Origin of the sequence: Allobosea sp. LjRoot90 (assembly GCF_964254315.1) — a bacterium.
Lineage (GTDB): Bacteria > Pseudomonadota > Alphaproteobacteria > Rhizobiales > Beijerinckiaceae > Allobosea.
This window is the reverse complement of the sequence record NZ_CAXUTF020000006.1, coordinates 222,256-328,207: the sequence shown is the minus strand read 5'-3', so window position 1 is coordinate 328,207 and position 105,952 is coordinate 222,256. Positions and strand designations below refer to the sequence as shown.

At 66.7% G+C, this 105,952-nt stretch carries 108 protein-coding genes (1 of these 108 cut by a window edge); 44 read left to right on the top strand and 64 right to left on the bottom strand.

What is annotated here, in order from left to right:
* Nucleotides 1-252: 252 nt before the first annotated feature.
* From ACSQ3M_RS22255 to rpsO, 3 genes are all read right to left on the bottom strand, one after another.
* Nucleotides 253-885, bottom strand: coding sequence for a pyridoxamine 5'-phosphate oxidase family protein (locus ACSQ3M_RS22255; RefSeq protein WP_436152248.1), 633 nt, complete (start codon nt 883-885; stop codon nt 253-255).
* A 138-nt stretch (nt 886-1,023) separates the two neighbouring features.
* Nucleotides 1,024-3,195, bottom strand: a complete 2,172-nt coding sequence (pnp, locus tag ACSQ3M_RS22250) for a polyribonucleotide nucleotidyltransferase (protein WP_436152247.1) — start codon at nt 3,193-3,195, stop codon at nt 1,024-1,026.
* 284 nt (nt 3,196-3,479) lie between these two features.
* Nucleotides 3,480-3,749 carry a 30S ribosomal protein S15 gene (gene rpsO, locus ACSQ3M_RS22245; protein WP_057192055.1) on the bottom strand — a complete coding sequence of 90 codons (270 nt, stop codon included), beginning with the start codon at nt 3,747-3,749 and terminating at the stop codon, nt 3,480-3,482.
* A gap of 184 nt (nt 3,750-3,933) precedes the next feature.
* Here rpsO and ACSQ3M_RS22240 point away from each other — a divergent pair, with 184 nt between their 5' ends.
* The 4 genes from ACSQ3M_RS22240 (at nt 3,934) to ligD (ending at nt 8,214) form a co-directional block, all read left to right on the top strand.
* Nucleotides 3,934-4,431 carry an NUDIX domain-containing protein gene (locus ACSQ3M_RS22240; RefSeq protein WP_436152246.1) on the top strand — a complete coding sequence of 166 codons (498 nt, stop codon included), beginning with the start codon at nt 3,934-3,936 and terminating at the stop codon, nt 4,429-4,431.
* A gap of 88 nt (nt 4,432-4,519) precedes the next feature.
* Entirely contained in the window at nt 4,520-4,753 is a 234-nt protein-coding gene (locus ACSQ3M_RS22235; RefSeq protein WP_436152245.1) for a hypothetical protein, read from the top strand.
* Nucleotides 4,753-5,631, top strand: coding sequence for a Ku protein (locus ACSQ3M_RS22230; RefSeq protein WP_436152244.1), 879 nt, complete (start codon nt 4,753-4,755; stop codon nt 5,629-5,631). Before ACSQ3M_RS22235 ends, ACSQ3M_RS22230 begins: the two co-directional genes overlap by 1 nt.
* An 18-nt stretch (nt 5,632-5,649) precedes the next feature.
* Nucleotides 5,650-8,214 carry a DNA ligase D gene (ligD, locus tag ACSQ3M_RS22225; protein WP_436152243.1) on the top strand — a complete coding sequence of 855 codons (2,565 nt, stop codon included), beginning with the start codon at nt 5,650-5,652 and terminating at the stop codon, nt 8,212-8,214.
* Here the strand turns inward: ligD and ACSQ3M_RS22220 are convergent, their stop codons facing one another.
* Nucleotides 8,215-8,586 (bottom strand): winged helix-turn-helix transcriptional regulator, encoded by a 372-nt coding sequence (locus ACSQ3M_RS22220; protein ID WP_436152242.1) that lies wholly within the window; start codon nt 8,584-8,586, stop codon nt 8,215-8,217.
* Between the two features lie 120 nt (nt 8,587-8,706).
* Between ACSQ3M_RS22220 and ACSQ3M_RS22215 the strand changes: the two genes are divergently transcribed.
* The gene (locus tag ACSQ3M_RS22215; protein ID WP_436152241.1) at nt 8,707-9,318 is read left to right on the top strand and encodes an NAD(P)-dependent oxidoreductase; all 612 of its coding nucleotides are present in this window, start codon (nt 8,707-8,709) and stop codon (nt 9,316-9,318) included.
* Between the two features lie 36 nt (nt 9,319-9,354).
* Here ACSQ3M_RS22215 and ACSQ3M_RS22210 read toward each other — a convergent pair whose 3' ends face one another.
* A complete protein-coding gene (locus ACSQ3M_RS22210) occupies nt 9,355-9,741 on the bottom strand; it encodes an Atu4866 domain-containing protein (RefSeq protein ID WP_436152240.1) in 387 nt (128 codons plus the stop codon).
* Between the two features lie 300 nt (nt 9,742-10,041).
* Between ACSQ3M_RS22210 and ACSQ3M_RS22205 the strand changes: the two genes are divergently transcribed.
* A complete protein-coding gene (locus ACSQ3M_RS22205) occupies nt 10,042-10,941 on the top strand; it encodes an AraC family transcriptional regulator (protein WP_436152239.1) in 900 nt (299 codons plus the stop codon).
* 19 nt (nt 10,942-10,960) lie between these two features.
* Here the strand turns inward: ACSQ3M_RS22205 and ACSQ3M_RS22200 are convergent, their stop codons facing one another.
* From ACSQ3M_RS22200 to rimP, 8 genes are all read right to left on the bottom strand, one after another.
* Nucleotides 10,961-13,528: a methyl-accepting chemotaxis protein gene (locus tag ACSQ3M_RS22200; RefSeq protein ID WP_436152238.1), complete on the bottom strand. Its 2,568-nt coding sequence runs from the start codon at nt 13,526-13,528 to the stop codon at nt 10,961-10,963.
* Nucleotides 13,529-13,635: 107 nt separating this feature from the next.
* Nucleotides 13,636-15,699, bottom strand: coding sequence for a methyl-accepting chemotaxis protein (locus ACSQ3M_RS22195; protein WP_436152237.1), 2,064 nt, complete (start codon nt 15,697-15,699; stop codon nt 13,636-13,638).
* Nucleotides 15,700-15,870: 171 nt separating this feature from the next.
* Complete coding sequence (truB, locus tag ACSQ3M_RS22190; protein ID WP_436152236.1) at nt 15,871-16,815, bottom strand: tRNA pseudouridine(55) synthase TruB; 945 nt, start codon at nt 16,813-16,815, stop codon at nt 15,871-15,873.
* Nucleotides 16,808-17,242: a 30S ribosome-binding factor RbfA gene (gene rbfA, locus ACSQ3M_RS22185; RefSeq protein ID WP_436152235.1), complete on the bottom strand. Its 435-nt coding sequence runs from the start codon at nt 17,240-17,242 to the stop codon at nt 16,808-16,810. The genes truB and rbfA overlap by 8 nt, the downstream gene beginning before the upstream one ends.
* A gap of 101 nt (nt 17,243-17,343) precedes the next feature.
* A complete protein-coding gene (infB, locus tag ACSQ3M_RS22180) occupies nt 17,344-20,178 on the bottom strand; it encodes a translation initiation factor IF-2 (protein WP_436152234.1) in 2,835 nt (944 codons plus the stop codon).
* Nucleotides 20,175-20,864 carry an RNA-binding protein gene (locus ACSQ3M_RS22175; protein ID WP_436152233.1) on the bottom strand — a complete coding sequence of 230 codons (690 nt, stop codon included), beginning with the start codon at nt 20,862-20,864 and terminating at the stop codon, nt 20,175-20,177. Before ACSQ3M_RS22175 ends, infB begins: the two co-directional genes overlap by 4 nt.
* Before the next feature lie 17 nt (nt 20,865-20,881).
* Nucleotides 20,882-22,477 carry a transcription termination factor NusA gene (gene nusA / locus ACSQ3M_RS22170; protein ID WP_436152232.1) on the bottom strand — a complete coding sequence of 532 codons (1,596 nt, stop codon included), beginning with the start codon at nt 22,475-22,477 and terminating at the stop codon, nt 20,882-20,884.
* Between the two features lie 5 nt (nt 22,478-22,482).
* Complete coding sequence (rimP, locus tag ACSQ3M_RS22165) at nt 22,483-23,181, bottom strand: ribosome maturation factor RimP (RefSeq protein WP_436152231.1); 699 nt, start codon at nt 23,179-23,181, stop codon at nt 22,483-22,485.
* Nucleotides 23,182-23,422: 241 nt separating this feature from the next.
* Between rimP and ACSQ3M_RS22160 the strand changes: the two genes are divergently transcribed.
* A complete protein-coding gene (locus ACSQ3M_RS22160) occupies nt 23,423-24,538 on the top strand; it encodes a DUF2336 domain-containing protein (protein WP_436152230.1) in 1,116 nt (371 codons plus the stop codon).
* Here the strand turns inward: ACSQ3M_RS22160 and trmB are convergent.
* The 3 genes from trmB to ACSQ3M_RS22145 all read right to left on the bottom strand — a co-directional run bounded on the left by trmB (nt 24,486) and on the right by ACSQ3M_RS22145 (nt 27,091).
* Complete coding sequence (gene trmB / locus ACSQ3M_RS22155; protein WP_436152229.1) at nt 24,486-25,178, bottom strand: tRNA (guanine(46)-N(7))-methyltransferase TrmB; 693 nt, start codon at nt 25,176-25,178, stop codon at nt 24,486-24,488. The genes ACSQ3M_RS22160 and trmB overlap by 53 nt on opposite strands.
* Before the next feature lie 138 nt (nt 25,179-25,316).
* Nucleotides 25,317-26,522, bottom strand: coding sequence for a methionine adenosyltransferase (metK, locus tag ACSQ3M_RS22150; RefSeq protein WP_436152228.1), 1,206 nt, complete (start codon nt 26,520-26,522; stop codon nt 25,317-25,319).
* A 158-nt stretch (nt 26,523-26,680) separates the two neighbouring features.
* A complete protein-coding gene (locus ACSQ3M_RS22145) occupies nt 26,681-27,091 on the bottom strand; it encodes a helix-turn-helix domain-containing protein (protein WP_436152261.1) in 411 nt (136 codons plus the stop codon).
* Between the two features lie 97 nt (nt 27,092-27,188).
* On the opposite strand from ACSQ3M_RS22145, the gene ACSQ3M_RS22140 reads away from it, so the two are divergent.
* The 3 genes from ACSQ3M_RS22140 (at nt 27,189) to ACSQ3M_RS22130 (ending at nt 28,988) form a co-directional block, all read left to right on the top strand.
* Entirely contained in the window at nt 27,189-27,971 is a 783-nt protein-coding gene (locus ACSQ3M_RS22140; RefSeq protein ID WP_436152227.1) for an autoinducer binding domain-containing protein, read from the top strand.
* A 92-nt stretch (nt 27,972-28,063) separates the two neighbouring features.
* Nucleotides 28,064-28,708 carry an acyl-homoserine-lactone synthase gene (locus ACSQ3M_RS22135; RefSeq protein WP_436152226.1) on the top strand — a complete coding sequence of 215 codons (645 nt, stop codon included), beginning with the start codon at nt 28,064-28,066 and terminating at the stop codon, nt 28,706-28,708.
* Entirely contained in the window at nt 28,701-28,988 is a 288-nt protein-coding gene (locus tag ACSQ3M_RS22130; RefSeq protein ID WP_284167329.1) for a hypothetical protein, read from the top strand. The genes ACSQ3M_RS22135 and ACSQ3M_RS22130 overlap by 8 nt, the downstream gene beginning before the upstream one ends.
* 99 nt (nt 28,989-29,087) lie before the next feature.
* Here ACSQ3M_RS22130 and ACSQ3M_RS22125 read toward each other — a convergent pair whose 3' ends face one another.
* The 18 genes from ACSQ3M_RS22125 to hslV form a co-directional block, all read right to left on the bottom strand.
* Nucleotides 29,088-29,504: a helix-turn-helix domain-containing protein gene (locus ACSQ3M_RS22125; protein WP_436152260.1), complete on the bottom strand. Its 417-nt coding sequence runs from the start codon at nt 29,502-29,504 to the stop codon at nt 29,088-29,090.
* 79 nt (nt 29,505-29,583) lie between these two features.
* Nucleotides 29,584-31,182 carry an apolipoprotein N-acyltransferase gene (lnt, locus tag ACSQ3M_RS22120; protein WP_436152225.1) on the bottom strand — a complete coding sequence of 533 codons (1,599 nt, stop codon included), beginning with the start codon at nt 31,180-31,182 and terminating at the stop codon, nt 29,584-29,586.
* Complete coding sequence (locus ACSQ3M_RS22115; RefSeq protein WP_436152224.1) at nt 31,179-32,171, bottom strand: hemolysin family protein; 993 nt, start codon at nt 32,169-32,171, stop codon at nt 31,179-31,181. The genes lnt and ACSQ3M_RS22115 overlap by 4 nt, the downstream gene beginning before the upstream one ends.
* On the bottom strand, nt 32,168-32,650 hold the full coding sequence (gene ybeY / locus ACSQ3M_RS22110) for an rRNA maturation RNase YbeY (protein WP_436152223.1): 483 nt from the start codon (nt 32,648-32,650) through the stop codon (nt 32,168-32,170). The genes ACSQ3M_RS22115 and ybeY overlap by 4 nt, the downstream gene beginning before the upstream one ends.
* Before the next feature lie 116 nt (nt 32,651-32,766).
* Nucleotides 32,767-33,921 carry a PhoH family protein gene (locus ACSQ3M_RS22105; protein ID WP_436152222.1) on the bottom strand — a complete coding sequence of 385 codons (1,155 nt, stop codon included), beginning with the start codon at nt 33,919-33,921 and terminating at the stop codon, nt 32,767-32,769.
* Nucleotides 33,922-34,093: 172 nt separating this feature from the next.
* Nucleotides 34,094-35,449, bottom strand: coding sequence for a tRNA (N6-isopentenyl adenosine(37)-C2)-methylthiotransferase MiaB (gene miaB, locus ACSQ3M_RS22100; protein ID WP_436152221.1), 1,356 nt, complete (start codon nt 35,447-35,449; stop codon nt 34,094-34,096).
* A gap of 125 nt (nt 35,450-35,574) precedes the next feature.
* Entirely contained in the window at nt 35,575-36,372 is a 798-nt protein-coding gene (locus ACSQ3M_RS22095; protein ID WP_284167335.1) for a lysophospholipid acyltransferase family protein, read from the bottom strand.
* A gap of 96 nt (nt 36,373-36,468) precedes the next feature.
* Nucleotides 36,469-36,966 carry a GNAT family N-acetyltransferase gene (locus tag ACSQ3M_RS22090; protein ID WP_436152220.1) on the bottom strand — a complete coding sequence of 166 codons (498 nt, stop codon included), beginning with the start codon at nt 36,964-36,966 and terminating at the stop codon, nt 36,469-36,471.
* Between the two features lie 6 nt (nt 36,967-36,972).
* Nucleotides 36,973-37,656 carry a tRNA (adenosine(37)-N6)-threonylcarbamoyltransferase complex dimerization subunit type 1 TsaB gene (gene tsaB, locus ACSQ3M_RS22085; protein ID WP_436152219.1) on the bottom strand — a complete coding sequence of 228 codons (684 nt, stop codon included), beginning with the start codon at nt 37,654-37,656 and terminating at the stop codon, nt 36,973-36,975.
* 66 nt (nt 37,657-37,722) lie between these two features.
* Nucleotides 37,723-38,289: a NifU family protein gene (locus ACSQ3M_RS22080; protein ID WP_129160373.1), complete on the bottom strand. Its 567-nt coding sequence runs from the start codon at nt 38,287-38,289 to the stop codon at nt 37,723-37,725.
* A gap of 91 nt (nt 38,290-38,380) precedes the next feature.
* Complete coding sequence (locus tag ACSQ3M_RS22075) at nt 38,381-38,875, bottom strand: universal stress protein (RefSeq protein ID WP_436152218.1); 495 nt, start codon at nt 38,873-38,875, stop codon at nt 38,381-38,383.
* A 196-nt stretch (nt 38,876-39,071) separates the two neighbouring features.
* On the bottom strand, nt 39,072-40,133 hold the full coding sequence (trpS, locus tag ACSQ3M_RS22070) for a tryptophan--tRNA ligase (protein WP_436152217.1): 1,062 nt from the start codon (nt 40,131-40,133) through the stop codon (nt 39,072-39,074).
* Between the two features lie 165 nt (nt 40,134-40,298).
* On the bottom strand, nt 40,299-41,897 hold the full coding sequence (gene murJ, locus ACSQ3M_RS22065) for a murein biosynthesis integral membrane protein MurJ (RefSeq protein ID WP_436152216.1): 1,599 nt from the start codon (nt 41,895-41,897) through the stop codon (nt 40,299-40,301).
* 16 nt (nt 41,898-41,913) lie between these two features.
* Nucleotides 41,914-42,228 carry a type II toxin-antitoxin system RelE/ParE family toxin gene (locus ACSQ3M_RS22060; protein ID WP_436152215.1) on the bottom strand — a complete coding sequence of 105 codons (315 nt, stop codon included), beginning with the start codon at nt 42,226-42,228 and terminating at the stop codon, nt 41,914-41,916.
* Nucleotides 42,229-42,234: 6 nt separating this feature from the next.
* A complete protein-coding gene (locus tag ACSQ3M_RS22055; protein WP_436152214.1) occupies nt 42,235-42,489 on the bottom strand; it encodes a ribbon-helix-helix domain-containing protein in 255 nt (84 codons plus the stop codon).
* 67 nt (nt 42,490-42,556) lie between these two features.
* Nucleotides 42,557-43,864, bottom strand: coding sequence for an ATP-dependent protease ATPase subunit HslU (gene hslU / locus ACSQ3M_RS22050; RefSeq protein ID WP_436152213.1), 1,308 nt, complete (start codon nt 43,862-43,864; stop codon nt 42,557-42,559).
* Complete coding sequence (locus tag ACSQ3M_RS22045) at nt 43,864-44,364, bottom strand: GNAT family N-acetyltransferase (protein WP_436152212.1); 501 nt, start codon at nt 44,362-44,364, stop codon at nt 43,864-43,866. Before ACSQ3M_RS22045 ends, hslU begins: the two co-directional genes overlap by 1 nt.
* Nucleotides 44,361-44,930 (bottom strand): ATP-dependent protease subunit HslV, encoded by a 570-nt coding sequence (hslV, locus tag ACSQ3M_RS22040; protein ID WP_436152211.1) that lies wholly within the window; start codon nt 44,928-44,930, stop codon nt 44,361-44,363. Before hslV ends, ACSQ3M_RS22045 begins: the two co-directional genes overlap by 4 nt.
* Nucleotides 44,931-44,971: 41 nt before the next feature.
* On the opposite strand from hslV, the gene ACSQ3M_RS22035 reads away from it, so the two are divergent.
* A complete protein-coding gene (locus ACSQ3M_RS22035) occupies nt 44,972-45,499 on the top strand; it encodes a hypothetical protein (RefSeq protein WP_436152210.1) in 528 nt (175 codons plus the stop codon).
* On the opposite strand, the gene ACSQ3M_RS22030 is transcribed toward ACSQ3M_RS22035, so the two are convergent.
* A complete protein-coding gene (locus ACSQ3M_RS22030) occupies nt 45,413-46,183 on the bottom strand; it encodes an isocitrate lyase/PEP mutase family protein (RefSeq protein ID WP_436152209.1) in 771 nt (256 codons plus the stop codon). The two genes, ACSQ3M_RS22035 and ACSQ3M_RS22030, sit on opposite strands and share 87 nt — an antisense overlap.
* A 185-nt stretch (nt 46,184-46,368) precedes the next feature.
* On the opposite strand from ACSQ3M_RS22030, the gene hisB reads away from it, so the two are divergent.
* Genes hisB through hisA form a run of 4 tightly spaced genes read left to right on the top strand, consistent with a single transcriptional unit; the run spans nt 46,369 to nt 48,847 of the window.
* A complete protein-coding gene (gene hisB, locus ACSQ3M_RS22025) occupies nt 46,369-46,956 on the top strand; it encodes an imidazoleglycerol-phosphate dehydratase HisB (RefSeq protein WP_436152208.1) in 588 nt (195 codons plus the stop codon).
* A 12-nt stretch (nt 46,957-46,968) separates the two neighbouring features.
* Nucleotides 46,969-47,460, top strand: a complete 492-nt coding sequence (locus tag ACSQ3M_RS22020; RefSeq protein WP_436152207.1) for a DUF2628 domain-containing protein — start codon at nt 46,969-46,971, stop codon at nt 47,458-47,460.
* Nucleotides 47,457-48,113, top strand: a complete 657-nt coding sequence (gene hisH / locus ACSQ3M_RS22015) for an imidazole glycerol phosphate synthase subunit HisH (RefSeq protein ID WP_436152206.1) — start codon at nt 47,457-47,459, stop codon at nt 48,111-48,113. Before ACSQ3M_RS22020 ends, hisH begins: the two co-directional genes overlap by 4 nt.
* Nucleotides 48,101-48,847, top strand: coding sequence for a 1-(5-phosphoribosyl)-5-[(5-phosphoribosylamino)methylideneamino]imidazole-4-carboxamide isomerase (gene hisA / locus ACSQ3M_RS22010; RefSeq protein WP_436152205.1), 747 nt, complete (start codon nt 48,101-48,103; stop codon nt 48,845-48,847). The genes hisH and hisA overlap by 13 nt, the downstream gene beginning before the upstream one ends.
* A gap of 16 nt (nt 48,848-48,863) precedes the next feature.
* Here hisA and ACSQ3M_RS22005 read toward each other — a convergent pair whose 3' ends face one another.
* A complete protein-coding gene (locus tag ACSQ3M_RS22005) occupies nt 48,864-49,574 on the bottom strand; it encodes a carbonic anhydrase (RefSeq protein ID WP_436152204.1) in 711 nt (236 codons plus the stop codon).
* 53 nt (nt 49,575-49,627) lie between these two features.
* Nucleotides 49,628-50,425, bottom strand: a complete 798-nt coding sequence (locus ACSQ3M_RS22000; RefSeq protein ID WP_436152203.1) for a transporter substrate-binding domain-containing protein — start codon at nt 50,423-50,425, stop codon at nt 49,628-49,630.
* Between the two features lie 152 nt (nt 50,426-50,577).
* Here ACSQ3M_RS22000 and hisF point away from each other — a divergent pair, with 152 nt between their 5' ends.
* The 7 genes from hisF to ACSQ3M_RS21965 all read left to right on the top strand — a co-directional run bounded on the left by hisF (nt 50,578) and on the right by ACSQ3M_RS21965 (nt 55,638).
* The gene (gene hisF / locus ACSQ3M_RS21995; protein ID WP_284167353.1) at nt 50,578-51,342 is read left to right on the top strand and encodes an imidazole glycerol phosphate synthase subunit HisF; all 765 of its coding nucleotides are present in this window, start codon (nt 50,578-50,580) and stop codon (nt 51,340-51,342) included.
* 4 nt (nt 51,343-51,346) lie between these two features.
* Complete coding sequence (locus ACSQ3M_RS21990; RefSeq protein ID WP_436152202.1) at nt 51,347-51,667, top strand: phosphoribosyl-ATP diphosphatase; 321 nt, start codon at nt 51,347-51,349, stop codon at nt 51,665-51,667.
* A gap of 106 nt (nt 51,668-51,773) precedes the next feature.
* Nucleotides 51,774-52,748: a type I pantothenate kinase gene (gene coaA / locus ACSQ3M_RS21985; protein WP_436152201.1), complete on the top strand. Its 975-nt coding sequence runs from the start codon at nt 51,774-51,776 to the stop codon at nt 52,746-52,748.
* Nucleotides 52,749-52,782: 34 nt separating this feature from the next.
* A complete protein-coding gene (locus ACSQ3M_RS21980) occupies nt 52,783-53,310 on the top strand; it encodes a DUF1697 domain-containing protein (RefSeq protein WP_436152200.1) in 528 nt (175 codons plus the stop codon).
* 41 nt (nt 53,311-53,351) lie between these two features.
* Nucleotides 53,352-53,807: a YqaA family protein gene (locus ACSQ3M_RS21975; protein ID WP_436152199.1), complete on the top strand. Its 456-nt coding sequence runs from the start codon at nt 53,352-53,354 to the stop codon at nt 53,805-53,807.
* A 61-nt stretch (nt 53,808-53,868) separates the two neighbouring features.
* Nucleotides 53,869-54,219, top strand: coding sequence for a RidA family protein (locus tag ACSQ3M_RS21970; protein WP_436152198.1), 351 nt, complete (start codon nt 53,869-53,871; stop codon nt 54,217-54,219).
* Between the two features lie 33 nt (nt 54,220-54,252).
* On the top strand, nt 54,253-55,638 hold the full coding sequence (locus tag ACSQ3M_RS21965; RefSeq protein WP_436152197.1) for a hypothetical protein: 1,386 nt from the start codon (nt 54,253-54,255) through the stop codon (nt 55,636-55,638).
* Here the strand turns inward: ACSQ3M_RS21965 and ACSQ3M_RS21960 are convergent, their stop codons facing one another.
* Nucleotides 55,639-56,790: an aminotransferase gene (locus ACSQ3M_RS21960; RefSeq protein WP_436152196.1), complete on the bottom strand. Its 1,152-nt coding sequence runs from the start codon at nt 56,788-56,790 to the stop codon at nt 55,639-55,641.
* Nucleotides 56,791-57,039: 249 nt separating this feature from the next.
* Here ACSQ3M_RS21960 and ACSQ3M_RS21955 point away from each other — a divergent pair, with 249 nt between their 5' ends.
* The 3 genes from ACSQ3M_RS21955 to ACSQ3M_RS21945 all read left to right on the top strand — a co-directional run bounded on the left by ACSQ3M_RS21955 (nt 57,040) and on the right by ACSQ3M_RS21945 (nt 61,295).
* The gene (locus ACSQ3M_RS21955; RefSeq protein WP_436152195.1) at nt 57,040-58,518 is read left to right on the top strand and encodes a cobyric acid synthase; all 1,479 of its coding nucleotides are present in this window, start codon (nt 57,040-57,042) and stop codon (nt 58,516-58,518) included.
* Nucleotides 58,519-58,673: 155 nt separating this feature from the next.
* Entirely contained in the window at nt 58,674-59,270 is a 597-nt protein-coding gene (locus ACSQ3M_RS21950; protein WP_436152194.1) for a TetR/AcrR family transcriptional regulator, read from the top strand.
* 57 nt (nt 59,271-59,327) lie between these two features.
* Nucleotides 59,328-61,295, top strand: a complete 1,968-nt coding sequence (locus ACSQ3M_RS21945; protein WP_436152193.1) for an SDR family NAD(P)-dependent oxidoreductase — start codon at nt 59,328-59,330, stop codon at nt 61,293-61,295.
* Here the strand turns inward: ACSQ3M_RS21945 and ACSQ3M_RS21940 are convergent.
* The gene (locus ACSQ3M_RS21940; protein ID WP_436152192.1) at nt 61,216-62,148 is read right to left on the bottom strand and encodes an NAD-dependent epimerase/dehydratase family protein; all 933 of its coding nucleotides are present in this window, start codon (nt 62,146-62,148) and stop codon (nt 61,216-61,218) included. The genes ACSQ3M_RS21945 and ACSQ3M_RS21940 overlap by 80 nt on opposite strands.
* Nucleotides 62,145-63,164: a glycosyl transferase gene (locus tag ACSQ3M_RS21935; protein WP_436152191.1), complete on the bottom strand. Its 1,020-nt coding sequence runs from the start codon at nt 63,162-63,164 to the stop codon at nt 62,145-62,147. Before ACSQ3M_RS21935 ends, ACSQ3M_RS21940 begins: the two co-directional genes overlap by 4 nt.
* 71 nt (nt 63,165-63,235) lie before the next feature.
* On the opposite strand from ACSQ3M_RS21935, the gene ACSQ3M_RS21930 reads away from it, so the two are divergent.
* The gene (locus tag ACSQ3M_RS21930) at nt 63,236-63,706 is read left to right on the top strand and encodes an MmcB family DNA repair protein (RefSeq protein ID WP_436152190.1); all 471 of its coding nucleotides are present in this window, start codon (nt 63,236-63,238) and stop codon (nt 63,704-63,706) included.
* Here the strand turns inward: ACSQ3M_RS21930 and ACSQ3M_RS21925 are convergent.
* The 3 genes from ACSQ3M_RS21925 to ACSQ3M_RS21915 form a co-directional block, all read right to left on the bottom strand.
* Nucleotides 63,703-64,113, bottom strand: coding sequence for a group III truncated hemoglobin (locus ACSQ3M_RS21925; protein ID WP_436152189.1), 411 nt, complete (start codon nt 64,111-64,113; stop codon nt 63,703-63,705). The genes ACSQ3M_RS21930 and ACSQ3M_RS21925 overlap by 4 nt on opposite strands.
* A complete protein-coding gene (locus tag ACSQ3M_RS21920) occupies nt 64,110-64,685 on the bottom strand; it encodes an ActR/PrrA/RegA family redox response regulator transcription factor (RefSeq protein ID WP_129160317.1) in 576 nt (191 codons plus the stop codon). Before ACSQ3M_RS21920 ends, ACSQ3M_RS21925 begins: the two co-directional genes overlap by 4 nt.
* Nucleotides 64,686-64,761: 76 nt before the next feature.
* Nucleotides 64,762-66,111: an ActS/PrrB/RegB family redox-sensitive histidine kinase gene (locus tag ACSQ3M_RS21915; RefSeq protein ID WP_436152259.1), complete on the bottom strand. Its 1,350-nt coding sequence runs from the start codon at nt 66,109-66,111 to the stop codon at nt 64,762-64,764.
* Between the two features lie 184 nt (nt 66,112-66,295).
* Here ACSQ3M_RS21915 and ACSQ3M_RS21910 point away from each other — a divergent pair, with 184 nt between their 5' ends.
* Together ACSQ3M_RS21910 and ACSQ3M_RS21905 are read left to right on the top strand one after the other, a co-directional pair.
* Nucleotides 66,296-67,597, top strand: coding sequence for a polyhydroxyalkanoate depolymerase (locus ACSQ3M_RS21910; protein WP_436152188.1), 1,302 nt, complete (start codon nt 66,296-66,298; stop codon nt 67,595-67,597).
* Between the two features lie 50 nt (nt 67,598-67,647).
* Nucleotides 67,648-68,388: a M48 family metallopeptidase gene (locus tag ACSQ3M_RS21905; RefSeq protein ID WP_436152187.1), complete on the top strand. Its 741-nt coding sequence runs from the start codon at nt 67,648-67,650 to the stop codon at nt 68,386-68,388.
* 10 nt (nt 68,389-68,398) lie between these two features.
* On the opposite strand, the gene ACSQ3M_RS21900 is transcribed toward ACSQ3M_RS21905, so the two are convergent.
* Nucleotides 68,399-69,940: an MFS transporter gene (locus ACSQ3M_RS21900; protein ID WP_436152186.1), complete on the bottom strand. Its 1,542-nt coding sequence runs from the start codon at nt 69,938-69,940 to the stop codon at nt 68,399-68,401.
* A 122-nt stretch (nt 69,941-70,062) separates the two neighbouring features.
* On the opposite strand from ACSQ3M_RS21900, the gene ACSQ3M_RS21895 reads away from it, so the two are divergent.
* Nucleotides 70,063-70,929: a LysR family transcriptional regulator gene (locus ACSQ3M_RS21895; protein WP_436152185.1), complete on the top strand. Its 867-nt coding sequence runs from the start codon at nt 70,063-70,065 to the stop codon at nt 70,927-70,929.
* Nucleotides 70,930-70,940: 11 nt separating this feature from the next.
* Here the strand turns inward: ACSQ3M_RS21895 and ACSQ3M_RS21890 are convergent, their stop codons facing one another.
* The 3 genes from ACSQ3M_RS21890 to ACSQ3M_RS21880 form a co-directional block, all read right to left on the bottom strand.
* The gene (locus ACSQ3M_RS21890; protein ID WP_436152184.1) at nt 70,941-71,951 is read right to left on the bottom strand and encodes an Lnb N-terminal periplasmic domain-containing protein; all 1,011 of its coding nucleotides are present in this window, start codon (nt 71,949-71,951) and stop codon (nt 70,941-70,943) included.
* Nucleotides 71,952-71,988: 37 nt separating this feature from the next.
* On the bottom strand, nt 71,989-73,599 hold the full coding sequence (locus tag ACSQ3M_RS21885; RefSeq protein ID WP_436152183.1) for a phosphoenolpyruvate carboxykinase: 1,611 nt from the start codon (nt 73,597-73,599) through the stop codon (nt 71,989-71,991).
* Between the two features lie 209 nt (nt 73,600-73,808).
* The gene (locus ACSQ3M_RS21880; RefSeq protein ID WP_436152182.1) at nt 73,809-74,558 is read right to left on the bottom strand and encodes a HugZ family protein; all 750 of its coding nucleotides are present in this window, start codon (nt 74,556-74,558) and stop codon (nt 73,809-73,811) included.
* A 148-nt stretch (nt 74,559-74,706) separates the two neighbouring features.
* Here ACSQ3M_RS21880 and ACSQ3M_RS21875 point away from each other — a divergent pair, with 148 nt between their 5' ends.
* The 8 genes from ACSQ3M_RS21875 (at nt 74,707) to tsaE (ending at nt 84,786) form a co-directional block, all read left to right on the top strand.
* Nucleotides 74,707-75,408, top strand: a complete 702-nt coding sequence (locus ACSQ3M_RS21875) for a response regulator (RefSeq protein WP_436152181.1) — start codon at nt 74,707-74,709, stop codon at nt 75,406-75,408.
* A gap of 65 nt (nt 75,409-75,473) precedes the next feature.
* Entirely contained in the window at nt 75,474-77,267 is a 1,794-nt protein-coding gene (locus ACSQ3M_RS21870) for a stimulus-sensing domain-containing protein (RefSeq protein WP_436152180.1), read from the top strand.
* Nucleotides 77,264-77,716: an HPr kinase/phosphorylase gene (locus ACSQ3M_RS21865; RefSeq protein ID WP_436152179.1), complete on the top strand. Its 453-nt coding sequence runs from the start codon at nt 77,264-77,266 to the stop codon at nt 77,714-77,716. Before ACSQ3M_RS21870 ends, ACSQ3M_RS21865 begins: the two co-directional genes overlap by 4 nt.
* 103 nt (nt 77,717-77,819) lie before the next feature.
* Nucleotides 77,820-78,221: a PTS sugar transporter subunit IIA gene (locus tag ACSQ3M_RS21860; protein ID WP_129160293.1), complete on the top strand. Its 402-nt coding sequence runs from the start codon at nt 77,820-77,822 to the stop codon at nt 78,219-78,221.
* 68 nt (nt 78,222-78,289) lie between these two features.
* Complete coding sequence (locus tag ACSQ3M_RS21855; protein ID WP_436152258.1) at nt 78,290-78,571, top strand: HPr family phosphocarrier protein; 282 nt, start codon at nt 78,290-78,292, stop codon at nt 78,569-78,571.
* Between the two features lie 290 nt (nt 78,572-78,861).
* Complete coding sequence (ahcY, locus tag ACSQ3M_RS21850; protein WP_436152178.1) at nt 78,862-80,262, top strand: adenosylhomocysteinase; 1,401 nt, start codon at nt 78,862-78,864, stop codon at nt 80,260-80,262.
* Between the two features lie 478 nt (nt 80,263-80,740).
* Nucleotides 80,741-83,185, top strand: coding sequence for an ATP-binding protein (locus ACSQ3M_RS21845; protein ID WP_436152177.1), 2,445 nt, complete (start codon nt 80,741-80,743; stop codon nt 83,183-83,185).
* A complete protein-coding gene (gene tsaE, locus ACSQ3M_RS21840) occupies nt 83,182-84,786 on the top strand; it encodes a tRNA (adenosine(37)-N6)-threonylcarbamoyltransferase complex ATPase subunit type 1 TsaE (protein ID WP_436152176.1) in 1,605 nt (534 codons plus the stop codon). Before ACSQ3M_RS21845 ends, tsaE begins: the two co-directional genes overlap by 4 nt.
* A 9-nt stretch (nt 84,787-84,795) precedes the next feature.
* Here the strand turns inward: tsaE and ACSQ3M_RS21835 are convergent, their stop codons facing one another.
* From ACSQ3M_RS21835 to rph, 5 genes are all read right to left on the bottom strand, one after another.
* Entirely contained in the window at nt 84,796-86,019 is a 1,224-nt protein-coding gene (locus ACSQ3M_RS21835; RefSeq protein WP_436152175.1) for an SMP-30/gluconolactonase/LRE family protein, read from the bottom strand.
* A gap of 180 nt (nt 86,020-86,199) precedes the next feature.
* Nucleotides 86,200-87,366: a radical SAM family heme chaperone HemW gene (hemW, locus tag ACSQ3M_RS21830; RefSeq protein WP_436152174.1), complete on the bottom strand. Its 1,167-nt coding sequence runs from the start codon at nt 87,364-87,366 to the stop codon at nt 86,200-86,202.
* Nucleotides 87,367-87,398: 32 nt separating this feature from the next.
* Nucleotides 87,399-88,043 carry an RdgB/HAM1 family non-canonical purine NTP pyrophosphatase gene (gene rdgB / locus ACSQ3M_RS21825; RefSeq protein WP_436152173.1) on the bottom strand — a complete coding sequence of 215 codons (645 nt, stop codon included), beginning with the start codon at nt 88,041-88,043 and terminating at the stop codon, nt 87,399-87,401.
* A gap of 11 nt (nt 88,044-88,054) precedes the next feature.
* A complete protein-coding gene (locus tag ACSQ3M_RS21820; protein WP_436152172.1) occupies nt 88,055-88,225 on the bottom strand; it encodes a hypothetical protein in 171 nt (56 codons plus the stop codon).
* A gap of 12 nt (nt 88,226-88,237) precedes the next feature.
* Nucleotides 88,238-88,954: a ribonuclease PH gene (rph, locus tag ACSQ3M_RS21815; protein ID WP_436152171.1), complete on the bottom strand. Its 717-nt coding sequence runs from the start codon at nt 88,952-88,954 to the stop codon at nt 88,238-88,240.
* A gap of 137 nt (nt 88,955-89,091) precedes the next feature.
* On the opposite strand from rph, the gene hrcA reads away from it, so the two are divergent.
* Nucleotides 89,092-90,174, top strand: coding sequence for a heat-inducible transcriptional repressor HrcA (gene hrcA, locus ACSQ3M_RS21810; RefSeq protein WP_436152170.1), 1,083 nt, complete (start codon nt 89,092-89,094; stop codon nt 90,172-90,174).
* Nucleotides 90,171-90,827: an ankyrin repeat domain-containing protein gene (locus tag ACSQ3M_RS21805; protein ID WP_436152169.1), complete on the top strand. Its 657-nt coding sequence runs from the start codon at nt 90,171-90,173 to the stop codon at nt 90,825-90,827. The genes hrcA and ACSQ3M_RS21805 overlap by 4 nt, the downstream gene beginning before the upstream one ends.
* Nucleotides 90,828-90,831: 4 nt before the next feature.
* Here the strand turns inward: ACSQ3M_RS21805 and ACSQ3M_RS21800 are convergent, their stop codons facing one another.
* From ACSQ3M_RS21800 to ACSQ3M_RS21755, 10 genes are all read right to left on the bottom strand, one after another.
* Entirely contained in the window at nt 90,832-91,185 is a 354-nt protein-coding gene (locus ACSQ3M_RS21800; RefSeq protein ID WP_436152168.1) for a cupin domain-containing protein, read from the bottom strand.
* A 1-nt stretch (nt 91,186) separates the two neighbouring features.
* Nucleotides 91,187-91,801, bottom strand: coding sequence for a LysE family translocator (locus ACSQ3M_RS21795; RefSeq protein ID WP_436152167.1), 615 nt, complete (start codon nt 91,799-91,801; stop codon nt 91,187-91,189).
* A gap of 112 nt (nt 91,802-91,913) precedes the next feature.
* The gene (gene recF / locus ACSQ3M_RS21790; protein WP_436152166.1) at nt 91,914-93,041 is read right to left on the bottom strand and encodes a DNA replication/repair protein RecF; all 1,128 of its coding nucleotides are present in this window, start codon (nt 93,039-93,041) and stop codon (nt 91,914-91,916) included.
* 13 nt (nt 93,042-93,054) lie between these two features.
* Nucleotides 93,055-94,173, bottom strand: coding sequence for a DNA polymerase III subunit beta (dnaN, locus tag ACSQ3M_RS21785; protein WP_436152165.1), 1,119 nt, complete (start codon nt 94,171-94,173; stop codon nt 93,055-93,057).
* 135 nt (nt 94,174-94,308) lie between these two features.
* Nucleotides 94,309-95,823 carry a chromosomal replication initiator protein DnaA gene (gene dnaA / locus ACSQ3M_RS21780; protein ID WP_436152164.1) on the bottom strand — a complete coding sequence of 505 codons (1,515 nt, stop codon included), beginning with the start codon at nt 95,821-95,823 and terminating at the stop codon, nt 94,309-94,311.
* Between the two features lie 788 nt (nt 95,824-96,611).
* Nucleotides 96,612-96,878 (bottom strand): 30S ribosomal protein S20, encoded by a 267-nt coding sequence (gene rpsT, locus ACSQ3M_RS21775; RefSeq protein WP_436152163.1) that lies wholly within the window; start codon nt 96,876-96,878, stop codon nt 96,612-96,614.
* Nucleotides 96,879-97,047: 169 nt separating this feature from the next.
* A complete protein-coding gene (locus ACSQ3M_RS21770) occupies nt 97,048-97,443 on the bottom strand; it encodes a RidA family protein (RefSeq protein WP_436152162.1) in 396 nt (131 codons plus the stop codon).
* A complete protein-coding gene (locus ACSQ3M_RS21765) occupies nt 97,440-98,438 on the bottom strand; it encodes a threo-3-hydroxy-L-aspartate ammonia-lyase (protein WP_436152161.1) in 999 nt (332 codons plus the stop codon). The genes ACSQ3M_RS21770 and ACSQ3M_RS21765 overlap by 4 nt, the downstream gene beginning before the upstream one ends.
* Nucleotides 98,439-98,555: 117 nt before the next feature.
* Nucleotides 98,556-99,329 carry an enoyl-CoA hydratase gene (locus ACSQ3M_RS21760; RefSeq protein ID WP_436152160.1) on the bottom strand — a complete coding sequence of 258 codons (774 nt, stop codon included), beginning with the start codon at nt 99,327-99,329 and terminating at the stop codon, nt 98,556-98,558.
* Between the two features lie 162 nt (nt 99,330-99,491).
* Nucleotides 99,492-99,950, bottom strand: a complete 459-nt coding sequence (locus ACSQ3M_RS21755) for a nuclear transport factor 2 family protein (protein ID WP_436152159.1) — start codon at nt 99,948-99,950, stop codon at nt 99,492-99,494.
* Nucleotides 99,951-100,094: 144 nt separating this feature from the next.
* Here ACSQ3M_RS21755 and ACSQ3M_RS21750 point away from each other — a divergent pair, with 144 nt between their 5' ends.
* Nucleotides 100,095-100,952: a LysR family transcriptional regulator gene (locus ACSQ3M_RS21750; RefSeq protein ID WP_436152158.1), complete on the top strand. Its 858-nt coding sequence runs from the start codon at nt 100,095-100,097 to the stop codon at nt 100,950-100,952.
* Nucleotides 100,953-101,025: 73 nt separating this feature from the next.
* Entirely contained in the window at nt 101,026-101,499 is a 474-nt protein-coding gene (locus ACSQ3M_RS21745) for an SRPBCC family protein (RefSeq protein WP_436152157.1), read from the top strand.
* An 11-nt stretch (nt 101,500-101,510) separates the two neighbouring features.
* Here ACSQ3M_RS21745 and ACSQ3M_RS21740 read toward each other — a convergent pair whose 3' ends face one another.
* Together ACSQ3M_RS21740 and mutM are read right to left on the bottom strand one after the other, a co-directional pair.
* Complete coding sequence (locus tag ACSQ3M_RS21740) at nt 101,511-102,092, bottom strand: chloramphenicol phosphotransferase CPT family protein (protein ID WP_436152156.1); 582 nt, start codon at nt 102,090-102,092, stop codon at nt 101,511-101,513.
* Nucleotides 102,093-102,112: 20 nt separating this feature from the next.
* Nucleotides 102,113-103,003, bottom strand: coding sequence for a bifunctional DNA-formamidopyrimidine glycosylase/DNA-(apurinic or apyrimidinic site) lyase (gene mutM, locus ACSQ3M_RS21735; RefSeq protein WP_436152155.1), 891 nt, complete (start codon nt 103,001-103,003; stop codon nt 102,113-102,115).
* A 95-nt stretch (nt 103,004-103,098) separates the two neighbouring features.
* On the opposite strand from mutM, the gene ubiE reads away from it, so the two are divergent.
* The 3 genes from ubiE to ACSQ3M_RS21720 form a co-directional block, all read left to right on the top strand.
* Nucleotides 103,099-103,860: a bifunctional demethylmenaquinone methyltransferase/2-methoxy-6-polyprenyl-1,4-benzoquinol methylase UbiE gene (gene ubiE / locus ACSQ3M_RS21730; protein ID WP_436152154.1), complete on the top strand. Its 762-nt coding sequence runs from the start codon at nt 103,099-103,101 to the stop codon at nt 103,858-103,860.
* Nucleotides 103,861-103,894: 34 nt separating this feature from the next.
* A complete protein-coding gene (ubiB, locus tag ACSQ3M_RS21725; RefSeq protein ID WP_436152153.1) occupies nt 103,895-105,454 on the top strand; it encodes a 2-polyprenylphenol 6-hydroxylase in 1,560 nt (519 codons plus the stop codon).
* 180 nt (nt 105,455-105,634) lie between these two features.
* A protein-coding gene (locus ACSQ3M_RS21720) for a L,D-transpeptidase (protein ID WP_436152152.1) crosses the window boundary here: on the top strand, nt 105,635-105,952 show its 5' end (the start). 321 nt of this gene lie beyond the right edge of the window; only the first 318 of its 639 coding nucleotides appear in the window; its start codon is at nt 105,635-105,637; its stop codon lies beyond the right edge, outside the window.

Sequence of the window (105,952 nt, the reverse complement as noted above, 5' to 3'; positions counted from 1 at the left end):
AGACGCCCTCGGTGTTCCCGGTCTTGCGCCCGCCACCGCAGCCGGAACCTTACCAGCAGAGGCAGAGGAAAAGTTACAAGGTGTTCGGACTGGAAACGTTGGCCGGAGCCTGACCTTGCGGTTAGCGTCCGCGGCTCTGGTCAAGCGGCCTACACCTCACCCTACCCTCTCCTTACAGGAGAGGGTTCCCGCGCTTCGCGGCGACGGGTGAGCATCTAATCGCTTGCTCCGCCCGGGATGACTCGCGCTCGGCTAGTACAGCGTCGCCTTGACCCGCTCGGGCAGCGCCTTGTCATAGGCCTCGCCGTCGAACGCCTCCGCCGCTGCCCGAGACGAAATCTCCCGCAGGATCGTCCCCGCGCTTGGCAGTGTCCGCTTGTCGACCTGTGTCGCCGGGTTCCAGAGATCCGCGCGCACCACCGCCCGCGAGCACTGGAAATAGGCCGCCTCGACAGTGACGACGATCACGCAGGCCGGCAGCTTTCCGGCCATCTCGAAGCGCGCGCACAGCTCCGGCTCGGTCGACAGCACGGCGGTACCGTTGACGCGCAGGGTTTCGCCGTATCCGGGGATCAGAAAGAGCATTCCGATTCGATTGTCAGACAGAAGATTCTTCAATGAATCAAGGCGGTTATTGCCTCTTCGGTCTGGAATCAGCAGCGTTTTGGCGTCGCTGACCGCAACGAAGCCCGGCAGATCCCCGCGCGGCGAGCAATCCAGGCCATCAGGACCGTTGGTCGCGAGCACGAAAAACGGCGAGGCTGCGATGAGCGCGCCGTAGTTGGCATCAATGTGATCGATCTCCTTGATCACCGAAGCCGGCGCGATCGGGTTCGGGTAGAGCGCGGCGAGCTGATCGAGCGAAGTGATGCAGTGCGCGGTCATGCCAGTCTCCGGATGTCAATAAGTCTAGACTATTCTGTTTAGCTGCACTGCACCAGAGGGACCGCTCAAAAAGAAACGCCCCGCATCCTGCGATGCGGGGCGTCTGATTCACGTGAAACGCTCAGCGTTTCGGGCGCCTCAGTTTTCGGCGCCCTGGCGCTCGCGGGACTTCTCGGCGTCGCGCTCGGCCTTGAGCTTCTCGGTGATGTCCTCGCCGGTGGTCTGGTCGACGACCTTCATTGACAGGCGAACCTTGCCGCGCTCGTCCATGCCGAGGAACTTGACCTTGACCTTCTCGCCTTCCTTGACGACGTCCGAAACCTTCTGGACCCGGTTGGGGGCCAGCTCGGAGATATGGACGAGGCCGTCCTTGGCGCCGAAGAAGTTCACGAACGCGCCGAACTCCATGACCTTCACGACGGTGCCGTCATAGATCATGCCCGGCTCGGCCTCGGAGACGATCGACTTGATCCACTTGATCGCCGCTTCGATCGACTTGCCGTCGGCCGAGGCGATCTTGATGGTGCCATCGTCCTCGATGTTGACCTTGGCGCCGGTCTTCTCGACGATCTCGCGGATGACCTTGCCGCCGGAGCCGATGACTTCGCGGATCTTGTCGACCGGGATCTTCATCGTCTCGATGCGCGGGGCATACTCGCCGAGCTGGCCACGGGCCACCGAGAGTGCCTTGTTCATCTCGACGAGGATGTGGTCGCGGCCGCCCTTGGCCTGGTCGAGAGCGACCTTCATGATCTCCTCGGTGATGCCGGCGATCTTGATGTCCATCTGCAGCGAGGTGATGCCCTCGGACGTGCCGGCCACCTTGAAGTCCATGTCGCCGAGATGGTCCTCGTCGCCGAGGATGTCGGAAAGCACCGCGAAGCGCTCGCCTTCCAGGATCAGGCCCATGGCGATGCCCGCGACCGGCGCCTTCAGCGGCACGCCGGCATCCATCAGCGCCAGCGAGGTGCCGCAGACGGTGGCCATCGAGGAGGAGCCGTTCGACTCGGTGATCTCCGAGACGACGCGGATCGTGTAGGGGAATTCCGACTTCGCCGGCAGCATCGGACGGATGGCGCGCCAGGCGAGCTTGCCATGGCCGATCTCGCGACGGCCGGGCGAACCCATGCGGCCAGCTTCACCAACCGAATAGGGAGGGAAGTTGTAGTGCAGCAGGAAGGTCTCCTTGTAGGTGCCTTCCAGCGAGTCGATGTACTGCTCGTCGTCGCCGGTGCCCAGCGTGGTCACGACCAGCGCCTGGGTCTCGCCGCGGGTGAACAGCGCCGAACCGTGGGTGCGCGGCAGGATGCCGGCTTCCGAGACGATCTTGCGGACCGTCTTGAGATCGCGGCCGTCGATGCGGACACCGTCGTCGAGGATGGTCCAGCGCACGACCTTGGCCTGGGCTTCCTTGAACTGGCCGCCGACCTGCTCCTTGGTGAAGGTCGTCTTGCCGTCCGGCGTGTCCGAGATCAGCGAAGCGACCTTGGCTTTGGCGGCGTCCAGCGCCTTGTAGCGCTCGGCCTTGGTGGTGATCTTGTAGGCGGCGCGGATATCCGCATCGACCAGCTTGAGCACGGCCTCGAGCACGACGGAGTTGTCGGCCGGGGTGTAGTCGCGCGGCTCCTTGGCGGCCTTCTCGGCCAGGCGGATGATGGCGTCGATCACCGGCTGGAAGTGCTTGTGGCCGAACATCACGGCGCCGAGCATGATCTCCTCGGAGAGCTGCTTGGCCTCCGACTCGACCATCAGGACGGCGTCGGGCGTGCCGGCGACGACGAGGTCGAGCTGCGATTCCTTGATCTCGTCGACCAGCGGGTTGAGCTTGTAGGCGCCGTCGAAATAGCCGACGCGGGCAGCGCCGACCGGGCCCATGAAGGGCACGCCGGACAGCGTCAGCGCAGCGGAGGCGGCGACCATCGCGACGATGTCGGGATCGTTCTCGAGGTCATGCTGCAGCACGGTGCAGACGACCTGCGTCTCGTTGCGGTAGCCCTCTACGAAGAGCGGGCGGATCGGCCGATCGATCAGGCGGGAGACCAGTGTCTCCTTCTCGGTCGGGCGTCCTTCGCGCTTGAAATAGCCGCCGGGGATGCGGCCGGCGGCGAAGGTCTTTTCCTGGTAATTCACGGTCAGCGGGAAGAAGTCGATCCCAGCCTTGGGCGTCTTGGCGGAGACGACGGTCGCGAGCACCACGGTCTCGCCATAGGTGGCGAGCACGGCGGCGTCGGCCTGCCGGGCGATCTTGCCGGTTTCGAGGACGAGCTTGCGGCCGCCCCAGATCAGTTCTTCGGTTTGAACATCGAACATGGATATGTCTTTCGGTCGGATGCGATCCGTCCGGCGTCGCTCGAGCCCATGGGCAAGACGGCGGAACGTCCGGGATATGCTCGAAAGAAGCGGCGCCCGGGCGCTCGGCGATCCTGCCATGGACGTCGCTGACGCCGGCGGATCATGCGGTGGGCCGCCCCATGCGGTCGCCGCACTGAATGGGGAACGTCGCGTCATTGCGGCGCTCCCGGGATGGGGCCGATCATTCGGCCTCTAGCAGAACCGCCCGGAGCAGCGAGGCACCGGGCGGGATTCGGTCTCGATCAGCGGCGGATGCCGAGCTTCTCGATCAGTGTCTTGTAGCGCGCTTCTTCCCTGCCCTTGAGGTAGTCGAGCAGCGAACGGCGCTGCGACACCATCTTGAGCAGACCGCGGCGCGAATGGTTGTCCTTGGTATGCGACTTGAAGTGGCCGGTCAGGTTGTTGATGCGCTCCGTCAGGATCGCGACCTGGACTTCCGGCGAGCCGGTGTCGTTCGGCTTGGTGGCATGTTCCTTCATGAGCGCGGTCTTGCGCTCGGCAGTAATCGACATCGTCATGTCCTTTGGTTCGGTGTTGATCTGGCGGGCCAGGCCGGGATGTCGTCCAGCAAGGTCCGAAGCCCGCATCCGCCTCATCACGGAAGGGATGCGCAGCCGGCCATCGGGCCGGTTGCCCGGGCATATACACGAAACTGGCGGAAAGGCTAGCGTGCAGCGTCGTGGCGGGGAGAAGAGCATGCAGCAGCTCGAGGAAAGACGGGCCGTGCGCGCACTCATTCTCACGCCGGAACGGGAGACCTTGCTCTTCCGCCTGCGGCCGCCGGGAGAGGCGAGATGCTTCTGGATCGCGCCGGGCGGCGGGCTCAATCACGGCGAGACGATCGAGGACGGCCTGAGGCGCGAGCTCCGCGAAGAACTCGGGCTGGTCGAATTCCGGATCGGTGCGCTGGTCTGGCGCCGCCACCATACCTTCGATTGGGGCACCCGACGGATATCGCAGCGCGAGGAGTATCGCATCGTCGAGGTCGCTCGCTTCGATCCGGTCATGGCCGACCAGGTCGAGGCGCAGAATGTCGTCGAGCACCGCTGGTGGCCGATTGCCGAGTTGGGCAACGTCCGCGAACCGCTGACGCCGTTGAGCCTATCGGCGATCCTGGCGCGATATCTGGCTGAGGGCGCGCCCGATCCGGTTCCGCCCGAGGAAGTGCTGATGGACGACGAGCCAGCTCGCTGACTGCGAGCACCGCCCGCCGGAACCTCTGCCGGCTCCACAGGTTGACTCGCCGCAGGTCTCCAAACCGGGGTCGAGTATCATGCCAGCCATGCCGAAGGACCGTCTTATCGCCGCACTTGGCGCCCAGCTCTGGGCTGAGCGCGAAACCCGCGACGCGCTTGCCGACGTGATCGCCAACGGCCAGCTCGACCGCGAGGTGCTGCTGGCGATCCTGTCCGATCCGGTGCCGGTCGTGACCCGTGACGAGATCGTCCGGGCCGAGGCTTGGCTGCGCGGCCTGCCGCCGGCCTTTCCGGCCCGCCCGGCACTGAGGGCGGCCTGATGGCGCCCCGCCCGGCCTGGAAGGGCTATCTCAAGCTCTCGCTGGTCTCCTGCGCCGTCGAGCTGACCTCGGCGACCGACCATAGCGAGAAGGTCTCCTTCCGCGTCATCAACCGCAAGACCGGCAATACGGTGCGCCGTCAGTACATCGACAGCGTCAGCGGCAAGCCGGTCGATTCCGACGACGAGGTCAAGGGCTACGAGATCGGCGGTGACGAGTACCTCCTCATCGAGGAGGACGAGATCGACGCGGTCCAGATCGAGAGCTCGCATACGCTCTCGATCGAGCAGTTCGTCGATCATGCTGCGATCCCGCAGATCTATTTCGACCAGCCCTATTACCTCAGCCCGTCCGACGAAGTCTCGGAAGAAGCCTTCGCCGTGATCCGCGAGGCGATGGCGAAGCAGAAGAAGGCCGGCATCGCCCGCATCGTGCTCTATCGCCGCGAGCGGCCGGTGATGATCGAGCCTTTCGACAAGGGCCTGCTCCTGACCACGCTGCGCTACGACAAGACCGTGCGCCAGCCGGACGAGATTTTCGACGGCCTGCGCAAGGGCAAGCTCGACGAGGAGCTGGTCGATCTTGCCACCCACATCATCGAGAAGAAGCAGGCGAAGTTCGATCCGAGCGGCTTCGAGGATCGTTATGAAGAAGCTTTGCTCGAACTGATCGAGGCCAAGCGCAAGGGCAAGAAGCCGCCGGTCGCGAAGCCGGCCGAGCGTCCCGCCAATGTCGTCAACCTGTTCGATGCGCTAAAGAAGAGCCTCGGTGAGGAGGGCCGCCCGCCCGCCAAGTCAGGGGCTCCCGCCAAGAAGCCATCGGCTGCAGGCAAGTCCACTAAAAAGCCCGCTGCCGGCAAGGCCAGGAAGAGCGCCTGACGCGCGTCGGAGGGCGCCATGGCCAATCTCGACCTCTATCGTTCGAAGCGCGATTTCTCCCGCACCCGCGAGCCGAAAGGTGCCGCCGGCCGCCGAAAGGCAGCTCAGGCCGGCGGTGCCTTCGTGATCCACAAGCACGCCGCCCGCCGCCTGCATTACGATCTCAGGCTCGAGCATCACGGTGTGCTCTGGTCCTGGGCCGTGACGCGCGGGCCGAGCCTCGATCCGGAAGAGAAGCGCCTCGCTGTCCATGTCGAGGACCATCCGCTCGAATACGGCTCGTTCGAAGGGACGATTCCGGAGGGCGAGTATGGCGCTGGCTCTGTCATTGTCTGGGACGAGGGCAAATGGATCCCGGAAGGCGATCCCGTCCGCGGCATGGAGAAGGGCCACCTCGCCTTCACGCTCGAAGGTCACAAGCTGGCCGGCCGCTGGCATCTGGTACGCTTGAAGCCCCGCCGTGGCGAGAAGCGCGACAACTGGCTGCTGATCAAGGTCGACGACGATTGCGCCCGTGACGACGAGGACATTCTGGAGACCGCGCCGGATTCGGTGGCATCCGGCAAGAGTGTCGAGGACGTCGGCAAGGATCGCAATGCCGACATCCGGTCGACCGATGAAAAGCCCGCGATAGGGCGCAAGCCCAAAATTGCCGAGCCCAGAACAACAAAAGCGAAGACAACAAAAGCGAAGACGGCAAAAGCCAATCCGGCCGGGCGCCCGGCAAAGACCGAAGGGGAGCCGCTGCCGCGCTTCGTCGAGCCTTGTCTGGCGACGTTGCAGGATAAGCCGCCGACGGGCGAGGCCTGGCTGCACGAGGTCAAATTCGACGGTTACCGGTTGCAGGGCAGGATCTCTGCCGGAAAGGTCAAGTTGCTCACGCGGACCGGGCTCGATTGGACGGAGCGCTTCGGCAGCGGGATCGCCGATGCTCTCGCGGAGCTGCCCTGCGAGACCGCGCTGATCGACGGCGAGGTCGTGGCGCTGGGAGAAAACGGCATCTCCTCCTTCTCCGCCCTCCAGGCAGCCTTATCGGACGGCGAGACCGCGAGCCTCGTCTTCTTCGCCTTCGACCTGCTCCATCTCGACGGCGAGAATTTGAAGGGCGAGCCGCTTCTCGCCCGCAAGGAGCGATTGCAGGAGCTGCTGCAGGCTGCCGGGCCGGAGTCGCCGCTGCGTTATTCCGAGCATTTCGTCGAGCCGGGCCAGACCATGCTGCGTCATGCCTGCCGCATGGGGCTGGAGGGCGTGATTTCCAAGCGTGCCGAGGCGCCCTACCGCAGCGGCCGCGGGCGCGACTGGATCAAGTCGAAATGCACGCAGCGCCAGGAGTTCGTCATTGCCGGCTATGTGCCGTCGAAGGCCTCGCGCAACCAGCTCGGCTCGCTCGCCCTCGGCTATCACGAGGATGACGAGCTCAAGCCCGCCGGCCGGGTCGGTACCGGCTTCACCCGCAGCTCGGCCGCTGCACTGAAGAAAAAGCTCGATGCCATCGCCGCGGAAGCTTCGCCCTTTTCGGGCAAAGCCGGGCGCGAGCGTGGTATCGTCTGGGTCAAGCCCAGTCTCGTCGCCGAGATCGCCTTCGGCTCATGGACAGCCTCGAAAACCCTGCGGCATTCGGCATTTCTCGGCCTGCGCGAGGACAAGCCGGCGCAGGAGGTGATCGAGGAGAAGCCGGTCAAGGCCGGGGCGCAGACGTCACGAGCAGCAAAGCCCGCAGACAAGCGCGCGTCCGTTCCGGAGACCGCCGTGACGCTGAGCAATCCCGACAAGCCGCTCTGGCCCGATATCGGCTTCACCAAGCAGGATCTGCTCGACTATTACGCCAGCGTCTGGGAGCGCATGGCGCCCTTCGTGGTCGAGCGTCCGCTCAGCCTGCTGCGTGCGCCCGACGGCGTCGGCGGCCAGGTCTTCTTCCAGAAGCATGCCGGCGCCGGTCTGCACAAATCCGTCTCGCGGGTGAAGGACAAGGATGGCGAGGAGCTGCTCTTCATCCGCGATTTCGATGGCCTCGCCGCGCTGGTCCAGCTCGGCACGGTCGAGATCCATGTCTGGGGCGCGAAAGTCGATGCGGTCGATACGCCCGACCAGATCATCTTCGATCTCGACCCCGACCAGGGCGTGCCGATGGAGCGGGTGCGCGAGGCGGCGCTGACCGTGCGCCAGCGCCTGGATGAGCTTGGCTTCGAGAGCTTTCTCAAGACCTCGGGCGGCAAGGGCTTCCACGTCATGATGCCGCTGAAGCCCAAGGCGGACTGGGACGAGGTCAAGGGCTTTGCCCGCGATTTCGCCAAGGCGATGGAACAGGCCGAACCCAAGCTCTACACCGCGACCTTGTCGAAGAAGGCGCGCAAGGGCCGCATCTTCATCGACTATCTCCGCAATAGCCGCGGCTCGACCGCGATCGCGCCGTTCTCGACAAGAGCCCGCCCCGGCGCCGCCGTCGCCATGCCGGTCGCTTGGGAAATGCTGGAGAAGGGGCTGGCGCCCGATGCCTTCAAGGCGCCGGAGGTCACGAAGAACGGCCCACCGGACGACGCTTGGGCCGCGTTCTTCAAACCTAAGCGGTCTCTCAAGCGTTGATCAGGCGGCGATCTCGCCGCGGTCATAACGGCGCTGTGCCTCTTCGACCTCGCCGATATGGGCTTCGGCCCATTGCGTCAGTGCCGCGACCGTGCCGGCGAGCGTGTGTCCGAGCGGTGTCAGCGAGTATTCGACCGTGACAGGTACGGTCGGGAAGGCGCGGCGGGTGATCAGGCCGTCGCGCTCAAGGCTCTTCAGCGTCTGCGACAGCATCTTCTGCGAGATGTTCTCGATCTTGCGGCGCAGTACATTGAAGCGCAGCGTCTCCCGCTCGAGCAGGATCAGCACCAGCACCGCCCATTTGTCGCCGATTCGGTCGAGCACCTGCCTTGTCGGGCAGCGGGCGTCGAATGCGTCAGGGCGGTGCAGCATGGCAGGTTTCCGGCAGGTGACCTTGTGGCGTGAAAGTGCCTTCTTGAGCAAAAATCGCACATACGCCATCTGGTGTCCATTGGGATGTTGGTTCCCGTTGGATACCTAAGGACATTCGTCATGAAGATTGCTCTCATCGGCGCGACCGGTTTCATCGGTTCGCGCCTGCTCGCCGAGCTGACCAGCCGCGGCCATCAGGTCACCGCCATCGTCCGCAATCCGGAAAAGGTGCCGCAGGGCGCTGGCGTCACCGCGAAGGCTGGCGATGTCTACGACAAGGACGGGCTCGCGACCCTCCTCGCCGGCCATGATGCGGTGATCAGCGCCGTGCACTTCTCCGCGAGCGATCCGGCGACGCTGCTCGCAGCGGTGAAGCAGTCCGGCGTGAAGCGCTATCTCGTTGTCGGCGGCGCCGGCAGCCTGGAGGTCGCGCCCGGCGTGAAGCTGTTCGATACGCCGGAATTCCCCGCGATTTATCTCGATGAAGCCAGGAAGGGCGGTGCCTTCCTCGATCTGCTGAAGGGCGAGAGCGGCCTCGACTGGACCTTCCTCTCGCCCTCCGCCTTGATCGAGCCGGGCGAGCGCACCGGCCAGTTCCGCCTCGGCAAGGATCAGCTCCTGGTCGACGGCAAGGGTCAGAGCCGGATCTCGGCCGAGGACTATGCCGTCGCATTGGTCGACGAGCTGGAGACGCCGGCGCATGCGCGCCAGCGCTTTACTGTCGGCTATTGAGGCAGGACGCTTGGTCCTGCCCCAACGCCAGGGGCTTCACCGGCCAGATTGAATCAATCTGGTCGGATCGAGCTGCATGGTGCGGCGAAAGCGCTTCTCGCCGAAAGCGAGCTGGCCGCGGCGGAGTTCGCCGCTCCAGACATGGCCGGCATCGCTCTCGAAATAGAGCAGCGACGCATCGACCTCGTAGCGGCCGGCATGGCTAGGCGCCTGATCGCGCTGCTTGCCGAAGCGGCCATTGGGGCGAAGATCGAGCCGGATGGCGCCATCTTCGCTGATCCAGCGACCGAGCACGGCGAGCTCGGCTTTGGTCAATGGCTCCGGGAGCTCGAGATCGATCTCGAGCGGACGAACCACCGGCTTGGCCGGCGCGATGATCGACGCGATCGCGCCGAGCGATTGAATGACCTGGCTGAAGGGCATGATGTCCTCCTTTTGTTCAGGGTGTTGGGCGGTGCAGATAGCGCCGCCTCTGACAGGAACATGTCAGTAGTGACCGGCACAGGACGCCGGAGCATTCGCCCCTTGGGTCCGTTGTTCACCAACGCTGCCGGTATGCTCGGACAATGCACCGGCGGCGGCGAGACGCGGTAGATCGATCCGCCGCGATCATTGCCTGATCCTCCAGCGATGAGGCTAGGCCATCGCAAAACCCTGCCACTTCCTTATATGAAAGTCCGAAGCCGAGGCGGCTGCCCGTCGCCGGTGAAAGAGGATTCTCGCATGCGTCAGGTCGAGGAGCTCGCCGCACTGATCGCGCGTTTCGCGCCGACCGATGGCGTTCACATGACGACGATCTCGCGATTGAAGGTGGTCCGTCTCTCGCAGCCGAGCGAGCCGATGCATGGCCTGCACGAGCCGGCGCTCTGCATCATCGCGCAGGGCGCCAAGCAGGTGATCCTCGGTGACCGGATCTATCGCTACGATGCGGCCCACTGCCTCGTCGTCTCGCTCGATCTGCCGGTCATCGGCCAGGTGATCGAGGCGACGCCGGAAAAACCCTATCTCTGCGTCAAACTCGAGCTCGATCCGCTCGCCATCAGTGCGCTCATGCTGGAATCTGCGCCTTTCGCCGAGCGGGAGCTGTCGCCCGGTCCGGGTATGACGGTCAGCCCGATGACGCCGGCCCTGCTCGATGCCGTGATCCGGCTGACCGGCTTGCTGGCCGCGCCTGCTGACGTTCCGATGCTCGCGCCGCTGGCCGAGCGCGAGATCCTCTACCGCCTGCTGACCGGCGAGCAGGCGGCGCGCCTGCGCCAGATCGCGGTGGCGGAGAGCAAATTGCAGCAAGTCAATCGCGCCATCGGCTGGATCAAGCGCAATTACCGCAAGCCGTTCAGCATCGAGATCGTTGCGACGGAGGCACGGATGAGCCCCTCCGCGCTGCATCAGCATTTCAAGGCGGTGACGGCGATGAGCCCGCTGCAGTACCAGAAACAGCTACGCTTGCAGGAAGCCCGCCGGCTGATCCTGGCCAATGCGCAGGACGCGGCCTCGGCCGGGTTCGAGGTCGGCTATGAGAGCCCCTCGCAGTTCAGCCGCGAATACAGCCGGCTGTTCGGCGCCCCGCCGCTGCGCGATGTCGCCCGTCTGCGCGGCGGCGAAGCTGTCTTCAGCGGCTGAGCGGCCGGCTTAACAGCCCTTAGAACTCTTCCCAGCCGGCGTCGCCGGCGCGCGAATTGGCGGCTTTGCGGGCCGGCGCAGGGGCTGGCGCGCGCGGCTCGCGCCTCGGCGCCGCCTTCTGCTGCTCGAAGGCGGCCTCGGCGAGCTTGCGCAGGCGCTCGGGCTCGGAGCCGTTGCCGGCCGCGATCGCGGCGTTGTCGGCGGCGCGCAGGCGCGGCGAGGCGAAGGCGGCGGGGCTCGCGACCGGTGCGGCCCGGGCGCCGGTAGGCCCGCCCTCGCCGGTGCGGAAGGCGGCGACCAGCGTGCCGAGCTCGCCGATCTTGCCCGAGAGCATGCCGGCGGAAGCGGCGCTCTCTTCGGCGAGCGCCGCGTTCTGCTGGGTCATCTCGTCCATATGGGCGACGGTCTGGCTCATCTCCTCGATGCCGTTGGCCTGCTCGGCGGAAGCCGCCGCGACCTCCGAGACCGTGGCCTGCACCCGCTGCGAGGCCTCGACGATGCGAGTCAGCGCGTCGCCGGCCTGGCGCACGAGCTTGACGCCCTCGCCGACCTCGGCATTCGAGGACGAGATCAGGCCGGAGATGTCCTTCGCCGCTGCGGACGAGCGCTGCGCCAGGGTGCGGACCTCCGATGCAACGACGGCGAAGCCCTTGCCGGCGTCGCCGGCGCGGGCCGCCTCGACGGCGGCGTTCAAGGCCAGCAGATTGGTCTGGAAGGCGATGTCGTCGATCACCCGGATGATGTCCGAGATCTTCTTGGAGGCGTCCTCGATCCGCGCCATCGCCGCGACTGCGTCGGTGACGATGCCGCCGCCAGCCTGCGCCACCGCCATCGCCTCGCCGGCGAGCACGACGCCCTGCTGCGAGGCCTGGGCGGCGGCCTTGACCGAGGCCGCGAGCTCCTCGGTGGTCGCGGCGCTCTCCTCCAGCGACGAGGCCTGGTCCTCGGTCCGCTTCGACAGGTCGTCGGCGCCGGTCGAGATCTCGCGGGCGGAGAGGCCGACATCGCCCACCGTCACCTGGATCGTCCGCAGCGTCGAGGACAGCCGGTCGGCGGTCTCGTTGATCGCCTCCTTCAATTCGGCGAAGCGGCCGCGATAGGCGCTCTCGACCCGGTGCGTCAGGTCGCCCGAGGCGATCGCCTGCAGCGCCTGCGCGAACTCCGTCGTCGCCGCGTCGACGACGCGGTTGATCTCGTTGATGCCGGAGACGAGCTTGCCCATCTCCACATCGGCATGCTCCAGCGCCAGGCGCGCCGAAAAATCACCCGCCGCAGCAGCCGAAACAACTGCACCGACATCCGAGACGACCGAGGCCATCGATTCCGCCCGCGCCAGGCGTTCGGCCGCCTGTGCCTGCTCCTGCTGCTCAAGCTCGCGCATCTTGGTCAGGTTGTCGCGGAACACCGACAACGCCGAGGCCATCGCTCCCATCTCGTCGCGGTTTCTGATCGCCGGCAGGGTCGCAGCGAGATTGCCTTCGGCGAGCTGCGTCATCGCCGCCGTCATCGCGCCGAGCGGCCCGGTGACGCGCGAACGTACGACGACGAAGCCGGTGATCGCGAGCAGCAGGCAAAGGCCGAGCAGGGCGGCATAGGCGATCAGGTTGGTGAACGCCGTCTGCGCCGCCGCGTCCGCTGCCAGGATGGCCTGGTCGATGGCGACATTGGCGACACTGGCGATGGTCTCGAGCGCCGGCACGATCTGGGCGCGCCATTGGTCGACGCTGACCTCGGGCTTGCCGCCGCTCGTGACGCGCTGCACCAGCGCTTCGCGCATCTCCTTGACCGACCCGGCGTAATAGGTCGCCTGCGCCTTGGCGATCGCCGCCTTGATGGCGGGGTCGGCCTGGGCCGTGTCGACGATGTCGCGCAGCGAGCGCCAGGTGGCGAGCGCGCCGGCATCGGCGCTCATCAGGGCGATGCTCTCCTTGGCGTCGAACGATCGGGCCTGCGCTGCGATCGTGCTGATCATGATCCCGGCGGTGCCGGCATAGGTACGGGCGCTCCAGGCGAGCGCGCGCGCCGCGACGAGTTCGGTCAGGCTCGGGTTCAGGACGCGGATTTCGCTGTCGACGGCCAGTGACGCCTTGTCGAGGCTCTGCAGCAGCTTTTCGCCGGTCGCGAGGACCTGCGCCGCGAGCTGCTTGTCGCGGCTTTCGACCGGGAGCTTGACCGCGTTGTCGACGGTCTCGCGGATCTTGCGGTTCTCGTCGTAGACGGAAGCGAGCTCGGCCCGCACCGGCGTCAGCGCCGGCCGCTTCGCGGCATCGAGCACGAGATTCGCCTGCGCGATGGCGTCATCGACGGTCTTGCGCCGCATCTGGTAGGTCTTGATCGAATCCTGGGCCTTGTCGCTCGGCAGGATCACGGAACTCTGCATCGCCGCTCGCTCGAGCCGGAAGGCGCCGAGCGCATCGAACAGGTTCTTGTTCAACCCGGCGAGCCCGACGACCTGCTGCGAGTTGGTGTAGCGGCCATAGGCCGACCAGATCGATTGCAGGGCCAAACCGGCCGCCAGCAAGGCCATGGCGCTGATGACGCCGATCAGGATCTGTCGGATCGACAGGTTGGAGCCGAGCTTCTTCATAATATCCCCCAGAGCTTTATCTCTCGTGCCGCCGGCCCGGTCCCGGTCTGCGCCGGATCGCATCGGGTCGGCTGCGCTTCATTCATCGTGGCAAGGCATTCGGCTCCTCAGAACTCCTCCCAGCCATCGTCCCCGGCGCGGCCGTTGGCGGCCTTGCGGGGTTGAGCCGGGGCTGCGGGGCGCGGCTCGCGGCGCGGCGCGGCGGCTTTGCTCTGGGCGAAGGCGGCCTCGGCGAGCTGGCGCAGCCGCTGCGGCTCGGATTCCGGCACGGTCGGTCTAGCGCTGGGCCTGGCTACGCGGGTGGCCGCCGGCCGCGCCACGGGGCCGGCAGAGGCCGATCCAGTGGCCGTGGCGATGCTAGCGTTGCTCCCTGTCCGGAAGCTGGCCACCAGCGTGTTGAGCTCGCTGATGCGGCCCGACAGCGCCCCGGCCGAGGCGGCGCTCTGTTCGGCCAGCGCGGCATTCGCCTGCGTCATCTCGTCGAGATGGGCGACCGCCTGGCTCATCTCGTCGATGCCATGAGCCTGCTCGGCCGAGGCCGCCGAGATCTCCTGGATCGTACCGGTGACCTTCTGCGAGGCCGACAGGATCTTCTCCAGCGAGTCGCCGGCCCGGCGCACCAGCTTGACGCCGGTCTCGACCTCGCTGTTCGAGGAGGAGATCAAACCGGAAATGTCCTTGGCCGCCTCGCTCGAGCGCTGCGCCAGGGTGCGAACTTCGCTCGCAACGACGGCAAAGCCTTTGCCCGCATCGCCGGCACGGGCGGCCTCGACCGCGGCGTTCAGCGCCAGCAGATTGGTCTGGAAGGCGATGTCGTCGATCACCCGGATGATGTCGGAGATCTTCTTCGAGGCCTGCTCGATGCGGGCCATGGCCGCGACCGCCTCGCCGGCGATGGCGCCGCCATCCTGCGCCGCCTTCATCGCCTCCTCGGCGATCGCCGCCGCCTGGCGCGCGCCTTGCGCCGAAGCCTTCACCGAGGCTGCCAGCTCTTCGGTCGTTGCCGCTGTCTCTTCCAGCGACGAGGCCTGCTCCTCGGTGCGCTTCGACAGATCGTCAGCACCGGTGTTGATCTCGCGCGCTGCCATGCCGACCTCGGCCGAGGTCGCCTGAATCGTCGAGACCGTCACCGCAAGGCGATCGACGGCCTCGTTGAAATCGGCGCGCAGCTGCTCGTACTCCGCCGGGAAGACGTCCTCGATCCGGCAGGTCAGGTCGGCCTGGGCAAGCCGCTCCAGCCCAGAGGCGAGGGCACGGACGATCGCCTCCTGCTGTCGTGCATGGTCGCGCTGCTGCTCCGCCGCGCGCTCGCGCTCGGCCTGATTGCTGCGGCGCTCGGAATCGCTGCGCTCCGATTGCTCCGTCGCTTCGGTTTCCAGCCGCGCCTTCTCGATCGCGGCCTGGCGCAGGATGGCGACCGCATCGGCCATGGCCGCGACCTCGTCACCGCTGCGAAGCTTCGGCGGCTCGCTGGCGAGGTCGCCAGCAGCCAGCTTCAGCATCGTTTCCTTGAGCTGGCCGAGAGGCCTCAACATCCGGCGCGTCAGCCAGAACAGCAACGCTCCACCGATCGCAGCGATCACAAGGCCTGCGGCGACGTTGTTGCGGATCATCTCGTCGATGACGGTGAGGAAGTCCGATTGCTTGATGCCGACATAGAGAATGCCGATCACCGCGTTGTTCGACGTCTGGATGATCGGTTCGTAGATGGTGAAATAGGGAATGCCGAGGATATCGGCGGCGCCCGAGTAAGTCCGGCGCTCCTTGAAGACGGCATCGTAGGCCGGGCCCTGTGCCAGCTTGGTGCCGACCGCGCGCGAGCCATCCGGCTTCTGCACATTGGTCGAGACGCGCGTGTCGCCCATGAACACGGTCGCCGTCCCGCCGGAGAGCGCCTTGACCTTGTCGACCGCGGCGAAGTTGCCGTTCACCAATTCGGAGCCGAAATAGAGCTTGTCGCCATCGAGCCGCGCTTCGCCCTTGGAGGTCAGGACATCGCGCAGCAGGTTGCTGTTGACGATCAGGCTGGCCTGAGCCCGTTCGCGCATCGCGCTGTCGGCGGCGCGGATCGACAGGACGACCGACGCAGCCACGGCGGCGGCGATAATGACAACCCCGAGGATGGCGAGCCGGTTCGAGATTGGTAGCCAGAGCGAGGCGAGCTTCTTCACGAGTGGCTCCTTGGGTTGCCGGGGCAGACTGGCACTCAAGGAGGTCGCTAAACTGGTAAATTTCGTTTTAAAGGGGGCTATTTCTGCCGGAAAACAGCCGATTTCCGGCGATTTTGGCGCTGTTTCCGAGCAGTTTTCGGACGACTGCGTGCAATCCAGAAACGGGCTCGCCTACAGGTTGAAGACGCGATGCGGGACGAATTCGCCCTGCGCAATCGAGCCAGTGGCGATCAAGACGCCGCCACTCACCGCATAGACCGCCTCCGCTTCCAGCGGCGCGTCGCGACCGCGCAGCAGCACGCTCTGGCCGCGCTTGAGCCTGAGCGCGGCGTCGCGGTGCACGACGATCTCGGGGATCAATGCCAGCGCCGCCGAGACCGGCAGCAGCGCCTGTGTGGCGTTGTCGCCATCGCGCAGCGCCTCGACGGTTGCCGCATCCGCTATCGAGAACGGCCCGACGCGGGTGCGACGCAGATGCGCGACATGGCCGAGGCAACCGAGCGCCAGACCGAGATCGCGGGCGATGGCGCGGACATAGGTGCCCTTGCCGCATTCGGCCTCGAAGGTGGTGGTCGGGCCGTCGTGCCGGACGATGCGCAGCGCGGTGATCTCGACCGGGCGTGCCTGCAGCGTCACCTCCTCGCCGTCGCGGGCGAGATCGTAGGCGCGCTCCCCGGCGATCTTGATCGCCGAGAACTTCGGCGGCACCTGCTGGATCGTTCCGGTGAAGCGCGGCAGCAGGGCCGCGATCGCGGTTTCGTCGGGACGCTGCTCCGAGGTCGCGACGACCTTGCCCTCGGTATCGTCGGTATCGGTCTGCGAGCCCCAGGCCACCGTGAACTCGTAAGCCTTGCGGCCATCCATGACGAAGGGCACGGTCTTGGTCGCTTCGCCGAGCGCGATCGGCAGGAGGCCAGACGCGAGCGGATCGAGGGTGCCGGCATGGCCGGCCTTCTTGGCGCAGAAGGCGCGCTTGACCACGGCGACGGCATGGGTCGAGGTCATGCCAAGCGGCTTGTCGAGCACCACCCAGCCATGCACGTCGCGCTTCTTTGGGCGCGGCGAGGGCGCCTGCTGCGGCTCCTCCGCCGCGGGTTGGCTCGTGGCCTCAGTCATCGTTCTGATCGTCCTGCTGAATCCGCAGCGGCTGCTTCAGGAGGTCCTGGCGTACCTTCTCGGAATAGAGCAGCGCGTCGACACGCTCGGCCTCGGCGAAGCTCTCATCCCGCAGGAAGCGGACATTCGGCGCGTATTTCAGGTTCACGCGCTGGGCGATCTCGCCGCGGATATAGCGCGTATGGCCGCTCAGCGCCTTCAGCACCGGGGCGACGTCCTGGCCGCCGAGCGGCATAATGTAGCAGGTCGCGAGCTTGAGATCGGGCGAGAGCCGGACCTCGGGCACGGTGATGACGTACTTGGCCAGGACGTCGTCATGAATCTCGCCGCGCGCCAGCATCTCGGCGAGCGCATGGCGGATGAGCTCGCCGACGCGGAGTTGGCGCTGCGAGGGGCCGGAGCCCTGTGAGTTGGGTTTTTTTGCCATGGTTCTCGTTCTCCGGGGTCGGACCGGACGGACGGGTTTTAAACGTCATGGCCGGGCGAAAGCCCGGCCATCTGGAATATCCCGGGGAGCAAGCGGGCCGATCAGAGCGTCCGCTTGATCTCCTCGACGCGATAGCACTCGATCACGTCGCCGGCGCGCATGTCCTGATAGTTCTCGAAGGACATGCCGCACTCCTGGCCCGCCACCACTTCCTTGGCGTCGTCCTTGAAGCGCTTGAGCTGGGCGAGCTTGCCCTCGTGAACCACGACATTGTCGCGGATCAGGCGGACATTGGCGCCGCGCTCGATCGTGCCGTCGGTAACACGGCAGCCGGCGATCTTGCCGACCTTCGAGACCGCGAAGATCTCGAGGATCTGAGCATTGCCGAGCATGGTTTCGCGCAGGGTCGGGGCCAGCAGGCCCGACATCGCCGCCTTCACGTCATCCACGAGATTGTAGATGATGTTGTAGTAGCGGATTTCGACGCCGGCCCGTTCAGCCGCCTCGCGCGCTTCCTTATGGGCACGCACGTTGAAGCCGATCACGGCGGCGCCCGAAGCCTGGGCGAGCGTGACATCGGATTCCGTGATCCCGCCGACGCCGGACGAGAGCACGCGGGCGCGGACCTCATCATTGCCGACCTTTTCGAGCGTGCCGACGATGGCCTCGACCGAACCCTGCACGTCGCCCTTGACGACGAGCGGGAATTCCTTGCGGCCAGCGCCTTCCTTGAGGTCGCGCATCATCTCGGCGAGCGAGCGGCCGGCGGCCGATCCGCCGCCGCGTGCGGCGATACGGTCGCGCTTCTGGCGCTCACGATAGTCGGTGATCTCGCGGGCGCGCGCCTCGGATTCGACGACCGCAACGCGGTCGCCGGCCTCGGGCGTGCCGTTGAAGCCGAGCACCTCGACCGGGAGCGACGGCAGCGCCTCCTTGATGTGGGCGCCTGTATCGCCGATCAGGGCGCGGACGCGGCCCCATTCCGAGCCGGCGACGATGATGTCGCCGGTGCGCAATGTGCCGCGCTGGACCAGCACGGTCGCGACCGGGCCACGGCCACGGTCGAGCTTGGCCTCGATCACGGTGCCTTCGGCGGCACGCTCGGGATTGGACTTCAGGTCGAGCAGCTCGGCCTGCAGGGCGATCGCCTCGAGCAGCTTGTCGAGATTCTTGCCGGTCTTGGCCGAAACCTCGATCTCCAGCGTCTCGCCGCCGAGCGTCTCGACCTGGATCTCGTATTGCAGCAGCTCGGAGCGCACGCGGTCCGGGTTGGCGTCCGCCTTGTCGATCTTGTTGATCGCCACGATCAGCGGCACCTTGGCCGCCTTGGCGTGGTTGATGGCCTCGACCGTCTGCGGCATGACGCCGTCATCGGCCGCGACGACCAGCACGACGACGTCTGTCACCTTGGCGCCGCGGGCGCGCATCGCCGTGAAGGCGGCGTGGCCCGGGGTGTCGATGAAGGTCACCTTCGCGCCTGCCGGCGTCGTCACCTGATAGGCGCCGATATGCTGGGTGATGCCACCGGCTTCACCGGTGACGACATGGGTCTGCCGGATCGCGTCGAGCAGCGAGGTCTTGCCGTGGTCGACATGGCCCATGATGGTCACGACCGCAGGGCGCGAAACCAGGGTCTCGTCGGTGTCCGGCGTGTCGAACAGGCCTTCCTCGACGTCGGATTCGGCGACGCGCTTGACGGTGTGACCCATTTCCTCGGCCACGAGCTGGGCGGTGTCGGCGTCGATCACATCGGTGATCTTGTGCATCGCGCCCTGCTTCATCAGCAGGCGGATGACATCGACGCCCCGCTCGGTCATGCGGTTGGCGAGTTCCTGGATGGTGATCGTCTCCGGGATAATCACCTCACGCATCACGCGTTCCTTGGCGACGTCCGAAGCACGGTGGCCCGTCATGCGCTGCACGCGGCGGCGGAAGGAGGCGAGCGAGCGGGTCCGCTCATCGTCTCCGCCGGTCGCGGTCGACAGCGTCAGGCGGCCGCGCGGCTTCTCGCCGACCTTCGGGGTCTTGGGCGCCGGAGCCGGTGCGCCTCGCGGCGCGCCGGGAGCGCCACCGGGACGGCGGAAAGCGGGACGCGCCTCGCCGTCATCGGGACGGCTGCGCGGTGCGCCTGCTGAAGAGGGCGCCTGCCGAGCGGGCCGCGCGACGAGCGGCTCGGCCGTCGCATTGGCGTCGGGGCGCGGCGGCCGCGGCGTGTCGGCGCGCGGACGGCGGACATCGAGGCTCGGCGGCCTTGCGCCGACATCGCGCATCGGTGGGCGCGGCCCACCGAATTCGCGCGATTCACGCGGGCCCGACGGAGCGGGGCGCGGCGTCTGTGCGTAGGTCGGGGCGGAGGGAGCGGCAGTCTGCGTGGCGTCGCGCACCGGTGCGGGCCGCGGCGGCGCAGATTCCTCGTTCATGCGCTGGCGGGCTGCGCTTTCGGCCCGACGCTTGTGATCGTCTTCCTGCCGGCGGCGGTCTTCTTCCTCGCGCTGGCGGGCCTGGGCGGCTTCGCGCTCGGCGCGCTCACGCTGTTCGCGGGCGGCGCGCTGGCGCGCTTCCTCCTCAGCGTGGGAGCGGGCTTCGGCCTCGCTGGCGCGCGCATCGGAGAGGGCGCGCTGGCGCGCATCCTTCTCGTCGTCCGAGAGCGTGCGCAGCAGCATGCCGCTGGCCGGCCGGTTGACCTGCGGCGCTGCCTGAGGCGGCTGCGGCCGTGTAGGAGCCGGAGCCTGGGGCGGCTGGGGCGCGCGTGCTACGGGAGCCGGCGCGGGCTCGTGGCCGGCGGCGCGGCGCTTGACTTCGACGACGACCTGCTTCGAGCGCCCATGCGAGAAGCTCTGCCGGACCGTGCTCTGTTCGACAGGCCGCTTCAGCGACAACGTCTTGGGAGGCGTCACGCTCAGGGTCTTGTCGCCGGGGGTCTTGGTATCACTCATTCCGCGTTCGGTCCTACCGGTTCGGTCTTCGTCTGGTCACGTGCGTCGGATTCAGTCGGGTCCATAAACGCTGTTTCGCCAGCATCGTTCGTCCGAAACCGGACGAGCCGACGCCAGCGCGCGAGGAAACCCTCAGTCGCCGGACCCGGAGCAAGCGCTGCATGTATCACATGCTCACGCCCGAGCGCCAGTTCCAGTTCGGCTGCGGCAAAAATCGCCACGACCGGTATCTCTTTCGGCGTCGACGCCCGTCGGAGCGCTTGGCCGATCTTGCGTCTGCCGTCCTCAGCGCCGTCGCTGGCGGCGATCACCGCGGCAGTGCGCCCGGCTCCTGCCTTCGCCTCGACCTTGGCGAAGCCGGTCGAGACCAGTCCCGCCTTGTTCGCCATGGCCAGCGCCTGGATCGCATCCCTGACCAGCAGGGCATCGACCTCGGCGGCGAGATCAGGCGAAACCACAACCTTCACCTTCAGCGAGCGCTCGAAGGCACGCCGCTTCACCGCTTCGCCGACCGCCGCAGCGCTGAGAGAAACCCAGACGCCGCGTCCCGGCAACTTGCGCCTGATGTCCGGCACCAGCACGTCGCCGGGGCCGACCACGAAACGGATCAGATCCTCCGGCGCCCGCGCCTGTCGCGTCACCGCGCAGGTCCGTTCCGGACCCTCGCGCAGGCCGCGCTGGCTCATCTCGATGTCGCTCCGGCTCAGGCCTGCGACTCCTCGGTTTCAGCGTCGGTTTCAGCGTCGGGCTCCGGCGCCTCGACCCAGCCCGCCTTGATGCGGGCCGCCATCACGATCGCCTCGGCGTCCTGCCGCGACAGGTCGAAACCGTCGAGATAGCCGGCATGGCGGGTGTTCTCGCCCTCCTTGCGCTCGGTCCAGCCGACAAGGTCGTCGGTGGCGCAGCCGGCGAGATCCTCGATGCTCTTCACCTCGTTCTCGCCGAGCGCCACCATCATCGCGGTGGTGACGCCCTCGATTTCACGCAGCTCGTCTTCGACGCCGAGCGCCTTGCGCTTCTCGTCGAACTCAGCCTCGATCGCAGCGAGATACTCCTGGGCGCGGTTCTGGATCTCGGCAGCGGTATCCTCGTCGAAGCCCTCGATCGAGGACAGCTCGGTCGGCTCGACATAGGCGACCTCCTCGACCGAGCGGAAGCCTTCCGAGGCGAGCAGCTGGCCGACCGTCTCATCGACGTTGAGCGCGTTCATGAACAGCTCGGTGCGCTGCACGAACTCCTTCTGGCGGCGCTCCGATTCCTCGGCCTCGGTCAGGATGTCGATATCCCAGCCGGTGAGCTGCGAGGCGAGGCGGACATTCTGGCCGCGGCGGCCGATGGCGAGCGAGAGCTGCTCGTCCGGCACCACGACCTCGATCTTGTCGGCTTCCTCGTCGAGCACGACCTTGGCGACTTCTGCCGGCTGCAGCGCGTTGACGACGAAGGTCGCGACATCCGGCGACCACGGGATGATGTCGATCTTCTCGCCCTGCAGCTCGCCGACCACGGCCTGCACGCGCGAGCCGCGCATGCCGACGCAGGCGCCGACCGGATCGATCGAGGAATCGCGGCTGATCACCGCGATCTTGGCGCGCGAGCCCGGATCGCGGGCGACGGCCTTCACTTCGACGATGCCGTCATAAATCTCCGGCACTTCCTGGCCAAACAGCTTGGCCATGAACTGCGGATGGGTGCGCGACAGGAAGATCTGCGGGCCGCGCGGCTCGCGGCGCACGTCGTAGACATAGGCGCGGGCGCGGTCGCCGACCTTGAAGGTCTCGCGCGGGATCATCTCGTCGCGGCGGATGATCGCCTCGCCGCGGCCGAGATCGACGAAGACATTGCCGTATTCGACGCGCTTGACCGCGCCGTTGACGATCTCGCCGATGCGATCCTTGTACTCGTCATACTGCCGGTCGCGCTCGGCTTCGCGCACCTTCTGCACGATGACCTGCTTGGCCGACTGGGCGGCGATGCGGCCGAAATCGAAAGGCGGCAGCGGATCGGCGATGACATCGCCGACCTGGGCGGCCGGGTTGTGGCGCTTGGCTTCGTCGACCGTGATCTCGACGGCGCCGTTCTCGACGAGATCGACGACCTGGAGATGGCGCGCCAGCCGGAGCTCGCCCGATTTCGTGTTGATTTCGGCATGGACGTCGGTCTCGGCGCCGTAGCGTGAGCGCGCCGCCTTGGCGATCGCGTCCTGCATCGCGTCGATCACGATCTGGCGGTCGATCGACTTCTCGCGGGCGACCGCTTCGGCGATCTGCAACAGCTCGAGCCGGTTGGCGCTGACAGCCATGGCGCTCACTCCTCTTCCTGTGTGTTCTGCACCGGTCCCTTGCGGCCCTTGCCCGGCTTGCGGGCCTTGGGATCGCGGGGACCGAGCGACTTGCCGCGCCCGGGTACGGGCTGGGCGATCTCGTCGGCAGGCGGCATGTGCGGCGCCAGGCCGGACTTGCCGCGCCTGAGCGACTCGGTGACGAGCGCGTCGGTCAGCATCAGACGCGCCTCGACGATCAGCCGCATCGGGATCGCGACGTCGCGCTCCTCCTCCGTCTTGGCATCGTCGCGCGTCAGCAGGGCATCGGTGCCACTGGCACCACGCAGGATGCCACGAAAGCGCTTGCGGCCGGCATGGGGCTCGCTCGTCTCGATCTTCGTCAGATGGCCGGCCCAGCGTTCGAAATCGCCGGGCCTGACCAGCGGGCGGTCGATGCCCGGCGACGAGACCTCGAGATGATATGCCGCCTGGATCGGATCGTCGACGTCGAGCGCCGGGGAAACCGCCTGGCTCACGGCCTCGCAGCCTTCGACGTTCATCGTGCCGTCTGGCAGCTCGGCCATGATCTGGACGGTGCAGCCGTTCTGGGCACTGATGCGCACGCGCACCAGCCGGTAGCCGAGATCCATGATCGCCGGCTCGATGATCGCGGCGACGCGCGCGGCAACGCCGCTCTCGACGACGATCCGTGCTTCCTGATCCTGAACGTTCTGCCCGCCCATTCCGATGGCTCGCCCGTCTCCTGCGATTGCAAGGGCTCGAGATAGGGTTCGGCCAACAAAAAAGAGCGGGCCGGCGGGCCCGCTCTTGATCGCCGGCTTACACCGAAACCAGAGCTGTTGGCCGCTATCTAGTCCTGTTTCGGCGATCTTGCAAGCGCCTCCGCGATTGCGGCGATCCCGCTAACCCGCTGGTCATTCTTGGTTGCTACAATAGCTGAAAGGTGTGTCGCGAGGTTGCGTGATGAGTTCTGTCGGTGCGTTGCTGCGCGATCTCGAGATGACGATGGGGCGCGGCTCGAGCGGTGAGCGCGCGGCGATCCTGGCCCGGTTGACGGACCTCTTCCTCAGCACGGCCAAGGGCATGGGCGAGGACCAGGTCGGTGTCTTCGACGTGGTCATCGGCCGGCTGGCCCGCGCGATCGAAATGCGGGCGCGTATCGAGCTGGCCGAGCGGTTGGCGCCCGTCCCCAATGCGCCGAGCGGCGTCGTGCGCCAGCTCGCGCTCGACGAGATCGCGGTTGCCCGGCCGGTTCTCGTCGGCTCGCCCCGCCTCAGCGACCATGATCTCGTCGCCATCGCGGCAGCCAAGGGGCGCGACCACATGCTCGCCATCACCGAGCGCCCCGATCTCGGCGAGCCGGTCACCGATTTCCTGATCCTGCGTGGCGGGCGTGTCGTGACGCATGCCGTCGCCGCCAACCAGACCGCCCGCTTCTCGCGGCACGGCATGGGCGTTCTCGTGATGCGCGCCGCTCAGGACGATGCCTTGCAGGCGACGCTCGGCGCCCGCGCCGACATTCCGGCCGATCTCGCCGAACAATTGATGTCTGCGGCCAAGAGCTCGGTCCGCCGCCGCCTTGAAGCCTCGCTCGAGCCGGCTCTGGCAGGAGTGGTCGCGAGCGCGGTCGAACGTGGTGCCGAGGCCGTCTCGGTCCAGGCGACCATTGGCGACGAGCTCGGCCGCTTCGGAAAGGCGCTGGCTGACGTCAAGGCCCTCGACGAGGCCGCCAAGCTCGATGAATCCGTGATCGCACAATATGCGACGTCCGGCGCGGTGGAGCATGCCATCTGCGGCGTCGCCACCCTGGCTCGTCTGACCTTGCCGGCGACCGAGCAGATCGTGTTCGGCCCGGATCGCGACGCGGTTCTGTTGGTGGCGCGCGGCATGGGTTGGTCCTGGGAGACAACCAGGGCGCTGATCGGCCTGCGCAAGAGCGATGGCAAGTCGGCGGCACTGCTGGAGCGAGCCCGCCAGAGCTTCCGCAACCTCACGCCGACGACGGCGCAGCGTGTGCTCGGCTTCCTCAGGATGCGCGACGGTGCGCAGTCAGATAGCTCGGCACCCGCCCGGCGTTGACCGCCTTGGCTTCGTAGCGCGTGCGGACCCAGCCGGGATAGGGCCGGCGCCAGTCCTCGGCGCTCTCGTCGACCCAGTCAAAATCGGGCGAAGCGAGGAGGCGCGCCAGCGTCCAGCCGACATAGTCGTCGATATCGCTGGCGAAGCGGAAGCGGCCACCCGGCCGCAGCACCCTGGCGAGCAGCGCGAGCGTCCGTTCGGAGACGAAGCGGCGCTTGCGCTGACGACGCTTCGGCCAGGGGTCCGGATAGAGCAGATCAGCTGCGTCGATGCTCCCGGCCGGCAGCAGCGGCAGGAGCAGCGCGGCATCGCCGTCCCAGAGTCGGATGTTGCGCAGGCCCTCCTGTTCGATCACGGCCAGGAACTTGGCCATGCCGTTGACGAAGGGCTCGACGCCGATGAAGCCGATCTGGGGGCTCTCCCGCATGCGCGACAGGAGGTGCTCGCCGCCGCCGAAGCCGATCTCGAGCCTGATTGCTTCGACCGAAACGGGGAAGAGCGTTTTCAGGTCCGGAATCGGCCCTTCGGGCAGGCGGAGCGCCGGCAAAGTCTCGGCGATGCGCTCCGCCTGGCCCTGACGCAGCCCCTTGCCCTTGCGCCGGCCGAAGAAGGCCCGTTCTGAATCGTGCTGGTCTGTCATGAGAAGGCCTTAGCGCGCTTTTCCGTACGGCTGTTATCAGCCGAGCGATAAGAATTCGCGCAAATCAAAGCAGCGCGCCGTCAAAGGAAAAAGGCCGGGGTAGAGCCCCGGCCTTCGGTTCCGCGCAAATGGCGTGAATCAGGCGACAGCCTTCTTCAGCGCATCGACCAGATCGGTCTTCTCCCAGGAGAAGCTGCCGTCGCGGCCAGCCTTGCGGCCGAAATGGCCGTAGGCCGCCGACTTGGCGTAGATCGGCTTGTTGAGGGCAAGATGGGTGCGGATGCCGCGCGGCGTCAGGTCCATGACCTTGCCGAGCACGGCTTCGAGCTTGGCCTCCTCGACCTTGCCGGTGCCATGCAGGTCGACATAGATCGACAGCGGCTCGGCGACGCCGATCGCATAGGCGAGCTGGATCGTGCAGCGGTCGGCGAGCTTGGCCGCGACGACGTTCTTGGCGAGATAGCGCGCCGCATAGGCGGCCGAACGGTCGACCTTGGTCGGATCCTTGCCGGAGAAGGCGCCGCCGCCATGGGGAGCCGCGCCGCCATAGGTGTCGACGATGATCTTGCGGCCGGTCAGGCCGGCGTCGCCGTCAGGACCGCCGATCACGAACTTGCCGGTCGGGTTGACGTGCCAGACGGTATCCTTCGAGATCCAGCCATCGGGCAGGGTCTGGCGGATATAAGGCTCGACGATCTTGCGGACATCGGCCGAGGAGAGCTTCTCGTCGAGGTGCTGGGTCGAGAGCACGATCTGGGTGACGCCGACCGGCTTGCCGTTCTCGTACTTGACCGTGACCTGGCTCTTGGCGTCGGGGCCGAGCTTGGCAGCCGCGCCCTCGCCGGCATGGCGGGCCTTGGCGAGGACCTCGAGGATCTTGTGGGCGTAGTAGATCGGGGCCGGCAGCAGCTCGGGGGTTTCGCGGCAGGCATAGCCGAACATGATGCCCTGGTCGCCGGCGCCGACGTCCTTGTTGCTGGCCTCGTCGACGCCCTGGGCGATGTCGGCCGACTGCGGGTGCAGCAGCACGTCGATCTTCGCCTTCTTCCAGTGGAAGCCGTCCTGCTCGTAGCCGATGTTGCGGACCGCCTTGCGCGCGGCCGACTTCACCTTCGACTTGATCTGCTTCTCGTCGAGATGGGTGCGGACCTCGCCGGCGATCACGATGCGGTTGGTGGTCGCCAGCGTCTCGGCAGCGACGCGCACCTGCGCCGGATCATGACCCGCCTTGATCGCTTCCTTGAAGAACAGATCGACGATCTCGTCGGAGATCCGGTCGCAGACCTTGTCCGGATGGCCTTCGGAGACGGATTCGCTGGTGAAGAGATAGTTCTGGCGGGACACGGTCGGGGGATCCTTCCCAAGCTGCGATGCGGCGCCGGCGGATAGCCGGGTGCAAATAAAAAAGCGCAGCGTCTTTTGCAGCGGAAAGGTTCGCCGTCAAGGCAAGAAATTCTTTTCATCGACATTTCGTTCGTCGAGGCGAACAAAAAACTGCGGAATCAGGCAATTTCCCCGGAGTCATGCGCCAGAGCTTCGACAAGGTCGATGACCCGTCGACGTATGCGCGGGTTCTTGATGCGCACGAACGCCTTCGACAGTTGAACGCCCTCGCTCGTCGAGAGGAAGTCGGCGACATAGGCAGTGGCCGCGGCGTCGGCGAAACCGCCTGCAACCGCCTCTCCAGCCGGGGCACCTTCGAAAAAGAAAGCAACCGGCACGCCCAGCATCTTGGCGATCTGCTGTAACCGGCTGGCGCTGATTCTATTGGTGCCCTTCTCGTATTTCTGGATCTGCTGAAAGGTCAGGCCGAGCGCGTCGCCGAGTTTCTCCTGGCTGATACCCGCCATCATGCGCTGCATGCGCACGCGGCTGCCGACATAGCGATCGATCGGGTTCGGGAGTTTCTTCAGCATGGGCCGCTCACCTCATTTCGCAGTCAACCGCACTTCCGACTTCGCGTCTACCGCCGCTGCTTGCAGGAAATAGACGGGTATTCGTTGGTATGCGTTGATTCTTGGCCGCTCTAGGCCGAAACTGACTCGTCAGGGAAGGCGGGACATGTCGGGACGGCATTTCAACGCGGGACGGGACGCGCTCGATTTCATCGACGATCTGAATGCCCTCGCCGATCCCACGGCGGTGATCGCCGCCTTGCGCGACAAGCTCGCGAGCTACGGTTTCCATGCCTTTCTGATCACTGGCCTGCCGGAGGTCGGGGACCGCATCGATCCGCTCGTCCTATTGAACGGCTGGCCGCCGGGCTGGTTCGAGCTCTATCTGGAGAGGTCGTTCTCCGACTGGGATCCGATCGCGGCCCACTGCAAGAAGACCATCGACCCGTTCGCCTGGGCGGATGTTTACCGAGACGGGGACGCCTCTGACCGTCAACGAGAGGTGATGCATCGGGCCCGCGACTTCAACATGATCGAAGGGTTCTGCGTGCCGATCCATGGCGAATCAGGCTTCCAGGCGGTCGTCACCATGGCGGGTGATCGGCCGGACCTGTCGCGGCAGGCGCGCTCGGCCATTCATCTGATGTCGATCTACGCGCACGGCAAGGCGGCGGATTGCTTGCGGCCGCCGCGCCTCGATCATGTCCTGACCGTCCGCGAACGTGAGGTCCTGACCTGGTTCGCGACCGGCAAGACGACCGAGGGCGTCGCGGAGCGTCTCGGCGTTTCGGCGGGGACCGCGGAAGCACATTTCGAGAATGCTGCCAGGAAGTTGGGCGTGCGCGGACGCACGCGCACGGTCATCGAAGCCTATCGCCGGGGCGAAATCAGCATTTGAGCTGAGTCCGGCCGCATTCTTCCGGAATTCCGGAATACCCAGCCTGAGAGAAAGGCGGCAGCCTGCGCTCCTTCAAGGGAGGGGAGGCGGCGATGATCCATATTGTCGATGCCGGCAATCGGCATCTCTACGGGGCCGAAATCGAGCAGCATTTCAGGATTCGGCACCAGATTTATGTTGGTGAGCGCAAATGGATGGCGCTCGAGCGACCCGATGGTCGGGAGGTCGACCAGTTCGACACTGAGGATGCGACTTATCTGCTCGCGCTCGAGAACGGGCGCGTGATCGGCGGCACGCGGCTCGTTCCGACGCTGTCCCCGCATCTGATGGCGGATGTGTTCCCGTTTCTAGCCGATGTGCGCGGGCTCCAACGCGGTAGCGATATCGTCGAGTGGACGCGCATCTTCGTCGTGCCGGAACGGCGCGGCGGCGGCAGCAAGGTTCTGCACACCGTTCTGGCTGGGGTGTTCGAGCATTGCCTGGCCAACGACATCGCCGCGATCACGGTGGTGATGGAGACCTGGTGGATGCCGCGCTTCCTGGAGCTGGGCTGGGAAGTCCGGCCGCTCGGCTTGCCGGCGATGATCGACGGCATGAGCTGCGTCGGCACGATCATTACTGTGAGCGAAGAGGCTTACCGTCGCACCCTCGCCTTCAAAGATATTGCTGCACCGGTCATCCAGCCGCGCCGCGAGGCAAAGCGGGCTCCGGGCGAGCGGAGGATTCCGCATGGCTAGTCAACACGATGCCGACAGCAGTCGCGCCAAGATCGAATACGCGCTCGGACTGCTCACCAACCTGCTGCGCAATCAACCGGTGCATCAGGAGCTGGTGGACGTCGCATACCGCATGGACCTGCCCGACGAGCTCTGGCTCGCGGTCCAGATCCTCTCCATGTCGGAGCCGGATCAGGTGAAGCTCCGGGATTTCCTGCTGGTGAATCCCAGTCCACAGCTGCAGCGGATCAACCGGAGCACGCTCGTCCTGACACAGGAGAAGGCACCGGCTCTGCACTGACGCTGGTCGGCAACGTTCGCGTGGGCGGGGCGCCGGCCATATTTCATCAGCCTGGCCGGGTCAGTTTCCCGGCCGTGGCTCCGCCCGGGTGATCGAGCGCTATTGCTCGATGGTCTCGGGGGGTGCGTCGCCGAGCGACTCGACCAGGTCGACGAGGCGGCGGCGCACGCGCGGGCTTTTGATGCGCACGAACGCCTTGGTCAGCTGCACGCCCTCGCTGGTGGCGAGGAAATCGGCGACATAGGTCGTGGCCGACGCATCGGCAAAGCCGCTTTCGATCGTGTCGTCGTTCGGAGCCCCGTCGAAGAAGAATGCTACGGGAACGCCCAGCATCTTCGAGATCTGCTGCAGGCGGCTGGCACTGATCCGGTTGGTGCCCTTCTCGTATTTCTGCACCTGCTGGAAGGTCAGGCCGAGCGCTTCCCCGAGCCGTTCCTGGCTGACGCCGGCAAGCATGCGACGCATGCGGACGCGGCTGCCGACATGGCGATCGATTGGGTTGGGTACTTTCTTCATCAGCATTTTGGCCGGCCCCTTTTGCTATTCTTCGTTCAGACCTGTCGGCGGCCTTCCCGTGAGAAAGTTCCAAATGGGATCACCGTCGCCGCATTAATACTCCAGCGAGCAATAAGCTGGCAACTACACCTGCAAAGAAAACATCTCCGAACCGGGAATAGGGCGTGGCCGGTCCTGCCCGCGGCAGGGAGGTGTCGAGAACGCCCGTCTCGCCGAGCGGCAGGGCCGCGCGAATCCGGCCATAATGATCGACCACTGCCGAGATTCCGGTATTGGCGACGCGCACCAGCGGCAGCCCCTCCTCAATGGCGCGCAAGCGCGCCTGCGCGAGGTGCTGATAAGGTCCGCTCGTCTGCCCGAACCAGCCATCATTGGTCAGGTTGAGGATGAAGCCTGGTCGCGGGCCGCTCGGCATCGCCTCGCCGGGAAAGATCACCTCGTAGCAGATCAGCGCCGCGGCGGGTGGCAGACCGCGGATCTGCAAGGGCGTGCGCCGGCTGCCGGACGCAAAGCCGCCGGGGACCGAGACGAACTCCGACAGGCCCACAGTGCGGATCAGTCGCTCGAGAAAGGGTGGCAGATATTCGCCAAAGGGCACGAGATGCACCTTGTCGTAGCTGCCGGTGATCACGCCCTCGTCGTTCACCACCTGGATTGAATTGTAGATCGGCGGCCGGCTCTCGCCGGGCAAGGTCTCGCCGGCGCGGGCTGCTCCCGTGATCAGCGTCGTGTTCGGCGGCAACAGGGCGGCGATCCGTGCCAGCGCCTGCGGCGTGCGCCCGAGCAGGAAAGGGAAGGCTGATTCCGGCCAGATCAGATGCGTCGCGTCCTGCACGCCCGTCGTCGCCGGGCTGGTCGCGCGGTCGCTCAACGAAAGATAATGCGACAGGATCATCTCGCTGTTGCGCGGGCTGAATTTCGCGTCCTGCGGCAGGTTCGGCTGCATCAGGCGCAGTTTCACGCCGCTGACCGCCGCGACCGGCTCGCCGGGAACCCGCCAGGCGCCGAAGCCGGCCATGGCGGCAAGCGCCAGCACCGCCAACATCGGAGTTCGCCAGCGCGCCACGCCCTCCTCGCCTGTCCCGAGTATTGCCGGCGCCGCGCCGATCGCGACCGCGAGCGCCGTCAGCCCGTAGAGCCCGATCAGGCTGGCGCTCTGGGCGAGCCAGGCGGGCCCGGCCAGCATCATGCCGTAGACGTTCCAGGGGAAGCCGGTGAGGATGTGGCCGCGCAACCATTCGCTCAGCGCCAGCGCAGCAGCCAGCACCAGGATGCGGCCGGCGCCAGTGGGCCAGAGTGCACGCGCCAGCACGAAACCGGCGGCCGGAAAGAGCGCCAGGAAGGCCGGCAGTGCGACGACACCGAGCGGCATTGCCCAGGCGAACTTGTCGGCCTCGACCAGGAAGGCGGCGCCCAGCCACCACAGGCCGGCGAGGTGGTAGCCGAAACCCCACCACCAGCCTGCTGTCGCAGCCGCCCAGAGGCGGCCGCGTCGGCTTTCGGCGACGGAGCCATCGATCAGCCAGACTGCGGCTGTCATCGGCACGACCATCAGCGGCCAGAGGTCGACCGGCGCCAGCGCCAGGGCCCCGCAGGCGCCGCAAAGGAGCGCGATCAGTCTGCGCGGCCAGCCCCAGGCGAGGATGACGCGGTCGGCCAGCGCCGCCATGCTCGTCATGCGGCGTCCGGCGCCGCTGGTGCTTCAGTCGAGACCTGGTCGCGGCGATGGATGCGCAGGCGCTTGACCCGGCGCGGATCGGCATCGAGCACCTCGAATTCGAGATCCTCCGGCCCCTGGATCAATTCTCCGCGCACCGGCACGCGGCCGGCCAGGGTCACGATCAGCCCGCCGAGCGTGTCGACCTCCTCGGCGACCGCCGCGCTCGACAGATCGATCCCCGTCGCCTGTTTCAGCTCGTCGAGCGTGGCGCGGGCGTCGGCGATGAAACGGTTCTCGCCGGCGGGCGCGATCGCCGGGGCTTCGTCGAGATCATGTTCGTCCTCGATGTCGCCGACGACGATCTCGACCAGATCCTCGATCGAGATCAGCCCGTCGGTGCCGCCATATTCGTCGATCACCAGGGCGATATGCGTGCGCGTCGCCTGCATCCTGACCAGGAGATCGACCGCCGGCATCGAGGGCGGCACATAGAGCACCGGCCGCAGGATCTTGGCCTGGGCCAGCGTCATCGACAGGTCGATGGCCCCCAGACTCGGTCCGGCACTGACCTCCGCCTCGCCGCGGGCCCGTCGGCCCGGCTTGGCGCGCGCGGCGATGAAGTCGAGGAAGTCGCGGATGTGGATCATCCCGCGCGGGTCGTCGAGCGTCTCGCCATAGACCGGCAGGCGCGAATGGCCGGCGGTGCGGAACAGCGCGAGCAGGTCGCCGAGCGTCGCCTCCGACGAGACGGCGATGATGTCAGCGCGCGGCACCATCACGTCGGCGACGCGGCGCTCGCGCAGGCTCAGCACATTCGACAGCATCGCCCGCTCTTGCGGGGACAGGTCGGTGATCTGGCCGCTGTTTTGCGCCAGCGCCTCGGTGATGTCCTCGCGGATCGAGCCGCCCTGGCGCAGGCCGAGCTTGTCGAGAAACTGGCCGAGCCAGTGCGACAGGCCGCGGCCAGTCGGTTCCGACGATGAAGAAGATCGGGGGTCGTCGCTCATGACGCAGGCTGGGTGCTCGTGTTTTTATCGGTCGTCGGGTGGGGCTGTATCGGTTCGGGGTCCGAACCGGCATAGGGATCTGCAATACCGAGCCGCGCAAGGGCAGATGTCTCGAGCGCTTCCATGCGCTCGGCCTGGTCCTCGGTCTCATGGTCTTCGCCGACGAGGTGCAGAAGGCCGTGGATCACGAGATGGCTGAGATGGTCGCCGAAGGACTTCTCCTCGGCCTCCGCCTCGCGGGCGACCGTCTCGAAAGCGAGTACGATGTCGCCGATGACGGGGCTCGCCGCGATCTTCTCCGGCGGCGCGGCCGGGAAGGACAGGACATTGGTCGCCTTGTCGAAGCCGCGCCAGTCGCGGTTGACGATGCGGATGCGCTTGTCGTCGGTCAGGAGCAGGCTGAGCTCTGCCTCCGGCAGGGGCTTGACCGGGGCCAGCGCCAGCCCGGCTTCGACGGCGGCTACGATCCGGGGCCGCAAGTCCGCGATCTCGCGCCAGCGCCGCGATTGGATTCGAATGTCGAGCGAAGGCCCGCCGATGGCGGGCTCCGATGTCCCGGTTCGCGGCGCCGAGCGCCGCGATCGAGGTCGATCGTTCATCGCGGCCGCTCCCGCGACAGCATGCGCTTCAGCCCCTCGGCATCGCCCTCGACGGCCCCATCCGGTGCGGGCGGCAAGGCAGCGAGGCGGGCTTCGCGCTCGTCGCGCTCCTTTCGGGAGGCGTCCTCATAGGCCATGACGATGCGGCGCACGAGCTCGTGACGCACCACGTCGCCCTGCTCGAAGCGGGCGTGGCCGACACCCTCGACGCCGGACAGGAGCCGGACCGCTTCGACCAGGCCCGAGCGCTGGCCCGGCGGCAGGTCGACCTGCGACGGATCGCCGGTGATGATCATGCGCGAGCCCTCGCCCAGGCGGGTGAGGAACATCTTCATCTGCACCGAGGTGGCGTTCTGCGCCTCGTCGAGCAGGACCACGGCGTTGGTCAGCGTGCGCCCGCGCATGAAGGCGAGCGGGGCGATCTCGATCATGCCCGTCTGCAGGGCGCGCTCGACATGGCGCGGCTCCATGAAGTCGTTGAGTGCGTCGTAGATCGGCCGCAGATAGGGATCGACCTTCTCGCGCATGTCGCCGGGCAGGAAGCCGAGACGCTCACCGGCCTCGACGGCCGGCCTCGACAGCACCATGCGCTCGACCACGCCCTGCTCGATCAGCGAGACCGCGTGGCCGACCGCAAGCCAGGTCTTGCCGGTGCCGGCTGGGCCCTCGGCGAGCACGAGCTCGTGGCGCTTGAGCTGGCGCAGATAGGCATCCTGCGCCGCGTTGCGGGCCCGGACCGGGCCGCGCTTGCGTGTCACCACCGCGTCGAAGGCAGCCTTTCCGGCATTATCGGAGGGAAAGAGCGAGCGCTGCACATTGCTCTCCTCGATCGCGCCATCGACTTCGCCGAGATTGACCGCAGCGCCAGTCTTGGCGCGGGCATAGAGAGTCCGCAGCACGCGGCTCGCCTGATCGGCGGTCTCGCGCGGGCCCTTGATGGTGACGTGGTTGCCGTTCGGGCTGACGACGATGCCGAGGCGGCGCTCCAGATGCGCCAGATTCTGGTCGTACTGGCCGAAGACCAGTCCAGCGATCTGGTTGTCGTCGAAGGTGAGTTCGACCTCCGCGCCGGGCAGGCCCTCGCGCGTCGGAGCCTCCTCGCGGCGCGCGGCACGCTCGGCTCTCGGATTGAATTGATCGGCCTGGGCCAAAACCGTTGTCTCCATTCGGAATGAGTCGGACAGGCGCAGTCACCAGAGCCGGATCCGATCAGGTTGTTTCAACCCGGTCGGGGAATCCGTCTCTCACTTTTAGATAGAGACCCAACGGGCTCTAACCATCACCGCAACGCCGACACCATCGCACGCTACGCACCAACTCTCGTCAGGCAGCCAGATTCGGCCGCTCGACAGCGCGGCCGAACAGCGAGTTCGATCCGGCGCGCTCGATCTCGACCAGGACGCGCTCACCGATCCGGTGCGTCGCGCTCTCGATCTGGACCGCCTGCATATAGGGCGTCTTGCCGGCGAGCTGGCCGGGATGCCGGCCGGCACGCTCGATCAGGATCTCGACGCTGCGGCCGACCATGGCGCGGTTGAACGCCTGCCGATGCTCCTCAACCAGGCCCTGCAGCCGCTGCAGCCGCTCGTCCATCACCGCGAGCGGGACCTGCTCGGCGAGCTCGGCCGCCGGCGTGCCGGGGCGCGGCGAGTACTTGAACGAATAAGCCGAGGCGAAGCGCACATCGGCGATCAGCCGCAGCGTCTCCTCGAAATCCGCATCGCTCTCGCCGGGGAAGCCGACGATGAAGTCGGAGGAAAGCGCGATATCCGGCCGTGCCGTGCGAATCCTGTCGATCAGCCGGCGGTACTCGTCGGCCGTGTGCTTGCGGTTCATTGCCGCGAGGATCCGGTCCGAGCCCGCCTGAACCGGCAGGTGCAGGAACGGCATGACCTGCGGCAGGTCGCGATGGCTGGCGATCAACTCGTCGTCCATGTCGCGCGGATGGCTCGTCGTGTAGCGGATGCGCGCGATCCCCGGCACCTCGGCGATGCGGCGCATCAGTCGCGCCAGGGTCCAGACCCCGCCATCCGGCCCCTCGCCATGATAGGCGTTGACGTTCTGGCCGAGCAGCGAGACGTCCTGCACACCGGCTTGCGCCAGCCGCTCGACCTCGGCGATCACCTGCGTGACCGGACGGGAGAATTCGGCGCCGCGCGTATAGGGCACGACGCAGAAGGCGCAGAACTTGTCGCAGCCTTCCTGCACGGTGACGAAGGCCGAGATGCCACGCGCCAGGATCGCCGCCGGCTTCGGTGCCGGCAGATGACCGAACTTGTCCTCCGGCGGCAATTCGGTGTCGACGACGCGGCCATGCCTTGCCTGCGCGAGCAGCTCCGGCAGGCGGTGATAGGTCTGTGGGCCGATGACGAGGTCGACAGCAGGCTGCCGCCGCTGGATTTCGGCGCCTTCCGCCTGCGCGACGCAGCCGGCGACGACGAGCGTGGTTTCGCGCCCTTGCGCCTTCCGCTCGCGCTTCAGGTCGCGCAGCTTGCCGAGTTCGGTATAGACCTTGTGCGCGGCGCGCTCGCGGATATGGCAGGTGTTGAGCAGGATGAGGTCGGCGTCGTCAGGCGTCGCAGTCTCGACATAGCCCTCCTGGCCGAGGACGTCGGCCATGCGCTGGCCGTCATAGACGTTCATCTGGCAGCCATAGGACTTGATGTGGACTTTCTTCATCAACGCTGATCCGGCCTCAACCGCGTCTCCTTATCCCGATCACCCACCGAATGGGAATCATATCGCTTCCGATGGCAGGCACGCAATATCCGGGCCGCTGCCGTCCAACGCGAAGCGAATCTGGCTCAGCCGCGTGACCGGCCGGTGACGGCGTCCTGCCGCGCCCGCCGGATCGCGATCTCGGCGAGGCGCGTCGCCTCCTTGCGCGAGAGCTTGCGGCCCATGCGGATCGGTTCGCCCCAGGAAAGCTCGACATCGATGGCGCCGGAATTGATCATCGCCTGGAAATGCGGCGCGAGTTCGGTGTCGCCGTACCAGGATAGCGCCGAGCGCTCGGCCCGCCCGCCGCGCAGTCCGTGGAAACCCGTATAAGTGACGCAGAGCGGATAGACCGTGGTCTCGGCCTCGTCAGCCCCGCGCACGGCTTCGTGAGCGGCCCCGAGCAGCGAGGAGCGAAGCGGCAGGACGCGTGTCCCGTCGCCGGTGGTGCCTTCGGCGAAAAGCACTACACACTGCCCGTCCTGCAGGCGGCGGCCCATCTCGCTGGCGACGCCGGCAGTGGCGCCGCGGCGCATCCGGTCGATGAAGACGGTGCGCTGCAGCGTCGAGAGCCAGCCGACTACCGGCCAGGTCGCGACCTCGGCCTTGGCGACGAAGGAGAGCGGACCGGTCGTGCCGATGACGGGGATGTCGAGCCAGGAGGTGTGGTTGGCGACGATCAACCCGCCTTGCCCGGCCGGCGGAGCTGCACCGCGCGTGCTGATACGCACGCCGAAGCAGCGGCAGCCCAATTTCTGGAACAAGCGGGTGAAATAGAACGGCCGCCCGAGGCGCATCGCGACGAGCTGCGGCGGGATCAGGATGAGCGTGCCGAGGACGAGCAGCGCGAGCCGAACCATGGCGCCGGGACGGAGGCCTTTCATGCTGAGCCGTTCATTCTCTGCGTTGGCGCCCCGCTTCTGCGACTTCGGCTATAGTCGGACCTCTGACGGCCGTCTATGCCGCCGGCGCGTGGAGGCTCAACCGAGATCGCGCCGCATCACCAGCGCCGCGGCTCGGCTGCCATCCGGCTTTGGGTAATAGCCCTCGCGTCGTCCGACGGTCTCGAAGCCGAGCCGGCGATAGAGGGCGATCGCAGGCGCATTACCCTCCTCGACCTCGAGGAAGAGCCGCGCCGCACCACGCGCCGCCAGCTGCGCCAGATGGGCAGCGAGCAGCGCCTGCCCGAGCCCGCTCCGGCGCCTCGAGCCGCCGACGACGATGCTGAGAACCTCGGCTTCGTCGGCTGCCATGCGCGACATCACGAAGCCGCATGGCTCGCTGGCGCTGCCGATGAAGACACCTTCGCTGACGACCGCGCGATCGGCCAGCAGCGCCGCGCATTCACTGGGGTCCCAGAGCCGCGCGAAGCCGCCCTCGTGGTGCAGGGCCGCGATTTGCCCGGCATGGCGGACGTCGAGCGGCCCGGTTCGGCCCGTTGCCGACCGGCGCCTAAACAGGGATTGGAGCCAGCCCATCGTGGTCTAACGCCGCGGCAGCCGAGCGCGATCCTGCGGCGTCGTTTCCGGCGCCTTGAGGTAGAGCGGGCGTGGCGGCGCGCTCTCGGGATCGGCGATCAGCCCGAGCCGGGCCACCCAGATCACGTCCGGCGCCTTGGCATCGTCGACGACGAGCGCGTCGAGCCCGATCGCCCAGGCCTCGTTGGCGACGGCGAGCGCGGCCGAGCCGACCAGCGAGACCGGACCCGCCCCGATGGCGCGGGCAGCATCGCGATGGTTGACCTGGCGAATCGAAACCAGCTGCTTGCCGTGCGCATTCAGCGCCTGGAACCAGACCTGGCCGTGCCGGGCATCGACCGCAGCGGCAACGACGCGTCCGCCCTCGCGGCCGATGAAGGGCGCTGCGCTGGCAGCCAGCGTCGAGATGCCGACAGCGGGGATGCCGGCGGCGAGCGCGATCGCCCGGGCCGCGCTGATGCCGACGCGCAGGCCGGTATAGCTGCCGGGGCCGATGGTCACGGCAACGCGGTCGAGCGAGGAGAAGCCGCCTTCCGTCTTGCCCATCACGCGCTCGATCATCGGCATCAGCGCCTCGGCATGGCCGCGCTCCATCGCGGTCTGCTCGATCGCGACCGGAACGAGCTCGCCGGCGTCGAGGACGCAGGCCGAGCAGGCGCCGAGCGCAGTGTCTATCGCGAGGATGCGCATCAGGGCTGGGTCCGGTCGATTGCGGTGCGGCGACTAGCCGGAGTCATGCCCTGAATCGGACGACGATCAAACCGCCTCGACCTCGCGCACCTGCGGCAGGAAATGGCGCAGCAGGTTCTGGATGCCGTGCTTCAGCGTCGCGGTCGAGGAGGGGCAGCCCGAGCACGAGCCTTTCATGACGAGGTAGACGGTGCCGTCCTTGTAGCCGCGGAAGGTGATGTCGCCGCCATCGCCGGCAACTGCCGGACGGATGCGGGTCTCGAGCAGCTCCTTGATCGTCTCGACGGTCGCGGCGTCCTCGTCGGCGAAGAATTCCTCCTCGCTCTCGGCGAGTTCGTCGGTCGGGGCGCCCTCGCTCATCAGCGGCGCGCCCGACATGTAATGTTCCATGATCGCGCCGAGGATGGCGGGCTTGAGATGCGGCCACTCGCCCTCGGCCTTGGTCACGGTGATGAAGTCCGAGCCGAAGAACACGGCGGAGACGCCCTTCACGCCGAACAGGCGCGTGGCGAGCGGCGAGCGCTCGGCGAGGGCCGGGTCGCGCAATTCGACCGGGCCTTGCGGCGAGACGCTGCGGCCGGGCAGGAATTTCAAGGTGGCGGGGTTGGGTGTCGCTTCGGTCTGGATGAACATGTCTTTGTCTCCGGCGCCGGCGGGTCAAGGCCGCCGTTCCTGACCTCGATATAAGCCCGCAGCCGGAATCATTCCAGCTGCCGCATATGGATCAGGCCAGTGCGTCGATCTCCTCGTCGGCGAGGTGGCCGGGCACGATCGCGACCGGGATCGGGAAGCTGCCGGCGCCCTTGCCGGCGAGCGCGCTGACCAGTGGGCCGGGCCCGTCGCGGCCGATGCCGGCGGCCAGCACCAGCAGCGAGATGTCTTCGTCCGCCTCGATCAGCTTGACCATCTCGTCGGCCTTGATGCCGGTACGCACGACTTTTTCAGGCTCCAGCCCGGCCAGCGAGCGCACGGCGGCGGCCGCCACCTCGATCAATTCCTCCGCCTCGGCCTCCGCGTCGGCCTGCACCATATCGCCGACGCCGAGCCAGGTCTCGTCCGCCGGCGGGGTCACCACGCCGAGCAACACGATCGACGCGCCGAGGCGGGCGCAGCGCCGCGCCGCAAAGCGCACCGCCTTGGAACATTCCGGACTGTCGTCGACGACAGCGAGGAATTTCGGGCGATGGCCCGTCTCATAGGACCGCCGTCTCTTGACCATTGCTATCGCCTCGGCGCGCTTTCCGATCGACCGGTGTCGGTCGGTCGATCAGAATTCGCGCCCACTCTAGGGTCAGGGCATGTTCTCATCGCAAAAGTGGTCCCCACTTTTGCGGAACATGCCCGCCGATTTCAGGACGTCTCATGGTGACAGGCGTCGCAAGGTCAGCGCAAGCCTCCCCACGGCGCCTGCCGGATCAGCGCCGGCGCACGAAGCCGGTGATGTCCTTGACGTCGCGCATGATCGGCGCGGCGATCGCTGCGGCGCTGTCGGCACCGTCGCTGAGAATGTCGTCGATATGGCTGGGATCGGCGAGCAGGCGGCGCATCTCCTCGGCGATCGGCGCGAGCTTGGCGACGGCGAGCTCGACCAGAGCCGCCTTGAAGCCGGAGAACTGGCTGCCGCCGAACTCGGCCAGAACCTGCGCCTTGGTTTGCTCGGCGAGGCCGGCATAGATGCCGACCAGGTTTTCGGCCTCGGACCGGCCTTCCAGCCCCTTCTCTTCCGAGGGCAGCGCCTCGGGATCGGTCTTCGCCTTGCGGATCTTCTGGGCGATCATGTCGGCGTCGTCGGTCAGGTTGATGCGCGAATAATCGGACGGGTCTGACTTCGACATCTTCTTGGTGCCGTCGCGCAGGCTCATCACCCGCGGCGCTGGGCCCTGGATCATCGGCTCGGGCAGCGGGAAGAAGCCGAGCTCGCCGGTGCCGAGCCCGAGCTTGCCGATCTGCTCGGCGAAGTCGTTGTTGAACTTTTGGGCGATGTCGCGGGTGAGCTCGAGATGCTGCTTCTGATCCTCGCCGACCGGGACATGCGTCGCCTTGTAGAGCAGGATGTCGGCCGCCATCAGCACGGGATAGTCGTAGAGCCCGATCGAGGCGTTCTCCCGGTCCTTGCCGGCCTTCTCCTTGAACTGGGTCATGCGGTTGAGCCAGCCGAGCCGGGCGACCGTGTTGAACACCCAGGTGAGTTCGGCATGGCCGGCGACCTGGCTCTGGTTGAAGATGATGCTCTTCTTCGGGTCGACGCCGGCGGCGATATAGGCGGCCGCGACCTCGCGCGTGGCGCGGGTCAGTTCGGCGGGGCCGCCCCAGACGTCGAAGCCCTGCGTGATCGCGTGCATGTCGACGACGCAATAGATGCAGTCATGGGTCTTCTGCATCGCGACCCAGTTGACCAGCGCCCCGAGATAATTGCCGAGATGGAGCGTCGAGGTCGGCTGCATGCCGGAGAAGACGCGGGGAGAGAAAGCGGCCATGGGGCGCTCCGTCGTCAGGGCGAAAAAATCTTAGAGCCGGATCCGATCAGGTTGTTTCAACCTGATCGGTGAATCCGTCTCTCATTTTTAGACAGAGACCGTTTTACCGATCAGCTTGCGGTGCAAGCCGATCGGAACGGGCTCTTGAGTCGGTGGTCGACCCGCTCAGGAACGCGGCGTTCTGACGGAAGCGCCGCGAAGGCGCAAGAGCTTCGGCGGCAGGACCGCGTCGAAGGCGCCGAACAGGAAGCCGGCGACGGCGTAGACCGCGGCGCCAGCGCCGCATAGCACCGCCAGCGCGCGGGCACGCCGCAATGCTGGCTCACCCGGGTTCAGAGCGGGAAGGAGCGGTTCGATCGCGACGCTCAGCACAAGCACCATGAGCGCTGCTGCCACCAGGATCGCAAGGATCGCCCTGGCATCCGTCCAGCGCGGGCGCCACAGCCCGGTTCGTAGGAGATGCACTCCCATCAAACCCGTCTGGACGATAAAGGCGAGGCTTGCTGCCAAGGCGCCGATCATCGCCGCATTGCGCGAGCCGAGCAGGAAGAACCCGACCAACGCCGCGACGAGGACCGCTGCAAGGCCGGCGATCACAGGCAAACGCGGCTGTCGACGCGCGAAATAAACCTGCCCGAAAACCTTGGCGGCGAGCGCGAAGGGCAGCCCGCAGGCGAAGGCTGCCAGCGCCGCGGCCGTGCGCCCGCGATCGGCCACGCCGAACTGCCCGTTCTCGAACAGCACCGAGACGATCGGCTCGGCCAGCACGAACAGGGCGGCCGCAGCCGGAATGGCGAGCGCCAGACCCAATGCCAGCGCCCGGCCAAGCAGGGCGTCGTGATCTGCCTGTGATTGCTCGCCCGCCATGGCCGAGAGCACGACCGTGCCCATGGCGACGCCGAAGAAGGAGAGCGGTAGCTGGAAGACGCGGTCGGCGTAGTACAAGGCCGATACGGAGCCGGGCTCGGTCGAGGCGATCTGCGTCGAAACCAGCAGGACAAGCTGTGCGGCGGAAGCGGCAAGCAGCGTGGCCCCGCCGGTCCTGACCAGCCGCGTCATGTCCGGCGACCAGCGCAGACTGGGGCGCGGCAGGCCGATGCCGCGCAAGCGCAGTAAGACCATCGCCAGATGGGCGAGGCCGGTGAGGCTTAGGCAGGCGGCGAGCAGCGTAGCGCTGGTATGACTGTCGCTGCCTCGGAGCAGTTCGATGAGCAACGCCGCGAGCAGGATCGCGTTCATCAGCGCCGGCGCCAGCGCTGCGACGGTGAAGCGCCCTTCGGCATTGAGCAGCGCAGCGAGCAGGGCTGCGAGCGTGGTCAGCAGTACGAAAGGCAGCATCAGCCGCGTGTAGAAGGCGGCGAGCGCCAGCATCTGCGGCTCGTCCGCAAAGCCGCCGGCCAGCCCGAGCACGACCCAGGGCGCGAACATCTCGGCCAGAACGACGAAACCGATCAGCAAAAGCCCGAGCTGGCTTATCGCCGTGCCGGCAAAGCGCTTCGCGTCCTCGTCGCCGCGTTCGGCCTTGATGGCGAGATAGAGCGGCACGAAGGGCGCGTTCAGCCCGCCTTCGCCGAGCACGCGCCGGACGAGGTTCGGTAGCCTCAGCGCAGCCAGGAAAGCATCCGCCAACGGCCCGGCGCCGAGCAGACGCGCGATCAGTACGTCACGGGCGAAACCGAGCAGGCGTGACAGGATCGTCGCTGCACCGACGATGAGGGAATCGCGGGCGAGGCGGGAAGGTGGCTGGGGGGATGTGCCGCTCATGACCGCTTGTCCCCGGTCACAGCCCAATGTCCTCGCGCAGGCGGTCGATCTGGTGCATGCGCTGATGCAGGATCGTAACGATGCCGATGTCGCCATTCGCCAGCCGGCGCCAATAGATGACATGCCGCTCATGGCGCACCATGAAGCCATCGACGCCGAATTCGGCTGGAACCGGACGCGACATCACCGCATGTGTCTCGATGCGGCCGAAAGTCTCGAACAGGCCTTCGATATAACGCTGCGCCTGGTCCTTGCCCCAACGCTCGCGCGCGTAGCGATAAATCTCGTCGAGGCGGTACGAAGCCGCTTCCTGGATGCGGATCGCGGCCATGGCCTGTCAGGCTTGGTTGCGCGCGATCACTTCGGCCGCAGTGAGCGGCCGGTAGGCGGAATCGGGGGCGGCGAAGGCGTGCTGCAGTTCGGCCTTCAGCCGTTCGAAGGCCACGCGCTCCGCCTGCTCCTTGTCGCGACGGATCAGGTCGCGGACATATTCGCTGACATTCTCATAGTCGCCGTCCGGCCCGACATTCTCGGCGACGAAGTCGCTCAATGGGCCGCTGAGCCGGACGGTCATCGTGGTTGTGCGCGGCATGGGCTCGCTCCTTGTCTTCAATATGAACAAGAATGAAGACAAAATCCAGCAGCGTCACCGCCTTGCGCTAGAGAATGAACCGGCTCAAATCCGCATTTCTCGCCAGGTCGCCGATGCGCGCTTCGACATAAGCGGCATCGATTGTCACGCTCTCCCCGCCACGATCGGTGGCGGTGAAGGAAATCTCATCGAGGATACGCTCGATCACGGTCTGGAGCCTTCGCGCGCCGATATTCTCGACGCTCGAATTGACCTCGACCGCGATGCGGGCGATCGCCGCGATCGCGTCGGGTGTGAACTCGATCGTGACCTGCTCGGTCGCCAGCATCGCCACCGACTGCTTGATCAGGCTGGCCTCGGTCTCGGTCAGGATGCGCTTGAAATCCTCGACGTCGAGCGGCGAGAGCTCGACCCGGATCGGCAGGCGGCCCTGCAGTTCCGGCAGCAGGTCTGACGGCTTCGAGACATGGAAGGCGCCAGACGCGATAAAGAGGATGTGGTCGCTCTTTACTGGCCCGTGCTTGGTGGCGACCGTCGTGCCTTCGATCAGTGGCAGGAGGTCACGCTGCACGCCCTCGCGCGAGACGTCGGCGCCGCCGCGGCCCTCGCGGGCGCAGATCTTGTCGATCTCGTCGAGGAAGACGATGCCGCTGTTCTCGACCTCGCGGATCGCCGCCTGGATGATCGCGTCCTGGTCGATCAGCTTGTCGCTCTCCTCGGCGAGCAGGGGGCCATAGGCGTCCTTGACCTGGACGCGCCGGGGCTTGCCCTTCTGGCCGAAGGCCTTGCCGAACATGTCGGAGAGGTTGATCGCGCCGATTGAGGCGCCGGGCATGCCGGGCACCTCGAACATCGGCTGGGCGCCGCCGCCCGAGGCGACCTCGATCTCGATCTCCTTGTCGTCGAGCTCGTTGGCGCGCAGCTTGCGGCGGAAGGCGTCGCGCGTGGTCGCGCTCGCCGTCGGTCCGACCAACGCGTCGAGCACGCGCTCCTCGGCGGCGACATGCGCCTTGGCCTGGACGTCCTTGCGCCGGCTCTCGCGGACCAGCCCGATCGCAACCTCGACCAGATCGCGCACGATCGATTCGACGTCGCGGCCGACATAGCCGACCTCGGTGAACTTGGTCGCCTCGACCTTGAGGAAGGGCGCATTCGCCAGCTTGGCGAGGCGGCGGGCGATCTCGGTCTTGCCGCAGCCGGTCGGCCCGATCATCAGGATGTTCTTGGGCGCGACCTCCTCGCGCAGCGGGCCTTCGAGCTGCTGGCGGCGCCAGCGATTGCGCAAGGCGATCGCAACGGCGCGCTTGGCGTCATTCTGGCCGACGATGAATCGGTCGAGCTCGGAGACGATCTCGCGGGGGGAAAACGACGTCATCAAACAGGTTCCTGGATCATGATCAGCGCGGGGCCGTCGCCGGTCTCGCGAATGTCGAGGGCCGTGAAGCCGGCCTTCTCATAGGCGCGGATCGCGGCGAGATTCTCCGGGTCGGGATCGATCACCACCCGCGGCGCACCCTGCGCGAGCAGGTGCCGGGCGAAGGCGCTGATGAAGCGCGTGCCATGGCCCTGGCCGAGCATGTCGGGCTCGCCGATGAACTGGTCGATGCCGCGCGTGCCCGCCGGTTGGTCCTGCAGCGGATAGTCCGGCCAGAGCGAGGGATCCCAGCTCTGCTGGTGGGCGAAGGGGCGCCCGTCATGGCTGACGATCAGCGCCTCCATGCTCGGATCGCCGAAGATGCGTGCGATCTCGGCGAGTTCCTCGTCGGGATCGCCCCACCAGCGCCGGACATGGTCCTGTTCGAGCCAGCGCGCCAGCAGCGGGAAATCGTCGGGCGTCGCGGGCGCGAAGGCACAGCCGTCGGCGACGAAGTTCATGCGCTCTCCAGGCTCTCGATGACGAGCGAGTGGTTGGTGTAGACGCAGATGTCGCCGGCGATCTTCATCGCTTTCCGCACGATCGTCTCGGCATCGGCCTCGACGTCGACCAAAGCACGGGCCGCGGCTAGCGCGTAATTACCGCCTGAGCCGATCGCCATCACCGAGCCATGCTCGGAAGCTTCCGGCTCGAGCACGTCGCCGGTGCCGGAGATCAGCAGCGAGACCTCCTTGTCGGCGACGAGCAGCATCGCTTCGAGTCGGCGCAGATAGCGGTCGGTGCGCCAGTCCTTGGCGAGCTCGACGCAGGCGCGCAGCAGCTGCGTCGGGAACTGCTCCAGCTTGGCTTCCAGCCGTTCGAACAGGGTGAAGGCATCGGCGGTGGCGCCGGCGAAACCGGCGATCACCGCGCCCTTGGCGAGGCGGCGCACCTTCTTCGCGTTGCCCTTCATGATCGTCGGGCCGAGCGAGACCTGGCCGTCGCCGCCGATCACGACACGGCCGCCCTTGCGCACCATGAGGATGGTGGTCGCGTGCATGACGGGGGCATTGCTAGTCTCGGACATCGCGATTCGATCTCGATCAATGGCAGTCAGGAACCGCCAACATGTTCAGGCTGAAGCCCGGTATCAAGAGCGACCCGGTCAAACGCTGGAATCTGTCCGAGCGGGTCTTCTTCGCCTGCGGCGCCTGCCACATCCTCGCCTACGCCTTCCTGGAAGCCTATCCGAAGTATGGTTTCCATGCCGTCTGGATCAGGCCGGCGCAGGGCTTCACCGGCAACCATGTCTTCGTCACGGACGGCAAGACCGCCTTCGATTTCCACGGCTATCGCTGCGAGGAGGCCCTGATCGCCCATCATTGGGCCAAAGGCCGGCTCTGGTGGCCGGGCTGGAACGGCACGCTCGTGCCCTTGCCGCAGGATGTCCTGATCAGCGAGGCGAAGTCGAAGGTCTATGACGGGCTGTGGCTGCGCGAGCCCGGCCAGTTCCTCCACGACGCGATGCCGCGGGCGCAGGCGTTTTTGGCGCGCTTCGGGCCGCCGCCGTCAGGCGACGGCCAGGCTGGCGGCGCACTGCTCGACGAAACGGGCCTGCGCCGTCAGATAGGGTCCTGGGCCGTAGCTGATGCGTGACACGCCGAGCCCGATCAGGGTCTCGCGATCGGGAGCGCCGCCCATAACCATCACGTTCACGGGAAGCGTCAGTGCATTGCAGATCGTTGCGATGCCGCTCTCGTCGAGCAGTCCGGGAATGAAGAAGCCGCTGCAGCCGGCCTGCTGATAGGCCAGTGCCCGCTCGATCGCCGCATCGATCAGCTCCGGGTGGCGCGTCTTGTCGGCCTCCAGCAGGAAAAGATCCGTCCTGGCGTTGATGAACACGGCGATGCCGAGATTATCCGCCACGCTCCGGATCGCTTTGATCCGCTGCACCTGGTCGGCGATGGCGTAGAGCGCGCCAGTCCCGACGATCTGGTCCTCGAAGTTCAGACCGACCGCGCCGGCGGCGATGATCCGTGCGGCATTTTTCGCGACACCGTCGGGGTCTTGCGCGTAGCCACCTTCGAAATCGACGGTAAGCGGCAGTGGAACGACGGACGCGATGCGGCCAACGATCGTCTCGATGAAGTCGAGCGGGATCGCCTCGCCGTCGTCGAAGCCATGGGCCGCCGCCATCGACCAGCTCCCGGTGGCGATCGCCTTGCTGCCGGCCTTGGCGGCCGAGCGGGCGCTGCCGGCATCCCAGATATTGTAGAGGACCAGCGGTTGGCCTTTGACGTGAAGAGCGGCGAGTTGGCCCGCTTTGTCAGTCTGTGTCATCGAAACTCTCCTTGCCTCGGCGCGCCGCTCGTAGCGGACCCGGCCGTCGCCTTCTGTCAGCAGATCCGCCTAGCACCGGGGCGACGAGGCCGGCCGGCCGAACCCAGAACCCCCTCGATCGCCATGGCCTTCCGGCCGGTCGCCTGCTAAAGCGACGCGAAATTCCGCGAGCGACAGAGACGATCATGCGTTCTGGCGAAGTGAAGCGCCGCACCAATGAAACCGATATCGCGGTCAAGCTCGTGCTCGACGGCACGGGCAAGGCCGAGATTTCGACCGGGGTCGGCTTCTTCGATCATATGCTCGATCTCTTCGCCCGCCATTCGCTGATCGACACCACGGTCACCGTGAAGGGCGACACCCATATCGACGACCATCATTCGGTCGAGGATGCCGGCATCGCGCTCGGCGAGGCCTTGAAGCAGGCGCTCGGCGACAAGAAGGGCATCCGCCGCTATGCCGACGTGCATCTGCCGATGGACGAGACGCTGACCCGCGTCGCGCTCGACGTCTCCGGCCGGCCCTTCCTGGTCTTCCGCACGGAGTTCAAGGCGGAGAAGATCGGCACCTTCGACACCGAGCTGGTGCGCGAGTTCTTCCAGGCCTTCGCCATGAGTGCGGGCATCACGCTGCATGTCGAGACGCTCTATGGCGACAACGCCCACCATATCGCCGAGAGCTGCTTCAAGGGCCTGGCGCGGGCGCTGCGCCAGGCGATCGAGGTCGATCCGCGCGAGGGCGGCCGTGTGCCCTCGACCAAGGGCGCATTGTAAGGGATCGCTGCGATGGCGTTCTATCAGGCTCTGATCCCGCCGCCGGACGCGGGAGGCTTGCGCGAGGAGATCGAGCAGGCCCGCCTCCTGCCGGAGAGCTTCACCTGGCCCGCCTTGATCTTCGGCGGAGTCTGGCTGCTGTTCAAACGGCTCTGGCTCGCCTTCATCATCTACGCGCTGGTCTGGGGTGGATTGATCTATCTCCAGCGCCAGATGGGCTTTTCCTTTCTCGCGGTGATGCTCTCGCATACCGCCCTCGCGGTTTTCCTCGGTCTCGAGGGCCAGAACCTGATCGCGCGCAAGCTGCTGCGCAAGGGCTGGCGGCTGGTCGACGTGGTCGAGGCGCCCGATCTCTCCAGCGCCGAGCGTCGCTTTTTCGAGCGGGCGCTGCCGGCTGTCACATCATCGCGTGTTGTCGAGGCGCCGTCGGCTCCCGCCCCTGCTCGCTTCGCAGCCGGCCCGGCGCCGGTGATCGGCCTCTTCCCCGAGGCGAACGGACGATGAGCCAGACCGTCGCCATCGTCGATTACGGCTCGGGCAATCTGCACTCGGCCGCCAAGGCCTTCGAACGCGCCGCCACTGAATCCGGCATTCCCTCGACCATCCGCGTCACCAGCGACCCGGCCGAGGTTCGCGCCGCCGATCGTATCGTGCTGCCCGGCGTCGGCGCCTTCGCCGATTGCCGGCGCGGGCTCGATGCCGTCCCCGGCATGGTCGAGGCGCTCGAGGAGACGGTACGGACCAAGGGCCGGCCCTTCCTCGGCATCTGCGTCGGCATGCAATTGATGGCGAGCCGCGGCCTCGAATACGTCACCACGCAAGGCCTTGGCTGGATCGCCGGCGATGTCGCGCTGATCCGGCCGCAGGACGATGCTCTGAAGATCCCGCATATGGGCTGGAACACGCTGCATCCGCAGGACGAGCACCCGCTGCTCGAAGGTATCGAGACCGGCCCGTCCGGCTGGCATGCCTATTTCGTCCATTCCTATGCGCTCACAGCCGAGAACCCGCAGGAGGTTCTGGCGCTGACCGATTATGGCGGTCCGGTCACCGCGATCGTGGCAAAGGGCAATATCGCCGGTACGCAGTTCCACCCGGAGAAGAGCCAGAAGCTCGGCCTGAAGCTGATCGGCAATTTCCTGAGGTGGAAGCCTTGATCCTCTTTCCCGCGATCGACCTTAAGGAAGGCCAGTGCGTCCGGCTGAAGCAGGGCGACATGGGCCAGGCGACGGTCTTCAACGACGATCCCGCCGCCCAGGCCGCGACCTTCGAGCGCCAAGGCTTCCAGTGGCTGCACGTCGTCGATCTCGACGGCGCCTTCGCCGGCAAGCCGATGAATGCGGCTGCCGTCGAGGCGATCCTGGCGCGTGTCTCCTTCCCGGTGCAGCTCGGCGGCGGCATCCGCGACATCAGGACGGTCGAGGGCTGGCTCGCCAAGGGCGTCGCCCGCGTCATCATCGGCACGGCGGCGGTGCGCGATCCTGGCTTCGTGCGCGAGGCGGCCAGGGCCTTTCCGGGCAAGGTCGCGGTCGGCATCGACGCGCGCGATGGCTTCGTCGCGGTCGAGGGCTGGGCCGAGACCTCGGCGCTGGCCGCCGACGATCTCGGCCGCCGCTTCGAGGACGCCGGCGTCGCCGCGATCGTCTACACCGACATCGCCCGCGACGGCATGCTCCAGGGCATCAACTGGGATGGCACGATCGCGCTGGCCCATGCGCTGACGATTCCGGTGATCGCCTCCGGCGGGCTGGCCTCCATGGCCGATATCGAGCGGCTCATGGCGCCCGACGCCGCGATCCTCGAAGGCGCGATCACCGGCCGCGCCCTCTATGATGGGCGCATCGACCCGGCGGCGGCGCTGGCGCGGGTCGCGGCGGCGCCAGCTCGCTGAACACCAGTAGGTCCGCTCAGACCAGCGTCACCTTGCCCGTCACCAGATCGTAGACGCCGCCGACCACGGTGAGCTGCTTCTGCGCGAGGCGTTGCGACAGGATCGGCGTCGCCCGCTTCAGCTTCTCGACGTTCAGCCTGACATTGGCGATGGTGGCCGCTTCGAGCAGGTTCTCCGGTTTCTCTTTTTGCGCGGCGAGTACGGCCGGGCGGATGGCGTTGACCAGCGAGGGCAGGTGGCCCGGTAGCTTGGTGCCATTCTTGATTACGTCGATCGTGGCCGACACGGCGCCGCAATTGGTGTGGCCGAGCACCAGGATGAGCTGCGAGCCCAGCACCTGCGCGCCGTATTCGAGGCTCGCCAGCCCGTACTGGTTGACGAAATTGCCGGCGACGCGGGTGACGAAGAGCTGACCCGGCCCCTGGTCGAAGGCGAGTTCGGGCGCGATGCGCGAATCGGCGCAGCTCAGGATCGAGGCGAAGGGAGCTTGCGAGGCGGCGCGCGCCGCCCGGCCGGCCGAGAAATCGCGCTCGTTCAGATTGCCCGCGACATAGCGGGCATTGCCCTCCACCAGCCGCTTGAGCGCCTCGTCGCCGCTAACGGCCGCCGATTGCGCTCGCAGGGACGTGGACAGCGCGCCAGCCAAGGCCAAGCCGGCGCCGGCTGCAAACAGCTTGCGGCGCGAGAGCCCGGCCTTGCCGGCGGCCGTGACACAATGATCGCACATTGTCGCAATCCTCGCATGGGCAGGATGTGTTCCGGCGTAGCCGGCCTGACGGATCAGCGGACGAACTGGTCGTAGATCTTCGCGAACTCGCCGGTCGCCTTGGCGAGATGCAGCCACTGGTCGACGAAGGCCTTGAAGACGACGTCGCCGCGCGGCAGCAGATAGCCCATCTCGCCATATTGCAGGGGAGCATCGGGGTTGATGGCGCACAGGCCCGGCCTGATTTTCTCCTGGACCTTGGTCTCGATCGACTCGGCCACCATGATGTCGGCCTTGCCGGCGAGGATCTGGTCCCAGATCGTGACATTGTCGGGGAAGATCTCGATCTTGGCCTGCTTGAAGTTGGCGCGCACGAAGCGCTCGTTGGTGCCGCCCGGATTGACGATCACCCGGGTCTCGGGCTTGTCGATATCGGCGACGGTCTGGAACTTGGAGACGTCGGCGCAACGCGCGATTGGCGCCTTGCCGTTGATCAGGTAGGGCGCGGAGAAGAAAGCGCGCTTCTGCCGGTCGAGCGTCACCGAGATGCCGCCCATGGCGATGTCGCATTTGCCGGCGGTGAAATCGTTCATCAGCTCGGCCCATTTCGTCTGCACGAACTTGGCCTCGACGCCGATGGCCTTCGCCAGCGATTTCGCGAGCTCGATGTCGATGCCCTCATAGCTGCCGTCTTTGGCCAGCGTGAACGGCTTGTAGTCGCCGGTGGTGCAGACCTGCAGGGCGCCGCGGCTCTGGATCGCCTCGAGCTGGCTGGCCGGGGCCTGCGCCAGTGCGGCGGCGCTGAGGCCGAGCCCGGCAGCGGCGCTCAGCGCCGCGAGCTTCAGGGCCTTGAAGGACGATGTGATCGTCATGGAAATCCCCCTCGGTTTTGCTTATGGCGCGCAAGAGAGCAGGGATCGTGGCGGTGATCAATCCGGCCGGCACGCGCTGGGTTTGCGTGCAGTGCAGCGGCAGCGCTATATGCGCCCGATTGTTTTGTCGTTCCGCCCGGGCAGGCCCGCCGATGACCCTGAAGACCCGCATCATCCCCTGCCTCGACGTCAAGGACGGCCGTGTCGTCAAGGGCGTGCAGTTCCTCGATCTCGTCGATGCCGGTGATCCGGTCGAGGCGGCCAAGGCCTATGACGCGGCCGGGGCCGACGAGCTCTGCTTCCTCGACATCACCGCCAGCAGCGAGGACCGCGGCATCCTGTTCGACGTGGTCACGCGCACCGCCGAAGCCTGCTTCATGCCGCTCACGGTCGGTGGTGGTGTGCGCTCGGTCGAGGACATCAGGCAGCTGCTGCTGGCTGGGGCCGACAAGGTCTCGATCATGACCGAGGCCGTGAAGCGCCGCGAGTTCGTGCGCGAAGCCGCACAGAAATACGGCGCGCAATGCATCGTCGTCGCGATCGATGCCAAGCAGGTTTCGCCCGATCGCTGGGAAGTCTTCACCCATGGCGGGCGCAACCCGACCGGGCTCGATGCTGTCGCCTATGCCCGCGAGGTCGCTTCATTGGGTGCCGGCGAGATTCTGCTGACGTCAATGGATCGCGACGGCGCCAAGACCGGCTTCGATCTGGATCTCACCCGCCGCGTCGCCGATGCGGTCTCGATCCCGGTGGTCGCCTCGGGCGGCGTCGGCACGCTCGACCATCTCGTCGAGGGCGTGCGCGAGGGCCGCGCCTCGGCCGTGCTCGCCGCCTCGATCTTCCATTTCGGCACCTTCACCATCCCGCAGGCCAAGGCGCATATGGCCGCCGCTGGGCTGGCGATGCGGCTGGATTGACGCGATGACAGCTTTCTCGCTGACCGATCTCGAACGCATCGTCGCCGAGCGCGGCAGCGCCTCGCCGGAGGAATCCTGGACGGCGAAGCTCCTCGCCGCCGGTCCCGAGCGCGCAGCCAAGAAGCTTGGCGAGGAAGCGGTCGAGACCGTGATCGCCGCCGTGAAAGGCGATCGTGACGAGCTGATCGCCGAGAGCGCCGATCTGATCTATCATCTTTTGGTCGTGCTGAAGTCCCGCGATGTTGCATTGCGGGACGTCTTGAGCCAGCTTGAGGCGCGTACCGTGCGCTCCGGCCTGGCCGAAAAGGCGGCGCGGCCCCGTTAGGGCATGTTCCGCAAAAGTGGACACCACTTTTGCGGAACATGCCCAGCTTTTAGAAGTCGAGGCGAGTGTCGCGTTGAACCTCGAAGCCTGGAATACGGGGGGCATCATGGACCAGCGTCCGCTCGCGGCGCCATCCGCCCCTGACCTCGTCTCGCCCTATCGCACGTTTTCGCGCGACGAGTGGGCGCATCTGCGCGCTGATGCGCCGCTGACGCTCTCGGTCGACGACCTGACCAAGCTGCAATCGATCAACGATCCGATCTCGCTCGACGAGATCGTCGCGATCTACCTGCCGCTCTCGCGCCTGCTCTCGCTCTATGTTGCCGCGACGCAGGGCCTGTTCAAGGCGACCCAGCGCTTCCTGATAGCCGAGGCCGAGGTCAAGGTCCCCTATGTCATCGGCGTCGCCGGCTCGGTCGCAGTCGGCAAGTCGACCACGGCCCGCGTGCTGAAGGCGCTGCTTTCGCGCTGGCCAAATACGCCCAAGGTCGAGCTCGTCACCACCGACGGCTTCCTCCTGCCCAATGCCGAGCTCGAGCGCCGCGGCCTGATGCAGCGCAAAGGCTTCCCCGAGAGCTATGACAGCGCCGCGATCCTGCGCTTCCTCTCCGATGTGAAGGCCGGCAAGCGCGCTGTCAGCGCCCCGGTCTACTCGCATCTGATCTACGACGTCATGCCGGGCGAGCAGGTCACGGTCGAGCGGCCGGACATCCTGATCCTCGAAGGGCTCAACGTACTGCAGGCGAGCCGCCTGCCGAGGGACGGCACGATCATCCCGTTCGTCTCGGACTTCTTCGACTTCTCGGTCTATCTCGACGCCGACGAGAACGACCTGCACCGCTGGTACGTCAACCGCTTCATGACGCTCCGCCAGACGGCCTTCCGCGATCCGCGCTCCTTCTTCCGCAAATATGCCGAGATCGGCGAGGAGGAGGCGCTCTCGATCGCCGAGAACCTCTGGACCGGCATCAATCTGCCGAATCTGCGCGAGAACATCGTGCCGACCCGCCAGCGCGCCGGCCTGATCCTGACCAAGGGCGCCAGCCATCGCATCCAGCAGGTCGCGCTGCGGCGGCTGTAGCGCGGGCGTGAAACCGCCGGTTCTGAAAACCGCAATGACGACCTATGTCGCCCTCCTGCACTCGATCGTGCTCGGCCCCGGCAAGCGCCTGGTGATGGCGGATCTGAAGGCTATGGCGGCGGAGCTCGGCTTTGGCGAGCCGCGCACCTGGGTCGCCACCGGCAATCTGATCTTCGAAGCCGACGATGCACCCCTCGCGGCGATCGAGAGCCGGTTGGAAGCGGCTTTCCGCGCCCGGTTCGGCAAGCATGTCGATATCATCCTGCGCACGGCGCAGGGCTGGCGGCGGGTCGCCGCTCAAAATCCCTTTCCGGATGGGAACGGCGCCGATATCGGCATCCGTGTCATGCGAAAGCCGCTCGGCCCGGACACCTTGGCCATGCTCGGCAAGATCGCTACGCCCGGCATTGCGCTCGCCCTCGCGGACGGCGATTTATGGATCGATTTCGGCGGTAAACCGAGTGAGGCGAGGCTGCTCTCGCATCTGACGACCAAAAAACTCGGCATCGGCACGCTGCGCAACGCCAATACCGTCAATGCCCTTGCTGCGATGCTGAACTGATGCCCCGGCCAGTTCGTTCGGCGCGATAGGAACTTCTGGCGGTGCTGGAGCAACTTGATCTTTCTGCCCTCGGCCTGATGGCTGGCGCCGCCTTCGTCGCGGCGACGCTGCTGCCGGCGCAGTCGGAGGTCGTCTTTGTCGGGCTATTGGCGGCGAAGACCGTGGATTCGACACTTCTCTTCATCGTCGCCTCGCTCGCCAACACGGCCGGATCGGTCGTCAACTGGTGGCTCGGCCGACTGATCGCGACTGATGGCGTCGAGCGCCTGCCGGCGCGGCTGCGGCCCGATCCGGTGCGCTTCGCCAAGGCGCAGGGCTGGTTCGCCCGTTTCGGCTGGCCTTCGCTGCTTTTCGCCTGGCTACCGATCGGCGGCGACCCGCTGACCTTCGTCGCGGGATCGCTGAATTACCCGCTCGCGCGTTTCATACTGCTGGTGTTTGTCGGCAAAGCAGCTCGCTATGCCCTGCTCTGGGCCGGCTGGGCGGCTGCGTCATAAGCATTTGCGCGCTTTCGCCTCCCGGGCTACCAGCAAGGCCCATTCTGATGGAGACCAGATCATGAGCATCAAGCGCATTGCCCCCGGCCCCCGCATGTCGAAGGCCGTCGTGCATGGCAACACGGTCTATCTCGCCGGTCAGGTCGCCGCTGCGGCGGCCGGCAAGAGCGTCGGCGAGCAGACCAAGGACATCCTTTCGATCATCGACGGGCTCCTTGCCGAGGCCGGCACCGACAAGTCGAAGCTGCTGATGGTCAACATCTGGCTCTCCGACATCTCGACCTTCGCCGAGATGAACGCGGTCTGGGATTCCTGGGTCTCGGCGGGCAATACGCCGGGCCGCGCCACGGTCGAGGCCAAGCTCGCCGGCCCGCAATACACGGTCGAGATCGCGGTCATCGCCGCGATCTGACCGCAGTCGCACAGGGGTGACGATCCTGATCAAATGAATCCGGAACTCGCCACCATCCTGGCACGGGTCACGCAGCGCGAGGGTGTCCCCCCCGCGCTGCTGCTCGGCGTCCTCGCCTCGATGGGAACATCGGGCAAGCCCGATTTCAGCCGAATCGAACACGACCTCCTCCGCAAAGCCGGAGACTACAAGGCTCTGCATGCCCGCCTGCTGAAGCCGTCCGACGTCGACCCGGAGCTCGACCGCCTGCGCGCGGAGGCAGCGCGTCTGCTGGCCGATGGGCGCCTTGCGGACATGGATCGCATCCTGGCTCAGGCGGAGCAGCGAAACCTCGACGGTACGGTCGCGCTCGACAAGATGTCGAAGGAGCGGCTTCTGGCCGCCGCTGCTGGCCGCGCCGATCGCGCCGCTGCCGCGATGCTGCAGCTCAATCCGAAGGCCTATGGCGAGGCGGCGGAGCGCTTCGCGGAGGCTGCGCTGATCGCGGCGTCGGCCGATGCCGAGAGCGGTCGCGGCTATGCCTGGATGCAGGCCGATGCGCTGGCTCGCAAGGGCGCCGACTTTTCCGACAGATCGGCTTTCGTCGCTGCGATCGAGCAATTGCGCGGCATGCTCGGCAAGCTCGACAATTTCGACCAGACCGTGCCCTGGGCCGAGACGCAGCTCAGGCTGGCGCGCTCGCTGACGGGTCTCTCGCATTTCGATGGCGGTGGTGCGCTCCTCAGGCAGGTGGCCGAGATCTATCGCACCACCCTCGAGGATTTGACCCGAGCCAAGGGGCCGCGCCTCTGGGCTGCGCTGCAGACCAGGCTCGGCGAAGCGCTGGCCCGCCTTGGCGAGGCCGAGGACGATGCGGCGCTGCTGGACGAGAGCGTCGCAGCGTTCCGTGCGGGCCTCTCCGGCATGGCGCGTGCCGACATGCCGCATGAATGGGCCAGGTTGCAATGGGAGCTTGGCAAGGCGCATGTCGCGCTCGGCCTGCGCGCCAGTGGTGTGGCCGCATTCGAAGCGGCCGTGAACTGCTTCAAGCTGGTGCTCGAGGACCGTCCCCGTGAGAGCGTTCCGCTCGATTGGGCCGAGGTCCAGGATCGGATCGGCGCCGCGCTGGCCGGCCTGGCGACGTATTATCGCGAGCCGGTCGTGTTGGAGGAGGCGATCGCCGCCTTCGACGCGGCGCTGGAGGTTCGGCGCCGCGAGATCGTACCCTCACTCTGGGCGCAGAGCGCGGCCAGCCGAGCCGAGGCGCGGCTGGAACTCGCCGATCGCACGCGCGACCGCGCCGAGGCCGAAAAAGCGACTGCGGAACTCGTCATGGCGATCGAGACGCTGCGAGGCCATGGCCTCGCAGCCGAAGCCAAGCGGCGCGAACCGAAGCTGCTGCGGGCCGCGGCCTTGGTCGAGACCCTCCGGAAGGCCTGATCAGGCCCGGATCCGCAGCGCGGCGAGCCGCTCCAGTGCCTTGTCCAGCGTCGCGTCGTGCTTGGCGAAGCAGAAGCGCACGACATTGCGCACGGCGCCCTCGGCATAGAAGGCGCTGACGGGAATCGCCGCGACGCCATGTTCGCTTACGAGCCGCTGGCAGAAAGCGACGTCGTCACTCTCGCCGAGCGGACCGATGTCGACATTGAGGAAATAGGTGCCGGCGCTCGGCAGCACGCTGAAGCCGAGATCGCGCAGCCCGCCGGCGAAGCGGTCGCGCGAGCGCTGGAAGTCGGCGCGCATCCCCTCGAAATAGGCGTCGTCCTTGCCGAGGCCATAGGCGACGGCCGCCTGCAAGTTCGGCGGCGTCGTGAAGGTGATGTACTGGTGTGCCTTGGCCAGCACGCGCATCAGCTCCGGCGCTGCCATCACCATCCCGACCTTCCAGCCGGTCAGCGAGAAGATCTTGCCGGCCGAGGAAATCTTGACCGTGCGCTCGCGCATGCCGGGCCGGCTCATCAGCGGCGCGTGGCGGTGACCGTCGAAAACGACATGCTCCCAGACATCGTCGCAGATCGCGACCGCATCGTGCCGGACGCAGAACGACGCCAGCAGGTCGAGATCGGCCTCGCTGAAATTGGTCGCTGTCGGGTTGAGCGGATTGTTGAACAGCACAGCCCTGGTCTTTGGCGAGAAGGCGCGCGCCAGCGCCTCCTCGCTGAGGCCGAATTCGGGCGGCGTCAGCGTCACGAATTTCGGGATGCCGCCGGCGCGGCGCACCATTGGCAGATAGGCGTCATACATCGGCTCGAACAGTACGACCTCGTCGCCGGGCGAGATGAGCGCCATCAGCGCGCCGGCGATCGCCTCGGTCGCGCCGGAGGTCACCATCACCTCCGCTTCAGGATCGAGCGCGAGGCCCTGCCAATGGCGAAAATGGGTGGCTGTCGCCTGGCGCAGCTCAGGCAGGCCCATCATCGGCGGATACTGGTTCCAGCCGTCGATCACCGCCTCGGCCGCCTTGCGGCGCACATCCTCCGGGCCGGGATCGTCGGGAAAGCCCTGGCCGAGATTGACGGCCTGGTGCTCGCGCGCGAGCCGAGACATTGTTTCGAAGATCGTCGTCGGAAGGGCGGAGAAGATCGGATTCATCGCGGCGCTTCGGCTGGCTCAGGAACGGTGGGAAGCCGCCATAGCACGCGCAACGGCCGCGCGCATCGTCTCCGAAAAGCGATAGAATCTGCGGAGTGATGAATATTGACATTCGTCAGCAGTCAGTATTCTCTACCCCTCAGCCGGTTCACGCCAGCTTCTGCTGCTTCTTCGCCCCTTTGGAGCAGTGGGACGCTGACGTGGATCGGTGAGCTTTTTCGGGGACCGGAAGCGCGCTAGGCAGGACCCATGTGTTCCTCCCGCCCAACCCCTGCGCTGATGCTGCTCGGCACCGGTTCCAATGTCGGCAAATCGCTGCTCGTCGCTGGCCTGTGTCGGCTCTTCGCCGATCGCGGCCTGAAGGTTCGCCCCTTCAAGCCGCAGAACATGTCGAACAATGCCGCCGCGACCGCCCAGGGCGAGATCGGGCGGGCCCAGGCCCTCCAGGCACGTGCCGCCCGGATCGTGCCTGATGTCGACATGAATCCGGTGCTGCTCAAACCCGAGAGCGAGCGCGGCAGCCAGATCATCCTGCAGGGCCGGGTCGCCGGCCATCTCGCCTCGGGCGATTTCAGCCGGCGCGGCGACTTCATGCCGAAGGTGCTGGAGAGCTTCGCGCGCCTGAGCGACGGCGCCGACCTGATCCTGGTCGAGGGGGCGGGCTCGCCGGCGGAAACCAATCTGCGTGCCCGCGACATCGCCAATCTCGGTTTCGCGCGTGCGACAGGTGTTCCGGCCGTGCTGATCGGCGACATCGACCGCGGGGGCGTCATCGCCAGCCTGATCGGCACCCATGCTGTGCTCGATGCCGACGATCGGGCGATGATCCGCGGCTTCGCGATCAATCGCTTTCGCGGCGATGTCGGATTGTTCACGCCGGCACTCGACACGATCGCCAAGGCGACGGGCTGGCCGAGCTTCGGCGTCGTGCCATGGTTCGCCGACGCCGTCCGCCTGCCGGCCGAGGATGGGCTCGATTTGATGCAGGGCGCGCCGGTGCGTGCCGGTGCGCTGAAGATCGTGGTTCCGGTCCTGCCCGGCATCGCCAATTTCGACGATCTCGACCCGCTGAAGCTCGAGCCCGGCGTCGAGCTTGTCTTCGTCGGCCCTGGCACGCCGCTGCCGGGCGATGCCGCCCTGGTGATCCTCCCGGGCTCAAAGACGACGCTGCGCGATCTCGCCCGGCTGCGGGAGGAGGGCTGGGACATCGACATCATCGCTCATCGTCGGCGCGGCGGCCATGTACTCGGCCTGTGCGGCGGCTACCAGATGCTCGGCACGGTCGTGCGCGATCCGCTCGGCCTGGAAGGGCCGGCCGGTTCGGCTCCCGGCCTCGGCCTGCTCGACATCGAGACCGAGCTGACGCCCGACAAGACCGTGCGGGAGGTCGCGGTCGAACATCCCGGCAGCGGTGCCATTGGCCGCGCCTACGAAATCCATCTCGGCGCCAGCGACGGGCCGGACCGGGCACGGGCGCCATTTAGGGTCGAAGGGCGGCCGGAAGGTGCCCGCAGTGCCGACGGCCGGGTGGTCGGGACCTATCTCCATGGCGTCCTGACATCGGATCCGCTGCGCCGTGCCTGGCTCGAAAATCTGGCGGGAAAACCGCTTGCGGCCGGAGAGGCCTATGAGCCTGCGGTGGAGGCGGCGCTCGACCGGTTGGCAGAGCATCTGGAACGCCATCTCGACACCGCCGCGCTGCTCGAACTGGCGCGGTCGCGATCCTGATATTTGGAGGCCGTCTGGCGAAAAATTGTCAGGAGCACACAAATAAAGCTTTGCGGTTCAATTTGTTGACGACTGACGAATTTCGTCATACTCAACAATGGCGTCCGCAGACGGCCTATGGGAACAAGTCACCAGACCGGGAAGTTGCCCCTGGCATGAGCACAATAGAGCGCGATACACGGCACGAGATCATCGACGTCGCCGAGCGGTTCTTCCGCCAGATCGGCTACCAGAAGACCACCGTCGCCGACATCGCGAAGTCGCTGCGCATGAGCCCGGCGAATGTCTATCGTTTCTTCGACTCCAAGAAGGCGATCAACGAAGCGGTCGCCGAGCGCTCGATGACCGAGCTCGAGGCGACCGTCGCTGCGATCGCAGCTGAAAAGCGTTCTGCCGCCGAGCGTTTGCGCGACATTCTCGCTGCGACCTGCCGCATCAACGCGGCCCGTTATCTCGACAATCACCGCCTGCACGAGATGGTCGCCTGCGCCATGGAGGAGAGCTGGGACGTTATCCGTGGCCATATCGAGCGCTATGACGCGATCCTGCGCGCCGTCGTCGCCGACGGCATCGCCAAGGGCGAGTTCAGCGCCCGCGATCCGATCACGGCGACCCATTGCGTGCGCATGGCGATGTTGCGCTTCTGTCACCCGCTTCTGCTCGGCCAGTGTGCCGAATTGCCGGGTCCGAGCATCGAAGAGATGATCGACTTCATCCTTGCAGGGCTGGGTGCCGGGCGTCCGAGAGCCTGACCGACCGGTCCGGCCTGCGTTGACAAGGCGGCGAGGGAGCGGGATACCCCGCCGCACATGCTGATCCTCACCAAACAGAGCGCCAAGAAGCTCGCCGTCATCGTCCATGACCTGGCAATGACCGCGCTCGCGATCGTCTTCGTCTTCGCCGTGCGCTTCGAGGGCTGGCTGTTCGACGAGCGGATGCGGCAATTGCCGACGATCCTGCCCTTCTTCGTCGCCTATGCGGGCGCGGTCTACTGGTTCTTCCAGCTCTATCGCTCGAAATGGCGCTTCGCCTCGCTGCCGGACCTGTCGAACATCGTCCGGGCGGTCACGGTGCTGACCCTGACCTTGCTGGTGGTCGACTACGTCCTCGTCTCGCCGAATTTCTATGGCTATTTCTTCTTCGGCAAGATCACCATCGTCCTCTACTGGCTGATGCAGATCGCGCTGCTCGGCGGCCCGCGCCTGGCCTATCGCTACTTCAAATACTCCCGTTCCAAGCACCAGGCGGCGCGCGAAGCGACGCTGCCGGCCCTGCTGCTCGGCCGTGGCGTCGACATCGAGATGGTGATCCGCGCTATGGAATCGGGTACCATGGGCAAGATGCGCCCGGCCGGCATCCTGTCGCCGCGGAGCGACGACCTCGGGCAATCCATCCGGGGCATTCCGGTGCTCGGCCTGCTCTCGCAGATGGAGACGGTCGCGATCGACGCCAGCGAGCGCGGCGAGCCGTTCCGCCGCATCGTCGCGACGCCGAGCGCCCTGGCACCGGAGGCCGAGCCGGACAAGTGGCTCGCTAAGACGCGCAAACTCGCCATCCCGATCTCGCGTCTCGATACACTCGGCGAAGGCTTGCGCGGCAGCGAGCTGGCACCGCTCGAGATCGAGGACCTGTTGGTACGCCCCTCGGTCAAGATCGACCGCGAGCGGCTCGAGGGCTTCCTCAAGGGCAAGCGCGTCATCGTCACCGGTGGCGGCGGTTCGATCGGCTCCGAGATTTGCCTGCGTTGCGCCGCCTTCGGTGCGACGGAGCTGCTCGTCATCGAGAATTCCGAACCGGCGCTGTTCCACGTTACCGAGGCGCTGCTGGCGCAGGACCTGCCGATGCGGGTCACCGGCGCGCTTGCCGATGTCCGCGACGAAGCCCGCATCGGCCCGCTCTTCAAGGCGTTCGCGCCCGACATCGTCATCCATGCCGCCGCGCTGAAGCACGTGCCCTATCTCGAGGCCGACTGGGGCGAAGGCATCAAGACCAATATCTTTGGCTCGGTCGTTGCCATCGAGGCTGCGATCGCCGCCGGCGCCGGCATCTTCGTGATGATCTCGACCGACAAGGCGATCGAGCCGGTTTCGATGCTCGGCGCGACCAAGCGTTTCGCCGAGATGTATGCCCAGGCATGTGACGCCGAGTTCGCCGCCGGCAATCGCGGCACGCGCCTGGTTGCGGTCCGCTTCGGCAACGTGCTCGGCTCGGTCGGCTCGGTGGTGCCGAAGTTCAAGGCGCAGATCGAGCGCGGCGGGCCGGTCACCGTGACCAGCCCGGACATGATCCGCTACTTCATGACCATTCGCGAGGCCTGCGACCTGGTGTTGACCGCTGCCTCGCACGCGCCCGAGCACGAGGCGCAGGATGAGCGCGCCGCCGTCTACGTCCTGAAGATGGGCCAGCCGCTCAAGATCATCGACCTCGCGCAGCGCATGATCCGCCTCGCCGGCTATGAGCCCGGTGTCGATATCGAGGTCGCGATCACCGGTGTCCGGCCGGGCGAGCGCCTGAACGAGATTCTCTTCGCCAAGGATGAGCCGATGGCCGAGACCGGGCTCGACGGCGTCATGGCGGCCAAGCCCATCTTCGCCGGCCGCGCCCGCCTGCAGGGCTGGCTGGGCGAACTGGAGCGGGCGCTCGCGGCGCAGGACCGGCTCGGCGCCGAGGCAGTACTGGAAGCGGCGATTCCGGACTTCAGCCAGCGTCAGTCGGGCTCGCCGCCAATCGTGCCAGAGCAGCCTTCGTCTCCGCAGGCGGTTGCCAGCCAGCGCTGAGCAGGGCGCCGGGCGAGGCGACGAGCCCGTTCGCCAGACGCTCATAGGCAGCGGGGCGTCCGGCGAGTCGTGCAGCCAGTGCGAGCAGGAGGAATGGAACCGGGATCAACCCCGGCCCACGCCCGAGGCCAGCCCGCATCGCGGCGAGCATCTCAGCGACTGATAGAGGCTCGGGATCAGCGACGATGTAGCTGCGCCTTACCGGGCAAGTCTCGCTCAGGCTGAAAGCGACGGCCTCGGCGAGATTCTCGATCGCGAGCAGCGAGCGCTTCGCCGACAATGCGCCGAGCGGCAGCGGCAGGGGTAATCGCGCCAGCTTCAGCAGCGCTGCCATGTTGGCCTTCACGCCCAGCCCGTAGACCAGCACCGGCCGTAGCGCGACCCAGTCGAGATCGAGCCCGGCGAGCTCCTCTTCGGCCGCGAGCTTGGACCGGCCATAGGCGTCGGTCGGTGCGGGCGGATCAGCCTCGTTCAGCGGCTGATCGCTGATCGGCCCGCTCTGCGCCCGGATCGAGGACAGAAAGACGAAGCGCCGGACCCCGGCCACCTGCGCGGCCAGCGCCAGCGCCAGCGTCGCATCGGTATTGACGGCTCGGTAGCGCTCTTCGGGGACCTCGCCGTCGGCATGGGCTAATCCGGCGCTGTGGACGACGAGATCGACGCCATTGAGCAGCGGCCGCCAGTCGATCGGCGTGCCGAGATCGCCGATCGCGACCTGTTCGACACCGGAAATGGCGGAGACCGCGCTTCTGCCTGCTGTCCGCAGGCGGTAGCCGCGGGCGATGAGGTCGTGAAGCAAATGCCGGCCGACGAAGCCGCTGGACCCGGTGAGCAGGACGCGTTCGCCGCTCACGGCCGCGCCCGTTTGCGGGAGAAGCGACGCAGAAGAGCGCTGGTCAGCGTCAATGCGGCCAGCAGGCAGCCGAGCTGAGCCCAGAACGCAGGCAGGGCGATGCTGACCGCCGCGAGCGCGATCAGGCAAAGATTGAGCAAGGCGACCTGCACGACGATCTCGATGACCTTAAAGCCGTTATCGGTCGCCTGCTGGTAGAAATGCGAGCGGTGCGCCTGCCAGACTTTCTCGCTGCGCACGAGGCGGCGGAAGAGCGTGATGGTCGAGTCCATGACGTGATAGAGCGGCAGGATCAGCGCTGCCGTCAGCGCGCCGGTGCCCGCCAAGCGGTAAAGCAGATAGGCCCCGAGCAAGCCGAGCGGCAGTGAGCCGACATCGCCGAGGAAGATCCGTGCCACCGGCTTGTTGAACGGGGCGAAGCCGAGGAGCCCGCCGAACAGCGCCGCGGCGAGGAGGCCGGTGGCGGGGTCGATGACGCCATGACTCCCCGCGAGCGCGAGCGCACCGGTCAGCGGCACCAGCCCCGCAAGCGTGATCCAGTCGATTCCGTCGATGAAGTTGACGAGATTGACGAACCAGACGCCGGCGATCAGGGCAAGGCCGCGTTCGGCCCAGAGCGGCAGCGCCTCCGGCAGCAGGCGCATCTCAGGCGCGGCGTAGAACACGACGATGCCGACGCAGAAGACCTGCAGCGGCAGGCGCAAGCCGGGCGAGAGCGGCCTGATATCGTCCCAGGCGCCGACGAGCGCCAGCAGCGCAGCCGCAGCCATCACCAGGACGAGACCCTGCTTCGCGTTTGCCTCCATCGGGATGAGGGCCAGCGCTAGGCTCAATGCCAGGAAAGCACCGGCCAGCACGGCAATGCCGCCGCCTTGCGGCGTCGGTGTACGGTGGCTGGAGCGTGCATTCGGCCGTGCCAGCGCATAGCGCATCATCAGGGGGCGCAGGACCAGGCACAGCACGAAGGCGAGGCCGGCGGCGAAGGCAATCAGCAGGAGGGGAGCTAAGTGTTCCAAGGCGCGCGGACCATAGCCATACCGGGCCTTGCTGCAAGCAGCTCTTGCATCGGCGAGCACAAAAAGAGAACATGAAGGGTATGATCGTCGCCGATTCCGTCCTCAATCCGCCGCCCGCCCGGCCGGATATCACTCGCGCTGTCTGCCGTGGCGCCTCGCGTCATCTGCGCGAGCGCGGCTACGCCATCGTCAAGGAGATGACCTTCGCCAACGGCAGGCGCGGCGATATCGTCGCCCTATCGCCCTCCGGCGAGTTGCTGGTCGTCGAGGTCAAGTCCGGGATCGAAGACTACCGGGTCGACGGAAAATGGCCTGATTATCGCGATTACTGCGACGGCTTCCTCTTCGCGGTCGCGCCCGAATTTCCGCTGGAGATCCTCCCGGAGGATGTCGGCCTGATCGTCGCCGACGCCTTCGGCGGCGAGATGCTGCGCGAGCCGCCGCGCCATCAATTGGCGCCGGCACGCCGGAAGATGCTGACCATCGCCTTCGCCAGGCTGGCGGCGGTGCGCCTGGCGCTGCTGGAAGATCCTGGAACCTAGCCGACCGCCCGTTGCGGCAAATTGAGTGCCTTCGGGCCGATGTTCAGGCTGATCTGCAGGCTGTCGGCGATGCGATGGGCGCGGTCGATGAACAGGAATTTGGCCGGGCCGGTGCAGAGTTCGGCAACCGTCGCCTCGAACAGCGAAAGCCAGCGCTCGAAATGCTGCATCTCGAGCGGGAGCGGCATATGGACCTGTTGCGGCTTGCCACGATAGCGCCCGCTCATCAGCGTTACCGAAGACCAGAAGTCGCGCAGCTTGGCGAGATGCGGCGCCCAGTCCTCGCCGAGCTTGGCGAGGAAGATCGGGCCGATCAGCGGGTCCTGGCGGACGCGGCCGTAGAAGGTCTCGACCAGCTCCGCGATCAGCTCTTCCGAAATCCGCTTTGGCAGCGGAATTCCGCTCATCGCGGGGCGCGCTTGGCCAGGATGCGCTGGAGGGTACGGCGATGCATGCCGAGCCGGCGCGCCGTCTCGGAGACGTTGCGGCTGCACAATTCGTAGACGCGCTGGATATGCTCCCAGCGGACCCGATCGGCCGACATCGGGTTCTCCGGCGGCACCGGGCGCGCATTCGGCCCGGCGGCCAGCGCCGAATGGATCTCGTCGGCATCGGCGGGCTTCGCCAGAAAGTCGAAGGCACCCAGCTTCACTGCGCTCACCGCGGTCGCGATATTGCCGTAGCCGGTCAGGACGACGCCGCGTGCATCCGGGCGTTTCTCCTTGAGGCGGGCGATCACATCGAGCCCATTGCCGTCGCCGAGGCGCAGATCAATCACGGCGAAGGCCGGTGCTTCCTCCTCGACGGCCGCGAGCCCGGCCTCAACTGATTCGGCGATCCGTACCGAATAGCCCCGTCCTTCCATGGCGCGAGCGAGGCGGTTCAGGAACGGCTTGTCGTCGTCGACAAGCAGGAGGGACATGTCCCTGCCGGCATTGTCGGTGAGCTCGCCTGTCGTCGGCGCCGTGTCCATCGCCATCATCTCCTCCGGGCGGACCTGCCCGGTTCACTATCCATTGTACCGATTGCGCGACGCGTTGAAACGCCGCAACGCCTCATTCTGTCGCATATGGGGTCAAAAGCTCCGGGTTTGAAGGTGCAGCCGGGCGGTCGTCGCGCTCGAAAACCGCGCGCAGCCAGGTAATCCGGACGCTGGCGCCCGTCGCCGGCAGCGGCAGATTGGAGAATTCGAGCGTCGCGCCACTGCGCTCCAGCAGCGTCTTGGCGATGAACAGGCCAAGCCCGAGGCCGCCGCCGGCGCGCGATTCCTTGGCATGCGAGCGCGAGAGATAGGGGTCGCCGGCCCGCATCAGCACCTCGGGCGTGAAGCCCGGCCCGTCATCGGCGATCGTCAGGAGGACGGCGCCTTCCGTCCACTGTGCGGTGATCGTCACCTTGGAGCGGGCAAAATCGACTGCGTTGTCGACGATGTTGCCTAGTCCGTAGTTCATGCCGGGGTTGCGTCGGCAGACCGGCTCCGGCTTGTCGCCGACGAGCGCGATCTCGAAGGGCACCCCGAAGGGCCGCTGCGGCCCGGCCGCTTCCTCAATCAGGAGGCTGAGCGAGAGCTGGTCGAGCGGGCCGGCATCGTCGTCCTGAAGCGAGGCGAGCTTGCCCAAAATGCCGCGGCAGCGCTCGACCTGCTCGCGCAGCAATGTGATGTCCTCCGCCATCTCGCCCTCGGGCGGGGCAAGCCGGGAGAGCTCGCGGGCGACGAGAGCGATGGTGGCGAGCGGCGTGCCGAGCTCGTGCGCAGCCGCAGCGGCGAGCCCGTCGAGCTGGGAGAGATGCTGCTCGCGCGCCAGCACCAGCTCCGTCGCGGCCAGCGCTTCCGAGAGGTCACGCGCCTCTTTGGCGACACGCCAGGCATAAATGCCGGTGAAGCCGAGCCCGAGCAGCAGCGCGATCCAGTTGCCGGCCTGGTATTGCGGCGGCAGTACCGGCCGCCCCGTCCCGGCCCAGGGTAGGGGCCAGTGCAGGACGGTGAGCAGCGTGGCGAGCCCGGCGGCGAGCAGGCCGAGCGCCAGCGTGTGCCGCGGCGGCAACGCCGTCGCCGAGATCATCACCGGCGCCAGGAACAGAATTGCGAACGGGTTCTGCAGGCCGCCGGTGAGATAGAGCAGCGCTGCGAGCTGGAGAATATCGAAGCCGAGCAGCGCCGTCGCCGCGCTTTGGTGCAGGCGGTGGCTGAGCGGGAAGCGGATGCGCAGCGCGATGTTGAGCCAGGCCGAGACCGCGATGACCAGGAAGCACCAGCCGAAGGGCAGGGCAAAGCCGAGCCCGAAATGGACACCGGCGACGGCGACGCTCTGGCCGGCGATGGCGAGCCAGCGCAGCCGCACCAGCGTGTCGAGCCGCAAATGACGCGGCGTGGATCCGGGGGGCGATGAGATGAAGTCGGTTATCGTCACGGCGCGCAATCTTCGCAAGGCGGGAGCGGGCCGAGGAGGAATAAGCTGTGGCTAATCGGCATCACAAGGAAATCTTAGCCCTTTGAACGATTGAATGAGAACAAATTATACTTAGGCTGCGTTGCCTTGCTGCACTGCATCGTGGGATGCGGCGCTGCGAAAGCGCGAAAGGGACGCCATGTCGTTCGCCTACCACGCCTATGAAGCGGTTCACATGATGGTCAGCCCGGCGCGGGCTTTGTCCGACGCCATGCAGCTCGCCTTCAAGAACCCGGCGAACCCGCTGACCTATACCCCGTTCGGCCGCTCGGTCGCCGCCTCTTGCGAACTGTTCGAGCGCACCACGCGCCGTTATGGCAAGCCGGCCTTCGGGCTCGACACCACCACGATGAACGGCGTCAAGGTCGCGGTCGAGGAGCGGATCGCCTGGCAGCGTCCCTTCTGCAATTTGATCTATTTCGACCGACAGGTCGGCACGCGCCGCAAGCCGCAGCCCAAGGTGCTGCTGGTCGCGCCGATGTCCGGTCACTACGCCACGCTGCTGCGCGGCACGGTCGAGACCATGCTGCCCGACCATGAAGTCTACATCACCGACTGGATCGACGCCCGCCTCGTGCCGCTCGCGGCCGGCAGCTTCGATCTCGATGATTATATAGATTACGTCATCGCCATGCTGCAGAAGCTCGGCCCTGACACCCATGTCATGGCCGTCTGCCAGCCTTCGGTCCCGGTGCTCGCTGCGATCGCGCGCATGGAGGCCGAGGGCGATCCCTCCTCGCCGCGCTCGATGACGCTGATGGGCGGGCCGATCGACACCCGCCGCTCGCCGACCGCTGTCAATCAGCTCGCCATGGAGCGTGGCACCGACTGGTTCCGCCGCAACTGCATCACCCGCGTGCCCTTCCCGCATCTCGGCGCTTTCCGCGAGGTTTATCCCGGCTTCCTGCAGCTCTCGGGCTTCATGGCGATGAACTTCGACAAGCACCTGACCGCCCATTACGACATGTACAAGCATCTCGTCGCCGGCGATGGCGACTCGGCCGAGAAGCATCGCGACTTCTACGACGAGTACATGGCGGTGATGGACCTGACCGCCGAGTTCTACCTGCAGACCGTCGATACGGTGTTCGTGAAGCATGCCTTGCCGAAGGGCGAGATGATGCATCGCGGCAATCCGGTCGACCTCAAGGCGATCCGCGGTGTCGCACTGATGACGGTCGAGGGCGAGAACGACGACATCTCCGGCGTCGGCCAGACCAAGGCTGCCCATGATCTCTGCGTCAACATCCCGGACGATATGCGGGTCGAGTACCTCCAGAAGGGCGTCGGCCATTACGGCGTCTTCAACGGCTCGCGCTTCCGCTCCGAGATCGCCCCGCGCATCTCAGACTTCATGCTCACCCTCGACATGAAGGCAGCCAGTGAGCGCCGCAGCGAGACGGCGGCGGCGGCGCGCAAGGCGCTGAAGGTCGCGAGCTGAGCTAGCTCGCCCTCTTCCGCTCCCGCTGCGAATCCCGCACAATCGTCGGGATGCGGTTTTCCCTGTTCAGGCGCAAGCCCGATCCCGACCGGATCGAGGTCGCCCATGCCGGCCTGCTCTATCCGGTCACCGTCAGGCGGCGCTCGACGGCGCGGCGATTGACGCTGCGTGTCTCGCAGGCGACCGGCGAGATCACGCTGACGCTCCCCGAACGTGTCGATTTCGCGACGGGGCGCATTTTCGCGGAGAATCACGGCGGCTGGATCGCGGCGCGTCTCGCCAAGCGGCCGCAGGGCGTGCCGTTCGAGCCCGGCGCCGTCGTGCCGCTGCGCGGCGTGCCGCACCGCATCGTGCACTGGACCAGGGTGCGCGGGCTGACCCGCGCCACGCTCTCGGCCGAGGGCGAGCCGATCATCGCGGTCTGCGGCGAAGCCAGCCATGTCGCGCGCCGGGTCAAGGATTTCCTGCGTCGCGAGGCACTGGCCGACCTGGAGAAGGCGGTGCGCACCCATACCGCCATGCTCGGCATACCCGCGCGCAAGATCACGCTGCGCGATACCACCAGCCGCTGGGGCTCATGTTCCTCGAAAGGGCATCTCAGCTTCTCCTGGCGGCTGATCATCGCCCCTGCGTCGGTGCTCGATTATCTCGCTGCCCATGAGGTCGCGCATCTCAAGGAGATGAACCACTCGCATCGTTTCTGGGCGCTGACGCACAAGCTCTGCCCAGGCACCGATCAGGCGGAAGCCTGGCTCAAACGCCATGGTGCGAGCCTGCACGGCTATGGCTGATCGCCCACTCTCATTGCGCTTGGCAGGACACCGCGTTCTTGGGCGCTGACGGCCGCGCGAAGACCACGAGGCTCGCTGCTGCGAGCAGCCACACGCCGATCCCGCCATAGAGCATGACCGCCCCGAAGCCGTCAGCAAGCGCCTGGCGCGCCAGCGTTGCCGACAGGCCGGTCTCGGCGGAAATGGGCGCGCCGGCGGCCAGCTTCTCCGCCAGGCTGCGCAAGGCCGTGGCATCGGTGCCGGCCGCAACCTTGGTCGCAAGCGAAGCACGCACGCCTTCGACGAGGATGAAGCCCATCAGCGCGATGTTGATGGCGAGCGAGATCATGCGGGCACTGAGATCGATGCCCGAGGCCATGCCGGCACGCTCGGCCGGCACGGCGGCGGTCGAGGTGTTGGTCACCGGGGTGTTGGCGAGGCCGATGCCGACGCCGGAGAGGAGGCAGCCCGGCAGCATGGTCAGCCAGCTCGGCGCGGCGACGGAGGTGCCGAGCTTCATCGCGATGAAGCCGAGCCCGATGGTGAAGAGCCCTGCGGGGATGACGACCCCCGCCCGATAGCGCCGCGCCAGCTGCTCGGCCAGTGGCGGCACGGCCAAAGTGGGCAGCGTATAGGCGAGCAGCACCAGACCTGCGGTGAGGCCGTCATAGCCGAGCCCGGCCTCAAACCAGATCGGCAGATAGATCATGAAAGGCCAATAGCTGACGTTCATTGCCGCCGCGCTGATGATCGCGCCGGAGAAGGCGCGGATCTTGAAGACCGAGACGTCGATCATCGGGCGGCTGACCGTCCGTTCGACGAGGAGGAAGGCGACGAAGCTCGCCACCGCGATGGCGAGAACGGTCAGGGCCTGCGGGCTGGCGAAGCCGAGATCGGGCCCCTGCGTGATGAAATAGGCGAGGCAGAACACCGACAGTGACAGCGTCGTGATGCCGCCGATATCGAGCCGCTCCGCCGCGGGGTCGCGTGATTCCGATACGGAACCCAGAGCCAGAAGCGCCGTCCCGACAGCAATAGGTGCATGGACGAGGAAGACCCATTGCCAGCCCGAGAGTGCGACGATGGCACTGCCGATGATTGGTCCGAAGCCGAGGCCGATGCCGAAAACGACGCCCCAGACGCTGAAGGCCATCGCCCGTTCGGCCGGCTCGCGAAACTGCTGCGACAGGATAGCGACGCTGCAGATGAGACCCGCCCCGCCGCTCAGGCCCTGAAATATGCGGGCGACGATCAGCACCGTTGCGTTGGGTGCGAGACCGCAGGCCAGCGACGCGACGGCAAACGCCATGATCGCAATCAGGAAGACCCGCTTGCGCCCATAGCGATCGGCCAGCGTGCCGGCCGCCATCAGCACGCCCGTCACCGCGATGGTATAGGCGTTCATGATCCACTGCATCTCCTTGAAAGTGGCCGGTAAAGCCCTTTCGAGCGTCGGCAGGATCGCCGGCACGCTGGAGATCTCGAGGCCGAACATCAGCGCCATCAGGCAGGCGACGATGAGGGCCGGGATGCCGCGCGCGCGCGACATCGGCACCGTTTGAGTGACGTCCATCGTGTCGGATCTTTCCTGTCGGCGGGCGCGCGAGTGGCCCTGCGGCGAGTCGCGGGCAAGTTAGCGGGCACCACGCGATTACAGAACCGAATGCCTTGCTATTTCAGCGATGATAAATTGATATGGCTGGTACTATGACACTTGATGTCGATGCCGTCAGAGCTTTCGTTACGATTGCGGAACTGCGCAGCTTTACCCGCGCCGCTGTGGCGCTCGGCTGCCACCAGGCTGCCATCAGCCTCAGGCTGAAGCGACTTGAAGAGCGTCTCGGCCACCGGTTGATCGAACGCACGCCGCGGCTCGTGCGCCTGTCCGCACAGGGCGCGATGTTCCTCGACGAAGCCCGCGCCTTCCTCGCTGCGCATGACCGTGCGCTGTCGGCGCTGTGCAATGCGCGCCGCCGTTTCGGTCTCGGCATCGCCGCTCATGTCTTCGGGCCGGAAGTGCCGACGCTGCTGGCGAGGCTCAACGCGCATGACCCCGGCCTGATGATCGAGGTGCAGCTGGGCCATTCGCGGCCCCTGCTTGAGGCCTTCGACAAGGGCGAGCTCGATGCGGCGATCGTCCGCCGGGACGATGATCGCCGCCCGGCCGAGGTTCTGGCGCCGGAGCTGTTCGGCTGGTTCGCGGCGCCGGATTTCGAGTACCGTCAGGGCGAGCCGCTGCGGCTTGCGACGCTCTCGGCCTCCTGCGGCGTGCGCGACATCGCCACCAAGGCGCTCGATGCTTCCGGCATCCCCTGGGTTGAGGTCTTCATCGGCGGCGGTTCGATCGCGGTCGATGCGGCCGTCGCAGCGGGCCTTGCCGTCTCGGCCTTCTCCTGCCGGCTCGCTCCCGCCGGCACGGTCGAGGTCAGCCGCCGTTTCGGCCTGCCGGATTTGCCGACATCGGAGATCGTCATGGTCTCGACCCTGACCGACGCCAGATCGCGCGCGGCCCTGCGTACGCTCGCCGCCGCATTCCGCGAACATCGGCCGATCGTTTGCTGAGAGCGTGAGGCTCAGTTTCGCGCGGTCGGCACGCCCTCGCGGATGACGCGGGAGAAGTCCGGGCTGTCGAGCGACACGGCTCGCGCCTTTGCGCTGATCTTGCCCTGCTGCACCAGCTGATCCAGCGGCAGATCCTGCCCGATCGCTCCGATGTCGCGCAGATAGCCCGGCAGATAGCCGGACAGCACGACGCGCGGGTCGAGCGGCAGCGAAAACTGCCAGCCCGGCGCGACCGAGCCGACCAGCCGGTAGACCACCGTCGTACAGTTCGTGGTGATCGTGTTGTACCAGCGCGGCTCGCGCGCCAGCCGGTTCACGTCCGCGACATAAGCGAGCAGCACGTCACGCGCCCGCTCCGGCGAGATGCGCAGCCGGAACATCCGGACATCCTCGCCTCGCGCATGGGTGCGAAGGCCGACGACATCGCGCTCGTCCGTCGCGACATAGGCCATCTCGTAGACCCGGAAGAAACCGGCGAGAGAGGACCATTCCTCGCCCTTCTCGCGCCGCACCTCGATCGAGAAGGTGAGCGGGCTTGTGTCCGCAAAGGTGAAGCTGACGAGCAGATGGGCGATCGCTTCGCCCGACCAGTAGGACAGGAAAAGATCGACGCCCTCGATCCTGCTCAGATCGTAGCTGCGCGTCTCCCAGCGCTGGTCGTAGTCGGCCTCGGTGCGCCAGCGGAAATCGCGGAGGTTGGTCACGGTCAGACGATCGCCGTCGCGTGCGATCTGCGGCAGATGCGCCAGCTCCGGGATCCAGTTCCGATCATGCGAGGGCTTGAGACTGCCCCACCAGCCGAGCAGACTGACGAAGAGGACGGCAAAAGCGAGCGGCAGGCGCGGTGCGCCGGTCCAGAGCCCGATGGCGCCGGCGAGCCCAGCGAGGCCAAAGCCGATCGCAGCAGCGATGCCGATCGCTCCCGATAGCCGGAAGGCGAGCAGCCCGGCGCTCCAGCTGGCGGCGCCGAGAACGACGAGGGTCAGGAGAAGCTGGAGCAAAACGATCAGGAGGCGGCGCATCGCCGCCTCCCATAGCACGCTTCCGCGCCGATTGCGCTCAAGCCGCGAGCGAGCTCGTCGGCGCCGCAGCCTTCACCGCATCGTCGACATGGTTCTCGAACTTCGCGAAGTTCTCGGCGAACATGCCGATGAGCTTCTTTGCCGTTTCGGCGAAGGCGGCTTTGTCCTGCCAGGTCTTCACGGGATACAGGATGTGGGGCTCGACGCCGGGCACCGAGGTCGGCACCGCGAAGCCGAAATAAGGGTCGCGGCGGAAATCGGCGCGGTTGAGCGAGCCGTCGAGCGCCGCGGTCAAAAGGCGGCGCGTCACGCGGATCGGCATGCGCCGGCCAGTGCCGTAGCCGCCACCGGTCCAGCCGGTGTTGACCAGCCAGCAATCGACATGATGCTTGGCGATGAAGTCGCGCAGCAGGTTGGCGTATTCCGACGGGTGGCGCGGCAGGAAAGGCGAGCCAAAGCAGGTCGAGAATTCCGGCTGGACGCCGACGAGGCCGCGCTCGGTGCCCGCGACCTTGGCGGTGTAGCCGGAGAGGAAGTGGTACATCGCCTCGGCCGGGGTCAGCTTGGCGATCGGCGGCATCACGCCGAAGGCGTCGGCCGTCAGCATCACGATGTTCTTCGGCGTGCCGGCGCGGCCCGAGCGCGAGGCGTTCGGGATGGCGTCGAGCGGATAAGCCGAGCGGGTGTTCTCGGTCTTGCTTTCGTCGTCGAAATCGACCTCGCGCGAGATCGGGTCCATGACGATGTTCTCGAGTACCGTGCCGAAGCGCTGCGATGCCGCGAAGATCTGCGGCTCGGCCTCGGCCGAGAGCCGGATCGTCTTGGCGTAGCAGCCGCCCTCGAAGTTGAAGATGCCGTCCTTCGACCAGCCATGCTCGTCGTCGCCGATCAGGGTGCGGTCGGGATCGGCCGAGAGTGTTGTCTTGCCAGTGCCGGACAGGCCGAAGAAGATCGCCGGGTCATTCTTGCTGCCGACATTGGCCGAGCAGTGCATCGGCACCACGCCCTTGGCCGGCAGCGTGTAGTTCAGATAGGTGAAGACCGACTTCTTCATTTCGCCGGCATAGGCGGAGCCGCCGATCAGCACGATCTTGCGGGAGAAATCGATCGCAATGACCGTCTCGCTGCGGCAGCCATGGCGTTTCGGATCGGCCTTGAAGCTCGGCAGGTCGACGATCGTCAGCTCGGGAACGTAGGCGGCGATCTCGCTCGCCTCGGGCCGGATCAAGAGGTTGCGGATGAAAAGCGAGTGCCAGGCAAGTTCGGTGAAGACCCGTGCCTTCACCCGGTGGGCCGGATCGGCGCCGCCATAGAGGTCCTGCGCGAACAGCTCCTTGCCCTCGGCGTGCTTGATGAAGTCGCCGAGCAGGGTCTCGAACTGCTCCGAGGAGATCGCGCCGTTGTTCTCCCACCAGACGGTCTTTTCGGTCAGTGCGTCCTTGACGACGAACTTGTCCTTGGGCGAGCGGCCGGTATGCGTGCCGGTATCGGCGCAGAGCGCGCCGCCGCGGGCGAGCTGCGATTCGCCACGCCGCAGCGATTCCTCATAGAGGCGCGCGGCCTCAAAATTCCAGTAGACGGCCTTGAGCCCGCGGAAGCCGAACTTGTCGGCGCCGCTGTTCGGGTTGACGTGACCGATGGTCTCCACTGGCAATTCCTCCTGCCGAGAAGCCGCCGCCTGACGATGCCGGCGCCGTGATTGGAGTGGGGGCAAGCCCCACTATGGGCCCGATGGGCCGGTGAAGTGGAGGGCTCTTTAGGCGGATGACGCCGCCGGCTCAAGTCATGACGATAACCCGCCAATGAGGATACCAGATCTAAATCGTTTAAAAATTCAGCTGTGGTGAATGACGTCGCTCACGCGGCGCTGCGCGCCTTTCCAGCGAGCGCGACCAGGGTGTTGCGAAGCGCGTCCGGTGTTGTCACCGGCTCGTCGAAGGCAAGGCGCAGCGCTCTGTCCCCGAGCATCAGATCGGCGCCGTCAGGGTCGAGCCCGGAAAGGCGCCAGGCGCCGTCCTCACCGCCGAGCAGGTTCGTCGCGTAGAGCTGGATGGCGTCGGCATGGTCCTCGTTCATATGGTCGACCGCGCCTTCCTCCGCTTCGATCAGTGCCCCAGCCTGCGAGCAATCGCTGAGCACGTCGCCGGCCTCGAGCTCATAGGCGCGACCGAAGCCGCCATTGAGGCTCGCGCGCTGGAGTTTGAGCGCGAAGAAGGAGAAGTCGGGAAAATCGACATAGAGCGAGGCTTTCGGCTGGCGCGCCAGGAAGCGGCGCCGCACGCGCTGGCCGAACTCGCTCTCGCGGTCGATCGTCTCGGCCGTGGCGATGAGCGTGATCCGGGCATGGGCGAGCGGATCGCCCTTGCCGCCGGGCGCGATCAGGAGCGAGCAGCGTGGATCGGCGATGAGGTTGCCCGTGTGCCCCGACAGCGAGGAGACCAGGATCAGCGGCGTCCCGTCGATATCAGTCGCGAGGCTGGTCAGGCTGGCGAAGGGGTGTCCGTCCGGCGTCAGCGTCGCCAGGGAAGCCGAGCGCGCGCTGCGCAGCAGCCCTCGTGCGAGTCCGCGCGCGCTGGCATCGGTCGGCCTGATCGGATCGGTCACCATGGCACTTTTCGCTGTCTTAAGTGTTTTCGAAGGCGAGACGTAGCGAAACCGCCTTGGCTTGGCTAGATTGCAGCCTTGCTTTGGCCGCTCTCGCGCGAGAGTGGACCCTTTGATTGCAACGCCAGAACACAAAGAGCTGGAAAAGCTTATGCCAACCATTGCGCTGGTCGACGACGACCGCAACATCCTGACCTCGGTTTCGATCGCATTGGAAGCCGAGGGCTATCGTATCCAGACTTATACGGATGGTGCCTCGGCCCTCGACGGGCTGAAGCAGAATCCACCTGACCTCGCCATCTTCGACATCAAGATGCCGCGCATGGACGGGATGGAGCTGCTGCGCCGTCTGCGCCAGAAATCTGACCTGCCGGTGATCTTCCTGACCTCCAAGGACGAGGAGATCGACGAGCTCTTCGGTCTGAAGATGGGCGCCGACGACTTCATCCGCAAACCCTTCTCGCAGCGGCTGCTGGTCGAGCGCGTCAAAGCGATCCTGCGCCGCGCCGGCGCCAAGGATGCGAGCGCGGCACCGCGCACCGAGGACGCCAAGGCGCTGGAGCGCGGCCTGCTGCGGATGGATCCCGAACGGCACACCTGCACCTGGAAGGGCGAACCGGTGACGCTCACTGTCACCGAGTTCCTGATCCTGCAGTCGCTGGCGCAGCGACCGGGCGTGGTCAAGAGTCGCAACGCGCTGATGGACGCGGCTTATGACGACGAGGTCTATGTCGACGATCGCACCATCGACAGCCACATCAAGCGCCTGCGCAAGAAGTTCAACCAGGTCGATGTCGAGTTCGACATGATCGAGACGCTCTATGGCGTCGGCTACCGCTTCAAGGAGAATTGAGAAGCGCCCCCGGCGCGGCCCATGACCGCGTTTGCGCGGGCGCCGGGACAGAGTATGAGCCGTTCATGGCTACGATCGAACAGGAAGGGGCTCGCGCCGGCGGGCCGCGGACGGGGCTGACGCTGCGCCGCCGCGCCGCGCTGTTCGGTCGCCGTGTCTGGCGCGCCATCTCCGGCCGGGCCGCCTCGAGCCTGACCCGGCGCATCGTCGTCCTGAATCTCGCCGGCCTCGTCGCTCTGCTCGTCGGGTTCCTCTATCTCAACCAGTTCCGCGAGGGCCTGATCGAGGCGCGCGTGCAGAGCCTGCTGACGCAAGGTGAGATCATCGCCGGTGCCATCGCCGCCTCCGCCACGGTCGAGACCGACACGATCGCGATCGACCCGGATAAGCTCCTGCAGATGCAGGCCGGTGAGAGCGGGGCCATCGCCGAGGATCCGCTGGATTTCTCGATCAATCCGGAAAAGGTCGCCCCGCTCCTGCGCCGACTGGTGACGCCGACCAAGACCCGCGCCCGCATCTACGACAAGGACGGGATGCTGACGCTCGATTCGCGCAACCTTTATTCGCGTGGCGACATCCTGCGGCTCGACCTGCCGCGCATCGGCGAGAGCGACGAGCCGCCGCTGCTCGAGCGCACCTGGAATCTGTTCCGCAATCGGCTCGGTCGCGCCGACGTGCCGGCCTATGACGATTTCGCCAACGCCAATGGCAGATCCTATACGGAGGTCGCCCGGGCCCTTGCCGGCTCGCCGGCGAGCGTGGTGCGGGTCAACACCCGTGGCGAAACGATCGTCTCGGTCGCCGTGCCGGTGCAGCGCTTCCGGGCGGTGCGCGGCGCATTGCTGCTCTCGACCCAGGGCGGCGACATCGATGCCGTCATCGCCTCCGAGCGCTACGCCATCTTCCAGGTCTTTGCAGTCGCCTCCAGCGTGATGATCGTGCTTTCGGTGCTGCTCGCCGGTACCATCGCCGAGCCGATCCGCAAGCTGGCCGATGCGGCCCAACGCGTCCGCCGCGGCGTCAAGTCGCGCGAGGAAGTCCCGGACTTCTCCAGCCGCCATGACGAGATCGGCCACCTCTCAGGTTCGTTCCGCGAGATGACCCAGGCACTGTACAATCGCATGGAGGCGATCGAGCGCTTCGCCGCCGACGTCGCACATGAGCTCAAGAACCCGCTGACCTCGCTGCGTAGCGCGGTCGAGACCTTGCCGTTGGCGAAGAACGACGATTCGCGCAGCCGCCTGCTCGCGGTGATTCGCCACGACGTGAAACGGCTGGATCGGTTGATCACCGACATCTCGGAGGCTTCGCGCCTCGATGCCGAGCTCGCACGCGACGACACGGCTCCGCTGGATGTCGCTCAGCTCGTCGAAGCGGTCGTCTCGGTCCAGAACCAGATCAGCCGGGAAGGCCAACCGGTCGTCGAGCTCTCGGTCGACCGGCGCGGCCAGCGGCCGGGCGCCGACCCTTTTTATGTGCTCGGCCACGATTCCCGGCTCGGCCAGGTCATCGTCAATCTGATCGAGAACGCCTGCTCCTTCTCGCCGGCGGACAAGCCGGTCAGGGTCAAGCTGTCGCGCGTCGCCGGCGATGTGCTGATCACGGTTGAGGATGATGGCCCAGGCATTCCGCCGCATGCGCTGGAGCGGATCTTCGAGCGCTTCTACACCGACCGGCCGGAGAGCGGCTTTGGCCAGAATTCCGGGCTCGGCCTCTCGATCTCGCGTCAGATCGTCGAAGCCCATCGCGGCACGATCCGGGCCGAGAACCGCTATGCCTCCGAGCAGTCCGAGGGCGAGGACAAACGGCTCGGCGCCCGCTTCATCGTGCGCCTCCCGGCGGCGGCGCAGCCGGCATGAGCGCTTCGCCTTCGATTCGCCTGCATGCCAGCGCTGTCGTCATCGGCGAGGTCGGTGTCCTGATCCGCGGCCCATCCGGCGCCGGCAAGTCGAGTCTGGCGCTGGCGCTCATCAGCCTGGCGCAGCTCCAGGGTCGCTTCGCTCGGCTGGTCGCCGATGACCGCACCGAAATCGTCGTCCGCGCCGGCCGCGTCATCGCCGCGCCGGTATCGCCGATCGAGGGGCTGGTCGAGCGGCGCGGCCTCGGGTTGACCCCGGAACCGCATCTCGCCGGTGCGGTGATCCGCTTTGTGATCGATTGTGGCGCTGAGCCCGAGCGCATGCCGGAACCCGAGGCGCTGGTCGAGACCATTGCTGGCGTTACCCTGCCACGGCTTTGCCTGCTTCCGAGGGTTGGCGACGAACGTCTAGTGCTCGCGGCGCTTGCGCTCTTTGCCGGTCCGGGGTGAATTGGTTTCGAGGAGTTCGAGACAAGCCTTGCCTATCTTTCGCACCTGCCGCATAAACCGCGACCTTGTCCGGGCGCCGTTGGGCGCTCTCCGGTGGTACTGAATGATCGGACTCGTGCTTGTCACGCATGGGCACTTGGCGACGGAATTCCGCGCCGCGCTCGAACATGTCGTCGGCCCTCAGGCCAATCTTGCCACCATCGCCATCGCCCCCGATGACGATATGGAGGGCCGCAGGCGTGACATCATCGCGGCGGTGGAGCAGGTCGAGAACGGCAAGGGCGTCATCGTCCTAACCGATATGTTCGGCGGTACGCCCTCCAACCTCGCCATCTCGGTGATGGAGCCGGGCCGGATCGATGTCGTTGCCGGCGTCAACCTGCCGATGCTGATCAAGCTCGCCAGCGTGCGCGAGGAAAAGACCCTCGACGAAGCTGTCAGCAGCGCGCAGGATGCCGGCCGCAAGTACATCACGGTCGCCAGTCGCGTACTCGCGGGCAAATGAGGTCCGGCGTGCAGGACATCCGCGAAGAAGACATTCGCGACGAGGATTGCGACTGCTCCGAGGTCGAGATTCCGGCCGGTGCCGTCTATGGCGAATTCCAGATCATCAACAAGAAGGGCCTGCACGCCCGCGCCACGGCCAAGTTCGTGCAGTGTGCCAGCCAGTTTGACGCCGACATCACCGTCAGCCGCTGTGGCGAGACTGTCGGCGCCACGTCGATCATGGGTATCCTGACGCTGGGGGCCGGTATCGGCTCGACCATTACCGTGGTCGCCAAGGGCGCTGATGCGAAGGACGCGCTCCAGGCGCTGGGGACGCTCGTCGCCGACAGGTTCGGTGAGGGCGAATAGGCCTCTCGTGTGGTCGGTCGCTCAGGCGTTGCTGGTTTACGCCAAGGGAATTGCCGTCGTTCTCGCGCTAGTTTGGTTCTTCTTCGCGCTTCTGACGGACCGCCTCTCACTGCGCGCTATGCGGGATCGGAGCTGGTGGCCGTAGCGCGTTCTGGCGCGCGGCTTGGAGCACCCCCTTCCGTGCCCTGCAGAGCGCACATAAAGACATCTTTATATCTTTGATTGCCTTCTGGTGGGCACCCTGCTAGAGAGCCGCCGTCATTCAAAGCACGATCGATTGGAGCGCCCCCGTGTCGAAGCAGGATTACGTCGTCAAGGACATCAGCCTCGCGGACTACGGCCGCAAGGAAATCAACATGGCCCAGGACGAGATGCCGGGCCTGATGGCGATCCGCGCCGAGCACAAGGGCAAGAACCCGCTGAAGGGCGCCCGCATCGCCGGCTGCCTGCACATGACCATCCAGACCGCCGTGCTGATCGAGACGCTGACCGAGCTTGGCGCCGATGTCCGCTGGTCCTCCTGCAACATCTTCTCGACCCAGGATCACGCCGCCGCCGCGATCGCCGCGTCCGGCGTGCCGGTCTTCGCCATCAAGGGCGAGACGCTGGAGGAGTACTGGGAATACGTTCTGCGCACCGCGACCTGGGGTGACGGCGGCACGCCGAACATGATCCTCGACGATGGCGGCGACCTGACCATGCTGGTCATCCTCGGCGCCGAGGCCGAGGCCGGCAAGGCCGAATTCCTCGACAAGCCGGGCAATGAGGAAGAGACGATCTTCTTCAAGCTGATCAAGCGCGAGCTCAAGGCCAATCCGGGCTGGTTCACCAAGACCCGCGCCGCGATCAAGGGTGTCTCCGAGGAGACCACCACCGGCGTGCATCGCCTCTACGATCTCGCCAAGGCCGGCCGCCTGCCCTTCCCGGCGATCAACGTCAACGACTCCGTCACCAAGTCGAAGTTCGACAACCTCTATGGCTGCCGTGAATCGCTGGTCGACGCCATCCGCCGCGGCACCGACGTGATGATGTCGGGCAAGGTCGCGCTCGTCGCCGGCTACGGCGATGTCGGCAAGGGCTCGGCCGCCTCGCTGCGCCAGGCCGGCTGCCGCGTCATGGTCACCGAAATTGACCCGATCTGCGCGCTGCAGGCGGCGATGGAGGGTTATGAGGTCGTCACCATGGAGGACGCCGCTCCGCGCGCCGACATCTTCGTCACCGCCACCGGCAATCTCGACGTCATCACCGTCGATCACATGCGCGCGATGAAGCACCGCGCCATCGTCTGCAATATCGGCCATTTCGACTCGGAGATTCAGGTCGCCGGCCTGAAGAACTTCAAGTGGGACAACGTCAAGCCGCAGGTCGACGAGGTCGAGTTCCCCGACGGCAAGCGCATCATCCTGCTCTCGGAAGGCCGCCTGGTGAATCTCGGCAACGCCACCGGTCACCCGTCCTTCGTGATGTCCTGCTCGTTCTCGAACCAGACGCTGGCCCAGATCGAACTCTGGAACCACCACGCCAAGTACGAGAACAAGGTCTACACGCTGCCCAAGCATCTCGACGAGAAGGTCGCGGCGCTGCATCTCGCCAAGGTCGGCGCCAAGCTGACCGTGCTGAACGATGCGCAGGCGAAGTATCTTGGCCTCGCGCCGACCGGCCCGTTCAAGCCGGAACTCTACCGCTACTGATCCGCGTTCTGGTCGGCCGCAGCCGGCCGACGACGCCATATCGCGCCTAACCCGCGCTCGGGCGGCGGTCGCAATGATGAGAAAGCCCGGCCCCGTGCCGGGCTTTGTCGTATTCGAAGCACAACAGGGCGCCTCCGCTACTACTAATAGACGTTCGCTATTAGCCAGTATCAACTTGTTGTTTGTCGCCAGAACACGCCCGGCTCAGCCGTCGCCATTCGGCCTTTACTATCGATTAAGCACTTCCTGACGGAGTCCTGCGGTGATTACAGTGGCACTGATTCGGGCTGTCGGCAGGCTTTGCACGCGGCGTCCGGTTTCGTGCAGCGGTGGCTTTGCGCAGGTTGCGGGCGTGGATCCTTCAAGGGGAGCCATGGTCGGCTGCCATGCCGACGGCACCTCGCCAATTGCGGCCACAGGCTGGCCTTAGGACAGGACGGACGCGGGAATGAGACGGGTAAGGCAGGTCGGACAGGAGATGACCGGAGCGGTCCGCTTTCTCCTGCCCGGGCTTGCCGGCGTAGCGCCGGCCCCCGCATTCGCTCAGGTCGAAGCGCTTATCCCATTGCGGGCCGATTGGCTCAATGCCGGCGGTCTCTCGCTCATCTTCGTAGGGCTCGTCGTCTTCGCCACCACGACTTCGATCCTTTATGTCCGCGAGCGCTCGCGCTGGACCCGGCGGGAAGGCGAGCTCGCCGCCGGCCTCGAGGCGACGCGCGGCCATCAGGAGCGCCTCGGCGCCTTGCTCGCGGCGGATCGTCAGGTCGTGCTGAGCTGGAACGGACCGAAGGCGAGTCCGGTGGTCGAGGGCGATAGCGGCTTCCTCGGCATCGGCGCCTCGACGCCGGCGCTGGCCTATGGCAGCTGGGCTCCGCCGGCCGATGCGAAGCGGCTCGAACTTGCGACGGAAGCTCTCAAGGAGCATGGCGAAGCCTTCGCCTTCACCTTCAAGGCCAAGGCCGGACGCTATGTCGACGCCGAGGGCCGGCCCGTCGTCGGCCGCGCCGTGATCCGGCTGCGCGAGGTCGACGGCGAGCGCGCCCGGGCGCTGGCACTGGAGGATGAACTCGGCAAACTCGCCAGTGACCATGCCGCGCTGACGACGCTGCTCGCCGGTGTGCCGCAGCCGGTCTGGACGCGGGCCACCGACGGCCGCCTGACCTGGGTCAACGGGGCCTACGCTCGGGCGGTCGAGGCCGCAGACGGCCAGCAGGCGGTCAAGGCCGGGCTCGAGCTCTTCGATCGCAGCGAGCGCGAGGCGGCCACGAAAGCCCGCAAGGACGGCCGCGTCTTCCAGCTGCGCGCACCCGTCGTCATGGCGGGCCAGCGCCGGATCGTCGATATCCTGGAAACGCCGACGCCTTCGGGCTATGCCGGCATCGCCACCGACATGAGCGAGCTGGAGGCGGTCCGCGCCGATCTGCAGCGCCAGATGGACGCGCATGTGCGCACCCTCGACCGGCTGAAGACCGGCGTCGCCGTCTTCGACGCGTCGCAGCGGCTGGTCTATCGCAATAGCGGCTACGAGGCGCTCTGGTCGCTCGATCCGGGCTTCCTCGACAGTGTGCCGGGCGACGGCGAGATCCTCGATCGGCTGCGCACCGAGCGCCGCCTGCCCGAACTCGGCGACTATCGCACCTGGAAGGCCTCGGTGCACGCCGCCTATACCGCGACGCGCGCCAGCGAGGATTGGTGGTACCTGCCTGACGGACGCACCATCCATGTCGTTGCCAGCCCGAATCCCCAGGGCGGCGTCACTTATCTCTTCGACGACGAGACCGAGCGTTTCACGCTTGAATCGCGCTTCAACGCGCTCTCGCGCACCCAGCGCGAGACGCTCGATTCCTTGCGCGAAGGCGTCGCCGTGTTCGGCTCGGATGGCCGCCTCAAGCTCTCCAACCCGGCCTTCGCCCAGCTCTGGAAGCTCTCGCCCGAGCGCGTCGCTGCTGCGCCGCATATCGACGAGGTCGTGGCCCTGAGCCGGCCGCTCTTCCCGGAGGATGCGGTCTGGACTGAGATACGCAGTGCGGTTGCCGGCGTTCGCGATGCGCGCGAGGATTATCGCTGCCATATGGAGCGCCGCGACGGCATGGTGCTCGATTGCACGGCCGCGCCGCTGCCGGATGGCGCAACGCTGATCACCTTCGCCGACGTCACCGCCGGCGTGAACGTCGAGCGGGCGCTGACCGAGCGCAACGACGCCTTGGAGCGTGCCTCGCGGCTGCGCGAGGAGTTCGTCCATCACGTCTCCTACGAATTGCGCTCGCCGCTGACCAACATCATCGGCTTCGCACAACTGCTCGGCGAGGAGACGGTCGGCCCGCTGAACGACAAGCAGCGCGACTATTCCGGTCACATCGTTCGCTCCTCCGGCGCGCTGCTCGCCATTATCAACGATATTCTCGACCTTGCCTCGATCGACAATGGTGCGCTCGCGCTCGATCTCGAGGAGGTCGACGTCGCCAAGAGCATCGCCCAGGCCGCGACCGGCCTGCAGGACCGCCTCACCGACAGCAAGCTCAGACTCCAGGTCGAGATCGCCCCCCAGACCGGCCCGCTGCGCGCCGATCCCAAGCGTCTGCGCCAGATCCTGTTCAACCTGCTCTCGAACGCGATCGGCTTTTCCCAACCCGGCCAGACCATCCGCGTCAGCGCCGGCCGGATCGGCGGCGAGATCCGCATCACCGTCGCCGACGAGGGCCGCGGCATCCCGGACGAGGTCAAGGAGAAGGTGTTCGACCGGTTCGAGAGCCATTCGCTCGGCTCGCGCCATCGCGGCGTAGGGCTCGGCCTGTCGATGGTACGCTCGATCGTCGAATTGCATGGCGGCCGTGTCGAACTCGACTCCGCCCTCGGCCAGGGCACGCGGGTCACCGCCGTCTTTCCGCCTGAAGGCATGCGCATCTCGGACGCGGCGGAATGAGCGACGAAGCCGCGCGGACGGGCAGCCATGTCGTTGTCCTGTCGACCGAGGCCGCGACGGTGCGGCTGGCGCAGGACATCGCCGACATTCTCAAGACCGGCGACATCGTCGCTCTTTCAGGCCATCTCGGCGCCGGCAAGTCGCTATTGGCACGCGCCATGCTGCGCCGCCTCACCGATGATCCCGCTTTGGAAGCGCCGAGCCCGACCTTCACCCTGGTGCAGAGCTATGACAGCCCGCGCGGGCTTCTGCTGCACGCCGATCTCTACCGCGTCCGCAATCCCGACGAGCTCGACGATATCGGCCTGGTCGAGGACCTGGATCTCGCGATTACTATCGTCGAATGGCCGGACCGGGCCGGCACGCGTCTGCCGGCTGGCCGGCGGCTCGATATCGTGCTCGAGGTCGATCCTGAGAACCCCGAACAGGGCCGGGTCGCGACGCTCTCCGGCGGCGTGCTCTGGCGGCAACGGCTGGCGCTTGCGATCGGCGCGCGGCAGCTGATCGACGAGGCCGGCTGGAGCGATGCGCGGCGCGAATTCATGCTCGGCGATGCTTCCAGCCGCGCCTATGAGCGCCTGATCAGGCCCTCGGGCGAGACCGCGATCCTGATGATCTCGCCGCCGCGGGCCGACGGGCCGGCGATCCGCCAGGGCAAGCCCTACAGCGCCATCGCCCATCTAGCCGAATCCGTCGACGCCTTTGTCGCCATGGACAAGGGGCTACGCTCGCTCGGGCTCTCCGCGCCGGCGATCCTGGCGCAGGACCTCGTCACCGGCCTCCTGCTGATCGAGGATCTCGGCTCCGAGCCGGTCGTCGGCACGGATGGCCCGATTCCCGAGCGCTATGAGGCCGCGGCCCGCTTGCTCGCCGAGCTGCACCGGCACGCCTTGCCGACCATCCTGCCGGTGGCCGAAGGGCGCGATCATGTCCTGCCGGACTATGATCGCGAGGCGCTCGCCATCGAGACCGAGCTGGTGCTCGACTGGTATGCCCCGCACATCGCCGGCGTGACTTTGCCCGCGGTGACGCGGGCCGAGTTCAGCCGCATCTGGGAAAAACTGTTCGACGAGCTCTTCGAGACGCAGGCGACCTGGACGCTGCGCGACTATCACTCGCCCAACCTGCTCTGGCTGCCGGATCGTGTCGGCCATGCCAGGCTCGGCCTGATCGATTTCCAGGACGCGGTGCTCGGTCACCCCGGTTATGACCTCGTCGCGCTCGGGCAGGATGCCCGGGTCGACGTGCCGGCGGCGCTGGAACTGCGCCTGCTCGCTGCCTATGCCGGGGCGCGGCGCGGCACCGATCCCGGGTTCGACCTGCCGGGCTTTGCCCGCGCCTATGCGATCCTCGGTGCGCAACGCAACACCAAGATCGCGGGCATTTTCGCCAGGCTCGACCGGCGCGACGGCAAGCCGGGCTATCTCAGGCACCTGCCGCGGATCGAAGCCTATCTGCGCCGCAATCTGGAGCATCCGGCGCTGGTCGAGCTGAAGGCCTGGTACGAGACCTACTTGCCCAAGCTCTATGCCGACCAGCCGAAGCCGCAAGCCGAAGCCGACCCTGCGGAGCAGGATCGGCCCAAGCAGGACGAGGCCTGAGCCGGCGCTTTATGCCGGCCCGGCGCCTTGCGTGCCGAGATAGACTGCGTAAATCGACTGGCTCGCCGCCATGAACAGCCGGTTGCGCTTCGGCCCGCCGAAGCAGACATTGCCGCAGACCTCCGGCAGGCGAATGCGGCCGATCAGCTTGCCCTCGGGGCTGAAGCAGAGCACGCCATTGTAGCCGACCGAACGGCCGGCATTGGATGAGGCCCAGAGGTTGCCCTGCACGTCGCAGCGCAGCCCGTCCGGCCCGCATTTCACCCCGTCGACCATGCAGTCCGAGAACAGCTTGCCGTTCGAGAGCTTGTTGTCGGTACCGACATCGAAGACATGGATATCGCCCTTGCCGCCGGGGCCGGTATCGCCCGGGCCCTTGCCGGTCGAGGCGACGTAGAGCTTCTTGAAGTCGGGCGAGAAGCACAGGCCGTTCGGGTCGGGCACCTGTTGCTCGGTGACGACGAGGTCGACCCGGCCGCTCGGATCGATGCGGTAGCAGTTAGTCGGCAGTTCGCGCTTGTAGGAACCGATCTCGGGCGGCTGGCCGAGGCGGGGATTGAGCTTGCCGGCTGCATTGCTCGGCCCGCCGGCCGCGTCGGGCGCGCCCTCATAGAGCTGGCCACCATAGGGCGGGTCGGTGAACCAGTAGCTGCCGTCGGGATGCTGAACCACGTCATTGGGCGAGTTCAGCCGCTTGCCGTCGAACTTGTCGGCGAGGATCGTCACCGAGCCGTCGAGCTCGTAACGCACGACGCGGCGGTTCAGATGCTCGCAGGAGAGCTGCCGGCCCTGGAAGTCGAAGCTGTTGCCATTGCTGTTGCCCGAGGGGGTGCGGAAGACGCTGACGCGGCCATCGTCTTCCAGCCAGCGCAATTGCCGGTTGTTCGGGATGTCGCTCCAGACAAGGTAGCGACCCTGTGCATTCCAGGCCGGCCCTTCCGCCCAGAGCGCGCCGGTCCAGAGCCGCTGGACCGGCGCATTCGGTTGGGCCAGCCCTTCGAAAGCCGGATCGACGGCGATGACGTCGGGATCCCAGAAATAGGTGGTCGGGGCGCCGCCGCGGCTGAAATCGCGCGGCGGTGTGGTGATCGTGCTCGGCGGCCCGGGTCTTGCGGCCGGGGCCTGTGCCAGGGCCGTATCGGCAGTTGCGGCAAGCGCGCCTGCTCCCGCGACCTGCAACAAGCGGCGGCGCGACAGCGCCGGGCGCGTTTCGTCGATCTTGCTCTGCTGCATCTTGACCTCCCTGAGCCGGACTGTCCCGTCCTTGCGGGTGACATCGGGGGCGCCGATTGCGGCGGTGACGTGGCGGAAGGTGGCTGCTTCGTCATGGTGAGCCCTGTTCCAACAGGGCTTCTCATCGACTTAAATCGGTTTAATGATATCGAGTTGTGCGAACGGCGCCGCGATCTGTCCTCAGGCCGCCAGATCGGCGACGAGCGCGTCGAGCAGCAGCGCGCCTTCTGGCGTCGCGGCGAGGCGGCCATTCGGCTTGCGGGTGAGGAAGCCCTCGGCAATCAGGCTGCCGATCCGGTTTCCGTTGAGCTTGCGGCCAGCCAGCCCCTCGAACACGTCGAGATCGATGCCTTCGACCAGTCGAAGGCCCATCAGCAGGTACTCATCGCCCTGCGCCTCGGTCGAAAGACGCTCGTTCTCAACCAGCGCGTCGGTGCCGGCCTCGATCCGCTCCAGCCAGGTCTCGGGACGCTTTTCGGTCGATTGGGCATAGCGGCCATCGGCAGTCACCAGTCGGCCATGAGCGCCCGGTCCGATGCCGGCATATTCGCCATAGTGCCAGTAAACCAGATTGTGCCGGCATTCCGCGCCCGGCCGGGCATGGTTCGAGATCTCGTAGACCGGCAGGCCGTGCTTGGCGGTGATCTCCTGCGTCAGCTCGTAGAGCGCCGCACCGGCATCGGGATCGGGAATGGCGAGCTTGCCGGCGCGGAAGAGCTGATCGAAGGCCGTGCCGGGCTCGATGGTGAGCTGGTAGAGCGAGAGATGCTCGGCGGCATGGCTGATCGCGAGTTCGAGCTCGGCCTGCCACAGCGCCGGTGTCTGGTTCGGCGAGCGGGCATAGATCAGGTCGAAGGAGTAGCGCTCGAAATAGCGGCGCGCGATCGCGACTGCATCGAGCGCTTCCTGCGCCGAATGCATCCGGCCGAGCGCTTTCAGGTCGGCATCGTTCAGCGCCTGCACGCCGAGCGAGACGCGGTTGACGCCGGCCGCCCGGAAATCGCGGAAGCGGCCGGCTTCGACGCTGGTCGGATTGGCCTCCAGCGATACCTCGCAGTCAGAGGCGACGGCCCAGTGCTCGCCGATCGCATCGAGGATGGCACCGACCGTAGCGCCCTCCATCAGCGAGGGCGTGCCGCCGCCGAAGAAGATCGAGGAGACCGTGCGCCCCGGCGCGAGCGCGGCGCGCTGGGCGATCTCGCGGCGGAAGGCGGCGATGTAGCGCGCCTGGTCCGGCGGCTGGTGCCGGACATGGGAGTTGAAGTCGCAATAGGGGCATTTGGCCAGGCAGAACGGCCAATGCACATAGACGGCGAAGCCGGCAGCCGCGGTCGGATGCGGCGGCACGCGAGGCCGCCCCGTCAAGGCGGCTGCGGCCGTCAAGCGGGCGTCCTCAGGCAGGCGGCGGCCAGCACGTGGAAGGCGCGGGCCCGGTGCGACAGGCCGGGCGAGCCGTCCTGCGGGATGCCGTGCTTCTCTTCTGCGGCCATCTCGCCAAAGGTCTTGGCATGGCCGGCCGGCTGGAAGATCGGGTCGTAGCCGAAGCCGGAAAGTCCGCGCGGGGAGTCGACAATCTCGCCGAAGACGCGGCCCTCGAACAGCTCCTGATGGCCGTCCGGCCAGGCGATCACCAGCGCCGAGACGAAATGCGCCTTGCGCTGTTCCGGCGTGGTCGCGCCGCGCTTGGCCAGTTCCACTTGGACGCGGGCCAGCGCCGGGGCGAAATCCTTGCCCGGCCCGGCCCAATTGGCCGAGAATAGGCCGGGCGCGCCGTCGAGCGCATCAATGCAGACGCCGGAATCGTCGGCGAGCGCCGGCAATCCGGAAGCACTTGCTGCCGCGATAGCCTTGATCGCGGCGTTCTCGGCGAACATGTGGCCGTTCTCCTCGGGCTCGGGCAAGCCAAGCTCGCCGGCCGAGACCAGTTCGACGCCATAGGGCGCCAGAAGCTCGCGCATCTCGCGCAATTTGCCCTGGTTATGGGTCGCGATCACGACCTTGCCGGTGAGGAGGCGGCGAGGCATTGCCATTGAGCTCATACTGGGTGTCCTCCGCCGTCATCGCGCGGTGGCTCATAGGCCCGGTCGGGTGAGCCGGATGATTGCTCGCGGTTGATCTTCTTGCTTGGTCGAACGCTGATGGCGATCACGACGAGCAGCACCGCCAAGGCGATTGCTATCCCGAGCCCGATCTCCATCCAGTTCATGCCTCGCCCTACCTACGCCACCGTTGCCTTCTGCAGGGTCACCAGCTTGCCGATGCCGCCCTTGGCGAGCTTGAGCAGCGCCATCAACTCGTCCTCGCTGAAGGGCGCGCCCTCGGCGGTGCCTTGCACCTCGACCAGGCCGCCCGCGCCGGTGATGACGAAGTTCGCGTCCGTCTGCGCGCCGGAATCCTCGACATAATCGAGATCGATCACCGGGTTGCCGGCGACGATGCCGCAGGAGACAGCCGCGACGTGATCCTTCAGCGGATTGGCGCCTTTCAGCATGCCGCGGCCTTCCATCCATTTCAGCGCATCGTGCAGCGCGACCCAGGCGCCGGTGATCGAGGCGGTGCGGGTGCCGCCATCGGCCTGGAGCACGTCGCAGTCGACGACGATCTGGCGCTCGCCGATCGCGGTCAGGTCGACCACGGCGCGCAAGCTGCGCCCGACCAGCCGCTGGATCTCCTGCGTCCGGCCCGAAGGCTTGCCTGAGGTGACCTCGCGGCGGGTGCGCTCATGCGTGGCGCGCGGCAGCATCGAATATTCGGCGGTGACCCAGCCCTTGCCGGTGCCGCGCAGCCAGGGCGGCCCCTTTTCCTCGACGGTGGCGGCGCAAAGCACCTTGGTCTCGCCGAAGCTCACCATGCACGACCCTTCCGCATAGCGGACAACGCCACGTTCCAGCGTGACCTTGCGCATCTCGTCGGCTGCGCGCTTCGAGGGTCTCATCGTGCCATCCTGTCTTCTGAATTCGCGGCTTGTAGGCGTTTAACCGGAGAGCGGCAAGGCGAGCCGGTCATGAGGGCTTGATCCGGCTGCCCGCGACGGGGACAATGGGCCATGGTCACCAGGTTGTTCACGAGGCGATGAGCGCCCATACTCGCCCGGATTCGCCCGGCGGCCTGGTCGAGATCGACCAGCGCTCGCGCGAGATCTTTCGGCAGATCGTCGACGGCTATCTGACCACCGGCGAGCCGGTCGGCTCGCGCAACATCGCCCGCCTGCTGCCGATCGCGCTGTCGCCGGCGACGGTGCGCAATGTCATGACTGACCTCGAAATGGCCGGACTGATCTATGCGCCGCATACCTCGGCCGGGCGTTTGCCGACCGAGCGGGGCCTGCGCTTCTTCGTCGACGGCATGATGGAGGTGGGCAATCTCACCTCGGACGAACGGTCCCGCATCGAGGCGCAGATCAGGGCAGCCGCCAGCAACCGCTCGCTCGACCAGACGCTGACCGAGGCTTCCGCACTGCTTTCTGGGCTGTCGCGCGGCGCCGGCGTCGTCGTCACCACCAAGGCCAATGCCCGGCTGCGCCATATCGAGTTCGTCCGGCTCGATGCTGGCCGCGCGCTCGTCGTCCTCGTCGCCGATGATGGTACGGTCGAGAACCGCATCCTGGCGCTGCCGCCGGGCCTGCCGGCTTCGGCGCTGGTCGAGGCCGGCAATTTCCTCAATGCCCGCATTGTCGGCAAGACGCTGGATGAACTGCGCCGCGAGATCGCCGACAGCCGCTCGCAGATGGAGCGCGAGCTCGACGAACTGACCGCCCGGCTGGTCGAGACGGGCATCGCGACGAGCTCCGGCCCCTCCAGCGACCGCCACCTGATCGTGCGCGGCCAGGCCAATCTGCTCGAGGATTTGAAGGCGCAGGAGGATCTCGAGCGCATCCGCCTGCTCTTCGCCGATCTGGAGACGCAGACCGAATTGATCGACCTGCTCTCGCGCGCCGAGGCCGGCGACGGCGTGCGCATCTTCATCGGCTCGGAGAACAACCTGTTCTCGATGTCGGGTTCGTCGATCATCGCCGCGCCCTTCCGCGATGTCGGCCAGCGCATCGTCGGCGTCGTTGGCATCATCGGCCCGACGCGATTGAACTATGCCCGGATCGTGCCGATGGTCGATTATACCGCCAAGGTGGTCGGGCGCCTGCTCGATGGTGGGCGATGAGGCGGTTGCTGCGCACCGCCGCGATCCTGGCGGGAGTGCTGCTGATGACGGGGGTAAGCGAAGCACAGACCGAGCTGCTCGGAGCGGCCGGTCGTGGCGATCTTGCGGCGGTGAACCGCCTGATCACAGCCGGCGCCGATCTCGAACAGCGCGACGGCCAGAGGCAGACGCCGCTCCTGCTCGCCGTCGCCGGCAATCATGTCGCTATCGCCAAGGCATTGCTCGCCGCGGGAGCGAGCCCCAACGCCCAGGCCGCGAAGCAGGACACGCCCTGGCTGCTCGCCGGCGCCAGTGGCCGCACCGAGATCATCGCGGCGATGCTGCCGCTCAAGCCCGACCTGTCGCTCCGTAACCGCTATGGCGGCAATGCGCTGATCCCCGCCTGCGAGCGCGCCCATGTCGAGACGGTGAAGTTGCTGCTGACCAGCGGCATCGACGTGAACCACGTCAACAATCTCGGCTGGACCTGTCTTCTGGAGATCGTGATCCTCGGCGATGGCGGGCCGCGCCATCAGCAGGTGGCGAGGCTCGTGCTCGATGCCGGTGCCAGTCCCAACCTCGCCGACCGCGATGGCGTCACCCCGCTTCAGCACGCCCGCAAGCGCGGTCAGAGCGAAGTCGCGAAGCTGATCGCAGCCGCCGGCGGACGCTGAGGGGCTATTCCAGCCAGTCGGTGGCGAAGCGCTCGCTGGCGTGGATGTCGATGGATTCGAGTGTGTCCGGCCCGAGGCTGCGGAATTTATGCGGCGCGCCGGCCGGCACGACCAGGATCTGCCCGGGGCCCGCTTCGATCTCCTGATCGCCGATCGTGTAGAGCGCCCGGCCGGCGCGCACGATGAAGGTTTCGGGATAGGGATGGCTGTGCAGCCGCGGTCCCTTGCCGGGCTCGGCCCGAACGAAGATCAGCGAGACCTCGCCGCCGAAGCCCTGGACCTCGCCATGCCATTCGCCGGGTGTCTCGGTCCAGTCCCCGAGCGCGATGGCGCCCGGCACAGTGGTTTCGTCTGCCATTTCAGCCACGCGCCGCGATCGCGGCCGCCGCACCCGCCATCACGCCGCCGGTGACGCGGTTGATCCGGCGCATGGTGCGTGGGCTCGCCACCAGCCGCCGCGCCCGGTCGGCGGCGAAGGCATAGCCGAGCAGGGTGGTATTGATGATCAGCATGGTCAGCACCGCCACTTCGACGAAGGCGAGCGGCGTGATCGCCTGGAGGTCGACGATCAGCGGCAGGATCGAGACGAAGAACATCATCACCTTGGGATTGCCGAGCGTCAGCGCGACGCCGCCGAGGAAGAGGCGGATGCCTTCGCCACGCATCGCCGGCTGGTCTTCGAGGCTCTTCACCGGCGCGGTCCAGAGCTTCCAGGCGAGATAGATCAGATAGGCGCAGCCGGCATATTTGATCACGAGGAACAGGCCGTGGAAGTTCTGCATCAGCACGGACAGGCCGAGCACCGAGAAGGTCAGCCAGACCAGGTCGCCGGCTGCGATGCCGAGGACGAAGGGTACGGCCCGCCGGAACCCGGTCGACAGCGAGCGGGCCACGATCGCGGCAATGCCGGGGCCGGGCGAGGCGACGGCGAGAAAATAGACACCGGCGAAAACCAGAAGTCCGGCGAGATCCATCGGCACTGCTCCCTGAACCAGCTTGTTCAGCGCAGGCTAGCAGCAAGCTTTGCCTGCGTCCCATCGTGATGCGTGATCACGCCGATCAGTCGGCCTGACCGATCGCTGCCGTTCACGGAACCGCCCGGACCTCGCCGGGCGTGACCAGGAAGCGTTGCGCCCCGTCAGGAAGATCGCTGAACAGGGCGGGGTCGGCACCGGTCATCCAGACTTGGCAGCCGAGCTCGGCGAGAGTTCCGTAGAGCGCCGCACGCCGGCGCGGGTCGAGATGGGCAGCGACCTCGTCGAGCAGGACGAGTGGCGGCAGCTCGCTCATCGTCGCGACGAGGCGGGCATGGGCGAGCACGAGCCCGATCAGCAGTGCTTTCTGCTCGCCGGTCGAGCCCTGTCCGGCTGGGATGTCCTTGGCCGCATGGCGCACCGCGAGGTCGGAGGCCTGCGGCCCGGTGAGCGTGCGCCCGGCCGCCTTGTCGCGCAGGCGCATCCCAGCCAGTAATTCGCGATAGCTGTCCTCGGCATCGAGCGCCGGCAGACTCGCGACCAGGGCGTCGATCTCCCCCTCCAGAGCAATCTCGGCCTGTGGGAAAGGCGAGGTGTCATCGTGGTTCTGGGCGATGATGGCGGAGAGCCGCGCCACCGTCTCGGCCCGGGCGGCGGCGACGGCGACGCCGAGTTCGGCGATCTCGCGCTCGACGGCGTCGAGCCAGCGCTGCTGGTGCGGGCTCTCCTCGAGGATGCGGTTGCGCGAGCGCAGCGCCTTTTCGAGCGCGTTCGAGCGCGTGCCATGGCCGGGATCGACCGCCAGCACCAGCCGGTCGAGGAAGCGGCGGCGCTCGCCGGCCGAGCCTCGGAACAGCCCGTCGAGATCTGGCGTCAGCCAGACCAGGCGCAGATAGTCGCTGAAGGCGAGCGCCGAGCCGGCCGAGACACCGTCGATGCGGGCGAGCCGCGCCCGCCGCCCCTCGGCATCCGGCGGCTCCAGTCCGATCCCGAGCCTTGCCCCGTCATCGGCGAGCCCGATCGAGACGGCAAAGCCGCCATCGCCGGGCTGGCGTGCCATCTCCGAAAGGTCGGAGCGCCTCAGGCCGCGGCCGGGGGCGAACAGCGAGAGCGCTTCGAGGAGATTGGTCTTGCCGGCGCCGTTCTCGCCGCACAGCGCAACGAGCCGGCCCTCGATCGCGAGATCGAGGGCCGGATAGGAACGGAAATTCTGCAAAGTGAGGTGGGCGACCGCGGTCAAGACGGCAAACGAGTCAGACCCGCATCGGCATCAGCACATAGAGGGCCGAAGCGCCTTCGCGGTCCTGGATTACCGTCGGCGAGCCCGGATCGGCGAGCTTGAGCAGCGCGGTGTCGCCGTCGAGCTGGGCGGCGATGTCCATCAGATAGCGCGCGTTGAAGCCGATATCGAGCGGGCCGGCATCGTAATCGACCTCGATCTCCTCAGTCGCCGAGCCGGAATCGGGGTTGGTCACCGAGAGCGTCATGCGGCCATCGGCCATGGAGAGCTTCACGGCGCGGCCACGCTCGGACGAGATCGTCGAGACGCGATCGACGGAGGCCGCGAAATCGCCCCTGTCGACAGTGAGCAGCTTGTCGTTCCCGGATGGAATGACGCGCTGATAGTCGGGGAAGGTGCCGTCGATCAGCTTCGAGGTCAGCACGACCTCCGCGGTGGCGACACGGATCTTCGTGGCCGAGAGCTCGACCTGGACCTCGCTCTCGCCATCCTCCAGCAGCTTCTGGATCTCGGACACGGCCTTGCGCGGAACGATCACGCCCGGCATGCCGAGCGAGCCTTGCGGGGCGGGGGTGTCGACACGGGCAAGGCGATGGCCGTCGGTCGCGACCGCGCGCAGGACGGGGCGCCCGTCGACATCGATCGCGTGCAGATAGATGCCGTTGAGATAGTAGCGCGTCTCCTCGGTCGAGATCGCGAACTGAGTCTTGTCGATCAGGCGCTTGAGCTCGCCGGCCGGCAGCACGAAACGATGCGCCATCTCGCCGGCAGTGATGTCGGGGAAGTCGCTTTCGGGCAGCGTCTGCAGGGTGAAGCGCGAGCGGCCCGAGCGCAGCAGCATCTGGCCGGTCTCGCCGGTGGTCTCCAGCGAGACCTGAGAGCCATCCGGAAGCTTGCGGACAATGTCGTAGAGCGTGTGCGCCGGCACCGTGGTTGCGCCGGGCTCGATCACGTCGGCCGGCACCGTCTCGACGACCTCGATGTCGAGATCGGTCGCCTTCAGCTTCAGCCCGTCCTCACTGCCGCGCAGCAAGAGGTTGGACAGAATCGGGATCGTGTTGCGCCGCTCGACCACACGATGGACATGCCCGAGCGACTTCAGGAGCGTGGAGCGTTCGACCGTAACCTTCATGGGCGTCTTCTGGCGTGCTGGCGCCCGCGCGGCAAGGGGCGCGGGCGAGAGAATGGCCCGCGACATTGCCGGAGGGCCGGTTCCCGCGCAAGGGCGGGAATGCCCGCAATCACAGCTAACACGAGAGAGACAGGCTCACTCCTGCAGCATGCGCTTCAGCAGGTCGACCTCGTCATGCAGCAGCCGGTCCTCGACGATCGCCTTCTCGATCTTGCGCACGGCGTGCAGCACGGTGGTGTGGTCGCGCCCGCCGAAGCGGCGGCCGATCTCGGGCAGGGAGCGCGGCGTCAGCGCCTTGGCGAGATACATCGCGATCTGGCGCGGCTTGACCACCGCCGCCGTGCGGCGCTCCGACAGGATGTCGGCGCGGCTGACATTGTAGCGGGTCGCGACCAGTTTCTGGATGTCCTCGATCTTGACGCGGCGCGGCTCGCGCGTCCGCACCAGATCGCGGATTGCCGCCTCGGCGGTCTCCATCGTCACCGTCGCGCCGGTCAGCGTGGCATGGGCCAGGATGCGGTTGGCGGCGCCGTCGAGGTCGCGGCCATTGGTGGCGACCGCCCGGGCGACATAGGCGATCACGTCCGGGTTGACGTGGAAGCTCGGATGGGCGGCCTTCAGCCCGTCGAGGCGGATCGTCAGGATCTTGACCCGCAGCGCTTCGTCGAGCTCGCCGATCTCGACGACAAGCCCGCCAGCGAGCCGCGAGCGGATGCGCTCGTCGAGCGCCTCGAGGTCGCTGGGCAGCCGGTCGGCGGCGACGACGATCTGCTTACCGGCGTCGATCAGCGCGTTGATCGTGTGGCCGAACTCCTGCTGGATCGAGCGGCCCTGGATGAACTGGACGTCATCGACGATCAAGAGGTCGATGCCGCGCAGCTTCTCCTTGAAGGCGAGCGCCGTCTGTGACTTCAGCGCGGCGACGAAGCCGTACATGAAGCGGTCGGCGGTGAAATAGGCGACGCGCTTGCCATGCTGGCGTGCATCCTGGGCGACCGCCTGGATCAGATGCGTCTTGCCGAGGCCGACGCCGGCATGGAGGTAGAGCGGGTTATAGGGCGTCGAGCCGGCCGGCGCCGCCGAGATCCGCTCGGCCGCGGCGAAGGCGAGCGCGTTCGACTTGCCGACGACGAAGCTCTGGAAGCTCATGCGCCGGTCGAGCAGCGTGCCACAGGCGTCCATGGCATCGCGCTCGCCGGACTGATGGGTCGCCGAGGCGGGAGCAATCTCGGTGAGGGGAGCCGCAGTGCGGGGCTGAACCGTGCGTCCCCGCTGTGCCGAGGTGTCCCGGCAGGGCTCAGCGCTATCCCGCGCCACCTGGCGCACCGAGAGGGCGATCCCATTGAGGGCATCGAGCTCCGCCATGCAATGCGCCCGCAGGCGCTCGGCATAGTGCGCTTCGAGCCAGCTCTTCAGGAAGCGGGTGGGAACGGTGAGATGGACGACGCCATCGACGATCGCACCGATCTCGACGCGGGCGAACCAGCTGGAGAACACGTCTTCGCCGAGCTCGGCGCGCAGACGCCGGCGGACCCTGTCCCACCGGTCCTTGATCCCGGCAGCACCCGTCGGTTCGCTCAGGACAAGTCCCGTCAGCACCGTGGTGGTGGTTGCCTCAGTCAAGTTGCCAGTCTCCATCCGCTCGAACATTCCAATTGCCCCGTTTCAGTGCCACGCACTTGACCACCCCGTTCTGGGGTTGGCTGTGCAATATTTTCGGTTTTTAGAAAAAACGTCGCTCTCTTCGTCGGCGAAAAACGCCACGAAGCGAGGTCATCCCAACGCTTTTCTGGGTAGTGCTGCGCGCTCTGAAAAGGTCAGCCGCAGCGGCGCTTCATTTCAAGGCATTTAAATCTTTGAGACATAAAAGCTCATTCTTCCAACCCCGCCTGGTTGTAAGCCAAAACCATCAACAATTCTGTGGAGAGCCGGTCAAACATCGCTGTCCGCCCGGCGATGAAAGGACCTTACAGGGCGGCGTCGAACGGGGGCAATATCCCCCTCAGCCGGCTTCACGGATTGAGGGCTAATGGCCCCCTCCCTGACCTATCGGTAAGTGCCTCGCAATCAGTTGGGGAAGTTAAGCTTTTCTTTACCGGGAGAGTCTCGTGCCGGCTCTGAATCTTTTTTTTTGAAGGGGGTGGTCTACCCCTTCCGGGGGAGGGTGATTCCTCAAGGCGAATTGCTTTGCCCACTAAGGTCATGAAAAATATGGAGGAATTTTGTGCGGTCAAAAGCTCGAAACGGGGTGGTTTGCGACCTCTAAAACCGCCTCGAAGTCAAGCTGGTAAAGTAGTGGAAAGATTGCGGAATCCGCGTTGACAGCGGGTGTTGCGCCGCAGCATCGGGGCCCGCCTCAGGCGGTAGGTCGGCAAACAAAAAACCCGGCCTTTCGGCCGGGTTGTAAACACCATGAAATCCGTTCTGCTGAACGGTGATCAGGAAGCGAGCGCGCCCACGCGGTGAGCCAGACGCGAAACCTTGCGCGAAGCGGTGTTCTTGTGAACCACGCCCTTCTGCGCGGCCCGCATCAACTCCGGCTGGGCGGCCTGCAGCGCCGCTGCGGCGGCGGTCTTGTCGCCGGAGGCGATCGCCTCCTCGACCTTACGCAGGAAGGTGCGCACGCGGCTGCGGCGCGCCTTGTTCACTTCGGTGCGCCGCACGATCTTGCGCGCGGCCTTCTTGGCCGAAGTCGTGTTGGCCATGGTCTGTCCTCGTCCTCATCGCGGTGAGCGCCTGGCTATCGCCGGCTGGCACGACCACGAACCTTCGGTTGAAAATGCGAGCGACGGTCCTGCCGGAGCAAGACCGCCGCGAGGCCCGACCCTATAGTTCCTGCTGCGTGCGGCGTCAACGGTGGAATCGCCGACGCTTTCAACCCGCCTTGCGGCGGACAGCCACGGCCTCGATCTCGATGAGATAGCCATGGTGCAGTTCCGGTACCGGAACGACGGCGCGTGCCGGCCGATGCGGCCCGAAGGCCTCGGCATAGACCGCGTTGAACTGCGGCCAATGCGTGGCACCGACCAGATAGGCGGTGACTTTCAACACATCGGCTGGGCCGCAGCCGGCGGCGTCGAGCACGGCGAAGAGATTGTCGAGCGCCTGCCGCGCCTGCACGGCGAAAGGTTCGCCGGCGGTATGGCTGCCGTCGGGGCGCGGTGCGAGCTGGCCGGAGACGAAGACCAGATCCTTGTAGGCGACCGCTTGCGAATAATGCCCCGCCGGCGCCGGAACCTGCGGCGAGAGGATCGTCTCGATCGGGCTCATGCGCCTTCGCCGACGAAGCGCGCGAAGCTGGCGAGATCGACATTGCCGCCGCTGATGATGACGCCGACGCGCTTGCCTTCGACCGGAACCACCCCCGTGAAGGCCGCGGCCGCGGCGAGGCAGCCGGTCGGCTCGACCACGAGCTTCATCCGCTCGGCGAAGAAGCGCATTGCCGCGACGAGTGCCGCGTCCGGCACGGTGACGATATCCTCGACGAGGTCGCGGATGATCGGGAAGGTATAGTTGCCGAGAAAGGCGGTCTGCGCGCCGTCGGCGATGGTCTTGGGCACGTCGATCCTGACGATCTCGCCCTTGCGCAGCGATTGCTGGCCGTCATTGCCGGCCTCTGGCTCGACGCCATAGACCTTGCAGCCGGGGTTGAGCGCCTTCGCTGCAAGCAGCGCGCCGGAGATCAGGCCGCCGCCACCGAGCGGGACCAGCAGCATGTCGAGCGGGCCAGCCTCCTCGATCAGCTCCTTGGTCGCGGTGCCCTGGCCGGCGATCACGTCCGGATGGTCATAGGGCGGGATCAGCGTCAGCCCGCGGCCCTGCGCCAGCTCGCGGCCGAGCGCGTCGCGATCCTGGCTATAGCGATCGAAGAGCACGACCTCGGCACCATAGCCGCGCGTCGCCGCGACCTTGGCGGCCGGTGCGTCCTGCGGCATCAGGATCACCGTCGGCACGCCGATCAGCTTGCCCGAGAGCGCGATCGCCTGGGCATGATTGCCCGATGAGAAGGTGACGACACCAGCGCGCTTCTGGTCCGGGCTCAGGGCGGAAATCGCATTGAAGGCGCCGCGGAATTTGAAGGCGCCCATGCGCTGCAGGTTCTCGGCCTTGAAGACGAGATTGGCGCCGGTGCGTTCGTTTGCCGTGCGCGAGGTCAGCGCTGGCGTGCGGTGGGCGACGCCGGCGATGCGCTTCGCCGCCGCCTCGACATCGGCATAGGTCGGCAGCGCGATGCCGTCGGTGAGGGAGCGGGCAGCGGCGGTCATGACGAATCCTGCGTGCTTGCGATCAGCACGCATCGTGTCAGCAGCACCGGGCGCCTTTCAAGTGAAAGAACGTGACCCCGGCCATGCACCGCGTTGATCGACCGGGGTCTCCCGGCCTCAGCGGTTCTTGAATTCGGGCTTCCGCTTCTCGATGAAGGCGGCCATGCCTTCCTTCTGGTCGTGGGTGCCGAACAGCGCCGAGAAGACGCGGCGCTCGAAGCGCAGCCCTTCCGCGAGCGTCGTCTCGAAGGCGCGGTTGACCGATTCCTTGGCGCTCAGGAGCGAGGGCAGCGACTTGGCCGCGATCTGCTCGGCCGCCTTCAGCGCCTCGGTCATCAGATCGGCGAGCGGGACGATGCGGGCGACGAGCCCGGCGCGCTCGGCCTCGGTCGCGTCCATCAGCCGGCCGGTCAGGCACAGATCCATCGCCTTGGCCTTGCCGATCGCATGGGTCAGACGCTGGGTGCCGCCGGCGCCGGGGATGACGGCGAGATTGATCTCGGGCTGGCCGAACTTGGCGTTGTCGGCGGCGATGATGAAGTCCGCCATCATGGCGAGCTCGCAGCCGCCGCCGAGCGCAAAGCCCGCGACCGCGGCGATAATCGGCTTGCGGCGCTGGCCGATCCGGTCCCAGTCGGCGAACTTGTCGTCGAGATAGGTGCCGGGATAGCTGCGCTCCTGCATCTGCTTGATGTCGGCGCCGGCGGCGAAGGCCTTCTCCGAGCCGGTCATGACGATGCAGCCGATGCCGTCATCCCGCTCGAAGCCGTCGAGCGCCGCGTTGATGTCGGCGATCAGCTGGACGTTCAGCGCGTTCAGGGCCTGCGGCCGGTTCAGCGTGATGATGCCGACCTTGCCCTTCACCTCGACGAGAATGGTCTCATAAGCCATGGCGGCCTCCCGGATGCGCTGTATCTTGGCCACGAATAGCGGCGCCTGGGGGCGCGGTCCATGCGCGCAAGCGCACGGCGCGATGCGAACGTCGGCGCAAGCGGCTTGGGGAGATGCACGATTGCGCGCTCGCCGCTGCGAACCGGCGCACCAGAACGACAGCTAAATCGGAGGACCGTCCTGGGATTCGACGTGAAATCCTTTTGACGTGATCAGCCATGTGCCATCGATCCGATGCCAGGTCAGATGATCCACGAACACCATCGTGTTGACCTTCAATCGCACCTTCGTCATGGCCTGGGTCGTGGAAGCAAAGTCGATGAGCAGAATCTCATCCTTGCGCGCGGAATTCACCGACTTCGGCGATTGACGCTTGTCGAGAATGTCACGGTAGATCTGCGTGGGCCACGCCATCATCCGGCCATCGCGAAATCCGTGCAGCTGTACAGTCGGCGCGAAGGTCTGATCGAAACGCGACGTATCGCAGTCATACATGAGGTCGAAGTATTTCCGGATCGCTTCGGTCAATTCTACAACGGACGAGTGACCGACTGCCGGCTCGGCGGATGATGTCTTCTGCTGGCGATCGTGCAACGTCGGCTCCTTGGTTATCGTCGTCATCGGAAACTCCTGTTGCCCGATCCATGATCGGCAAGGGCCGTCAGGAGAGGCTATCGGCGAGAGCGCTCGGGCAGGCTTGACCCTAAACGGCGCCCGATTATTTTGATATGCTATTGAAATTGATGTCAGCTATAACGAATGGAAATGACGAAGCCTCCCCTCGACCTCGATTCCGTCCAGGCTTTCGTCCGCATCGCCGATCTCGGCAGCTTCACGCGCGCGGCCGAGGCGATGCGGACGACGCAGGCTGCCGTCAGCTTGAAGCTGAAGCGCCTCGAAGAGCGGCTGGGGTGCCGGCTCGTCGAGCGGACGCCGCGGCATGTCGAGCTTTCAGCGCGCGGCGCAGCCTTCCTCGACCACGCCCGTGAGCTCCTGGAGGTGCACGATCGCGCGCTCACGGCCTTCGTCTCGGCCCGGGAGCGCCTGACCATCGGCATCAGCGACCACGTCGCAGGGCCGGAGCTCCCGGCGCTGATCGCACGCATGAACGCGCACGACCCGGAGCTGGTGATCGAAATCCGGATCGGAACCTCGGGCGACCTGCTCCAAAGCTTCGATCGGCGCGAGCTCGACACGGTGATCGTGCGCCTGCATGCCGGGCGCAGCGATGGAGAGCTGCTTACGGACGAAAAATTCGGCTGGTTCGCGGCGCCGGGCTGGCAGCATCGCGCGGGCGAGCCCCTGCCCCTTGCCACGATGGCGGAACCCTGCGGCGTTCGCACTCTTGCGGGGCAACTCCTCGATGCGGCAGGCGTGCCCTGGACGGAGATCTTCGTCGGCGGTGGTGTCACGGCGGTCGTGGCGGCTGTCACGGCCGGGCTCGGGGTCGCAGCTTTGGCGCCGCGCATGCTGCCATTCGGTGCCGTCGATGTCGGGCCGAGACTCGGGCTGCCCGATCTGCCGCGCTTGCCTATCCTGCTTCACACAAGGGCCAAGGGCGACCGAACGCGCGATGCGCTTGCCGCGCTTTCGGCCGCGTTCAGAAGCGTTGTGCGAGGCTAGCTGACGCTGCTGCTGGCCCCTTGGCGCCGCTTCGTGCGTTGATGATTCATGGTTGCCGAGCAGGGAGGTGCGCATGACCGGCGAAACCAGAACTGACATGGCCTCGCGGCTGATCAAGGCTTCGCCGGGCGCGATCTATAACGCCTTCGTCGACCCTGCCGCGCTTGGCCGATGGCTGCCGCCGAAGGGGATGCGGGCGAAGATCGAGCGCTTCGAGCCACATCCAGGCGGCAGCTACCGCATGGTCCTGACCTATGACGACCCGGCCAGGGCGCCCGGCAAGGCCAGCGCCGACTGCGATATCGTCGAGGGCCGTTTCGTCGCGCTGGTGCCGGGCGAGCGCATCGTCTGGGAGGTCGGCTTCGTCTCGGACGATCCGGCCTTTGCCGGCACGATGACGATGAGCTGGCGCTTCAAGGAGGTCCGCGATGGGACCGAGGTGACGATCCTCTGCGAGAACGTACCGGCCGGCATCGGCAAGGAGGATCACGATGCCGGGCTGCGCTCGACGCTGGAGAACCTCGCGCGCTTCATCGAAACGGCATGATCCGCGAGCCGTCAGCGCGCCGGCCCGGCCTGCGCGAGAAGGCGCTGGAACGCCGAAGGCACCGTGCGCGAGCGCCAGGTGGCGATCAACCTGTCAGCATTGACCTCGGGCGGGGCCGCCGAATCCAGCTCGGCATCGTAGAGGCAATAGCCGTGGATCTGGTGGTAGTCGCGCCGGGCGTCGCCGACCTTCCGGTCGCCGCGCGCGATCTCGCGGCGTTCCAGCTCGGCGAGATCGCAATGCAGGCCGACGAAGAAGACATCTTCATCCGCGAGCAGGCGTACCAGCCGCAACAGCCAGTCGCGGCTTTCCATGATGTGCTCGACGATCAGGTTGTTGCCGCAGCGGAGATAGGCGAGCAACGACTGCTCGAAGCCCTCGAAGAAGGCGTCGCGCATCGCGGCCCACTGGAACTCGCCGCTGCGGATGCGCGCGGTCGGCAAAACACCCGCGTCGCGCAGATGGTCGATCGAGATGTGCCAGAACGGCTCCTCGATCCGAGCCTGGACGGCGCGCGCCAGCGAGGACTTGCCGCTGCTCGAGGCGCCGTTGAGGAGGATGATCTTGCCGGCTGGGCGATCGGCGTCGGGCATGTCGATCCTCGCAGAAGCGCTCAGCCGCGCTTCTGGCAGCTCTCGCAATAGAAGGTCGAGCGGCCGGACTGGACGAGCCGCTTGACCAGATGCCCGCAGTCCGGCGTGACGCAAGGATCGCCTTCGCGGTCATAGACCTTGAAGCGGTGCTGGAAATAGCCGAGCGAGCCGTCGGCATGGGCGAAGTCGCGCAAGGTCGAGCCGCCGGCGGCGATCGCCTCCTCCAGCACATCGCGAATGATTTGCGCCAGGAGATGCGCCTTCTCGCGCGGCTTGCCGCTCGGTGTCGCCAGCGAGCCGGCCTCGGCTTCCGGATGCAGCCCGGCGCGGAACAAGGCTTCGCAGACATAGATATTGCCGAGACCGGCGACCAGGCGCTGGTCGAGCAGCGCCGCCTTCAGCGGCGCGACCTTCCCTGAGAACAGCTTCGCCAGCAGCTCACCGGAGAGCTCGTTGCCGAGCGGCTCGATGCCCATCCCGGCGAAATGCTTCGACGTTTCCAGTCCGGCTCGCGGCACGAGGTCCATGAAGCCGAAGCGGCGGACATCGTTGTAGGTGACCCGCGCGCCCGAGCCGAGATGGAAGACGACATGGTCGTGAATGAGGTGCCGGCCGATCTCGTTGTAATAGGCGCCGGGCTCTGTCGGCGGTGTGCCGGGGGCTTCGACGATGAAGCGCCCGCTCATGCCGAGATGCATGACGAGCGCCTCTCCGTCGTCGAGATCGGCGATCAGGTACTTCGCCCGCCGCGACAGCGCCTCGATCCGCCGTCCGGTCAGCCGCTCGGCGAAGCGCTCGGGCAGCGGAAAGCGCAGATCGGGCCGATTCTGCTCGACCCGGGCGAAGCGCTCGCCGAGCATGGCGGGCTCCAGCCCGCGCCTGACGGTTTCGACCTCGGGAAGTTCAGGCATGGCATCGGCTCTTCAGCATGCGTCGAGAGGGCCCGCGACAACGGCCCAGCCTTTCGCTATTCATCGCCTCACCCGAACACAAGAGCGGCCCAACCGTGACAGCAGCCTCCGACACCACCCATTTCGGCTTCGAGAGCGTGCCGCTCGGCGAGAAGCAGGCCAAGGTCGACGACGTCTTCCACAAGGTCGCCGGCCGCTATGACCTGATGAACGACCTGATGTCGGCTGGCCTGCACCGCGCCTGGAAAGAGGCGCTGCTCACGGCGCTGAAGCCGCCGCGCGATCGGCCCTTTCAGCATCTCGACGTTGCCGGCGGCACCGGCGACGTCGCCTTCAAGGTGCTGGAGGAGGGCGGGCCGCAGACTGAGGTCACCGTGCTCGACATCAATGCCGAGATGCTGGCCGTCGGCCGCGAGCGCGCTCAGAAGCGCTTTCCGGACGATGACCGCATCCGTTTCGTCCAGGGCAATGCCGAGGAACTGGCGCTGCCGGACGCGTCCTTCGACGCCTATACGATCGCCTTCGGCATCAGGAACGTGCCGCGCATCGAGAAGGCGCTGGCCGAGGCCTATCGCGTGCTGAAGCGCGGCGGCCGCTTCCTCTGCCTCGAATTCTCCCATGTCGACGTGCCGCTGCTCGACAAGATCTACGAGGCCTATTCCTTCAACGTCATCCCGCCGATGGGCAGGATGGTGACGGGCGAGGCCGAGCCCTACCAGTATCTCGTCGAGTCGATCCGCAAGTTCCCGCGCCCGCAAATCTTCGCCAACATGATCGCCGAGGCGGGCTTCCGCCGCGCCAGCTTCACGCCGATGACCGGCGGCGTCGTGGCGCTGCATTCCGGCTGGAAGCTGTGACGACGTCAGCGATGCCGACCCGCCGCACCCCCGCATGATCTCCGCCCTCGCCCATCTCGCCCGCTCGGCGCGGGTCGGCTTCGTGCTGGCGCGCGAGGGCGCGCTTGCATTGGTCGATCCGTCTGTGCTGCCGCCGGCGGCGCGGGCCCTGATCGCGCTCGGCCGGCTAATCGAGCGCCGCGGCGCCGGCTCCTCCGCGACCCGCCTCGCCGCGGCGCTGACGCGGCTCGGCCCGTCCTATGTCAAGTTCGGCCAGTTCCTCGCGACCCGGCCCGACGTCGTCGGCATGAAGATCGCCGAGGACCTCTCGGCGCTGCAGGACCGGATGGCGCCCTTCCCGATGGCGCAGGCGCGCGCCGCGATCGAGACGGCCCACGGCAAGCCGGTCGAGGCGATCTTCGTCGACTTCAGCGAGCCGGTTGCAGCCGCCTCGATCGCGCAGGTCCACCGCGCGCGCCTCAACGACGGCTCCGAGGTCGCGGTCAAGATTCTCCGGCCCGGGATCCGCGACCGCTTCCATCGCGACCTCGCTTCCATGCGCTTCGGCGCGCAATTGGCGGAAGCGCGTTCGCCCGAGGCGCGCCGCCTGCGCTTCGTCGCCATCGTCGAGACATTGGCGCGTTCCGTCACCATGGAGATGGACCTGCGGCTGGAGGCCGCGGCGCTGTCGGAGTTCATCGAGAACACCAAGGAGGACGCCGATTTTCGCGTCCCGGCGCCGGACTGGCAGCTGACCGCGCGCGAGATGCTGGTCGACGAATGGATCGACGGCATCCGCCTCTCCGATGTCGAGGCGCTGCGCGCTGCCGGCCACGACCTGCAGGCACTTGGTCGCAACGTCATCCAGTCCTTCCTGAAGCATGCGATCCGCGACGGCTTCTTCCACGCCGACATGCATCCCGGAAACCTGTTCGTCGATGCGCAAGGCCGGCTCGTCGCGGTCGATGGCGGCATCATGGGCCGGCTCGGCCACAAGGAGCGGCGTTTCCTCGCCGAAATCCTGTTCGGCTTCATCACCCGCGATTACCGGCGCGTCGCCGAGGTGCATTTCGAGGCCGGCTATGTCCCGGCCCATCATTCGATCGACGATTTCGCCCAGGCGATCCGCGCCGTCGGCGAGCCGATCCACGACAAGCGCGCCGACGAGATCTCGATGGCGAAGGTGCTGACGCTCCTGTTCGAGATCACCGGCCTGTTCGACATGGTGACGCGCACCGAGCTCGTCATGCTGCAGAAGACCATGGTGGTGGTCGAAGGCGTCGCCCGTACGCTCGACCCCCATCTCGACATGTGGACCACGGCCGAGCCGGTGGTGCGCGACTGGCTGACCCGCAATCTGGGACCCATCGGCAAGCTCGAGGATGCCGGCCGCAGCGTGCGCACCCTTGCCGCCAGCCTCGCCAACCTGCCGGAGACAGTCGGCCGGGCCGAGCGCGTACTCGGCCAACTCGAGGATTCCTCGCGCCACGGCTTCTCGCTCGACGAGGCCAGTGTCCAGGCGATCGGCCGGGCGGAAGCGGCGCGCAATCGCTGGGGCAATTGGGCGCTCTGGCTGATTGCGGCGCTCCTGGCCTGGAAGGTGTTCTTCGACTAGCGAGCCGGATGCGTTGCGGCCGGCAGTTGGAAACCATTTTAGCGGTTTGCGCTTTACAAGCGCCGGCCCCTCGGGATTCCTTTACGGCAAGGCCGGAGCTGCCCTCGCAGAGCGCAAGCGTCCCTGCAGCAGCAACCAAAGAGCCGTTTTCTTCAGGTTGCGTCGTTCAGGAGTCGCGTCATGTATCGCCTTCTCGGCATTCTGGCTTTTCTATGCGCGTCATTCGCCGGTCTTGCCTCGGCTGAGGCCAAGCTCGACGTCCGCGTCGACATCGTCGCCCAGCGCATGAGCGTCGCCACCAGCGATGGCGAGGTCTACAATTGGGCGATCTCGTCCGGCCGCAAGGGCTTCCGCTCGCCCAACGGCGTCTATCGGCCGACGCGGCTCGAGCGCAGCTGGTATTCCCGCAAATATGGTGGCGCGATGCCCTATTCGGTGTTCTTCCGCGGTGGCTATGCCATCCACGGCACCAACGCTGTCGGCGCGCTCGGCCGCCCG

Bases quoted from the DNA above. Each gene is read 5' to 3' on its own strand.
- ACSQ3M_RS22135 (WP_436152226.1), top strand. From the start codon at position 28,064: ATGATCCATATTGTCGATGCCGGCAATCGGCATCTCTACGGGGCCGAA.
- rdgB (WP_436152173.1), bottom strand. From the start codon at position 88,043: ATGCCTCGCCGCCTCCTCACCGGCAAGGTCGTGATCGCGACCCATAAC.
- ACSQ3M_RS21750 (WP_436152158.1), top strand. From the start codon at position 100,095: ATGACGAAGCCTCCCCTCGACCTCGATTCCGTCCAGGCTTTCGTCCGC.
- ACSQ3M_RS22030 (WP_436152209.1), bottom strand. From the start codon at position 46,183: ATGACACAGACTGACAAAGCGGGCCAACTCGCCGCTCTTCACGTCAAA.
- ACSQ3M_RS22115 (WP_436152224.1), bottom strand. From the start codon at position 32,171: ATGAGCGACGACCCCCGATCTTCTTCATCGTCGGAACCGACTGGCCGC.
- ACSQ3M_RS22235 (WP_436152245.1), top strand. From the start codon at position 4,520: ATGCCGAAGGACCGTCTTATCGCCGCACTTGGCGCCCAGCTCTGGGCT.
- ACSQ3M_RS22020 (WP_436152207.1), top strand. From the start codon at position 46,969: ATGGCGTTCTATCAGGCTCTGATCCCGCCGCCGGACGCGGGAGGCTTG.
- murJ (WP_436152216.1), bottom strand. From the start codon at position 41,897: ATGAGCGGCACATCCCCCCAGCCACCTTCCCGCCTCGCCCGCGATTCC.
- ligD (WP_436152243.1), top strand. From the start codon at position 5,650: ATGGCCAATCTCGACCTCTATCGTTCGAAGCGCGATTTCTCCCGCACC.
- nusA (WP_436152232.1), bottom strand. From the start codon at position 22,477: ATGGCTGTCAGCGCCAACCGGCTCGAGCTGTTGCAGATCGCCGAAGCG.
- ACSQ3M_RS21795 (WP_436152167.1), bottom strand. From the start codon at position 91,801: ATGGATCTCGCCGGACTTCTGGTTTTCGCCGGTGTCTATTTTCTCGCC.
- ACSQ3M_RS21960 (WP_436152196.1), bottom strand. From the start codon at position 56,790: ATGAATCCGATCTTCTCCGCCCTTCCGACGACGATCTTCGAAACAATG.
- ACSQ3M_RS21800 (WP_436152168.1), bottom strand. From the start codon at position 91,185: ATGGCAGACGAAACCACTGTGCCGGGCGCCATCGCGCTCGGGGACTGG.
- trmB (WP_436152229.1), bottom strand. From the start codon at position 25,178: ATGACAGACCAGCACGATTCAGAACGGGCCTTCTTCGGCCGGCGCAAG.
- ACSQ3M_RS22045 (WP_436152212.1), bottom strand. From the start codon at position 44,364: ATGAACTTCGTCGCCGACGGCTGTGCCTTCGCGCCCGCGACGCCCGAC.
- rpsO (WP_057192055.1), bottom strand. From the start codon at position 3,749: ATGTCGATTACTGCCGAGCGCAAGACCGCGCTCATGAAGGAACATGCC.
- rpsT (WP_436152163.1), bottom strand. From the start codon at position 96,878: ATGGCCAACACGACTTCGGCCAAGAAGGCCGCGCGCAAGATCGTGCGG.
- coaA (WP_436152201.1), top strand. From the start codon at position 51,774: ATGGACCAGCGTCCGCTCGCGGCGCCATCCGCCCCTGACCTCGTCTCG.
- ACSQ3M_RS22230 (WP_436152244.1), top strand. From the start codon at position 4,753: ATGGCGCCCCGCCCGGCCTGGAAGGGCTATCTCAAGCTCTCGCTGGTC.
- ACSQ3M_RS21760 (WP_436152160.1), bottom strand. From the start codon at position 99,329: ATGGCTTATGAGACCATTCTCGTCGAGGTGAAGGGCAAGGTCGGCATC.
- lnt (WP_436152225.1), bottom strand. From the start codon at position 31,182: ATGACGAGCATGGCGGCGCTGGCCGACCGCGTCATCCTCGCCTGGGGC.
- ACSQ3M_RS21875 (WP_436152181.1), top strand. From the start codon at position 74,707: ATGCCAACCATTGCGCTGGTCGACGACGACCGCAACATCCTGACCTCG.
- ACSQ3M_RS22200 (WP_436152238.1), bottom strand. From the start codon at position 13,528: ATGAAGAAGCTCGGCTCCAACCTGTCGATCCGACAGATCCTGATCGGC.
- ACSQ3M_RS21990 (WP_436152202.1), top strand. From the start codon at position 51,347: ATGACAGCTTTCTCGCTGACCGATCTCGAACGCATCGTCGCCGAGCGC.
- ACSQ3M_RS22095 (WP_284167335.1), bottom strand. From the start codon at position 36,372: ATGAAAGGCCTCCGTCCCGGCGCCATGGTTCGGCTCGCGCTGCTCGTC.
- ACSQ3M_RS21865 (WP_436152179.1), top strand. From the start codon at position 77,264: ATGAGCGCTTCGCCTTCGATTCGCCTGCATGCCAGCGCTGTCGTCATC.
- ACSQ3M_RS21880 (WP_436152182.1), bottom strand. From the start codon at position 74,558: ATGGTGACCGATCCGATCAGGCCGACCGATGCCAGCGCGCGCGGACTC.
- ACSQ3M_RS22075 (WP_436152218.1), bottom strand. From the start codon at position 38,875: ATGGTCAAGAGACGGCGGTCCTATGAGACGGGCCATCGCCCGAAATTC.
- ACSQ3M_RS22255 (WP_436152248.1), bottom strand. From the start codon at position 885: ATGACCGCGCACTGCATCACTTCGCTCGATCAGCTCGCCGCGCTCTAC.
- dnaA (WP_436152164.1), bottom strand. From the start codon at position 95,823: ATGTTCGAGCGGATGGAGACTGGCAACTTGACTGAGGCAACCACCACC.
- ACSQ3M_RS21805 (WP_436152169.1), top strand. From the start codon at position 90,171: ATGAGGCGGTTGCTGCGCACCGCCGCGATCCTGGCGGGAGTGCTGCTG.
- ACSQ3M_RS21925 (WP_436152189.1), bottom strand. From the start codon at position 64,113: ATGAGCGGAATTCCGCTGCCAAAGCGGATTTCGGAAGAGCTGATCGCG.
- ACSQ3M_RS21820 (WP_436152172.1), bottom strand. From the start codon at position 88,225: ATGAACTGGATGGAGATCGGGCTCGGGATAGCAATCGCCTTGGCGGTG.
- ACSQ3M_RS21765 (WP_436152161.1), bottom strand. From the start codon at position 98,438: ATGACCGCCGCTGCCCGCTCCCTCACCGACGGCATCGCGCTGCCGACC.
- pnp (WP_436152247.1), bottom strand. From the start codon at position 3,195: ATGTTCGATGTTCAAACCGAAGAACTGATCTGGGGCGGCCGCAAGCTC.
- dnaN (WP_436152165.1), bottom strand. From the start codon at position 94,173: ATGAAGGTTACGGTCGAACGCTCCACGCTCCTGAAGTCGCTCGGGCAT.
- ACSQ3M_RS22005 (WP_436152204.1), bottom strand. From the start codon at position 49,574: ATGTGCGATCATTGTGTCACGGCCGCCGGCAAGGCCGGGCTCTCGCGC.
- trpS (WP_436152217.1), bottom strand. From the start codon at position 40,133: ATGGCCGCTTTCTCTCCCCGCGTCTTCTCCGGCATGCAGCCGACCTCG.
- ACSQ3M_RS22205 (WP_436152239.1), top strand. From the start codon at position 10,042: ATGCGTCAGGTCGAGGAGCTCGCCGCACTGATCGCGCGTTTCGCGCCG.
- ubiB (WP_436152153.1), top strand. From the start codon at position 103,895: ATGATCTCCGCCCTCGCCCATCTCGCCCGCTCGGCGCGGGTCGGCTTC.
- ACSQ3M_RS22160 (WP_436152230.1), top strand. From the start codon at position 23,423: ATGAGTTCTGTCGGTGCGTTGCTGCGCGATCTCGAGATGACGATGGGG.
- mutM (WP_436152155.1), bottom strand. From the start codon at position 103,003: ATGCCTGAACTTCCCGAGGTCGAAACCGTCAGGCGCGGGCTGGAGCCC.
- ACSQ3M_RS22220 (WP_436152242.1), bottom strand. From the start codon at position 8,586: ATGCTGCACCGCCCTGACGCATTCGACGCCCGCTGCCCGACAAGGCAG.
- truB (WP_436152236.1), bottom strand. From the start codon at position 16,815: ATGACTGAGGCCACGAGCCAACCCGCGGCGGAGGAGCCGCAGCAGGCG.
- hrcA (WP_436152170.1), top strand. From the start codon at position 89,092: ATGAGCGCCCATACTCGCCCGGATTCGCCCGGCGGCCTGGTCGAGATC.
- ACSQ3M_RS22125 (WP_436152260.1), bottom strand. From the start codon at position 29,504: ATGAAGAAAGTACCCAACCCAATCGATCGCCATGTCGGCAGCCGCGTC.
- rph (WP_436152171.1), bottom strand. From the start codon at position 88,954: ATGAGACCCTCGAAGCGCGCAGCCGACGAGATGCGCAAGGTCACGCTG.
- hisF (WP_284167353.1), top strand. From the start codon at position 50,578: ATGACCCTGAAGACCCGCATCATCCCCTGCCTCGACGTCAAGGACGGC.
- ACSQ3M_RS21930 (WP_436152190.1), top strand. From the start codon at position 63,236: ATGAAGGGTATGATCGTCGCCGATTCCGTCCTCAATCCGCCGCCCGCC.
- ACSQ3M_RS21900 (WP_436152186.1), bottom strand. From the start codon at position 69,940: ATGGACGTCACTCAAACGGTGCCGATGTCGCGCGCGCGCGGCATCCCG.
- hslV (WP_436152211.1), bottom strand. From the start codon at position 44,930: ATGTCCGAGACTAGCAATGCCCCCGTCATGCACGCGACCACCATCCTC.
- ACSQ3M_RS22210 (WP_436152240.1), bottom strand. From the start codon at position 9,741: ATGCCCTTCAGCCAGGTCATTCAATCGCTCGGCGCGATCGCGTCGATC.
- ACSQ3M_RS22055 (WP_436152214.1), bottom strand. From the start codon at position 42,489: ATGCCGCGCACAACCACGATGACCGTCCGGCTCAGCGGCCCATTGAGC.
- ACSQ3M_RS21870 (WP_436152180.1), top strand. From the start codon at position 75,474: ATGGCTACGATCGAACAGGAAGGGGCTCGCGCCGGCGGGCCGCGGACG.
- ACSQ3M_RS21980 (WP_436152200.1), top strand. From the start codon at position 52,783: ATGACGACCTATGTCGCCCTCCTGCACTCGATCGTGCTCGGCCCCGGC.
- ACSQ3M_RS21745 (WP_436152157.1), top strand. From the start codon at position 101,026: ATGACCGGCGAAACCAGAACTGACATGGCCTCGCGGCTGATCAAGGCT.
- infB (WP_436152234.1), bottom strand. From the start codon at position 20,178: ATGAGTGATACCAAGACCCCCGGCGACAAGACCCTGAGCGTGACGCCT.
- ACSQ3M_RS21835 (WP_436152175.1), bottom strand. From the start codon at position 86,019: ATGCAGCAGAGCAAGATCGACGAAACGCGCCCGGCGCTGTCGCGCCGC.
- ACSQ3M_RS22130 (WP_284167329.1), top strand. From the start codon at position 28,701: ATGGCTAGTCAACACGATGCCGACAGCAGTCGCGCCAAGATCGAATAC.
- ACSQ3M_RS21945 (WP_436152193.1), top strand. From the start codon at position 59,328: ATGCTGATCCTCACCAAACAGAGCGCCAAGAAGCTCGCCGTCATCGTC.
- ACSQ3M_RS21740 (WP_436152156.1), bottom strand. From the start codon at position 102,092: ATGCCCGACGCCGATCGCCCAGCCGGCAAGATCATCCTCCTCAACGGC.
- tsaE (WP_436152176.1), top strand. From the start codon at position 83,182: ATGAGCGACGAAGCCGCGCGGACGGGCAGCCATGTCGTTGTCCTGTCG.
- hisB (WP_436152208.1), top strand. From the start codon at position 46,369: ATGCGTTCTGGCGAAGTGAAGCGCCGCACCAATGAAACCGATATCGCG.
- ACSQ3M_RS21920 (WP_129160317.1), bottom strand. From the start codon at position 64,685: ATGGCGATGGACACGGCGCCGACGACAGGCGAGCTCACCGACAATGCC.
- ACSQ3M_RS21970 (WP_436152198.1), top strand. From the start codon at position 53,869: ATGAGCATCAAGCGCATTGCCCCCGGCCCCCGCATGTCGAAGGCCGTC.
- ACSQ3M_RS22000 (WP_436152203.1), bottom strand. From the start codon at position 50,425: ATGACGATCACATCGTCCTTCAAGGCCCTGAAGCTCGCGGCGCTGAGC.
- ACSQ3M_RS22240 (WP_436152246.1), top strand. From the start codon at position 3,934: ATGCAGCAGCTCGAGGAAAGACGGGCCGTGCGCGCACTCATTCTCACG.
- ACSQ3M_RS22215 (WP_436152241.1), top strand. From the start codon at position 8,707: ATGAAGATTGCTCTCATCGGCGCGACCGGTTTCATCGGTTCGCGCCTG.
- ACSQ3M_RS22035 (WP_436152210.1), top strand. From the start codon at position 44,972: ATGTTCAGGCTGAAGCCCGGTATCAAGAGCGACCCGGTCAAACGCTGG.
- ACSQ3M_RS21895 (WP_436152185.1), top strand. From the start codon at position 70,063: ATGGCTGGTACTATGACACTTGATGTCGATGCCGTCAGAGCTTTCGTT.
- ACSQ3M_RS22060 (WP_436152215.1), bottom strand. From the start codon at position 42,228: ATGGCCGCGATCCGCATCCAGGAAGCGGCTTCGTACCGCCTCGACGAG.
- ACSQ3M_RS21860 (WP_129160293.1), top strand. From the start codon at position 77,820: ATGATCGGACTCGTGCTTGTCACGCATGGGCACTTGGCGACGGAATTC.
- miaB (WP_436152221.1), bottom strand. From the start codon at position 35,449: ATGAAGAAAGTCCACATCAAGTCCTATGGCTGCCAGATGAACGTCTAT.
- hisH (WP_436152206.1), top strand. From the start codon at position 47,457: ATGAGCCAGACCGTCGCCATCGTCGATTACGGCTCGGGCAATCTGCAC.
- ACSQ3M_RS22175 (WP_436152233.1), bottom strand. From the start codon at position 20,864: ATGAGCCAGCGCGGCCTGCGCGAGGGTCCGGAACGGACCTGCGCGGTG.
- ACSQ3M_RS21955 (WP_436152195.1), top strand. From the start codon at position 57,040: ATGTGTTCCTCCCGCCCAACCCCTGCGCTGATGCTGCTCGGCACCGGT.
- ACSQ3M_RS22080 (WP_129160373.1), bottom strand. From the start codon at position 38,289: ATGTTCATCCAGACCGAAGCGACACCCAACCCCGCCACCTTGAAATTC.
- ACSQ3M_RS21845 (WP_436152177.1), top strand. From the start codon at position 80,741: ATGACCGGAGCGGTCCGCTTTCTCCTGCCCGGGCTTGCCGGCGTAGCG.
- ACSQ3M_RS21950 (WP_436152194.1), top strand. From the start codon at position 58,674: ATGAGCACAATAGAGCGCGATACACGGCACGAGATCATCGACGTCGCC.
- ACSQ3M_RS21905 (WP_436152187.1), top strand. From the start codon at position 67,648: ATGCGGTTTTCCCTGTTCAGGCGCAAGCCCGATCCCGACCGGATCGAG.
- ACSQ3M_RS21770 (WP_436152162.1), bottom strand. From the start codon at position 97,443: ATGAGCCCGATCGAGACGATCCTCTCGCCGCAGGTTCCGGCGCCGGCG.
- tsaB (WP_436152219.1), bottom strand. From the start codon at position 37,656: ATGCGCATCCTCGCGATAGACACTGCGCTCGGCGCCTGCTCGGCCTGC.
- ACSQ3M_RS21965 (WP_436152197.1), top strand. From the start codon at position 54,253: ATGAATCCGGAACTCGCCACCATCCTGGCACGGGTCACGCAGCGCGAG.
- ACSQ3M_RS22090 (WP_436152220.1), bottom strand. From the start codon at position 36,966: ATGGGCTGGCTCCAATCCCTGTTTAGGCGCCGGTCGGCAACGGGCCGA.
- ACSQ3M_RS21755 (WP_436152159.1), bottom strand. From the start codon at position 99,950: ATGACGACGATAACCAAGGAGCCGACGTTGCACGATCGCCAGCAGAAG.
- ACSQ3M_RS21910 (WP_436152188.1), top strand. From the start codon at position 66,296: ATGTCGTTCGCCTACCACGCCTATGAAGCGGTTCACATGATGGTCAGC.
- hslU (WP_436152213.1), bottom strand. From the start codon at position 43,864: ATGACGTCGTTTTCCCCCCGCGAGATCGTCTCCGAGCTCGACCGATTC.
- rbfA (WP_436152235.1), bottom strand. From the start codon at position 17,242: ATGGCAAAAAAACCCAACTCACAGGGCTCCGGCCCCTCGCAGCGCCAA.
- rimP (WP_436152231.1), bottom strand. From the start codon at position 23,181: ATGGGCGGGCAGAACGTTCAGGATCAGGAAGCACGGATCGTCGTCGAG.
- ACSQ3M_RS21890 (WP_436152184.1), bottom strand. From the start codon at position 71,951: ATGCGCCGCCTCCTGATCGTTTTGCTCCAGCTTCTCCTGACCCTCGTC.